Origin of the sequence: Kaistia granuli DSM 23481, assembly GCF_000380505.1 — a bacterium.
In the GTDB taxonomy this organism is placed as follows: Bacteria; Pseudomonadota; Alphaproteobacteria; order Rhizobiales; family Kaistiaceae; genus Kaistia; species Kaistia granuli.
In genome coordinates this window covers 1-115,343 of record NZ_AQYH01000008.1, presented here as the reverse complement: position 1 = coordinate 115,343, position 115,343 = coordinate 1, and the positions used below count along the sequence as shown (strand labels likewise).

102 protein-coding genes, 2 other RNA genes and 1 pseudogene (1 of these 105 running past the window's edge) are annotated in these 115,343 nt (G+C 65.4%); 73 read left to right on the top strand and 32 right to left on the bottom strand.

Features of this window, described 5'->3' with window-relative positions; genetic code table 11:
• The 3 genes in view from G342_RS0112855 to G342_RS24095 are tightly spaced (at most 26 nt apart) and all read right to left on the bottom strand, a layout consistent with a single transcriptional unit that may run on beyond the window.
• Positions 1–452 carry the 5' portion of an HlyD family secretion protein gene (locus G342_RS0112855; RefSeq protein WP_018183558.1) on the bottom strand. 622 nt of this gene lie to the left of the window's left edge, so only the first 452 of its 1,074 coding nucleotides appear in the window; the start codon lies at positions 450–452; its stop codon lies beyond the left edge, outside the window.
• 26 nt (positions 453–478) lie between these two features.
• Positions 479–2,152: an MFS transporter gene (locus tag G342_RS0112850; protein WP_018183557.1), complete on the bottom strand. Its 1,674-nt coding sequence runs from the start codon at positions 2,150–2,152 to the stop codon at positions 479–481.
• On the bottom strand, positions 2,149–2,622 hold the full coding sequence (locus G342_RS24095) for a MarR family winged helix-turn-helix transcriptional regulator (RefSeq protein ID WP_018183556.1): 474 nt from the start codon (positions 2,620–2,622) through the stop codon (positions 2,149–2,151). The genes G342_RS0112850 and G342_RS24095 overlap by 4 nt, the downstream gene beginning before the upstream one ends.
• Positions 2,623–2,888: 266 nt before the next feature.
• Between G342_RS24095 and G342_RS0112840 the strand changes: the two genes are divergently transcribed.
• The 3 genes from G342_RS0112840 (at position 2,889) to G342_RS0112830 (ending at position 6,988) form a co-directional block, all read left to right on the top strand.
• A complete protein-coding gene (locus tag G342_RS0112840; RefSeq protein ID WP_083931225.1) occupies positions 2,889–4,307 on the top strand; it encodes a glycosyltransferase in 1,419 nt (472 codons plus the stop codon).
• A gap of 214 nt (positions 4,308–4,521) precedes the next feature.
• Positions 4,522–6,174 (top strand): energy-dependent translational throttle protein EttA, encoded by a 1,653-nt coding sequence (ettA, locus tag G342_RS0112835; protein WP_018183554.1) that lies wholly within the window; start codon positions 4,522–4,524, stop codon positions 6,172–6,174.
• Positions 6,175–6,268: 94 nt separating this feature from the next.
• Positions 6,269–6,988: an aspartate/glutamate racemase family protein gene (locus G342_RS0112830; protein WP_018183553.1), complete on the top strand. Its 720-nt coding sequence runs from the start codon at positions 6,269–6,271 to the stop codon at positions 6,986–6,988.
• A 42-nt stretch (positions 6,989–7,030) separates the two neighbouring features.
• Here the strand turns inward: G342_RS0112830 and G342_RS0112825 are convergent, their stop codons facing one another.
• Together G342_RS0112825 and G342_RS0112820 are read right to left on the bottom strand one after the other, a co-directional pair.
• The gene (locus G342_RS0112825; RefSeq protein ID WP_018183552.1) at positions 7,031–7,636 is read right to left on the bottom strand and encodes a glycoside hydrolase family 19 protein; all 606 of its coding nucleotides are present in this window, start codon (positions 7,634–7,636) and stop codon (positions 7,031–7,033) included.
• Positions 7,637–7,835: 199 nt separating this feature from the next.
• Positions 7,836–8,537: a protein kinase family protein gene (locus G342_RS0112820; RefSeq protein ID WP_018183551.1), complete on the bottom strand. Its 702-nt coding sequence runs from the start codon at positions 8,535–8,537 to the stop codon at positions 7,836–7,838.
• 638 nt (positions 8,538–9,175) lie between these two features.
• Here G342_RS0112820 and tam point away from each other — a divergent pair.
• Positions 9,176–9,946 (top strand): trans-aconitate 2-methyltransferase, encoded by a 771-nt coding sequence (gene tam, locus G342_RS0112815; protein WP_026304391.1) that lies wholly within the window; start codon positions 9,176–9,178, stop codon positions 9,944–9,946.
• A gap of 41 nt (positions 9,947–9,987) precedes the next feature.
• On the opposite strand, the gene G342_RS0112810 is transcribed toward tam, so the two are convergent.
• Both G342_RS0112810 and G342_RS24090 read right to left on the bottom strand, forming a co-directional pair.
• Positions 9,988–10,287, bottom strand: coding sequence for a hypothetical protein (locus G342_RS0112810; RefSeq protein WP_018183549.1), 300 nt, complete (start codon positions 10,285–10,287; stop codon positions 9,988–9,990).
• Positions 10,288–10,381: 94 nt separating this feature from the next.
• The gene (locus G342_RS24090) at positions 10,382–11,326 is read right to left on the bottom strand and encodes a hydrogen peroxide-inducible genes activator (protein ID WP_018183548.1); all 945 of its coding nucleotides are present in this window, start codon (positions 11,324–11,326) and stop codon (positions 10,382–10,384) included.
• A gap of 155 nt (positions 11,327–11,481) precedes the next feature.
• On the opposite strand from G342_RS24090, the gene G342_RS0112800 reads away from it, so the two are divergent.
• The 5 genes and pseudogenes from G342_RS0112800 to metH all read left to right on the top strand — a co-directional run bounded on the left by G342_RS0112800 (position 11,482) and on the right by metH (position 19,606).
• Positions 11,482–12,942 (top strand): catalase, encoded by a 1,461-nt coding sequence (locus G342_RS0112800; protein ID WP_018183547.1) that lies wholly within the window; start codon positions 11,482–11,484, stop codon positions 12,940–12,942.
• A 137-nt stretch (positions 12,943–13,079) separates the two neighbouring features.
• Positions 13,080–13,796 carry a B3/B4 domain-containing protein gene (locus tag G342_RS0112795; protein ID WP_018183546.1) on the top strand — a complete coding sequence of 239 codons (717 nt, stop codon included), beginning with the start codon at positions 13,080–13,082 and terminating at the stop codon, positions 13,794–13,796.
• Between the two features lie 93 nt (positions 13,797–13,889).
• Positions 13,890–14,894 carry an ArsR/SmtB family transcription factor gene (locus G342_RS0112790; RefSeq protein ID WP_018183545.1) on the top strand — a complete coding sequence of 335 codons (1,005 nt, stop codon included), beginning with the start codon at positions 13,890–13,892 and terminating at the stop codon, positions 14,892–14,894.
• Positions 14,894–15,832, top strand: a complete 939-nt coding sequence (metF, locus tag G342_RS0112785; RefSeq protein ID WP_018183544.1) for a methylenetetrahydrofolate reductase [NAD(P)H] — start codon at positions 14,894–14,896, stop codon at positions 15,830–15,832. Before G342_RS0112790 ends, metF begins: the two co-directional genes overlap by 1 nt.
• Positions 15,833–15,872: 40 nt before the next feature.
• Positions 15,873–19,606 (top strand): annotated as a pseudogene (gene metH / locus G342_RS24085) (methionine synthase).
• 68 nt (positions 19,607–19,674) lie between these two features.
• On the opposite strand, the gene G342_RS0112775 reads toward metH, so the two are convergent.
• Positions 19,675–20,646, bottom strand: a complete 972-nt coding sequence (locus G342_RS0112775; RefSeq protein WP_018183543.1) for a glycosyl transferase family 90 — start codon at positions 20,644–20,646, stop codon at positions 19,675–19,677.
• Positions 20,647–20,857: 211 nt separating this feature from the next.
• On the opposite strand from G342_RS0112775, the gene G342_RS24080 reads away from it, so the two are divergent.
• Both G342_RS24080 and G342_RS0112765 read left to right on the top strand, forming a co-directional pair.
• Positions 20,858–21,577: an AzlC family ABC transporter permease gene (locus G342_RS24080; protein ID WP_051094219.1), complete on the top strand. Its 720-nt coding sequence runs from the start codon at positions 20,858–20,860 to the stop codon at positions 21,575–21,577.
• Positions 21,567–21,887 carry an AzlD family protein gene (locus G342_RS0112765; protein WP_018183541.1) on the top strand — a complete coding sequence of 107 codons (321 nt, stop codon included), beginning with the start codon at positions 21,567–21,569 and terminating at the stop codon, positions 21,885–21,887. Before G342_RS24080 ends, G342_RS0112765 begins: the two co-directional genes overlap by 11 nt.
• Before the next feature lie 158 nt (positions 21,888–22,045).
• Here G342_RS0112765 and G342_RS0112760 read toward each other — a convergent pair whose 3' ends face one another.
• Positions 22,046–22,312, bottom strand: a complete 267-nt coding sequence (locus G342_RS0112760) for a hypothetical protein (RefSeq protein WP_018183540.1) — start codon at positions 22,310–22,312, stop codon at positions 22,046–22,048.
• 181 nt (positions 22,313–22,493) lie between these two features.
• Between G342_RS0112760 and G342_RS0112755 the strand changes: the two genes are divergently transcribed.
• From G342_RS0112755 to G342_RS0112740, 4 genes are all read left to right on the top strand, one after another.
• Positions 22,494–23,552 (top strand): DUF2336 domain-containing protein, encoded by a 1,059-nt coding sequence (locus G342_RS0112755; protein ID WP_018183539.1) that lies wholly within the window; start codon positions 22,494–22,496, stop codon positions 23,550–23,552.
• A 91-nt stretch (positions 23,553–23,643) separates the two neighbouring features.
• Entirely contained in the window at positions 23,644–24,864 is a 1,221-nt protein-coding gene (locus tag G342_RS0112750; RefSeq protein WP_018183538.1) for an alanine racemase, read from the top strand.
• A 99-nt stretch (positions 24,865–24,963) separates the two neighbouring features.
• Entirely contained in the window at positions 24,964–25,860 is an 897-nt protein-coding gene (locus tag G342_RS24075; RefSeq protein WP_083931223.1) for an extensin-like domain-containing protein, read from the top strand.
• A 96-nt stretch (positions 25,861–25,956) separates the two neighbouring features.
• A complete protein-coding gene (locus G342_RS0112740; RefSeq protein WP_018183536.1) occupies positions 25,957–26,658 on the top strand; it encodes a hemerythrin domain-containing protein in 702 nt (233 codons plus the stop codon).
• Between the two features lie 370 nt (positions 26,659–27,028).
• Here G342_RS0112740 and G342_RS0112735 read toward each other — a convergent pair whose 3' ends face one another.
• A complete protein-coding gene (locus G342_RS0112735; RefSeq protein ID WP_026304390.1) occupies positions 27,029–30,661 on the bottom strand; it encodes a hydantoinase B/oxoprolinase family protein in 3,633 nt (1,210 codons plus the stop codon).
• A gap of 178 nt (positions 30,662–30,839) precedes the next feature.
• On the opposite strand from G342_RS0112735, the gene G342_RS0112730 reads away from it, so the two are divergent.
• The 23 genes from G342_RS0112730 (at position 30,840) to G342_RS0112625 (ending at position 57,266) form a co-directional block, all read left to right on the top strand.
• A complete protein-coding gene (locus G342_RS0112730; RefSeq protein WP_018183534.1) occupies positions 30,840–31,556 on the top strand; it encodes a J domain-containing protein in 717 nt (238 codons plus the stop codon).
• An 11-nt stretch (positions 31,557–31,567) separates the two neighbouring features.
• Positions 31,568–32,347, top strand: coding sequence for an N-acetylmuramoyl-L-alanine amidase (locus tag G342_RS0112725; RefSeq protein WP_018183533.1), 780 nt, complete (start codon positions 31,568–31,570; stop codon positions 32,345–32,347).
• A gap of 149 nt (positions 32,348–32,496) precedes the next feature.
• On the top strand, positions 32,497–33,006 hold the full coding sequence (locus G342_RS0112720; protein WP_018183532.1) for a lytic transglycosylase domain-containing protein: 510 nt from the start codon (positions 32,497–32,499) through the stop codon (positions 33,004–33,006).
• Positions 33,007–33,245: 239 nt separating this feature from the next.
• Positions 33,246–33,637, top strand: an RNA gene (rnpB, locus tag G342_RS25350) — RNase P RNA component class A.
• Positions 33,638–34,127: 490 nt separating this feature from the next.
• Positions 34,128–34,598 carry a division/cell wall cluster transcriptional repressor MraZ gene (locus G342_RS0112715; protein WP_018183531.1) on the top strand — a complete coding sequence of 157 codons (471 nt, stop codon included), beginning with the start codon at positions 34,128–34,130 and terminating at the stop codon, positions 34,596–34,598.
• The gene (rsmH, locus tag G342_RS0112710) at positions 34,595–35,629 is read left to right on the top strand and encodes a 16S rRNA (cytosine(1402)-N(4))-methyltransferase RsmH (protein ID WP_018183530.1); all 1,035 of its coding nucleotides are present in this window, start codon (positions 34,595–34,597) and stop codon (positions 35,627–35,629) included. The genes G342_RS0112715 and rsmH overlap by 4 nt, the downstream gene beginning before the upstream one ends.
• Positions 35,629–36,027, top strand: a complete 399-nt coding sequence (ftsL, locus tag G342_RS24070; protein WP_018183529.1) for a cell division protein FtsL — start codon at positions 35,629–35,631, stop codon at positions 36,025–36,027. Before rsmH ends, ftsL begins: the two co-directional genes overlap by 1 nt.
• A complete protein-coding gene (locus tag G342_RS0112700; protein WP_018183528.1) occupies positions 36,024–37,757 on the top strand; it encodes a peptidoglycan D,D-transpeptidase FtsI family protein in 1,734 nt (577 codons plus the stop codon). Before ftsL ends, G342_RS0112700 begins: the two co-directional genes overlap by 4 nt.
• A gap of 65 nt (positions 37,758–37,822) precedes the next feature.
• On the top strand, positions 37,823–39,283 hold the full coding sequence (locus tag G342_RS0112695; protein WP_018183527.1) for a UDP-N-acetylmuramoyl-L-alanyl-D-glutamate--2,6-diaminopimelate ligase: 1,461 nt from the start codon (positions 37,823–37,825) through the stop codon (positions 39,281–39,283).
• Positions 39,280–40,731 (top strand): UDP-N-acetylmuramoylalanyl-D-glutamyl-2,6-diaminopimelate--D-alanyl-D-alanine ligase, encoded by a 1,452-nt coding sequence (locus G342_RS0112690; protein ID WP_018183526.1) that lies wholly within the window; start codon positions 39,280–39,282, stop codon positions 40,729–40,731. The genes G342_RS0112695 and G342_RS0112690 overlap by 4 nt, the downstream gene beginning before the upstream one ends.
• The gene (gene mraY / locus G342_RS0112685) at positions 40,731–41,816 is read left to right on the top strand and encodes a phospho-N-acetylmuramoyl-pentapeptide-transferase (protein ID WP_018183525.1); all 1,086 of its coding nucleotides are present in this window, start codon (positions 40,731–40,733) and stop codon (positions 41,814–41,816) included. The genes G342_RS0112690 and mraY overlap by 1 nt, the downstream gene beginning before the upstream one ends.
• 6 nt (positions 41,817–41,822) lie before the next feature.
• The gene (gene murD, locus G342_RS0112680) at positions 41,823–43,223 is read left to right on the top strand and encodes a UDP-N-acetylmuramoyl-L-alanine--D-glutamate ligase (RefSeq protein WP_018183524.1); all 1,401 of its coding nucleotides are present in this window, start codon (positions 41,823–41,825) and stop codon (positions 43,221–43,223) included.
• Entirely contained in the window at positions 43,223–44,383 is a 1,161-nt protein-coding gene (gene ftsW, locus G342_RS0112675; protein ID WP_018183523.1) for a putative lipid II flippase FtsW, read from the top strand. Before murD ends, ftsW begins: the two co-directional genes overlap by 1 nt.
• Positions 44,384–44,387: 4 nt before the next feature.
• Positions 44,388–45,500, top strand: a complete 1,113-nt coding sequence (murG, locus tag G342_RS0112670) for an undecaprenyldiphospho-muramoylpentapeptide beta-N-acetylglucosaminyltransferase (RefSeq protein WP_018183522.1) — start codon at positions 44,388–44,390, stop codon at positions 45,498–45,500.
• A gap of 2 nt (positions 45,501–45,502) precedes the next feature.
• Positions 45,503–46,915 (top strand): UDP-N-acetylmuramate--L-alanine ligase, encoded by a 1,413-nt coding sequence (gene murC, locus G342_RS0112665; RefSeq protein WP_018183521.1) that lies wholly within the window; start codon positions 45,503–45,505, stop codon positions 46,913–46,915.
• A gap of 355 nt (positions 46,916–47,270) precedes the next feature.
• On the top strand, positions 47,271–48,194 hold the full coding sequence (locus tag G342_RS0112660) for a D-alanine--D-alanine ligase (RefSeq protein WP_018183520.1): 924 nt from the start codon (positions 47,271–47,273) through the stop codon (positions 48,192–48,194).
• A 38-nt stretch (positions 48,195–48,232) separates the two neighbouring features.
• The gene (locus tag G342_RS0112655; protein WP_018183519.1) at positions 48,233–49,096 is read left to right on the top strand and encodes a cell division protein FtsQ/DivIB; all 864 of its coding nucleotides are present in this window, start codon (positions 48,233–48,235) and stop codon (positions 49,094–49,096) included.
• 29 nt (positions 49,097–49,125) lie between these two features.
• Entirely contained in the window at positions 49,126–50,418 is a 1,293-nt protein-coding gene (gene ftsA, locus G342_RS0112650; RefSeq protein WP_026304386.1) for a cell division protein FtsA, read from the top strand.
• A gap of 99 nt (positions 50,419–50,517) precedes the next feature.
• A complete protein-coding gene (gene ftsZ, locus G342_RS0112645; protein ID WP_018183517.1) occupies positions 50,518–52,278 on the top strand; it encodes a cell division protein FtsZ in 1,761 nt (586 codons plus the stop codon).
• 267 nt (positions 52,279–52,545) lie between these two features.
• Complete coding sequence (gene lpxC / locus G342_RS0112640; RefSeq protein ID WP_026304385.1) at positions 52,546–53,496, top strand: UDP-3-O-acyl-N-acetylglucosamine deacetylase; 951 nt, start codon at positions 52,546–52,548, stop codon at positions 53,494–53,496.
• A 183-nt stretch (positions 53,497–53,679) separates the two neighbouring features.
• Complete coding sequence (locus G342_RS0112635; RefSeq protein ID WP_018183515.1) at positions 53,680–54,552, top strand: outer membrane protein assembly factor BamD; 873 nt, start codon at positions 53,680–53,682, stop codon at positions 54,550–54,552.
• A gap of 18 nt (positions 54,553–54,570) precedes the next feature.
• Positions 54,571–56,241 (top strand): DNA repair protein RecN, encoded by a 1,671-nt coding sequence (recN, locus tag G342_RS0112630; protein ID WP_018183514.1) that lies wholly within the window; start codon positions 54,571–54,573, stop codon positions 56,239–56,241.
• 185 nt (positions 56,242–56,426) lie between these two features.
• On the top strand, positions 56,427–57,266 hold the full coding sequence (locus G342_RS0112625) for a siderophore-interacting protein (protein WP_018183513.1): 840 nt from the start codon (positions 56,427–56,429) through the stop codon (positions 57,264–57,266).
• Positions 57,267–57,324: 58 nt separating this feature from the next.
• Here G342_RS0112625 and G342_RS0112620 read toward each other — a convergent pair whose 3' ends face one another.
• The 3 genes from G342_RS0112620 to G342_RS0112610 all read right to left on the bottom strand — a co-directional run bounded on the left by G342_RS0112620 (position 57,325) and on the right by G342_RS0112610 (position 60,087).
• Positions 57,325–58,707 carry an FAD-binding oxidoreductase gene (locus tag G342_RS0112620; protein ID WP_026304382.1) on the bottom strand — a complete coding sequence of 461 codons (1,383 nt, stop codon included), beginning with the start codon at positions 58,705–58,707 and terminating at the stop codon, positions 57,325–57,327.
• 110 nt (positions 58,708–58,817) lie between these two features.
• A complete protein-coding gene (gene dapA / locus G342_RS24065; RefSeq protein ID WP_198010790.1) occupies positions 58,818–59,768 on the bottom strand; it encodes a 4-hydroxy-tetrahydrodipicolinate synthase in 951 nt (316 codons plus the stop codon).
• An 85-nt stretch (positions 59,769–59,853) separates the two neighbouring features.
• Positions 59,854–60,087: a hypothetical protein gene (locus G342_RS0112610; protein ID WP_018183510.1), complete on the bottom strand. Its 234-nt coding sequence runs from the start codon at positions 60,085–60,087 to the stop codon at positions 59,854–59,856.
• A gap of 429 nt (positions 60,088–60,516) precedes the next feature.
• On the opposite strand from G342_RS0112610, the gene G342_RS0112605 reads away from it, so the two are divergent.
• Together G342_RS0112605 and ligA are read left to right on the top strand one after the other, a co-directional pair.
• Positions 60,517–61,794, top strand: coding sequence for a multidrug effflux MFS transporter (locus G342_RS0112605; RefSeq protein WP_018183509.1), 1,278 nt, complete (start codon positions 60,517–60,519; stop codon positions 61,792–61,794).
• 81 nt (positions 61,795–61,875) lie between these two features.
• Positions 61,876–64,017 (top strand): NAD-dependent DNA ligase LigA, encoded by a 2,142-nt coding sequence (gene ligA, locus G342_RS0112600; RefSeq protein ID WP_018183508.1) that lies wholly within the window; start codon positions 61,876–61,878, stop codon positions 64,015–64,017.
• A 67-nt stretch (positions 64,018–64,084) separates the two neighbouring features.
• Here the strand turns inward: ligA and G342_RS24060 are convergent, their stop codons facing one another.
• Both G342_RS24060 and G342_RS0112590 read right to left on the bottom strand, forming a co-directional pair.
• On the bottom strand, positions 64,085–64,654 hold the full coding sequence (locus tag G342_RS24060; protein WP_018183507.1) for a PRC-barrel domain-containing protein: 570 nt from the start codon (positions 64,652–64,654) through the stop codon (positions 64,085–64,087).
• Between the two features lie 129 nt (positions 64,655–64,783).
• Positions 64,784–66,619, bottom strand: coding sequence for an aminopeptidase P family protein (locus G342_RS0112590; protein WP_018183506.1), 1,836 nt, complete (start codon positions 66,617–66,619; stop codon positions 64,784–64,786).
• A gap of 240 nt (positions 66,620–66,859) precedes the next feature.
• Between G342_RS0112590 and G342_RS24055 the strand changes: the two genes are divergently transcribed.
• Entirely contained in the window at positions 66,860–67,078 is a 219-nt protein-coding gene (locus tag G342_RS24055; protein ID WP_051094217.1) for a hypothetical protein, read from the top strand.
• Between the two features lie 172 nt (positions 67,079–67,250).
• On the top strand, positions 67,251–68,753 hold the full coding sequence (gene scpC / locus G342_RS0112580; protein ID WP_026304380.1) for a succinyl-CoA:acetate CoA-transferase ScpC: 1,503 nt from the start codon (positions 67,251–67,253) through the stop codon (positions 68,751–68,753).
• A gap of 187 nt (positions 68,754–68,940) precedes the next feature.
• Here the strand turns inward: scpC and G342_RS0112575 are convergent, their stop codons facing one another.
• Positions 68,941–69,879: a 50S ribosomal protein L11 methyltransferase gene (locus tag G342_RS0112575; protein ID WP_018183502.1), complete on the bottom strand. Its 939-nt coding sequence runs from the start codon at positions 69,877–69,879 to the stop codon at positions 68,941–68,943.
• On the opposite strand from G342_RS0112575, the gene G342_RS0112570 reads away from it, so the two are divergent.
• Positions 69,878–70,276, top strand: coding sequence for a GNAT family N-acetyltransferase (locus G342_RS0112570; protein WP_018183501.1), 399 nt, complete (start codon positions 69,878–69,880; stop codon positions 70,274–70,276). The genes G342_RS0112575 and G342_RS0112570 overlap by 2 nt on opposite strands.
• Here the strand turns inward: G342_RS0112570 and G342_RS0112565 are convergent.
• On the bottom strand, positions 70,273–72,627 hold the full coding sequence (locus G342_RS0112565; protein ID WP_018183500.1) for an ATP-dependent helicase: 2,355 nt from the start codon (positions 72,625–72,627) through the stop codon (positions 70,273–70,275). The genes G342_RS0112570 and G342_RS0112565 overlap by 4 nt on opposite strands.
• Positions 72,628–72,819: 192 nt before the next feature.
• Between G342_RS0112565 and G342_RS0112560 the strand changes: the two genes are divergently transcribed.
• The 3 genes from G342_RS0112560 (at position 72,820) to G342_RS25310 (ending at position 79,288) form a co-directional block, all read left to right on the top strand.
• A complete protein-coding gene (locus G342_RS0112560; protein ID WP_018183499.1) occupies positions 72,820–73,803 on the top strand; it encodes a zinc-binding dehydrogenase in 984 nt (327 codons plus the stop codon).
• A gap of 174 nt (positions 73,804–73,977) precedes the next feature.
• Positions 73,978–75,399 (top strand): FAD-binding oxidoreductase, encoded by a 1,422-nt coding sequence (locus G342_RS0112555; RefSeq protein WP_018183498.1) that lies wholly within the window; start codon positions 73,978–73,980, stop codon positions 75,397–75,399.
• A 49-nt stretch (positions 75,400–75,448) separates the two neighbouring features.
• Positions 75,449–79,288, top strand: a complete 3,840-nt coding sequence (locus G342_RS25310; protein WP_342665168.1) for an AsmA family protein — start codon at positions 75,449–75,451, stop codon at positions 79,286–79,288.
• On the opposite strand, the gene G342_RS24045 is transcribed toward G342_RS25310, so the two are convergent.
• From G342_RS24045 to ssrA, 5 genes are all read right to left on the bottom strand, one after another.
• Entirely contained in the window at positions 79,275–79,526 is a 252-nt protein-coding gene (locus G342_RS24045) for a ribbon-helix-helix domain-containing protein (RefSeq protein ID WP_018183496.1), read from the bottom strand. The two genes, G342_RS25310 and G342_RS24045, sit on opposite strands and share 14 nt — an antisense overlap.
• Positions 79,523–79,723: a DUF4169 family protein gene (locus tag G342_RS0112540; protein WP_018183495.1), complete on the bottom strand. Its 201-nt coding sequence runs from the start codon at positions 79,721–79,723 to the stop codon at positions 79,523–79,525. The genes G342_RS24045 and G342_RS0112540 overlap by 4 nt, the downstream gene beginning before the upstream one ends.
• Before the next feature lie 194 nt (positions 79,724–79,917).
• Entirely contained in the window at positions 79,918–81,309 is a 1,392-nt protein-coding gene (fumC, locus tag G342_RS0112535) for a class II fumarate hydratase (RefSeq protein ID WP_018183494.1), read from the bottom strand.
• Between the two features lie 57 nt (positions 81,310–81,366).
• Positions 81,367–81,888, bottom strand: coding sequence for an SspB family protein (locus G342_RS0112530; RefSeq protein ID WP_018183493.1), 522 nt, complete (start codon positions 81,886–81,888; stop codon positions 81,367–81,369).
• 294 nt (positions 81,889–82,182) lie between these two features.
• Positions 82,183–82,539, bottom strand: a transfer-messenger RNA (tmRNA) gene (ssrA, locus tag G342_RS25715).
• A 265-nt stretch (positions 82,540–82,804) separates the two neighbouring features.
• Between ssrA and G342_RS0112525 the strand changes: the two genes are divergently transcribed.
• Positions 82,805–84,010, top strand: coding sequence for a multidrug effflux MFS transporter (locus G342_RS0112525; RefSeq protein ID WP_018183492.1), 1,206 nt, complete (start codon positions 82,805–82,807; stop codon positions 84,008–84,010).
• 15 nt (positions 84,011–84,025) lie between these two features.
• On the opposite strand, the gene G342_RS0112520 is transcribed toward G342_RS0112525, so the two are convergent.
• A complete protein-coding gene (locus G342_RS0112520; RefSeq protein ID WP_018183491.1) occupies positions 84,026–84,616 on the bottom strand; it encodes a hypothetical protein in 591 nt (196 codons plus the stop codon).
• A gap of 167 nt (positions 84,617–84,783) precedes the next feature.
• On the opposite strand from G342_RS0112520, the gene G342_RS0112515 reads away from it, so the two are divergent.
• The 9 genes from G342_RS0112515 (at position 84,784) to G342_RS0112475 (ending at position 92,304) form a co-directional block, all read left to right on the top strand.
• The gene (locus G342_RS0112515) at positions 84,784–85,578 is read left to right on the top strand and encodes a thymidylate synthase (RefSeq protein ID WP_018183490.1); all 795 of its coding nucleotides are present in this window, start codon (positions 84,784–84,786) and stop codon (positions 85,576–85,578) included.
• A gap of 89 nt (positions 85,579–85,667) precedes the next feature.
• Entirely contained in the window at positions 85,668–86,675 is a 1,008-nt protein-coding gene (locus G342_RS0112510; RefSeq protein ID WP_018183489.1) for a DUF4424 domain-containing protein, read from the top strand.
• Positions 86,676–86,700: 25 nt separating this feature from the next.
• Positions 86,701–87,216, top strand: coding sequence for a GNAT family N-acetyltransferase (locus G342_RS0112505; protein WP_051094244.1), 516 nt, complete (start codon positions 86,701–86,703; stop codon positions 87,214–87,216).
• A gap of 39 nt (positions 87,217–87,255) precedes the next feature.
• A complete protein-coding gene (locus tag G342_RS0112500) occupies positions 87,256–87,786 on the top strand; it encodes a TIGR00645 family protein (protein ID WP_018183487.1) in 531 nt (176 codons plus the stop codon).
• Complete coding sequence (gene folA / locus G342_RS0112495) at positions 87,783–88,280, top strand: type 3 dihydrofolate reductase (protein ID WP_018183486.1); 498 nt, start codon at positions 87,783–87,785, stop codon at positions 88,278–88,280. The genes G342_RS0112500 and folA overlap by 4 nt, the downstream gene beginning before the upstream one ends.
• 164 nt (positions 88,281–88,444) lie before the next feature.
• Complete coding sequence (hflK, locus tag G342_RS0112490; RefSeq protein WP_018183485.1) at positions 88,445–89,560, top strand: FtsH protease activity modulator HflK; 1,116 nt, start codon at positions 88,445–88,447, stop codon at positions 89,558–89,560.
• Entirely contained in the window at positions 89,560–90,549 is a 990-nt protein-coding gene (gene hflC / locus G342_RS0112485; protein WP_018183484.1) for a protease modulator HflC, read from the top strand. Before hflK ends, hflC begins: the two co-directional genes overlap by 1 nt.
• On the top strand, positions 90,546–90,731 hold the full coding sequence (locus tag G342_RS0112480; protein WP_018183483.1) for a DUF2065 domain-containing protein: 186 nt from the start codon (positions 90,546–90,548) through the stop codon (positions 90,729–90,731). Before hflC ends, G342_RS0112480 begins: the two co-directional genes overlap by 4 nt.
• 85 nt (positions 90,732–90,816) lie before the next feature.
• On the top strand, positions 90,817–92,304 hold the full coding sequence (locus G342_RS0112475; protein ID WP_018183482.1) for a DegQ family serine endoprotease: 1,488 nt from the start codon (positions 90,817–90,819) through the stop codon (positions 92,302–92,304).
• A 238-nt stretch (positions 92,305–92,542) separates the two neighbouring features.
• Here the strand turns inward: G342_RS0112475 and G342_RS0112470 are convergent, their stop codons facing one another.
• Positions 92,543–93,094, bottom strand: a complete 552-nt coding sequence (locus tag G342_RS0112470) for a GNAT family N-acetyltransferase (protein ID WP_018183481.1) — start codon at positions 93,092–93,094, stop codon at positions 92,543–92,545.
• On the bottom strand, positions 93,091–94,002 hold the full coding sequence (serB, locus tag G342_RS0112465; RefSeq protein WP_018183480.1) for a phosphoserine phosphatase SerB: 912 nt from the start codon (positions 94,000–94,002) through the stop codon (positions 93,091–93,093). Before serB ends, G342_RS0112470 begins: the two co-directional genes overlap by 4 nt.
• Before the next feature lie 22 nt (positions 94,003–94,024).
• Here serB and miaA point away from each other — a divergent pair, with 22 nt between their 5' ends.
• Positions 94,025–94,936: a tRNA (adenosine(37)-N6)-dimethylallyltransferase MiaA gene (gene miaA, locus G342_RS0112460; protein WP_018183479.1), complete on the top strand. Its 912-nt coding sequence runs from the start codon at positions 94,025–94,027 to the stop codon at positions 94,934–94,936.
• Here miaA and adhP read toward each other — a convergent pair.
• Complete coding sequence (adhP, locus tag G342_RS0112455; protein ID WP_026304376.1) at positions 94,917–95,948, bottom strand: alcohol dehydrogenase AdhP; 1,032 nt, start codon at positions 95,946–95,948, stop codon at positions 94,917–94,919. The genes miaA and adhP overlap by 20 nt on opposite strands.
• A 188-nt stretch (positions 95,949–96,136) precedes the next feature.
• Here adhP and G342_RS0112450 point away from each other — a divergent pair, with 188 nt between their 5' ends.
• From G342_RS0112450 to ilvN, 10 genes are all read left to right on the top strand, one after another.
• Positions 96,137–96,979 carry an alpha/beta hydrolase family protein gene (locus tag G342_RS0112450; RefSeq protein ID WP_018183477.1) on the top strand — a complete coding sequence of 281 codons (843 nt, stop codon included), beginning with the start codon at positions 96,137–96,139 and terminating at the stop codon, positions 96,977–96,979.
• A 93-nt stretch (positions 96,980–97,072) separates the two neighbouring features.
• Positions 97,073–97,699 carry a hypothetical protein gene (locus G342_RS0112445; protein WP_018183476.1) on the top strand — a complete coding sequence of 209 codons (627 nt, stop codon included), beginning with the start codon at positions 97,073–97,075 and terminating at the stop codon, positions 97,697–97,699.
• A 130-nt stretch (positions 97,700–97,829) separates the two neighbouring features.
• Positions 97,830–98,783, top strand: coding sequence for a helix-turn-helix transcriptional regulator (locus G342_RS0112440; protein WP_018183475.1), 954 nt, complete (start codon positions 97,830–97,832; stop codon positions 98,781–98,783).
• A gap of 265 nt (positions 98,784–99,048) precedes the next feature.
• Entirely contained in the window at positions 99,049–99,423 is a 375-nt protein-coding gene (locus tag G342_RS0112435; RefSeq protein WP_156830929.1) for a hypothetical protein, read from the top strand.
• Positions 99,417–99,941: a hypothetical protein gene (locus G342_RS24040; protein WP_018183473.1), complete on the top strand. Its 525-nt coding sequence runs from the start codon at positions 99,417–99,419 to the stop codon at positions 99,939–99,941. The genes G342_RS0112435 and G342_RS24040 overlap by 7 nt, the downstream gene beginning before the upstream one ends.
• 327 nt (positions 99,942–100,268) lie before the next feature.
• Positions 100,269–101,243, top strand: a complete 975-nt coding sequence (locus tag G342_RS0112425; protein ID WP_018183472.1) for a DMT family transporter — start codon at positions 100,269–100,271, stop codon at positions 101,241–101,243.
• Positions 101,244–101,688: 445 nt separating this feature from the next.
• Entirely contained in the window at positions 101,689–102,573 is an 885-nt protein-coding gene (locus G342_RS26010; RefSeq protein WP_156830928.1) for a retron St85 family effector protein, read from the top strand.
• Positions 102,574–102,599: 26 nt separating this feature from the next.
• Entirely contained in the window at positions 102,600–103,574 is a 975-nt protein-coding gene (locus G342_RS26655) for a retron St85 family RNA-directed DNA polymerase (protein WP_083931220.1), read from the top strand.
• 274 nt (positions 103,575–103,848) lie between these two features.
• Complete coding sequence (locus G342_RS0112420) at positions 103,849–105,615, top strand: acetolactate synthase 3 large subunit (RefSeq protein ID WP_018183471.1); 1,767 nt, start codon at positions 103,849–103,851, stop codon at positions 105,613–105,615.
• A gap of 35 nt (positions 105,616–105,650) precedes the next feature.
• Positions 105,651–106,190, top strand: a complete 540-nt coding sequence (ilvN, locus tag G342_RS0112415; RefSeq protein WP_018183470.1) for an acetolactate synthase small subunit — start codon at positions 105,651–105,653, stop codon at positions 106,188–106,190.
• A 92-nt stretch (positions 106,191–106,282) separates the two neighbouring features.
• On the opposite strand, the gene G342_RS0112410 is transcribed toward ilvN, so the two are convergent.
• Positions 106,283–107,323, bottom strand: a complete 1,041-nt coding sequence (locus tag G342_RS0112410) for an LLM class flavin-dependent oxidoreductase (protein ID WP_018183469.1) — start codon at positions 107,321–107,323, stop codon at positions 106,283–106,285.
• A 259-nt stretch (positions 107,324–107,582) separates the two neighbouring features.
• Positions 107,583–108,050, bottom strand: a complete 468-nt coding sequence (locus tag G342_RS0112405; RefSeq protein WP_018183468.1) for a cupin domain-containing protein — start codon at positions 108,048–108,050, stop codon at positions 107,583–107,585.
• 97 nt (positions 108,051–108,147) lie between these two features.
• Between G342_RS0112405 and G342_RS0112400 the strand changes: the two genes are divergently transcribed.
• From G342_RS0112400 to ilvC, 3 genes are all read left to right on the top strand, one after another.
• A complete protein-coding gene (locus G342_RS0112400; RefSeq protein ID WP_018183467.1) occupies positions 108,148–108,750 on the top strand; it encodes a TetR/AcrR family transcriptional regulator in 603 nt (200 codons plus the stop codon).
• 152 nt (positions 108,751–108,902) lie between these two features.
• Positions 108,903–109,586 carry a TetR/AcrR family transcriptional regulator C-terminal domain-containing protein gene (locus G342_RS0112395; RefSeq protein ID WP_018183466.1) on the top strand — a complete coding sequence of 228 codons (684 nt, stop codon included), beginning with the start codon at positions 108,903–108,905 and terminating at the stop codon, positions 109,584–109,586.
• Positions 109,587–109,600: 14 nt separating this feature from the next.
• Complete coding sequence (gene ilvC, locus G342_RS0112390; RefSeq protein ID WP_018183465.1) at positions 109,601–110,620, top strand: ketol-acid reductoisomerase; 1,020 nt, start codon at positions 109,601–109,603, stop codon at positions 110,618–110,620.
• 202 nt (positions 110,621–110,822) lie between these two features.
• Here ilvC and G342_RS25305 read toward each other — a convergent pair whose 3' ends face one another.
• Positions 110,823–111,197 (bottom strand): BA14K family protein, encoded by a 375-nt coding sequence (locus G342_RS25305; protein ID WP_018183464.1) that lies wholly within the window; start codon positions 111,195–111,197, stop codon positions 110,823–110,825.
• Positions 111,198–111,567: 370 nt separating this feature from the next.
• On the opposite strand from G342_RS25305, the gene G342_RS0112380 reads away from it, so the two are divergent.
• A complete protein-coding gene (locus tag G342_RS0112380; RefSeq protein WP_018183463.1) occupies positions 111,568–112,593 on the top strand; it encodes a hydroxyacid dehydrogenase in 1,026 nt (341 codons plus the stop codon).
• A 31-nt stretch (positions 112,594–112,624) separates the two neighbouring features.
• Here G342_RS0112380 and G342_RS26005 read toward each other — a convergent pair whose 3' ends face one another.
• Positions 112,625–112,792, bottom strand: coding sequence for a hypothetical protein (locus G342_RS26005; protein WP_156830927.1), 168 nt, complete (start codon positions 112,790–112,792; stop codon positions 112,625–112,627).
• A gap of 243 nt (positions 112,793–113,035) precedes the next feature.
• Between G342_RS26005 and G342_RS0112370 the strand changes: the two genes are divergently transcribed.
• The gene (locus G342_RS0112370; protein ID WP_018183461.1) at positions 113,036–113,446 is read left to right on the top strand and encodes a hypothetical protein; all 411 of its coding nucleotides are present in this window, start codon (positions 113,036–113,038) and stop codon (positions 113,444–113,446) included.
• Positions 113,447–113,497: 51 nt separating this feature from the next.
• Here the strand turns inward: G342_RS0112370 and G342_RS24030 are convergent, their stop codons facing one another.
• Entirely contained in the window at positions 113,498–113,866 is a 369-nt protein-coding gene (locus G342_RS24030) for a BA14K family protein (RefSeq protein WP_018183460.1), read from the bottom strand.
• A gap of 183 nt (positions 113,867–114,049) precedes the next feature.
• Here G342_RS24030 and G342_RS0112360 point away from each other — a divergent pair, with 183 nt between their 5' ends.
• Entirely contained in the window at positions 114,050–114,958 is a 909-nt protein-coding gene (locus G342_RS0112360) for a PhzF family phenazine biosynthesis protein (RefSeq protein ID WP_018183459.1), read from the top strand.
• Between the two features lie 42 nt (positions 114,959–115,000).
• On the opposite strand, the gene G342_RS0112355 is transcribed toward G342_RS0112360, so the two are convergent.
• Positions 115,001–115,343 (bottom strand): IS110 family transposase (locus G342_RS0112355; protein ID WP_018181813.1); only part of this gene is annotated, 343 nt, incomplete at its 5' end.

The window sequence follows — 115,343 nt, the reverse complement described above, 5'->3', positions numbered from 1 at the left end:
AAGCCGCGATCGACCAGCGTGCCGGTCCGCTTGTCGTCCAGTTCGGCCTTTTCCTGTCCGGCCTCGGCGCTCTGCAGCTGTGCCTTGGCCAGGTCGAGGCTCGCCTGCTTGGCGAGGCGGTTCTCGGCGAAGTTCGACAGTTCGGCTTGCTGCTGCTGCAGCGTCGCCTGGGCCTGGGCGAGCTGCTGCTGATACATGCGGTCGTCGATCTGGACGAGCAGGTCGCCCTTCTTGACCGTCATGTAGTCCTGGACCGGAACGGCCACGACGTAGCCGGGGATCTGCGGGCTGAGCAGCGTCACCTGACCTTTGACATAGGCGTTGTTGGTCGTCTCGACCGAGGAGCGGAAGGGCGGCAGCTGCCACGCGTACAAGACCATCAGAACACCAAGAACGCCGATGGCGAAGGCGGTCAGGGTGATGCCGGATTTGAAGATCTGCTTGATCTGCATGATGAACGTCTCGGGTGTCGTTTGCCTCAGGCCTGCGCGGCGATGAGCCGGCGGGCGCGGGCGCGGGAATAGGTCGTGTGGAGCGCCAGCAGGAAGATCCCGGCAAGCGCGGTGTAGAAGATCAGCAGGAACAGGTCCTGATAGGCGAGGATGTTGGCTTCCTGGGTCGCCGCCCGGCCGAGCAGGACGACGCCTTCCGCATTTTGCAGCGCCGGATCTGGCAGCGTCTTCGAATAGGCGGCGCCATAGCTCCGGACGCGCTGGGCGACGAGCGGATCCAGCAGGGTCAGGTGATCGGCGAGGACGCTCGAATGGAACTTCTCGCGGATCGTCTGGAAGGTGCCGAGGATGGCGGTGGCGAGGATGCCGCCCATGCTTTGCGTGCCCAGGAACACCACCAGGAAGCTCAGGATGAAGACGGGACCGCCGGCGATCGCCCGCATGAAGCCCGCCATCAGGGCCGGCGGCAGGAACAGCGCGCCGGCGAAGGCGATCATTGCCTGGCTCAGATAGAACTGCTCCGGACGCGTCAGATTGGTGACGTGCGAATCCATCCAGGCGCCGGCAGCGATCATCAGCAGCGCAATGAGATGCAGCGTCGGGCCGTTCTCCTTGGTCATCACCAGCGCGGTGACGACATAGCCGACGATGGTTGCCGCCAGGATGATGCCGAGCAGCGGCACAAGCTGGTCGTTCTGCAGGCCGAGCATGTTGAAGAAGCCGACCGCGCCGAGCGTCTGCTCGGACAACAGGAAGCGGAACAGCAGCAGCGAGCCGGTGATCGTCAGCATGTCATAGGTGAACATCCAGCGCAGATTGACGATGGGGTGGACCCGGTGCAGTTCGATCATGACGAGCAGCGTGATCGCGGCGATGCCGGTGACGCCGAGCCAGCCGATCCAGGGCGCATCCAGCCACCAATAGAGCCGCCCGAGCGACAGGATGATGGCGATGGAGCCGAAGCCGACGGCGATCAGGGGGAAGCTGATCAGATCCTCGCGGTCGAAGATCTTGATGCGTGGCGGGTGGGTGATCGGCAGGATGAAGATGACGGCGAGGCTCATCATCGCCAGCCCCGCCTCGAGCAGGTAGAGGCCGTGCCAGTCGCCGATCTGCAGCAGGTCGGGGGAGATCATCCGCGCCAGCGGGGCGGCGATCTGGCCTCCCAGCACGCCCAATGCGATGCCGATCGTCAGCTTGCGGGCCGGCGGCAGCCATTCGAGCATGTAGTAGAAGGCGAGCGTCGAGAGCGGCGCCGCGGCAATGCCCATGACGGCGCGAACCGCGATGGCCGAGCGCAGGTCATTGCTGAACAGATGGGCGATCGTCACCAGGGCGTAGATGATCAGCCCGATTTCGGCGAAACGGCGCAAACCGAACTGGGTGCGGACCTTGTAGAGAAACAGCGTGCCGGTGATGTTGGTCGCCATATAGGCGGCGGTCAGCCAGTTGACCTCGATCTGGGTGGCGTGGAGCGGCCCCTGCAGTCCCGTCAGATTGGCGGCGACCAGATTGAGGCCGAGGCCCTGTGTCAGGCCCAGCAGGATCGAGGCGCTGGCATAGACCGCCGCCCGCGCCGGCGGAATCGGCACGAAGGCGGGCGGCGGCGCCACCGGGGCCGGGACAACGGCCAGCGGAGGTTGGGCAGGAACCGGGGAGGGGTCTTCGGGTTCCCGGTCCAGGGCGACGGCGGTGTTCATGACGTTGGCGTCTGATCCGCGCGAGCCGCGGCGAAGCGGCTCAGATTGTCCGACAGGGTCTGCAGCACGCGTTCCGTCACGGCCAGATCGGCCGGGTCGACGCCTTCGAGCAGGATGTCGCTCATCGTGTCCGTCATGCGCAGCACGCGCTGGCCGACGGCCCGACCTTCATCCGTGAGCACGACGGCCTTGGCGCGGCGATCGCCCGGCAGCGGCTGGCGCTCGACATGGCCGGACTGCTCCAGCCCGTCAAGCAGGCGGACGACGGTCGGATGCTCGACCTCGAGGACCTCGGACAGTTCCGATTGGGTCACGGTGTGCTCGGCCCGGATCAGATGCAGCATCAGCCGGCCACGCGCCAGCGTCAGGTCGAGATCCTTCAGCTCGGCGTCGAAGCAGGTTCGAACCGCCCGGCTCGCCTGCGAGAGTCGCCCTAGAAAGGTCTTCGGGCGATTATCATGGGATACCATATCAATCGTTCCATACAATGTATCGTGATACATATGTGGTTGGTACATGAAATGTCCAGCGCCGCTTGAGCCTGCGTGGAGGGAACTGGCACTGCCGATCCATGGGGGGGGTGAAGCGGGGTGTGCGACAAGCGATGGTTGATGGCTGTCGAGCTTCCGCGTATCGAGAGGATCCGAGAGTGGATCTGAACAAAGTTTCGCCAATTTGATAGATCAAACTCACTAATACTTCAAAATTTGTACCAGTTTCCGGGCAACTGTGCTGAATGGCTGAATACTACGTCGACGCGACGCAACCCTTGCAATGGGGGCCCCTACCGCCGGTAGGTATTCCCAGGGTTGAAAATGCCTTTGTCCGCCAGGCGATGCGGCAGAGCCAGGTCCCGGTGAAGATGTTCGTCGTCGAGCGTGATGGTCGGAGTCGGCTGCTTAACGCGGTCGAGCAAGGCTATGTCAGCAACATGATGGAATCGCGCATTCCCCTCATCGAGGGGAATGCCGACAAGTCCTACTGGCACCGACTGAAGACGACGCTCGAGACGATTCGGGGCGGCGCCTTCCTCTCAGGCAAGGAATTCGATCGTTCCGCGGCGGCTTATGTATCGCAGCGTGGACGGTCGGGCTTTCTCTTCAGCTTCTCGAAGACGCTCATCCGTCTGTTCAAGCTGACCTTTGAGGGCAAGCGGCGTCAGGACCGACCGACCGAGGACCCGCTCGCGGATCCGGCGGCGCATTGCTTTCTTTCCAAGGTCGGCATGCACCGGATTGCGGCAAATCGGTCGACGGGGCCGGTCAGGGCCTCGCTGACAACGCTGCTGCACGACACGATTCCGATCGATCGGCCCGACTACTTCGAGCGCCAGCACGCGGAAAAATTCAAACGCGACCTCGACTGGATGTTCGACCATTGCCGGCAGGTCGTCTGCGTCTCCGAACGGACGGCACGCCGTGCCCGGGTCTATGTCGCTGCCGAGCGGCCGGACAGCGCTTCCTCCATCGTCGTCAACCCGCTCGGTTCCTTCCTGAGGGAGGGCGTCGCCGGGCAGCGCGAAGAGGCCGTCGACCGGCTCGTCGGCCAGTCCTATGCGATCTATTGCTCCACCATCGAGATTCGCAAGAATCACATCGTTTTGCTGCGCGCCTGGAAGGAGCTGATGCCGAAGCTCGGCGATCGCCTCCCCATGTTGGTCCTTTGTGGCCGTTGGGGCTGGATGGTCGACGAAGTGAAGGCATTTCTAACCCAGAATCCCGAGATCGAGGCGAAGGTGCTGATCCTTTCGGGGATCAGCGATCAGCAGCTCGCCTGGCTCTATCGTAACGCCCGCTTCGGCCTGTTTCCGTCGCATACGGAAGGGTGGGGCCTAGGCGCCGCAGAGTGTCTCGATTTCGGCCTGCCGGTCCTCATTTCCGACGCCGAGGCGCTCTCCGAGGCGACGCAGGGCCTGATGCCGGTGATTCCGGCGGACGATCTCGCCGCGTGGTGCGCGGCGATCGAGACGGCGTCGATGGATGACGCATGGCTGGCCTTGCTTCGCGCCAAGATTGCGACGGGCTATCGTCCGACGCCCGAATCCGAGTTCGCGACGCGTCTGCTGGATCTGATGCAGGCCTCCGCCGCCGAGTTGCCGGCGCCCGAAGCACCGCCGGTGCTGCCGGATGCTGATCTGCGTCTGCGGGCCGGCTGATCTCGAAGTTCAGTTTCTTTCCTTTGATCCCGATCCTTTGGCCCGGCGTGGCGCCTGGCAGCGGGCGGAACGTCGATTTGCAAGCTGGAATTCGTCGAACGGCCCAAGGGTGCGGTCACGCCGCGTTGCCCCTTGGCGGCGCTTCGACTAGAAGAACGGCAACCTAATCCCTACATCCTGCCCTTTTGGCGAAGAGGGCCTTCGGAGCGAATTCATGGCGCGTCAGTTCATCTATTTCATGCAGGGTCTGACCAAGACCTATGTCGGCGGCAAGAAGGTGCTGGAGAACGTCCACCTCTCCTTCTATCCGGATGCCAAGATCGGCGTGCTCGGCCCGAACGGCTCGGGCAAGTCGACGCTGCTCAAGATCATGGCCGGCATGGACAAGGATTTCTCCGGCGAGGCCTGGGTGGCGCAGGGTGCGACCGTCGGCTACCTCGCGCAGGAGCCGAAGATCGATCCGACCAAGAACGTCTTCGAGAATGTCATGGAAGGCGTCGCCAAGAAGAAGGCGATCCTCGACCGCTACAACGAACTGATGATGAACTACTCCGACGAGACGGCGGAGGAGGGCGCAAAGCTCCAGGACATCATCGACAGCCAGAACCTCTGGGATCTGGAGAGCCAGGTCGAGATGGCCATGGACGCGCTGCGTTGCCCGCCCAGCGACGCCTCGGTCGAGAACCTCTCCGGTGGTGAGAAGCGCCGCATCGCGCTCTGCCGCCTGCTGCTCGAGCAGCCCGACCTGCTGCTCCTCGACGAGCCGACCAACCATCTCGACGCCGAATCGATCAACTGGCTCGAAGGGCATCTCCGCGATTATCCCGGCGCCATCCTGATCGTCACCCATGATCGCTACTTCCTCGACAATGTGACGGGCTGGATTCTCGAGCTCGATCGCGGCCGTTCGATCCCCTACGAGGGCAACTACTCCGCCTATCTGGAGAAGAAGGCCAAGCGGATGGAGCAGGAGGGTCGCGAGGACATGACCCACATGAAGGCGATCGAGCGCGAGCGCCAGTGGATCGCCCAGTCGCCCAAGGCCCGCCAGTCCAAGTCGAAGGCCCGTATCAAGGCCTATGACGAGTTGGTCGAGCGCGCCGAGGGCAAGTCGCTGCAGACGGCGCAGATCGTCATTCCAGTCGGCGAGCGTCTCGGCGACAAGGTCATCGAGGTCGAGGGCCTGTCGAAGAGCTATGGCGATCGTCTGCTGATCGACAATCTCTCGTTCAAGCTGCCGCCGGGCGGCATCGTCGGCGTCATCGGCCCGAACGGCGCCGGCAAGTCGACCCTGTTCAAGATGATCACCGGCGAAGAGAAGCCCGATTCCGGCTCGATCTCGCTCGGCGATACAGTCCAGCTCGGTTACGTCAACCAGGGTCGCGACGACCTTGGCTCGAACAAGACCGTCTGGGAGGAAATCTCCGGCGGCGCCGAAGTATTCTATCTCGGCAAGAAGGAAGTGAACACGCGCGCCTATGCCGGTGCCTTCAACTTCAAGGGTGGCGACCAGCAGCAGAAGGTGGGGACGCTTTCGGGCGGCCAGCGCAACCGCGTGCACCTCGCCAAGCTGCTGAAGGACGCCAACAACGTCATCCTGCTCGACGAACCGACCAACGACCTCGACACCGAGACGCTGGCAGCGCTCGAAGAGGCGCTGGAGGATTTCGCCGGCTGCGCCGTGATCATCAGCCACGATCGCATGTTCCTCGACCGGCTCGCGACCCACATCCTCGCCTTCGAGGGTGACAGCCATGTCGAGTGGTTCGAGGGCAACTTCGCCGACTACGAGGAAGACAAGAAGCGTCGCCTCGGCAATGACGCGGTCATGCCGCACCGGATCAAGTACAAGAAGCTGACGCGCTAAGCGTTCCGCTTTCGGGCTTGCGCGGGCGGATCGGCCTTCCCTTCATGGGAAGGCGGGTCCGCCCGTTTCATTTTGGAGAAACCCTGAGGAGGGCATGGTGGAGGCGGGCATGGCGCAGAAGGTGATCGGGCTGATCGGCGGTTTGAGCTGGGAGAGCTCGGCCGAATATTATCGCATCATCAACGAAGCCGTCCGTGCCCGGCTTGGTGGATTGCATTCGGCGCGCCTGCTGATGTGGTCGTTTGATTTCGCCGAGATCGAGGCGCTGCAGGCGAGCGGGCGCTGGGGCGAGGCGACGGCGCTGATGATCGACGCGGCGCGGCGGCTGGAGCGCGGCGGCGCCGATTTCGTCCTGATCGGCTCGAATACTATGCACCGCATGGCGGCCGACGTGCAGGCGGCGATCGGTATCCCATTGTTGCACATCGCCGACCCGACGGCCGAGCGCATCAGGGCGGCCGGCGTGACGCGCGTCGGCCTGCTGGGAACCGCCTTCACCATGGAGCAGGACTTCTACAAGGGCCGGCTCGCGAGCGCGCATGGCCTCGACGTGCTGGTGCCGGACGAAACGGATCGGGCGGATGTCCACCGCATCATCTACGAGGAACTCGTGCAGGGTCTGGTTGAACCCGGCTCGCGGGCGATCTATCGCGACGTGATGGCGCGCCTGGTCGAGCGCGGCGCCGAGGCAATCATTCTCGGCTGCACCGAGATCATGCTGCTGGTCCGTCCGGAGGACAGCGCCGTGCCGCTCTACGACACGACGACCATTCATGCCGAGGCGGCGGTCGAGCGCGCGCTCGGAAGCGTGTAGGCGACGGCGAGATGCCTGCCTGTTATTCGGCTTCTGTCGGGATCAGACCGTGTAGCTGATTGCGGCGTAATAGGCCTGGGCGTAGCTCGCAATCAGATTGGCCTTGTCGAGACCGTTGATGATGCGTCGGGCCTGCACCCAGTTCGACGTCGGGCCGTTGAAATAGTCCGACAGGCGTTTGCCGGTGAACCAGCCGCCCATCATGCCCAGGAACATGATCCTCCCGGCATGGGCAGGGTTCATCGCTTCGTCGGGCTGATTGACGAGGGCCGGAAAGCCGATTTCATTCCCGGCCTTGATATAGTTGTTCTTCCAGGTGAGCTGGACGAATCCCTTCCCGCTATATCGGACCCCGTCACCGGCTGTCGTGTTGCCGTACTTCCGGGCTCTGGCAGGGTTCTCGCCTGTAACGTCGTATTTTCTTCGCAGGTATTCCTTGCCGCCATATTCGTGGATCGGTTTCATGGTGCGGTCGGTCTCGTGATGCGCTGTCGCGAGCGCATAGGCCAACCAGCGATCATCCTTGGCAGCGTGGTTGGCCTCCCATTCGTCAAGCAACGCGCTCAATCCCTCGACCTGGCTCGCCTTGAGCGTTCCATCGAAAAGGCTGAGCCGTACTTGCTTGAAAAAGAATTCTCGATTGATCATCGGGAGTCCCTCAACCTGTTCAATCGTATAGATTGAAGGGAAACCATACATTCCTCTGCGGAATGTTGTGATCAATTCTTCGTAGCGGCTAGGTCTCGGGATCCGAATGTATGGGGACGCCGCGTGCTGGATACCTGCGATGGCAGGCCGCCTCAAGGCAGCGGCAGGGCAGGGCCGGGCCGGCAACGGTCTAGGCGTCTCAGGCAGGCAGAATGATCGAGCGGTCGACTTCGTCGCGTTCGGCGGAGGCCAGTGCCGCGAGGATCGCGTGGCGGTCATTGAAGCGGTGAATGCCAAGCCGATGCTGGCGGCCGATGCCCTGCGGCCAGTGTGGCGGTATCGGATCTCCTTGGCCGGTCGCCCAGCCGAAATCGACCAGGGTCAACTTGCCGTCGCGCACCATCAGGTTATCGCACTTGATGTCGTTGTGGCAGCAACCGACCGTGGCAAGCGCCGAGAGGATCGCCTCTGCCTGGTCGCGCCAGTCATAGGGCAGGTTGTAATGCCGCGTCGGCTCGCCGACATATTCCATGCGCAACAGGCCGGGAATGTGGCCCAGCAAACGGGGCACCAAACCGGTCGGCGCCATGGCGGTGAGCCAGCGGATCTCGCGGCCTTCGATGCCATGCTCGATGAAACGGCCAAGTTTCTTGTGCACTTCGAGCCGGTTCAGGTCGATCCGGACGGTCGAGCTGGAATGCTGGTCGAAGTGAATCTCGTACAGATTGGATGTTTCGGGATCGTGAAAATAGGCGATCTTGGCGGCGGCGGGATTGGCTGAACAGCTGATCGATTGCGCGCCGTCCTGCCCGTCGTGTCGATGCAGCACGGTCCGGCCCGGCTCGACAGCGGCAAGATAGTCAATCAGGGCTGGCGGCAGGGCCTGGATTCGATCGTTCATCGGAACGGTCGTAGCAATTTTGGCGACAATGTCGACGAAATGAATCGCAGCCAGCGGAAATTCGCGACGTGGGGCTGTCTCGAAGAAGGTGCCGGAAAAAATACAGCGGACGGTCCGGCCCGCGCTCTGCGGCGCAGCGGGTCGGAGCCGTCCGCCGCCCCACCGGCCCTGCCGGTATGGCGAAGAGCCCGGTCGGTTGCGAACCGGGCGGAAATTTCAGCGAACGGCCCTGCCTGGGTCTTGGGGGGCAGGGGCAGGGCCGTTCGCCCTTCCTCAACCCCGAGGGGAAGAGGGTCTCGTGTTCCGCTCCGGCGCGCGGTGCGGTGAATACGCGGCCTCCGAAGGCGCGGAGGGTCTCGATGGAGGCTTGGCCAGGCTCTTCTCTGGATCGCCGTCTGGCGTGGCCTGCTGACTTGAGTTGACGATGCCACGCCGGGGGGCAAGTGTCTGTGATGTCGATCACACCGGGAACCGCATGAGGCCATCGCGCATTCGGCTAAGGGGGATTCTGAGCCCCAGGTGACATCGTCATTGAATTGTCGGCGGCCGGGTCTATGCAGGCCGTCGACCAATCCCAGGTCCTGACCGGCGACGATGCGCGGACGACGGCATGAAGCATGAGGGGCAGTATGGATCAGCTGGCATGGTCGGCGAGCCAATATGTGAAATTCGAGGATGAGCGCACGCGGCCGGCGCGGGATCTGCTGGCGCAGGTGCCGTTGGCCAGTGCCCGATCGATCGTCGACCTCGGCTGCGGTCCCGGAAATTCCACCGAACTCCTGGCCGAGCGCTATCCGGATGCGGAGATCGTCGGCGTCGACGCCGCGCCGGACATGCTGGCTGCTGCCCGCCAGCGCTTGCCCGAGCTCCGCTTTCTGGAAGTGGACGTCGCCGACTGGGCGCCGCCCGAGCCGGTCGATCTCCTGTTCGCCAATGCCTTGTTCCAGTGGATTCCCGATCACCTCACGGTCCTGACCCGTCTGATGGACAGTCTGCGGCCGGGCGGCGTGCTCGCCGTGCAGATGCCGGATAATCTCGGCGAGCCGACGCACATGCTGATGGAGGAGGTGGCGCATGCCGGTCCCTGGGCCAGCGCGTTCGCCAATCGCGGCACGAGGCGGCAGCTGCTGCCTTCGCCCATGACCTATTTCGACGAACTGGGCCCCAAATCGGCGAAGCTCGAGGTCTGGCACACAATCTACAACCATCCGCTCGCCGATGCCGCCGCGATCGTCGAATGGGTGAAGGGCACCGGCCTTCGACGCTATCTCGAAGTGGTCGAGCCGGATCTGCGCGAGGCGTTTCTCGAGGCTTATTCCGAACGGGTGGCCGCGCTCTATCCGCCGCTCGCCGACGGACGCGTGCTGCTGCGCTTCCCGCGCCTGTTCCTGATCGCCGTCAAGGCTTAGCGGCGAGGGCGCTGCCCTCGACCGCCGGTTCAGCAACACTGCTACTTGATCGTGCAGATGCCGTTCGCGCCGTGCTTGCCGGTATAGGAGACGGCCGGCGAGCCATCGGGATTGATCGAGAGCGAGATTGTCACACCGCCGCCCTTGGCCTCGTAGTAATTGTCGTTGAACTTCCTCAGCTTCGCTTCCTTACCGTTGATGTAGATCGGGCCGCCTTCGTCGGCGTGCACGTCGATGTTGGTGGGGCAAGTCGCATTGACGAGGGGAATGTTGGCGCGGGCCTGCCCGGCGAGGGCGATGGCGCCAAGCAGGGTAGCCGCGGCAAGGAGATTGCGTCGCATCGGGATCTCCAGAGCAGTTTGCGAGAACTTCGCAACGGTATGAGAAGTCGCGCCAGGTGGCTAGTGGCCTGGCTTCGGCGCGCTCCGTCAGTGGTCAGGTCGCCGCCGGTTCCGGCCTGCGCGCCGGCACGCGCAACTTCGGGGCCTCGTCCGTCCCCGCCGCCGTCATCAGCAGGCGACCGAGCGCCTCGAAATCGGCGCGACGGGGAGAAGACCGCCGCCAGACGAGCCCGATCTCGCGCTCCGGTTCGGGCGCGCTGAAGCGCGAGAGGGCGATGCGTTCGTCGCGCGCCTCGATCGCGACGCACATCTCCGGCAGCAGGGTCACGCCATAGCCGTTCGCCACCATCTGCATGATGGTCGAAAGGCTCGCCGCGCCGAAGCCGCTCATTTTCTCGGAGCGCGGAATCCGGCAATAGGTAAGCGCCTGATCGCGCAGGCAATGACCTTCCTCCAGCAGCAGCAGGCGGTCCGGCGGGATCTTGTCGGGGCTGGCGAAGATTTTGGCGTCGGCATTTTCATCCGCCTTTGTCGCCAGCAGGAAGCGGTCGACGAAGAGGGGAAGGCTCTCGAAACCCGCGTCGCGCGCCGGCAAGGCCATCAGCACGACGTCGAGCTTCCCCTGTGCCAGTTCGTCGACGAGCGCATTCGTCTGGGTTTCGCGCAGGTGTAGTTCCAGCTTGGGATAGGTGCTCTGCACTAGCGGCAGCGCCTTCGGCAGCAGGTAGGGCGCGATCGAGGGAATGACGCCGAGCCGAAGCGGTCCGGTCAACGCCGCGCCGCCATGCAGGGCATAGTCCGTCAGGTCGCGGATCTCGCCGAGAATCCGCACGGCCCGCCGGGCGATCTCCTCGCCTTTGGGCGTGACGGCGATCCGCCGAGAGCCACGCTCGATCAGCGCCACGCCAAGCGTCGCTTCGAGATCCTGGATCTGCTGCGACAAGGCGGGCTGCGTGACGGAGCATTCATCCGCGGCCCGTCCGAAATGCAGATGGCGTGTCACCGCCTCGAAATAACGCAATTGGCGCAGAGTGATCACGAGTTTTTCAGCCTGGAATTGATCTGAATCATGGTCGATAAGTTATTCTTATCGTTGGTGGCAATCAATATGATTGGAACTGATCTAAACGCGTGGCATCTTAGCGCCATGTCGAAGGCGGCTCGGACGTCGCCAAAACGAACCTGGAGGGCGCCATGACAGACAAGCTCACGACGACGGCCGGCGCGCCGATCGCAGACAACCAGAATTCCGAGACGGCCGGCGAGCGCGGCCCCGTGCTGCTGCAGGATTGGCAGCTGATTGAAAAGCTCGCGCACCAGAATCGCGAGCGCATTCCCGAGCGCGTCGTCCACGCCAAGGGCTGGGGCGCCTACGGCACGCTGACCGTCACCGGCGATATCTCGAAATACACCAAGGCCAAGGCGCTCCAGCCGGGCGCCAAGACCCCGATGATCGCCCGCTTCTCGACGGTCGCCGGCGAGCTCGGCGCGGCGGACGCCGAGCGCGACGTGCGCGGCTTCGCGCTCAAGTTCTACACTGAAGACGGCAACTGGGACCTCGTCGGCAACAACACGCCAGTGTTCTTCGTCCGCGATCCGCTGAAGTTCCCGGATTTCATCCACACGCAGAAGCGCCACCCGAAGACCAATCTGCGCTCGCCGACTGCGATGTGGGATTTCTGGTCGCTCTCGCCCGAGAGCCTGCACCAGGTGACGATCCTGTTCTCGGATCGCGGCCTCCCGACCTCGGTTCGCAAGATGAACGGCTACGGCTCGCACACCTACTCGTTCATCAACGCTGAGAACGAGCGCTTCTGGGTCAAGTTCCACTTTAAGACCCTGCAGGGTCATGAGCACTGGACCAATGCCGAGGCGTCCGAAGTCGTCGGCAAGACTCGTGAGTCCACACAGGAAGACCTGTTCGGCTCGATCGAGCGCAACGAGTTCCCGCGCTGGAAGGTGCAGGTCCAGGTCATGCCCGAGGCGGATGCGGACAAGACGTCGTACAACCCGTTCGACCTGACCAAGGTCTGGCCGCATGCGGAATATCCGCCGATCGACATCGGCACGCTCGAGCTGAACCGCAATCCGGAAAACTACTTCGCCGAGATCGAGCAGGTCGCCTTCTCGCCGTCGAACATCGTCCCGGGTATCGGCTTCTCGCCCGACAAGATGCTACAAGCGCGCATCTTCTCCTATGCGGACGCCCACCGTTACCGGCTCGGCACGCATTACGAGGCGCTGCCGGTCAATGCTCCGAAGGTTCCGGTGCACAACTACCACAAGGACGGAGCCATGCGCTTCTTCCCGCCGGCGACCAACAACGACGCCTATTACGAGCCGAACTCCTTCAACGGCCCGAAGCAGGATCCGGCCGTCAAGGAGCCGCCGCTGAAGATCAGGGGCGATGCGGATCGCTACAATCATCGCATCGGCAATGACGACTATAAGCAGCCCGGCGATCTGTTCCGCCTGTTCAACGCGGAGCAGAAGGATCGTCTGTTCAGCAATCTCGCCGCTGCCATGCAGGGCGTGCCGGTCGAGATCGTCAACCGCCAGCTGGTGCATTTCTATCGCGCCGATCCGGAATACGGCATCGGCGTTGCCACCAAACTCGGCCTGCCGACCGAAGGTCTCGCCGCCGCTGCGGAGTGAGGCTTCCAAAGCCATGACGAAAGGCGGCGCCGCAAGCGCCGCCTTTTTGCGTTCTGATCGCCAGCTTTGGAAGGGCCGGATCTTTGCAACCCTGTGCCTCTCGGGCAAACAGGAGCGAAGATCCGAAGGAATGGTTCATGCGCCTCGACATCTCCGAACTCGTCCCTGCCTTCCCCGAATTCCGCGTCTCTGTCGTCCTCGCCGAGGATCTGTCGACCCGGCCAGTGCGGCAGTCCGAGCTGGCCGAACTGATCGCCGCGCGCGAGGCCGAGTCGCGCCGTGCCTGGGGCCGGACCGACCTTGCCGACATTCCGGGTGTCGCCGCCTGGCGCCGTGCCTATCGCGCCTTCGGCATCAAGAAGACGAGCTATCGCTCCTCCGTCGAGCGTCTCGTCAAGAACGTGCTCGCCGAGCGGCCGCTGCCCGTCATCAACAGCTTTGTCGACGCCTATAACGCGGTGTCGCTGACCCATGTGCTGCCGCTCGGCGCCGACGATCTCGACCGGATCGAGGGCGACCTGGCGTTCCGCTATGCCCGCCCCGGCGACAGCTTTCTCGACATGGCCTCCGGCGAGAATGATGGCTGTGCACCCGTCGAGGATCCGCCGAAGGATGGCGAAGTCGTCTATGCCGACGCCTCGAAAGTGCTGTGCCGGCGCTGGAACTGGCGTCAGGACGGTCGCTCGCTGGTGACGCCGCAGACGCGTCGCGCCATCGTCACCCTGCAGTCGAACGGCGAGGGGAAGCTGGAGGATGCGGTCGCTGATCTCGTCGACCTGATCGGCCGCTTTTCCGGCGGCCGCACGAAGGTCGCCATCGCCGATCGGCATGCGCCGGCCGTCGAGATTGGCTGACAATTCTCTTTACAGATATAAAGATATCTTTATATCTATTCCGGTCCGGATGGCGGCGAATGTTGTCGCGATCGCCGGGGTGGAGTTGAGATCATGGTGGGCCACGCGGCTCTTTCGACGGATGCGATCATCACGGCGCTCAAGGCGGCCGGTGAGGCGACGCGCTATCGCATCCTGGCGCTGCTGTCTGCCGGCGAGCTCTCCGTCAAGGATCTGACCGCGATCCTCGGCCAGTCGCAGCCGCGCATCTCCCGCCATCTGAAGCTCCTGACCGAGGCCGGGCTGATCGAGCGATTCCCGGAAGGCGCCTGGGTCTATTACCGCATCGCCGATTCGTCCGCCGAGCGGCGCCTGGTGCAGGACCTCGTCGCCCTGGCCGATCCGGACGATACGGCGCTGGCGCGCGATCGCGAATGGCTTGCCGGCGTCAAGCGCGAGCATGCCCAGACGGCGGCGCGCTATTTCACAGAAAATGCCGCCGACTGGGACACGATCCGCTCGCTGCATGTGCCGGATACGGCCGTCGAAGCCGCCATGCTCAAGCTCATCGGCACGCGGCCGATCGGCTCTTTCCTCGATATCGGCACCGGCACCGGCCGGATGCTGGAACTGTTCGCGCCGCTCTATCAGCGGGCTGTCGGCATCGATGCCTCGACGGCGATGCTGTCGGTGGCGCGCGCCAATCTCGACAAGGCCGGGGTCGCGCATGCCCAGGTCCGGCATGGCGACATCATGAAGCTGCCGATGCCGCGCGACAGCTTCGATCTCGTGGCAATCCATCAGGTGCTGCACTATCTCGATGACCCGGCGGTGGCGCTGGCCGAGGCCGCGCGGGTGTTGCGCCCGGACGGCCGCCTGCTCGTCGTCGACTTCGCACCGCACGGACTCGAATTCCTGCGCGAGCGCCATGCGCATCGCCGTCTGGGCTTCTCGCATGAGGCGATGCGGACCTGGATCGAACAGGCTGGCCTGGTGCTCGAGGAAGCGACCGATCTCGCGGCGAAATCGGCGGAAGAACAATTGACAGTAACGCTCTGGCTGGCGCGCGATCCGCGCTTCAATGTCGCCGGAGTCACGAAGGGGTTGGAGACGGCGTGATGCGTGAGACGATCGATCGGGCGAGCCGCAACGGCGTTGGCGCCTCCGGCCTCAAGGTTTCCTTCGAGTTCTTCCCGCCCAAGACGGAAGCCATGGAGCAGACGCTCTGGACATCGATCGAGCGCCTGGCGCCGTTGGCGCCGGACTTCGTCTCGGTCACCTATGGCGCCGGCGGCTCGACGCGCGAGCGGACGCATGCCACCGTGTCGCGCATCCTGGCCGAGACGGCGCTGAAGCCGGCGGCGCACCTCACCTGCGTCGGCGCCAGCAAGGCCGAGATCGACGCGGTCGTCGACGGCTATGCCGAAACGGGCGTGCGCCATATCGTCGGACTGCGTGGCGATCCGGTCGAGGGCATCGGCGCCGTCTACCGGCCGCACCCGGAGGGCTATGCGCAGGCATCCGATCTCGTCACCGCGATCCGCAGCCGCCATCCGGAGATCGAGGTCTCCGTCTCGGCCTATGCCGAGCGGCATCCGGAAAGCCGCGACTGGCAGACCGAGATCGACAATCTGAAGCGCAAGGTCGATGCGGGCGCCACCCGCGCCATCACCCAGTTCTTCTTCGACAATGATCTCTACTCGGCCTTCCTCGACCGGGTCGCCGCGGCCGGCATCGCCATCCCGATTGTTCCGGGCATCGTGCCGGTGATCAACTTCACCCAGACGGCGAAGTTCGCCGAGAAGGCCGGCGCCAGCATTCCGCCCTGGTTCGCCGCCCGCTTCGAGGGGCTAGACGACGACGCCTCGACAAGGCAGCTGGTGGCGGCGGCGGTTTGCGCCGAGCAGGTGCTCGATCTGGTAGACCGTGGCGTCAACGAGTTCCATTTCTACACGATGAACCGCGCCGACCTCGTCTACGCCATCTGCCACCTACTCGGCATGCGGCCGGCGAAGGCGGAGACCGAAGCCCGCTCGGTGGGGGAGAATGTTGCGTGAGGGCGTTGCTTCCCGGAACCAACTGGCGAAAGAGAAGATCATGAGCATTCCAGCTTCCACTGCCGACCTGAAGCGCGCCGCGGCGCAGCGCATCCTCGTGCTCGACGGCGCCATGGGCACCATGATCCAGCAGTTGAAGCTGTCGGAGGCGGATTTCCGCGGCGAGCGCTTCAAGGACTGGCACCGCGATCTCAAGGGCAACAACGACCTGTTGATCCTGACGCAGCCGGACGCCATCGAGAAGATTCATCGCCAGTATTTCGAGGCCGGCGCCGACATCGTCGAGACCAATACCTTCTCGTCGACGACGATCGCCCAGGCCGACTACGGCATGGAAGAGCTGGCCTATGAGCTCAATCTCGAGGGCGCGCGAATTGCCAAGCGTGCCGCCGATACGGTGGCCGCCGCGACCGGACGCCCGCGCTTCGTCGCTGGTGCCATCGGGCCGACCAACCGCACCGCGTCGATCTCGCCGGACGTCAACAATCCGGGCTTTCGAGCCGTCACCTTCGACGATCTCCGCACCGCCTATGCCGAGGCGACGCGCGGGCTGATCGACGGCGGCGCCGACCTCATCCTGATCGAGACGATCTTCGACACGCTGAATGCCAAGGCGGCGGTCGCCGCCGTCGAGGACGTGTTCGACGAGAAGGGCGTGACGCTGCCGGTGATGATCTCCGGCACCATCACCGATCTCTCCGGCCGCACGCTTTCCGGCCAGACGCCGACGGCGTTCTGGTATTCGCTGCGCCATGCGCGACCGTTCTCGATCGGGCTCAATTGCGCACTCGGCGCGCGCGAGATGCGCGCCCATATCGACGAGATCGCCCGCGTCGCCGATACGCTGGTCTGTGCCTATCCGAATGCCGGCCTGCCGAACGAGTTCGGCGAGTATGACGAGAGCCCGGAAGCGATGGCCGTGCTGGTCGGCGAGTTTGCCCGTTCCGGCCTCGTCAACGTCGTCGGCGGTTGCTGCGGCACGACGCCGGACCACATCCATGCCATCGCCGAGGCGGTCAAGGGAGTCGCGCCGCGCGTCCTGCCTGCAATCGCTCCGAAAATGCGCCTTTCCGGCCTCGAACCGTTTGAAATCGCCTCATGACCAACGCGACCGCCATCTTCGTCAACATCGGTGAGCGCACCAACGTCACCGGCTCCGCCAAATTCCGCAAGCTGATCACCGCCGGCGACTATTCGGCGGCGCTCGACGTCGCGCGCGAGCAGGTCGCCAACGGCGCGCAGGTCCTCGACGTCAACATGGACGAGGGCCTGCTTGATTCCGAAAACGCGATGGTCACCTTCCTGAACCTGATGGCGGCCGAACCGGATATCGCGCGTGTTCCGGTGATGATCGATTCATCGAAGTGGTCGGTGATCGAGGCGGGCCTGAAATGCGTCCAGGGCAAGCCGATCGTCAACTCGATCTCGATGAAGGAAGGCGAGGACCAGTTCCGCGACCACGCCCGCAAGCTGCGCCGTTATGGCGCCGCCGTCGTCGTCATGGCCTTCGACGAGAAGGGACAGGCGGACACGTTCGAGCGCAAGACCGAGATCTGCGCCCGCGCCTACAAGATCCTCGTCGAGGAAATCGGCTATCCGCCGGAAGACATCATCTTCGATCCGAATGTCTTCGCCATCGCGACCGGCATCGAGGAACACAATAATTACGGCGTCGACTTCATCAATGCGACGCGCTGGATCCGCCAGAACCTGCCGCACGCGCATATCTCCGGCGGCATCTCGAACCTGTCCTTCTCGTTCCGCGGCAATGAGAGCGTGCGCGCGGCGATGCACTCGGTGTTCCTCTACCACGCCATTGCCGCCGGCATGGACATGGGCATCGTCAATGCCGGCGCGTTGCCTGTCTATGACGACATCGATCCCGAGCTGCGCGATCTCTGCGAGGACGTCATCCTCAATCGCCGCGACGACGGCACCGAGCGCCTGCTCGAGATCGCCGAGCGCTTCAAGGGGGGCGCCAGTTCGAAGAAGGAGGCCGATCTCACCTGGCGCGAATGGCCGGTCGAGAAGCGGCTTGAGCATGCGCTCGTCTCCGGCCTCACCGATTTCATCGAGCTCGATACCGAGGAGGCCCGCGCCAAGGCGGCGCGGCCGCTCGACGTTATCGAAGGCCCGCTGATGGCCGGCATGAATGTCGTCGGCGACCTGTTCGGCGCCGGCAAGATGTTCCTGCCGCAGGTGGTGAAATCCGCCCGCGTCATGAAGCAGGCCGTCGCCTATCTGATGCCCTTCATGGAGGAGGAGAAGCGCCGCCTCGGCACGACAGGCTCGTCCTCCGCCGGCAAGATCCTGCTCGCCACGGTCAAGGGCGACGTGCACGACATCGGCAAGAACATCGTCGGCGTCGTGCTCCAGTGCAACAATTTCGAGGTGATCGACCTCGGCGTCATGGTGCCGGCGGCGAAGATCCTCGCCACCGCCAAGGCGGAGAATGTCGACATCATCGGCCTTTCCGGCCTCATCACGCCGTCCCTCGACGAGATGTGCCATGTCGCGGCCGAGATGGAGCGCGAGGATTTCCACGTGCCCTTGCTGATCGGCGGCGCCACGACCTCGAAGGTGCACACCGCCGTCAAGATCCATCCGAACTACGCCAAGGGCCAGGCCGTCTACGTGCTCGATGCCAGCCGCGCCGTCGGCGTCGCGTCGAGCCTGCTCGGCCGCGACAAGGCGAGTTATGTCGCCGATGTGCAGGCGGACTACGTCAAGATCGCCGACGCGCATGCCCGCGCGCAGGAGAACAAGCGCCGCATCACGCTGGCCGCCGCGCGGGATGACGGGCTGAAGCTCGACTGGACGAACTACAAGCCGGTCAAGCCGAGCTTCCTCGGCACCAAGGTGTTCAAGGACTACCCGATCGCCGAGCTCGTCCCCTATATCGACTGGACGCCGTTCTTCTCGACCTGGGAGATCAAGGGCACCTATCCGCTGCTGTTCGAGGACGAGAAGGTCGGCGAAGTCGCCCGCTCGCTGTTCAACGACGCGCAGGCGATGCTGAAGCAGATGGTCGAGGAGAAGTGGGTTTCTGCCAATGCCGTGATCGGCTTCTGGCCGGCCAATGCGGTGGGCGACGACATCGCGCTCTATGTCGATGAGGCGGGCGAGAAGGATCTCGCGACGTTCTATACGCTGCGACAGCAGATCGCCCGCTCTACCGACAAGCGCCGGCATGTCGCGCTCTCGGATTTCGTCGCGCCGAAGGAGACCGGCATTACCGACTATGTCGGCGGCTTCGCCGTCACCACGGGCATCGGCGAGGAAGTTATGGCCGAGCGCTTCAACCGCTCCAACGATGATTACTCGAAGATCCTGAGCCAGGCGCTGACCGACCGTCTGGCCGAAGCCTTTGCCGAGCGGATGCACCAGCGCGTGCGGCGCGAATTCTGGGGCTATGCCGCCGACGAGACGCTGACCAATGAGGAACTGATCCGCGAGAGCTATGCCGGCATCCGTCCGGCGCCCGGCTATCCGGCCCAGCCCGACCATACAGAGAAGCGGACGCTGTTCGACCTGCTCGACGCGGAGAAGCAGGCCGGCATCCTGCTCACCGAGAGCTTCGCCATGTGGCCGGGCTCCTCGGTCTCCGGTCTCTATATCGGTCATCCCGACAGCTATTACTTCGGCGTCGGCCGGATCGAGGCCGATCAGGTCGCCGACTATGCCGCCCGCAAGGGCTGGACGGTCCAGCAGGCCGAGCGCTGGCTGGCGCCTGTGCTCAACTACGACCCGATCCGCGTCGAGGCGGCGGAATAGGTATCTTCGCGCATTTCGCCGCCTGTCGGAGGTAGCGAAATGCGCGCTATCGGATCTCGCAGCCCCGCTCAGTCAAACAGGGCTTTGGAAAACGGCTCCGGCGGTCGCTGGCCGGTTCGCTCGAAGTATTTCTGCAGGACGAGCAGCGAAAGCAGGCCTTCGGTACGGGGATCGTCGAATTGTGCCACATGACGGTTGGCGTTCTCGATGATCGCGCGGGCCTCGTCCTCGTTCCGTTCGTAGTGCGCGATCGTCTCTTCGAGATCGGCAAAGTCGGACCGGACCTCGGCATAATGGACGCCAGGAACGAGCTGTCCTTCCATGAACCAGGTCTCGTAGCGCGGCCGCGGCATGATGCAGAGCGATTGCGACGCCATGATCCATTTCAGGTTGGTGGCAACGTCATTGCCCTCGATCGACAGGATGTAGCGGTGCTGTAGCTGCGCCCCGATGCCGAGATAGGCCTTTGGCGCAATTGCGCCTCCCATGTCGCAGGTGTGGCCGATGTCATGGGCCGGATGGCGCCAGAATTTCTCGACCAGCACGCGTCGGACCGGATTTCTGCCGAGAATACCACGCCAGACCGCGCTCCTCCGCTTTTCATGGAAGGGGATACGATCCGTCGGCCAGGTGAAGTGGCGCAGCTTGTCGAGCTTCATCAGGACGGAATTGGCATTCGTCTCGGAGATTGGCCGGCTCTTGACGATGGAGGGCTCTGAGGGAACGTAGGTCACGTCGCCGAAGTCGTAGGAAATCCTCATGCTTTCTTCAAAGTAATTGGCAAATTCCTTGAAGTCGTAATAGCAGAAGCTTGGTTTTCTTGCGATGTGCCGGATCTCCGACGCGCCGATAAGGCCGTGTATGCTTTCCATCTTGTTGTAGTAGCTGAGCCTATTGCGTACCGCCTCGGCATGATCGACCGGGTCGATCGCGGAATAAAGCCGGTCACGCCGGGACCCGTAGATGGCGGACGGGATGAGGTCGCGGATGACGCCCTTCGTGTAGAAGCGGACTCGTCTCAGACTGCTGGAAAGTGACATCTTCTGTGCATCAAGTCATTCGGGCGGTTTCTATCGCGTGGATTGTGCCTGCCGGCAAGCGGGCAGACTGCCGCGCCGTGTCCCGTGGCGACCTGCCGGCAGCCGGCCTCCCGATGTGTCGTCGCGCGATGATGTCTGGCGCCGACGAGGGGAATCCGGTAGGGACTGCCCGTCTTCATTGCTGCGGTCTTCGCACGTCAGAAAAGTCCTCATGTCGGCCACATTTACTGCCGCCGGGTTCCGCCGCGGCTTTCTTGAGGGGCTCGCGCTTCTGCCCGGTATGATCGCCTTCGGCGTCGTGTTCGGCGTGCTGGCGGGCCAGGTCGGGATCTCGATCCTCGGCGCCGCTTCGATGAGCCTCTTCGTCTATGCGGGTACAGCCCAACTCCTGGCGCTGCATGCTTGGGGCGCGCCCGATCTGCTGTTCGCCGTTCTGGTCGCCGTGGTCGCGATGAATGCCCGCTATGTGCTGTTCGGTGCCGCGATGCAGCCCTGGATGCGGGGGCTATCGCCGTGGATCGCCTATCCGTCGATGTTCCTGATGGTGGACGCCAACTGGGCGACGGCGATGCAGGAGCGGGACCAGGGGCGGCGGGATGTCGCCGTCTTCGTTGGCGTCGGCTTCGGCTGCATGGTCGGCTGGATGGCCGGCACGATCGCCGGAGCCGGCTTCGGCCAGTGGCTCGGCGACACGCGCCGGTTGGGGCTCGATTTCTTCCTGCCCGCCTTCTTCCTGTCGCTCGCCTGCGGCTTCTGGAAGGGGCGAGGGGATCTCCTGCCGCTGATCCTTGGTGCCCTGGTGGCGGTGCTCTTCGAACGCTTCGTCGGTGGTTCGCTGCATGTTCTGGCGGGCGGTCTTGCCGGCAGCCTGGCGGCCGCCTTCCTGCCCCGGAAGGGCGAGAATTCGGGCGGACCGAAGCATGTCGCTTGATCCAAACACGACGGCCGGCTTCGCAGTCATCATCTCGCTGATGGCCGTCGCGTCCTACCTGACGCGCATCGCCGGCTTCTTCCTGATGCGTTTCGTGGTGGTGACGCCGCGCGTCGAGGCCTGGCTGAAGGCGCTGCCGCTGGCGATCATGGGCGCCATTCTCGGCCCAATCGTCGCGCATGGCGGCCCGGCCGAATATGCCGGTTTCGCAGCGACCATCGCCGTCTTCTACTGGCGGCGAAACGATATCCTGGCCGCATTCGCCGGCATGGCGGTCGTTGCAGCCAGCCGGGCTTTCTTCGCCCTCTGAGCGACCGATCCCCGTGGCGCATCTCTAGCCGAGGGTGCCGGGATCCACGCGGGAACCTGACGCCAGAGACTAAAGAACCGAGCTTCCGGAAAAGCCCGGTTCGGTTCTGCCAGATACGCTGTTGGGAACGCTTGTTCGGACTGGGACCGCCGGAGTGGCTAGATGGCTCCGAATACGATTGCCGCGACGAACACAAAAGCGGCACTAACGGCCAGCAGGTGGAACGGTTTAGCGAGGCTCATGGACATCTCCCGGGTCTCTCTTTCACGCCCAACTTCCACCGTAAATACTAACGTGATCGACGGATCCGGCAAGGGGAGAATTTGCAGCTTTACCGCCGGAGTCGGCGGATTCACGCCGAAAATCGGGTAAGCCGTGGAATAATCTCCCAAATCCGGCTGTGAATATTGGCCGCCGAGCGACATTGTTCCGCTGCGGTGCCGCCGCAATCCTCAATCGGGATTCACCATAATTGCGGCGGCGGCTACCGGTGCGCCAGTTCCGCTGGTAGCCGTTTGGTAACGTCCCGGAAACCCAGCCTCTCAATCGTTTCTTATGGTTTCGCTGCGACCGTCCGGCCGACGACAACAGCGCCGGACGACCAGCATGGATGATCACCCGATCGAGCCTGACGCCGATGTGCCCCCGGGGCGCAGGGCGGAGCTTCTCGCGTCGATCACCGACCTCTTCGGCAATGCCGGCAACACTGTCTCGCCGCCGACCGCGGCGCTCTATTCGGAGATCGTGCTCGGCGTGTTCGACGCGCTCGCACCGGCGGAGCGGATCGAACTTGCCGATCGTATCGCGATGTTGCCGAACGCACCCGCCGCCGTGCTGAGCCATCTCGCCAGCGGGGCGATCGAGACAGCGGAGCCGGTGCTGAAGCGCTCGATCGCCTTCGATGACACGCTTCTTGCCACGCTGGCCGCGACGCTGCCGCATGATCGCCTCTGCGTGATCGCCGGACGGGCCTGGGTCTCGGAAACCGTGTCGGACGCGCTGCTGGATCGCGGCGACCGCGCCGTGCTCCGGCTGCTGGCGCACAATCCCGGCGCGCGCTTCTCGCAGCACGGCCTGGCGGTCCTGGTCGACGAGGCGGAACAAACGCTGGCGCTGCGCCGCGCCGAAGCTTCTCCTGCCGCCGAGACTGGCGAATGGGGGCAGGTCCTCTCGTTCCCGACGGAGTATTCTGCCTCCGCCCCACGGCGCGCGGCCCCGGCCGCCGCCGGCCCGGCCGCCGTCATCGCGCTGCCGGTCGCCGCCCGCCGCCCGGACGCGGAAGCGATCCTGCCGGCCACGGCGAGCCCGGTCGCCACCGTTATCGCGACGGTTGCCTCTGGCGACCGCATGCTCGAGGTTGCCGGCCTGCTCGCCGCCTTTGCCGGGCTTCCGGTCGACATGGTGCGGCGGATGATCGCCAAGCCGGACACGATGCCGCTCGCCGTGCTCTGCAAGGCAGCCGGCGTCACGGTCGAGACCTTCGCCGCCATCGCCGCCATCCGCGGCCGCCGGCATGGCCACGCGGAGGAAACCGTCGACACGCTCGTGCGCGCCTATGAGGCGCTCGGCGACGAGGATGTCGCGCGGACCTTGCGTTTCCTGCGCGCTCGCCACGGCGCTGCCTTTCTCGGCCAACTCCCCGTGATGCAGAACCCGGCCGGCTGATCGACCCGGCGGTTCCGATTCACCGGCAGGGTTTTCGTGGCGGCGGCGCACTGATAGCCTTTGCCCGCCACGGCCAGACGGGATGCGAACGATGGATCGCTTCGAGACCGCCCGCGACGCAGCCTACAAGCTCCGTCCGGATCAGCCGCTCTACTGCTTTCGCCCGAGCGTGCTGCGGGCCGATGCGCTGGCGTTCAAGTCGGCCTTTCCGGGGCGCATGGCCTATGCGGTAAAGACGAATGGCGAGCCGCTGGTGCTGCAGACGCTGGCCGATGCCGGGGTCGATTGCTTCGATGTCGCCTCGCCGGCGGAGTTCGCCGCCGCCCGCGCCGTCGCGCCCGGGGCCGAGCTGCTCTACATGCATCCGGTCAAGGCGCAGTCGGACATCCGCCTGGCGCTCGAGACCTACGGCATCCGCGTCATCGCTGTCGACCATGAGGACGAGATCGCCAAGATTGCCCGCATCGTGCGAGCGCTCGATCTCGATCCGGAGGAAATCACCCTTTTCGTTCGGCTGGCGACGCGCGGCCACGCCGCCTATGAGCTGTCGAAGAAATTCGGAGCCGCGCCCGGCCATGCCGTCGAGCTGGTCGAGCGGATCGCCAGGCTCGGCTTCAAGGTCGGGCTCTGCTTTCATGTCGGCAGCCAGGTCGAGGACACCGACACCTATGAACGCGCGCTCGCCTCGGCGGCCTGGGTGCGCTCGCGCGCCGGGGTGGACCTCGCCGCGCTCGACATAGGCGGTGGTTTTCCGGCTGCCTATGGCAGCGATCCCAAGCGCAAGCAGCTGGTGCGGCCGGAGACCGGCGCCCTGATCGCCGACATCGTCGCCGAGGCCGACGCATGGGGCTTCGGCGATGTCCCGCTCGTCGCCGAGCCCGGCCGGGTCATCGTCGCCCGCTGCCTTTCCGTCGTCGTCCGCGTCCTCTTGAAGAAGGGCAGGCGGCTCTACATCAATGATGGCATCTGGTCGTCTCTTTCGGATTCCTGGACCGGCAAGATCACGCTGCCCGCCCGACATCTGCCGGATCCCGCCCGCCGCAAGCGCACGGTCGACGGTGACACCATCGTGCCGTTCCGCGTCTGCGGCGCCACCTGCGATTCCGTCGATATCCTGTCGCGGCCGTTCTACCTGCCGGAAAGCATCGGTATGGGCGACTGGATCGAGATCGGCCATATCGGCGCCTATTCGCTGTCGCTTCGTACTCACTTCAACGGCTTCTATCCGGACAGCTTCGTCGAGGTGACGTCGCCGTTCGAAGCGGCCGGCCCTGTCGAGGGTTTTGCCACGGTCGAGACGATGGGCGAATAGGGGTTCGGCAACCCTCGCGACGCGCTCACGGGCGCGCGCAACGTCACCGCGCAATCATGGTTGACCATTCTTTAAGAGCTTCGGGCGCATTCTACCGGCATGTTCTGTTGCGTAGCGTTGCGTACCGCGTCGGTGCTCGCTCTCGTCGCGCTCTCCGGGTGCGCCCTCAACTTCCTTGGTGAAGAGAGGGAATCCTGGCGGGATGCGTCGGAGCGAGCCTGTTACGCGCAAAAGCTCGTCGTCCCTTCCTATTTCCAGCGCCCGGCGAAGGAAGTGGAGGGCAAGGGGACGTGCGGCATCGAGAAGCCGCTCAAGGTGAATGCCTTCGAACGCGGCATCGTCGCGGTCACCGGCGGCGACGTCCTCCTTGGTTGCATGATGACCAATGCGATGGAGCGCTGGGTGCGTGAAAGCGTGCAGCCGGCCGCACAGGCGCGTTTCGGCATGCCCGTCACTGAAGTGCTGACCATGGGAACCTATGCCTGCCGGTCGCGCAACAATCGCCACGGCGCCAAGCTTTCCGAACATGCCTTCGCCAATGCCTTCGACGTCGCCGGCTTCCGACTGGCCGATGGCCGCACCGTGCGCGTCAAGAAGGACTGGCGGCGGGGCGATCCGGCCAGCCAGGCCTTCCTGCGCGAGGCGCTGATCTCGGCCTGCAATTACTTCACCACCGTGCTCGGGCCGGGCTCCGACCGCCAGCATGAGGATCACATCCACATCGATCTGGCCCGGCACGGCAAGTCGGGCTCGCGCTATTGCCGGCCGCGGATCAACATGCCGGGGCCGACGCCGCTCGATCCCTACGCCCACATGCCGATGGCCAGCGTGCCGCAGGCGCTGCCGGAGCAGCAGCCCGCACCTGCGGCCGTGTCGCAACCGTCGGCCCCTCCCGCCGATTTTGGCTGGGTCGAGGGGCCACAGCCCATCGACGCCGTGCCGCCCTCCGGTCCCTACACGCCGCCGGCCAGCATCCCGCTTTCCTACGCGCAGTAGTCGCATTTGCCGAGCCTGCGCCTGTGACTTGCATCACAGTCTTCCGTAGCGTCAGATAGTATCTGGCCTCCCTCTTGGGATTTCGAGGAGACTAGGATGACCGGTTCGACCGCCGTTTACGTCGATGAGACGCGCTACAATCTCTACGCCACCATCCACAAGGGGCTGCGCCGCGCCCAGGGCCAATTGATGATCCGCCTCGGGGCGGTCGATCCGCTGAGCGAGGCCGATGTCGCCGGGCTGATCAAGGATCTGAGGCTGATGGTGTCGATGGGGCGCCAGCACCTCAAGCACGAGGATACGCATATCCATACGGTCGTGGAGCAGCGCAGTGCCGGCGCCACCAAGCGGCTCGCCGACGATCACGACGACCACGAGCGCGATTTCCAGGAACTGGAGGCGATGCTGGCGCAGATCGAGGCGGCGCCGCCGGAGCGGCGCTCGCCGATGCTGCGGGCGCTCTATCTGCGCTACACGAAATTTCAGGCGCATGATTTCGAGCACATGATCGAGGAGGAGACGGAAACCCTGTCGCTCCTGCATCGCCTGTTCCGAGACGACGAACTGGCGACGATCGAAGGCAATATCGTCGGCTCCGTTCCCCCCGACACGATGATGGAGTTCATCCGCATCATGATACCGGCGATGAATCCGGCCGAGCGCCTCATGATGCTGGGCGGCATGAAGGCGGCGATGCCCGTCCCGGTGTTCGCGGCGATCGTCGACATGGGCGTCAAGCCGGTGCTGGATCCGGCCGATTGGCAGAAGCTTGAACTGGCGCTCGCAAAGGCGGCGTAATGGGATAGAGGGCGCGGGCAGGATGGCGTTGGTCTTTCCCTGAGGGAGACGGAAAGAACGGAGTTTCATCCGACCCAAGGCTCCGTGCCTGGCCCGAAATCCAACAGAGGCACCCGATGCCTGAACCCTCCCCGTGAGGGAGGGTCAAGACCGCCTTCGGGCGATCTTGGGGAGGGGTTCTTCGTCGGTCTTGTTGCTCGCGGCGAGAGGAACACCCCTTTCCGAAAACGCAAAGTGCGTTTTCGACCTCCCTCAAGGGGGAGGTTCAAGGAGAGGAGCTACGTCGGCCCTGGAGTGCCCGCTGAACACTCCTTCGAGGCTTCGCTCTGCGAACCACCTTTGGGTGATGGCGGCGATCTGGAAGCCACCATTAGGCTGCGCCATATCCCCCGCCGGTCGGGGTGGTGACGATCACCGCCTCGCCAGCCTGAATCACCGTCTGGTCGCAGCCGGCCAGTTTCTCGACGCGCCCATCGTTTCGGCGCACCTCGGTCCTTCCGAGCGCACCGGGATCGCCGCCTTCGAGACCATGCGGCGCGACCGTCCGGTGCGAGGCGAGGATCGCGCATTCCATCTCTTCCAGGAAACGGATGGTGCGCTGGGTGCCGCTGCCGGCCGACCATTTCCCGCGCCCGCCCGATCCCTTGCGGATGTGGAAATCCTCGAGCAGGACGGGGAAGCGGAACTCCAGCACCTCCGGATCGGTCAGGCGCGAATTGGTCATGTGGACATGGACGCCGTCGACACCGTCGAAGCCCGTGCCGTCGTTCAGCACGCCGGCGGGCGCGCCAGAGCAGAGCGTCTCGTAGTATTGGTAGGTCTGGTTGCCGAAGGTGAGGTTGTTCATCGTCCCCTGCGAGGCGGCCAGCGCGCCTAGCGCGCCGAAAAGCGCGTTGGTGACCTGCTGGCTGGTCTCGACATTGCCGGCGACGACGGCGGCCGGATAGCGCGGCGCCAGCATCGAGCCCTCCGGGATGATGATGTGGATCGGCCGGAGGCAGCCGGCATTCATCGGAATGTCGCCCTCGACCATGACGCGGAAGGCGTAGAGCACGGCGGCTCGCGTCACCGGTTCCGGCGCGTTGAAGTTGGTCTTCTGCTGGGGCGAGGTGCCGGTGAAATCGACCGTCGCCTCGCGCTTCTCGCGGTCGACGGTGATCTTCACCCGGATGACGGCGCCTTGGTCGGTCTCGACCGCGAATTCACTGTCCCGGAGCCGGCCGAGGACTCGACGCACGCTCTCCGCCGCATTGTCCTGCACATGGCCCATATAGGCGGTCACCATGTCGAGGCCGAAATGCTCGACCATGCGGCGCAGTTCCTGCACGCCCTTTTCGTTGGCGGCGATCTGCGCCTTCAGGTCGGCGACGTTCTGGGCGACGTTGCGGACGGGGTAGGGGTGGTTCGTGAGGAGCTCCACCAGCTCCGCCTCGCGAAAACGGCCGCGATCGACGAGGGTGAAATTGTCGATCAGCACGCCTTCCTCGTCGACCGTGGTGGCCCGCGGCGTCATCGAGCCGGGCGCGGTGCCGCCGACATCGGCGTGGTGGCCGCGGCTCGCCACGAAGAACAGGATGTTTGCGCCGGCATCGTCGAAGACGGGCGAGACGATGGTGATGTCGGGCAGGTGCGTGCCGCCATTGTAGGGGGCGTTCAAGGCGAAGACGTCGCCGGGACGCATCCTGCCCTGGTTCAGTTCGATGATCGTCTCGACCGAGCGGTCCATCGAGCCGAGATGGACGGGAATATGCGGCGCATTTGCGATCAGCGCTCCGGTCTGGTCGAAGACGGCGCAGGAGAAATCGAGCCGCTCCTTGATGTTGACCGAATGCGCCGTGTTCTGCAGCGTCAGGCCCATCTGCTCGGCGATCGACATGAAGAGGTTGTTGAACACCTCCAGCATGACGGGATCGGCTTCGGTGCCGAGGGCATGGCGGCGTTCGATCGGCGCGATCCGTGTCAGCACGATATGGTCGCGCGGCGAGATTGCGGCCTGCCAGCCGGGCTCGACGACGAGGGTCTGGTGCGGCTCGATGACGAGCGCCGGCCCGGCGACGACGGCGCCACGCTCGAGGGTTCGGCGGAGATGGATGCCCGCCTGGTACGCCGCGCCGCCGGAAAAGATCGAGACAATGTCGTCCGGTTCGGGCCGCGTCTCCGGTGCGTCGAGGGCGGGCTCGTCGATGACCGCGCCGCCGCCGACGGCCTCGACCTCCAGGCTCTCGACGACGATCGCCTTGCCCTCGAAGACGAAGCCGAACTGCTTGCGGTGCGCCGTCTCGAAGGCGGCCCGGATGGCTTCCAGTGGCAGCCAGGTTTCGTCAGACGGCTGGAGCGCCTCGACCGGGATCGGCGTGTCGGTGCCGTCATAGCGGAGATGGGCGCGGACGAAGAGCGTCGCCTGCTCGACGCCCTGACGAGCCAGCTCGGCGCCGACCTCGGCCGACAGCTCGTCGGCGAGCGCCTGCAGCTCCGGCAGCGTTGCCGGCGCCAGCGGCTTCACCACGGCCTTGCTGCGGCTGGCGCGGATGTCGGCGAGCCCCATGCCATAGGCGGAGAGAATTCCGGAGAAGGGGTGCACCAGCACCGTCTTCATGCCGAGCGCGTCCGCCACCCTGCAGGCATGTTGGCCGCCGGCGCCGCCGAAGCAGTTCAGCGCATAGGCGGTGACGTCGTAGCCGCGTTGGACCGAGATCTTCTTGATGGCGTTTGCCATGTTCTCGACGGCGATGTGCAGGAAGCCGTCGGCGATCTCCTCGGCGCTGCGGCCATCGCCGATCTCTTTCGCCAGCGCCTCGAAGCGTTGCCGCACCACCTCGGCGTCGAGCGGCTGGTCGCGACCGGGGCCGAAGATCCTCGGAAAATGTTCCGGCCGCAATTTGCCGGTCATGATGTTGGCATCGGTGACAGCGAGCGGGCCGCCGCGGCGGTAGCTGGCAGGGCCGGGATCGGCGCCGGCCGAATCCGGGCCGACGCGGAAGCGGGCGGCCTCATAGTGCAGGATCGAGCCGCCGCCGGCGGCGACGGTATGGATGCGCATCATCGGCGCCCGCATCCGCACGCCGGCTACCTCGGTCTCGAACGAACGCTCGAAGGCGCCGTCATAGTGCGAGACGTCAGTCGAGGTGCCGCCCATGTCGAAGCCGATGACCTGGCCGAAGCCGGCCTGGCGCGCCGTCTCGACGGCGGCGACGACGCCGCCGGCGGGGCCGGACAGGATGGCGTCCTTGCCCTGGAACAATTCCGCCGCCGTCAGCCCGCCGGACGACATCATGAACATCAGGCGGGGCGCAGGGCCGCCGGCGACGCCGAGCTCGCCCGACACCTGTTCGACATAGCGGCGCAGGATCGGCGAGAGGTAGGCGTCGACGACGGTGGTGTCGCCGCGCCCGACCAGCTTCATCAGCGGCGACACCCTGTGGCTGACCGAGACCTGCGCGAAGCCGACGGCCTCCGCGATCGCGGCGACCCGTGCCTCGTGCGCCGGATATTTCCAGGCATGCATGAAGACGATGGCGACGGAGCGGATGCCGGCCTCAAAGGCCTCGCGCAGCGCCGTCTCGATCGCGGCCGCATCCGGCTCGGCCTCGATGGTGCCGTCGACGCGGACGCGCTCGTCGATTTCGACGACGCGTTCGTAGAGCAGCTCCGGCTTGACGATCTTCTTGGCGAAGATGTCGGGCCGCGCCTGGTAGCCGATCGCCAGCGCATCGCGAAAACCGCGCGTGATCAGGAGCAGCGTGCGGTCGCCCTTGCGCTCGAGCAGCGCGTTGGTGGCGACCGTCGTGCCCATCTTCACCGTGTCGATCGCCCCGGCCGGGATCGGCTCCCCCGGCTCGATGCCCATCAGCTCGCGAATGCCCTGGACGGCGGCGTCGCGATAGGCGGCGGGGTTCTCGGACAGCAGCTTGTGGGCGCGGATGCGGCCCCCGGGGTCGCGGGCGACGATGTCGGTGAAGGTGCCGCCGCGATCGATCCAGAAGTCCCACTGCGCCATCGTCATGCCCTTTCCGCCCAGGATGCTCGGGGGCATGAGTAAAGTGCGCGCGCGCGGCGTCAATCCGTTACCATCGCGATGGGTTGCGATCGGGCGCCGCCCGATCCGCTTCTGCCGTGGATCGCTTCCCTGCGCGACACCCTGGACTCTCGCGCGGATGCATCGGGTCGCCTATTCTTCGTAGATGACAATCTGGCAACGACTCGGCGACCTCATCCGTCAGCTGCCCGGATCCTGCACCATCGGGCAGGCTCTGGATGGCCTCATCGAAACCGTGCGCACGGCGTTTCTCGGCTCGCCGACCGATCGGCGGCAAGTGGCGTTTTCCGTTTCGATGATCGCGCTATCCGCCAAAATGGCCAAGGCGGACGGCGTCGTCACGCGCGACGAGGTGACGGCGTTCGAGGAATTGTTCGAGATCCCGCCGACCGAGCACCAGAACGTGGCGCGGCTGTTCAATCTCGCCAAGCAGGACGTGGCCGGCTTCGACGCCTATGCGCGCAAGCTCGCCAGCCTGTTCGAGCCGGGCTCCTCGGTGTTCGAGGATATCGTCGACGGCTTGTTCCACATCGCCAAGGCCGACGGCATGGTGCATGAGGACGAGCTCGCCTTCCTCGATCACGTGGCGGCGATCTTCGGCATCAACGAGACGGCGTTTGCCCGCATCCGTAGCCGCCACGTCGTGCCGGAAGAGGGTGATCCCTATCTCATCCTCGGCATCGACCGCCGCGCCTCGAACGACGAGGTGAAGCGTCATTACCGCCGCATCGTCGCCGAGACGCATCCCGACAAGCTGATCGCCCGCGGCGTGCCGAGCGAGTTCCTCGCCATCGCCACCGCCAAGCTCGCCGCACTGAATGGCGCCTATGATCGGATCCGCCGCGAGCGGGCCTTCGCATGATGGAGAGACGATTGCTTGACGTGGCTCTCCCCGGCGCCGTCTGGCGGCCCTCGCCGAATTTCGGACCGCGCGCCGACGGCACGTCGATCGACATCCTGGTGCTTCACTATACCGACATGAAGAGCGCCGAGGCGGCGATCGACCTGCTGTGCGATCCAGCCTCCAACGTCTCCTGCCACTATGTCGTGGCCGAGGACGGTGTGATCACCCAGCTCGTCGCCGAGCGCGACCGGGCCTGGCATGCCGGCGTCTCGTCCTGGCATGGCGAGGGCGACATCAACTCGCGCTCGATCGGAATCGAGATCGCCAATCGTGGCCACGATCATGGCTACCCCGATTTTCCCGATGTCCAGATCGCCGCGGTCATCGCGTTGGCGTGCGACATTTGCGCTCGTCGCGGCATCCGTCCGGAACGAATCCTTGCTCACTCGGACATTGCACCCGATCGCAAACGCGACCCTGGCGAGAAGTTCCCCTGGAAGCATCTGGCCGCCGCTGGGGTAGGTCATTTCGTCGAGCCCGAACCGATTCGGGGAGGGCGTTTTTTTAGTCCGGGTGAAAGTGGCGCACCAATCGAGGCGCTGCAGGCCATGCTGGCCCTCTACGGCTATCCCCTTCAGATTACTGGCACATACGATCTGGCCACCGAACAGGTCGTGACAGCCTTCCAGCGTCATTTTCGGCCGGCTCGGGTCGACGGAATTGCCGATTCGTCGACGATTGCGACGCTGCACCGGCTGGGACGGGCACTTGCCGAACGGTCGCCGGGTGCCGCTGGGGCAACCCGCTAATGCTGAGGCGGCGAAGCAAATTTATCTGTCGATAGCCGATCACGGATTATTAATGTCTGTAATCTGATTTTAGTTCAAGCGCCCCATTTCGGGACTCTTGGGCAGCGAAATGATGCTCCATCTTCAATGATGAGAGCTAATCCCCAGGTATGAAGAAGTTCTGCGTACTCGCTTTGGCCGCGCTGGTTGCCACCAGCAGCCTCGCCCTTTCGCCCGCCTCCGCCGCCCCGTCGGGCTCCAAGCGCATGCTGAAGTCGAACGAGACCCGCGTCGCCGCCGCTGAGCGCAGCCGCTACGATGCCCTGATCAAGAGCCACGCCGAGGCCAACAATGTGCCTCTTTCGCTCGCTCATGCCGTTGTCCAGGTCGAGAGCAACTACAAGCCCCACCTTACCGGCAGCGTCGGCGAGATCGGCCTGATGCAGGTCCGGCTGCAGACGGCGCGCGGCATGGGCTACAAGGGTACCGCCAAGGCCCTCTACGATCCCGCCACCAACATCAAATACGGCATGATGTATCTCGGTCAGGCCCGCAAGCTGGCCGGCGGCGATCTCTGCGGCACGATCCTGAAGTACAATGGCGGCCATGGCGCCAAGCGCATGAGTAAGGGTCCGCTGCGCTATTGCGGCAAGGTTCAGCAGATCATCGCCTCGAACTAATCGAAGGCCGGTTGGGACCGGCGCGTGCTGAAGCCCTCCCGCTGCGATGGCTCCGCCCGGCGGAATCGTGAGGGACGCAGAGCCGGCCAGGCTTGATGGAACGGGTTGAACCCGGAATATCGCCTCGGCCGATAGCGGGCACGCCGCCGTCCAGACCGACTTCAAGACGGGGTGCGGAGTCGAGAGATCGTGTCTCGCGTACTTGACCCGCACCCGTCGCGCCCGTAAGCCCCGCATTGCCAGTCGGCCGGACGACCGCTGCTGCGAAACCGAAAGGTTGCAGGGGAGGAAAGTCCGGGCTCCATGGAAACACGGTGCCGGGTAACGCCCGGCGGGGGCGACCCTAGGGAAAGTGCCACAGAAAGCAAACCGCCCGGGCGTTCGCGCCACGGGTAAGGGTGAAAGGGTGGGGTAAGAGCCCACCGCGGTCCCAGCAATGGGAACGGCACGGTAAACCCCACCGGGAGCAAGACCGAATAGGGGCGACACGGGCGCAAGCCCAGCCTGTTTCCAGGTTCGTCGCCCGGGTTGGTCGCGAGAGGCGTCCGGTAACGGGCGTCCCAGATGAATGGTCGTCACGCGGCGGTTCGCCGCCGCCCTACAGAACCCGGCTTATAGGCCGACTGGCAAACTTTCTTCCTGAGCCACATCGTGGTTTCAGTCGCGTCCGGATCCGGCCGCGGTCGCCGCGTCCGTCCGGCGTTCCAGGCCATGGGCAGGGCTCCCACCGTGGGGCTCGCGCCAGCCGGGCCGCGTCCTTCTGCCTCCCTCTTGTCTGCCCTCGCCATTTTCCCGTCCCGACGCATGGATCGCCTGCGGCGACCGTTTTCCTTGCGTCGAAGCCCGAAAAGCTACGGAAAATTAAGGCTAACCAGGTGTGATCAAGCGGTGCGCTTCCGCCTGTCGTGGGGGCCGATTCCATTGACGCCCATACTTACCCATGGTATCCCAAATCATCCCGGTTCGAGGGCGCTGCGGTCAACGCTTTCAGGTTGATCCGTGGAGTGGTGCGGCACGCCGGGGTGTTGTTTCCAGTCTGCGTCCATTGAGTGTTTTCCAGCCTCGTCATGCGGGCGGATCCTCAATGGCCATTTTTGAAAGGGGCGCCGGCGCGAGGGGTGATGGACGAATTCGTTTCAACCTTCACCAACCGACTGGACTCGAAAGGGCGGGTGTCGATCCCTGCCGCGTTCCGATCCGTTCTCGTGCGCGATGGTTTCGAAGGCCTCTATTGCTGCCCGACGCTGGACCAGAACGCGGTCGATGCCGGGGGCAATCGCCTCGTGACGCAGATCCGCGCCAGCCTGACGCGGTTCGAGCCCTTTTCCGAAGATCACGAGTTTCTCTCGACGACGCTGATCGGCGAGAGCGAGGTGCTGAAGGTCGATCCGGAGGGGCGCGTCGCACTCTCCGAGGCGATCAAGGCGCATGCCGGCATCGGCGATACCGTGACCTTCGTCGGGCAGGGCTACAAGTTTCAGATCTGGGAGCCGGAGCGTTTCGTCGCCTATCGCGACGAGGCGAAGAACCGGGTCCGCGAATTGCGGCGTCGTCTGGGCTCCGGCCCGCGCGCCACGGGAGGTACGGAATGATCGCCGGCGACGGTCCGAAAGACGGCAGCGCTGGCGGATCCGCCCGTCATGTTCCCGTCCTGCTCGACGAAGTGCTGGCGCATCTCGCGCCGGCGCCGGGCAGCGTCGTTATTGACGGCACCTTCGGTCTCGGCGGCTACAGCCGGGCGATCCTCGATGCCGGCGCCTCGGTCATCGGCATCGACCGCGATCCCAACGCCATCGCCGACGGCCAGGCGATCGTCGCCGAATATGGCGGCCGCCTCCAGCTGGCGCATGGCCGCTTTGGCGATCTCGATGAAATCGCCGCCTCGCTCGGCCACGACAAGGTCGACGGCGTCGTGCTCGACATCGGTGTCTCGTCGATGCAGCTCGACGAGGCCGAGCGCGGCTTCTCCTTCCGTTTCGACGGCCCGCTCGACATGCGCATGAGCCAGGAAGGGCCGAGCGCCGCCGACGTCGTCAATACGATGGAAGCCCGCGATCTCGCCCGCATCATTTCGGTTCTCGGCGAGGAGCGTCGCGCCGGCGCGGTTGCTCGCGCCATCTCGCAGGATCGCGTCGCCAAGCCCTATCTGCGCACGAGCGAGCTGGCCGGACTGGTCGAGCGTGTCGTCGGCAAGAAGCCGACCGACCCGATCCATCCCGCCACGCGGACGTTCCAGGCGCTGCGGATCTACGTCAACCAGGAACTCGACGAGCTCGGCCGGGCGCTGGCTGCCGCCGAGCGCGTGCTGAAGCCGGGCGGACGGCTGGTGATCGTTTCGTTCCATTCGCTCGAGGATCGTATCGTCAAGCGCTTCCTCGCCGAGCGGAGCGAGGTGAGGGCAGGCGGCTCGCGCCATTTGCCGGAACGGACCCTCGCCGCGCCGACCTTCACGCTGGCCGCCAAGGGGCCAGTGGTGGCGGGCGACAGCGAGACCGCCCGCAATCCGCGCGCCCGTTCGGCCAAGCTCCGCGCCGGCATTCGCACCGAGGCGCCGTCGCGCCCGTTCGATGCCCAGGCGGCTGGCGTTCCAGCGCTTCCAGAATTCAAAGCGGCGAGGTCGTAATGCTCCGGGCACTCAACGTCATCTGGGTTGCTTTGATGGTCGCCGGCGCCGTGCTGACCTATGCCATGAAGGATCGCGCCGGCCGTGCCGCCGACCACGTCATGCAGCTGCGCTCCGACATCGCCCGCGAGAAGGAGGCGCTGACGGTGCTCAGGGCCGAGTGGAGCGTTCTGGACCAGCCCGCCCGCCTGCAGGGTCTGGTCGAGCGCTACGGCAGCTACCTGCATCTGGTTTCGCTCGACGTGCGCCAGCTGGCGACGGTCGACGAGGTGCCGGAAAAGCCGGTCGAAAGTCCCACCGCCGGGATCGATGGCGTGATCACCAGCGGCGTCGCCAAGCCCCACGCGCCCACGAAGTCCCGTACCCCCGCCACCCGCCAACCGGGAGCGAATCCATGACGATGACGTTGACCGACCGCCCCGACATGTTCAGCCCCGCCAATGGCTCGCGCCATGTGGCGCTGAAGGGTGCCAGCAAGGCGCGGCATGACCAGACGCGCAGCCGCATCGGGCTGACGATGATGGTGTTCATGCTGGTCTACGGCGTCATCGGCGGCCGGCTCGTCATGCTCGGCATGAGCGAACAGGCGGGCGCCGGCGCGCGTGGCAGCGCTGCCTCGTCGATCGCCACCGCCCGGCCGAACATCGTCGACCGCAACGGCGAGATCCTGGCGACCGACATCAAGACCTCGTCGCTGTTCGCCGAGCCGAACAAGATCGTCGATCCGGACGAGGCGGCCGAGCTGATCACCAGCGTGCTGCCGGACATCGATGCCGCTCAGCTGCGCAAGAAGCTCTCGACCAATGCCGGCTTCGTCTGGGTCAAGCGCGAAATCACGCCGAAGCAGCAGTCAGAACTCCACAATCTCGGCATTCCGGGCGTCGGCTTCCTGACCGAGAACCGCCGCTTCTATCCGGGCGGCCCAGCGGCGGCGCACATCGTCGGCCTTGTCAACATCGACAACGAAGGCATTGCCGGCATCGAGAAGGCGATCGACGAGCGCGGCCTGGGCGATCTGCACGGCGCGGGCTTCGCCACCAAGGGCGCCGACCTGCAGCCGGTCAAGCTGTCGATCGATCTCCGGGTGCAGCACATCCTGCGCGACGAGTTGGTCGGCGCGATGCAACGCTATCAGGCCCTCGCGGCGATGGGTGTGATCGTCAACGCCAAGACCGGAGAAGTGATGGCGCTCGCCTCGCTGCCGGATTTCGATCCGAACAACCCGGTCGACGCCAACAAGCCGGATCGGCTCAACCGCCTGACGGCTGGCACCTTTGAGCTTGGCTCGGTGTTCAAGAGCTTCACCTTTGCGATGGCGCTCGATTCTGGCCGCGTGAAGATGACCGATAGCATCGATGCGCGCGCCCCGATCCGGGTCGGACGCCAGCAGATCCGCGACTATCGCGGAAAGGCGCGCTTCCTGAGCGTTCCCGAGGTGTTCCAATATTCGTCCAATATCGGCACCGCCAAGATGGCGCTGGCCGTCGGTCAGGACGAGCAGCAGGCCTATCTGAAGAAGTTCGGCCTCTCGACCAAGCTGAAGACCGACTTGCCGGAAGTGGCGACACCGCAGGTTCCGAAGCGCTGGAGCCAGGCGACGCAGCTGACGGTCTCCTTTGGTCACGGCATCGCCATCACGCCGATGCAGGCGGCGATGGCCGACGTCGCGATCGTCAATGGCGGCCATCTGCTGTCGCCCACCTTTTTCCCGCGCACGCAGGAGGAGGCTATGGCCAATTCGACGCAGATGATCTCGAAGCAGACGAGCGACCAGATGCGCTGGCTGTTCCGCTTCAACGCCGTCAAGGGCTCCGGCCGCAACGGTGACGTGGCCGGCTATGTGGTCGGCGGCAAGACCGGCACGGCGGAGAAGATCGTCAACGGGCGCTATGTCGAGGGCAAATACCTGAACTCGTTCCTGTCGACCTTCCCGATGGATGATCCGCAATATGTGATGCTGATTTCCGTCGACGATCCGAAGCCCGAGAAGCCGGGTCTACCGGCACTCGCGGCCTGGAATGCCGCCAAAGTCAGCCAGAGTGTTGTCCGTCGCGCCGCCGCAATTCTGGGCGTTCAGCCCCGGACCGAGAGCGAAGGCCAACCGGATGCCTTGCTTGTGTCGTATTAAGGATCGAAGAGCGGATCCTCAGGGTCTGACCCTCAACGTTAAGATCGGGAGGATTCGATCCCAGAATGCGGCTTGGTGATCTAGCTTCGAACGACTTTCCGATCACGTCCGAAGAGGGCGCGATCGACATTTCCGGACTGACGGCGGACAGCCGCGCGGTCGGGCCGGGGTTCCTGTTTGCCGCGCTGAAGGGCGTCTCGGCCGATGGCGGGCGCTTCGCGCCGGAGGCCGTCAAGCGCGGCGCCAGAGCGATCCTCGCCGGTACCGACACCGTGCTGCCGCCGGATCTTGGCGTGCCGGTGCTGCGCGCCGCCGATCCCCGCCTGGCGCTGGCGCGGATCGCGTCGCGCTTCTATCCGCTGCAGCCCGAACAGCTGGTCGCCGTGACCGGCACCAGCGGCAAGACCTCCGTCGCCGCCTTCGTCCGCCAGATCTTCGAGCAAGCCGGCAAGCCGGCCGCCTCGATCGGCACCATCGGCGTCGTCTCGCCGACGGGATCCGACTATGGCAGCTTGACGACGCCCGATCCGATCCAGCTGCACCAGATCCTCGACAAGCTCGCGCGGCAGGGCGTCACGCACGCCGCGCTCGAAGCGTCGAGCCACGGGCTCGACCAGCATCGGCTCGATGGCGTGCGGCTGGTGGCGGCCGCCTTCACCAATCTCGGCCGCGACCACATGGACTATCATCCGACGGTCGAGCACTACCTCGAAGCCAAGCTGAAGCTGTTCGGCGGCCTGCTGCCCGAAGGGCAGAGCGCCGTGCTGGATGCGGACGGACCCTACGCCGACGCGGTCATCGCGGTGGCGCGCCGTCGCGGCCAGCGCATCATCGATATCGGCAAGGCCGGGCGGGCGATCCGCCTGCTGAAGGCGGTGCCCGATCTCTACAGCCAGACGCTGTCGCTCGAAGTGTTCGGCGCCCACATGGAAGTTCGCCTGCCGCTCGCCGGCGGGTTCCAGATTTCGAACGCGCTCGTCGCGGCCGGTCTGGCGATCGGCGCCGGCATCGAGCCCGCCGTCGCCATCCATGCGCTCGGTGGCCTTGTCGGCGCGCCTGGCCGGCTGGAGCGCGTCGGCGTCACCGACAAGGGCGCGCTCGTCTTCATCGATTACGCCCACAAGCCGGATGCGCTCGATCATGCGCTCGGCGCGCTCCGGCCGATGACCCGCAAGCGGCTCTTCGTCGTCTTCGGCGCCGGTGGCGATCGCGATGCCGGCAAGCGACCGCTGATGGGCGAGGCGGCGACCCGCAACGCCGACGTCGTCATCGTCACCGACGATAATCCGCGCTCGGAAGATCCGGCCCGCATCCGGGCCGAAATCCTGGCGGGCGCTGCCCATGCGATCGAGATTGCTGATCGCAAGACGGCGATCACAGAGGCGATCTCCATGCTGGGCGAGGGCGATGTGCTCTGCGTCGCCGGCAAGGGGCATGAGACGGGTCAGATCGTCAACGGCGTCGTGCTGCCCTTCTCCGACCATGAGGTCGTCGCGGCGGCCCTCGCGGCGGAGGCACAGACATGAGCGACATCCTCTGGACGTTCGACGATCTCGTCAACGGCATGAACGGACGGCCGACCGGCATCGGCCCCTCGGTCTCCGGCATCTCGATCGATAGTCGCACCGTCCAGCCGGGCGATGCCTTCTTCGCCATTCGCGGCGATCGCTTCGACGGCCATCGCTTCGTCGGCAGCGCCGCGGCGCATGGCGCGACGGTCGCCGTGGTGTCGGAAGACAAGCTCGCAGGCCTCGGCCGGATGACGATCCCGCTCATCGTCGTCTCGGACGTGCTGGAAGCGCTGCAGAATCTCGCCCATGCATCCCGCGCCCGATCGACGGCCCGCATCGTCGCCGTCACCGGCAGCGTCGGCAAGACGTCGACCAAGGAGATGCTCGGGCATGTGCTGGCGGCCGAGGCGCCGACGCATTTCTCGCCGGCCTCCTTCAACAATCACTGGGGTGTGCCGCTGACGCTGGCGCGGATGCCGCTGGAAGCGCGATACGCCGTCTTCGAGATCGGCATGAACCATGCCGGCGAGATCACGCCGCTGGTGGCGCAGGTCCGGCCGCATGTCGCCATCATCACGACGATCGAGCCGGTCCATCTCGAATTCTTCCCCGATGGCGTCGACGGCATCACAAGGGCGAAGGCCGAGATCTTCTCCGGCGTCGAGCGGGGCGGCAGTGTCATCCTGAACGGCGACAGCCCTCAGTTCGAGCGGCTGGCGCTTCTGGCCATGGATGCCGGCATCAATCAGGTGCTGTCCTTCGGTACCGGTCGCGATGCCGACGCGCGGCTTGAAGCGCTCGACATGCAGCCTGACTTCTCGAATGTCGGCGCGCGCATCCTCGACCAGGAAATCTCGTTCACGATCGGCGCGCCGGGACGGCATCTCGTCCAGAACGCGCTCGCCGTGCTGCTGGCGGTCGCCCAGCTCGGTGGCGATGTCGTCCGCGCTTCGATCGCGCTCTCCGGCGTGACGCCGCCGAAGGGTCGGGGCGCCCGGCACGAGCTCGCCATTGGAGATGGCGTCGCCACGCTGATCGACGAAAGCTACAACGCCAGCCCGGTCTCGATGCGCGCGGCGCTCGCCGTGCTGGCACAGGCGCGGACGGAGGGTTCCGGCCAGCGCATCGCCGTGCTCGGCGACATGCTGGAACTCGGCGAAGACACGCTGCGCTTGCATGCCGAGCTGGTAGAGGCGCTGATCGCCGCCCGGGTCGACAGGGCCTATCTGGCGGGTGCGTCGATGCAGGCTCTCTGGGAGGTCTTGCCGCCGGACATGCGGGGCTATTATTCGGAAACCGCAAACGAACTCGAGCCGATTCTTCTCGATTCCGTTGCCGCCGGCGACGTCGTGATGGTCAAGGGCTCGAACGGCAGCCGCATGGCGCCTCTCGTCGAAGCCCTGAAAACACGCTATGCGCCGACGCCCCTCCAAGGCGATCCCGCCACTGAAGGACCCGTCTGATGCTGTACCTGCTGGGGGATCTCTCCGCGCAATTCTCTGGGCTCAACGTCTTCCGCTACATCACCTTCAGGGTGGGCGGCGCGACGATGACCGCGTTGATCTTCGTCTTCCTGTTCGGTCCGGCCATCATCCGGGCGCTGAAGGTCAAGCAGGGCAAGGGCCAGCCGATCCGCGAGGATGGTCCGCAGAGCCATCTGGTCACCAAGAAGGGCACGCCCACCATGGGCGGCCTGATGATCCTGTCGGGATTGATCGTCTCGACCCTGCTCTGGGCCAATCTCTCCAGCTTCTATGTCTGGACGGTGCTGGGCGTCACGGTCGGCTTCGGGCTGATCGGCTTCTATGATGACTATCTCAAGGTCACCAAACAGAGCCACAAGGGCTTTTCCGGCCGCTCGCGCCTGGCGGTCGAATTCGCCATCGCGGCGGCGGCCTGCATCGCCATCTCGCATCTGTCGACCGGCCCGCTCTCCAACACGCTGACCTTTCCCTTCATCAAGGCCGTCGTCCTCGACCTCGGCTGGTTCTTCATTCCCTTCGGCGCCTTTGTCATCGTCGGCGCCGGCAATGCGGTGAACCTGACCGACGGCCTCGATGGTCTCGCCATCGTGCCGGTGATGGTCGCCACCGCCTCGTTCGGCGTCATGGCCTATCTCTCGGGCAACGCGATCTTCGCCGAATACCTGCAGATCCATTTCGTGCCGGGCACCGGCGAGCTTGCCGTGCTCTGCGGCGCCATGCTCGGCGCCGGCCTCGGCTTCCTCTGGTTCAACGCGCCGCCGGCGGCGATCTTCATGGGCGACACCGGCTCGCTGGCGCTCGGCGGCATGCTCGGCGCCATCGCCGTCGCCACCAAGCACGAGATCGTACTCGCCATCGTCGGCGGCCTGTTCGTGCTCGAGGCCGTCTCGGTGATCATTCAGGTCGTGTCGTTCAAGCTGACCGGCAAGCGCGTCTTCAAGATGGCGCCGATCCACCACCATTTCGAACATCTCGGCTGGACCGAACCGCAGGTCGTGATCCGCTTCTGGATCATCGCGGTCGTGCTTGCCCTGATTGGCCTCTCCAGCCTGAAGATCCGGTAGAAGTCCATGACGCCTATCACCTCCTTCGCCGGCATGTCGGTCGCGGTCTTCGGGCTCGGCGGCAGCGGCCTTGCCACCGCGCAGGCGCTCGTCGCCGGCGGCGCGAAGGTGCTGGCCTGGGACGACAATCCCGACTCGGTCGCCAAGGCGGTTGCCGCCGGCATCCCGACGCAGGACCTGCGCAATCTGGACTTTTCCGGCGTCGTCGCGCTCGTCTTGTCGCCCGGCGTGCCGCTGACCCATCCCGAGCCGCACTGGACGGTCGGGCTGGCCAAGGCGGCCGACGTCGAGATCATCGGCGATATCGAGCTGTTCTGCCGCGAGCGCCGGGCGATCGCCCCGAATGCGCCGTTCATCGCCATCACCGGCACCAACGGCAAGTCGACGACGACGGCGCTGATCGCGCATCTGTTCCGCGCAGCCGGCTGGGACGTCCAGCTCGGCGGCAATATCGGCACCGCGATCCTGTCGCTCGATCCGCCGGCCGACGATCGCATCCACATCGTCGAATGCTCGTCGTTCCAGATCGACCTGGCCCCGACCATCGACCCGAGCGTCGGCGTTCTGCTCAATCTGACCGAGGATCACCTCGACCGCCACGACACGATGGAGCGCTACGCCGCCATCAAGGCGCGGCTGGTGACGGGCGCCGCCTCCGCCGTGATCGGCATCGACGACGATTGGTGCGCTGCGATCGCCTCCGATCTCGACAAGCTTGGCAAACCGGTCGAGCGGATCTCCGTCCGTCGTCCCGTCGCCAACGGCTTCTACGCCGATCGCGGCCATATCTTCGAGGCCGAAGGCGCCTTCGCGCGCGAAATGGCGGATCTGAACGGCATTGGCTCGCTGCGCGGCGACCACAACGCGCAGAACGCGGCGGCGGCGATCGCGGCGGCGCTGACGATAGGTCTGCCCGAACAGGCCGTGCTGGAGGGGCTGAAGAGCTTTCCTGGCCTCGCGCACCGCATGGAGGAAGTGGCGCGGATCGGCAAGGTGCTGTTCGTGAACGATTCGAAGGCGACCAACGCAGACGCGGCCGAGAAGGCGCTGGCGAGCTTCGACCGCATCTACTGGATCGCCGGCGGCAAGGCCAAGACCGGCGGCGTCACCAGCCTCGTTTCCTATTTCCCGAAGATCGCCAAGGCGTATCTGATCGGCGCGGCTGCGGACGAATTCGCCGTGACGCTTGCCGGCAGGGTCGAGACCGTGATGGCGGGCACGATGGACGCGGCCGTTGCCGCGGCGGCGCGCGACGCGGCCGCCGATGGCGCGCGCGAGCCGGTCGTGCTGCTGTCGCCGGCCTGCGCTTCGTATGACCAGTATCGAAATTTCGAAATCCGCGGTGATCATTTCCGCGGTCTCGTCCAGGCGCTCGTGGGCGCGGAACCCGTCGTTGAGGTGAAGTGATGGTCAGCAGGGCCGATCGCAGTGTCTTCGCCGAGTGGTGGTGGACCGTCGACAAATATCTCCTGTTCGGGCTCCTCGGACTGATGATCTGCGGCGTCGTGCTGTCGCTCGCCGGCAGCCCGCCCGTCGCCGAGCGCATCGGCCTCGACAGCTTCCACTTCGTGAAGCGTCACATCCTGTTCATGATCCCCACGATCGCCATCCTGATCGGAACGTCGTTCCTGTCGCCCCGCAATGTCCGCCGCACCGCGCTGATCGTGTTCTCGATCTCGATCGTGCTGATGTTCGCGACATTGTTCGTCGGCCAGGAAGTGAAGGGCGCCCGGCGCTGGATCAACATTCTCGGCTTCTCGCTGCAGCCGTCGGAATTCGTCAAGCCGGCCTTCCTGGTGCTGTCGGCCTGGCTCTTCACCGAGAATTCGCGCCGCAACGATATTCCCGGCAACATCTTCGCCATGCTGCTGCTGGCAATCGTCGCGGCCCTGCTCGTCGCCCAGCCGGATCTCGGCCAGACCATGCTCGTCGTCATCGCCTGGTCGGCTGTGTTCTTCATGGCAGGCCTGTCCTGGTTCTGGATCGCCGGCCTCGCCGGGCTCGCCGCCGGTGGCATCCTGGCTGCCTACACCGTGTTTCCGCACTTCGCCGGCCGCATCAACCGCTTCCTCGATCCGGAGGCGGGCGACACCTTCCAGGTCGATACGGCACTGAACTCCGTCGTGCATGGCGGCTGGCTCGGCCGCGGTCCGGGCGAGGGCGTCGTCAAGCGGATCCTGCCCGACAGCCACACCGACTTCATCTTCGCGGTGGCCGCCGAGGAGTTCGGCATCATCCTCTGCATGGTGCTGGTGCTGATGTTCGGCTTCGTCGTCGTGCGCGGCCTGAGCCACAGCCTGAAGAACGAGGACGCCTTCGTGCGTCTTGCCTCGTCGGGGCTGCTGGTGTTGTTCGGCGTGCAGTCGGTCATCAACATGGCGGTGAATCTGAACCTGATGCCGGCCAAGGGCATGACGCTGCCCTTCATCTCCTATGGTGGCTCGTCGATGCTGGCGCTCGCTTTCCAGATGGGCCTCGTGCTGGCCCTGACCCGTCGCCGCTTCGAACCGGCGCGCCTGACGGCCGGCTTCAGCCGGTTCGGCACGGCCCGGCCGAAGGCTGCCTGAGGCCATGGAGAAAACCGTCCTGCTGTGCGCCGGGGGAACCGGCGGACATCTGTTTCCGGCCGAGGCGCTCGCCTATGCCCTGAAGAGCCGGGGCTGGTCAGTGCATCTCGCCACCGACCACCGCGCCGAGACCTACGGGCAGAACTTCCCGGCCGACGAGACCCACATCATCCGCTCGGCGACGCCGTCGGTGCGGTCGCCGAGAGCTTTCCTGTCGGCCGGCTGGAGCCTCTGGCACGGCTATCGCCAGTCGAAGGCGATGCTGAAGCGGGTGCGCCCGAGCGCCGTCGTCGGCTTCGGCGGCTATCCGACCGTGCCGCCGCTGCTCGCCGCCGTCCACCTCCGCATTCCGACCATCGCCCATGACGCCAATGCCGTGCTCGGCCGCGCCAACCGGCTGCTGGCGTCGCGCGTCAGCGCTGTCGCGACCTCCTTTCCGGAAGTCGGCCATGCCTCGGCCGCCGGCAGCAAGATCGTGCAGACTGGCAATCCCGTCCGCCAGGCGGTGATCGACGCCAGCCGCGTCGCCTATCCGGCCGAGACCGGCGCGCTCAAGCTCGTCATCTTCGGCGGCAGCCAGGGCGCGCGCTTCTTCTCCGATCTCCTGCCGGAGGCGCTTGGTCAGCTCGATGCCGACCGTCGCGCCCGCCTGTCCATCGTCCAGCAGTGCCGCCCGGAAGATCTGGAGCGCGTCCGCTCTGCCTATGGCGTTCTTGGCATCGAGGCGGAGCTGGCGCCGTTCTTCAAGGACATGCCGGCCCGGATCGCCGACAGCCATCTCGTCATCTCGCGATCCGGCGCGTCGACGGTCTGCGAACTCGCCGTGATCGGCCGGCCGGCGATCATGGTGCCGTTGCCCGGCGCCATCGACCAGGACCAGAGCGCCAACGCGCTCGTGCTCGCCAAGGCGGGCGGCGGCTGGGTCGTGCCGCAGGCCGAGTTGACAGCCGACCGCCTGGCGCGCGAATTGACCGCCTTTCTGGCCGAGCCGGGGCGACTTGCCCAGGCAGCGGCTTCAGCGAAATCAGTCGGACGCCCCGACGCCGTTGAACGCCTGGCCGATCTGGTCGAGCGCGTTGCCGGTGGCGAGCGGGTCGGCGCATCCACCGGAGTTTGAACATGAAAATGCCCCGGGACATCGGTCCCGTTCATTTCGTCGGCATTGGCGGCATCGGCATGAGCGGCATCGCCGAAGTGCTGGTCAATCTCGGTTATCGCGTGCAGGGCTCGGATACGGCCGAGAACGCCAACGTCCAGCGCCTGAAGGCGAAGGGCGTCACCGTGGCGATCGGCCATGACGCCGCCAATCTCGGCGACGCGCGCGTCGTCGTCGTCTCCTCGGCGATCAAGGCGAGCAACCCGGAACTGAAGACGGCGCGCGAGCGCCTGCTGCCGGTCGTGCGCCGCGCCGAGATGCTGGCCGAGCTGATGCGTCTGAAGAGCGCCATCGCGATCGCCGGCACGCATGGCAAGACGACCACCACCTCGATGGTGGCAGCACTGCTCGACGCCGGCGGCTTCGATCCGACGGTCATCAACGGCGGCATCATCAACGCCTACGGCACCAATGCGCGCATGGGCGCCAGCGATTGGGTCGTCGTCGAGGCGGATGAGAGCGACGGTACCTTCGTCAAGCTGCCGGCCGACGTGGCGCTCGTCACCAACATCGATCCCGAGCATCTCGATCACTATGGCAGCTTCGACAAGGCGCGCGACGCCTACAAGCAGTTCATCGAGAACATCCCGTTCTACGGCTTCGCCGTCATGTGCCTCGACCATCCCGAGGTGCAGTCGCTGATCGGCAAGATCGAGGACCGGCGCATCATCACCTACGGAGCTAATCCGCAGGCCGATATCCGCTACAGCCATCTGCGCAACGAGGGCGGTGTCTCTATCTTCACCGCCAGCATCCGTGACCGCGTCACCGGCGAGACTTCCGAGTTGGTCGATCTGGTGCTGCCGATGCCGGGCGAGCACAACGTGCAGAACGCCACCGGCGCGATCGCCATCGCCCATCATCTCGGCATCTCCGACGAGGCGATCCGCAAGGGCCTTGCCGCCTTTGGCGGCGTCAAGCGCCGCTTCACCCATACCGGCTCGTGGAATGGCGTCGAGGTGTTCGACGACTACGGCCACCATCCCGTCGAGATCGCCGCCGTGCTGAAGGCCGCCCGCGCTTCGACCAAGGGGCGGGTCATCGCCGTCGTCCAGCCGCATCGCTTCACGCGCCTGCGTGACCTGTTCGACGGCTTCTGCACCTGCTTCAACGATGCCGACACCGTCTTCGTCGCACCGGTGTATGCGGCCGGCGAGGCGCCGATCGAGGGCATCGACAGCGACCATCTTGTCGACGGTCTGAAGGTCCGTGGACATCGTGACGCCCGGGCGCTGCTCGGCCCGCAGGCGCTCGCCCCGGAGATCGCGGCCATCGCCAAGCCGGGCGATTATGTCGTCTGCCTCGGCGCCGGCTCGATCACCAACTGGGCCTATGCGCTTCCCGCCGAGCTCGAGACGGCGGCGCCGGTCGCCTAGCAACACGCTCCGCGAGTCTTGTTTCAAGGCCGGCATCCTGCGATTGCCGGGCCTTTCCAAACTCTTAACAAAGCCCTCCGGCTCATCGAGCCGGAGGGCTTTGTTTTGGTGGGTCGCAAGCCTCCGCACCGTGTTTTTCGACATTTTTTTCGACCGGTCCGACGCGCCCGACTCATCGAAAAAGTCCAGGGTTCCCGCCAGAAAATCGCAGCGGCCCGGACCGGATTCCGCGCCTCGAAAGGCGGCATGGACTCGGCGCGCCATTTTGCCGGCCGCGAGGCGGTTTGGTTAACGCTTCTTTACCAATTTTCGTAGATATTCCGACCGAATCCGATTCGGTTGGAAGGAAAGCGTTTTGGCGAAGCATGTCGCCGTCCTCATGGGCGGGTGGTCCAGTGAACGACCGGTGTCGCTCAATTCGGGGAACGGCTGCGCCGATGCGTTGGAGCAGGCCGGTTACAGGGTCACGCGCGTCGACGTGCAGCGCGACATCGCCGAAGTGCTGGCGCGGCTGAAGCCGGACGTCGCCTTCAACGCCCTGCATGGTCCGTTCGGAGAGGACGGCTCGATCCAGGGCGTGCTCGAGATCCTCGGCATTCCCTATACCCATTCCGGCGTCCTCGCCTCGGCGCTCGCGATGAACAAGGCGCGCGCCAAGGACGTCATGAAGGCGGCCGGTATCCCGGTCGCGGATTCGCTTCTGCTCCACCGCCTGGAAGCCGCCAAAGCGCATCCGATGAAGCCGCCTTATGTCGTCAAACCGGTCGCGGAGGGGTCGAGCTTCGGCGTGCTGATCGTCCGCGAGGATGCGATTAACCCGCCTCAACAATTATTTGCGGATGACTGGGCCTTCGGCGAGACCGTCATGGTCGAGCGTTACGTCGGCGGACGCGAGCTCACCTGTGGGGTCAAGGGTGACGAAGCCTTTGATATCATTGAGCTCGTGATGGCCGATGGTGGCTGGTACGACTATGATTCCAAATATTCCGACCATGGTGCCCGCCACGTAATTCCGGCGCCGCTTTCACCAAATATTTACCAAAGTATACAGAATCTAGCGGTACGGGCGCATCAGGCTCTCGGGTGTCGCGGCATCAGCCGGGCGGACTTCCGATACGACGATCGTCCGGACGGTACGGGGGAGCTTGTCTGCCTCGAAGTGAATACCCAGCCGGGCATGACGGCAACGTCGCTGGTCCCGGATATGGCGCGATATGCCGGGATGGACTTCCCGGCGCTGGTCAGTTGGATGGTGGAGGACGCATCTTGCGGCAGATAAGCCCGAGATCGACCAAGGAAGCGGCGAATGATGCGCCGATGGCAGAGATGGCCCCGGGCCTGAAGCTGCCGTCATGGCTGCGTCGGCGGATCCGCGCGCTCTCCCGCACCCAGTGGCAGGTGCCGCGTCATGCTGGCCTGAAGGGCACGGCGCTGCTGTTCGCGGCGACCGGCATCGCCGGCGTCATCTCGGCTGACCGCGTCGACGAAACGCTGACCTGGGTCAGCTCGGCCTCGGGCCTGGCGATTGACAATGTTCGCATTACCGGCCAGTCCGAAACCTCGGAAATCGCGGTATTGAACCGCCTGGAACTACAGCCGGAAGCCTCGCTGGCGCTGCTCGATCTCGCCGCGGCCCGCGAGCGCGTCGAGACGCTGCCCTGGGTCGAGAACGCGACGCTGCGCAAGATCTATCCGGCGACGCTCAAGGTCACCATCAACGAGCGCAAGCCGTTCGTGCTGTGGCAGCGTGACCAGACGCTGTCCGTCATCGACGAGACCGGTCGCGTCATCAGCGATGCCTCGGACGGACATTACGACCTGATCCGCGTCGTGGGGCAGGGCGCCGACAAGCGCGCCGGCGAGGCGCTCGCGCTTGCCGACACCGCCGCCTCGATCCGCTCGCGCCTGCGGGCCGCCGTGCTCATTTCCGAGCGGCGCTGGAACCTCGTGCTCGACAATGGCGTGACGCTGATGCTGCCGCAGGACGAGCCGGCGGAAGCGCTGGCGCTTGTCGCTGCGCTCGACCAGAAGGACGGCTTCCTGTCGAAGGACATCGTCAGCGTCGATATGCGCCTCGGTACCCGCATGTTCGTCCGCCTGACGCCGGAAGCAGCCGAACGGCGCACCGCCCAGATCAAGGAACGCGAGAAGCTCGCCAAGCGTAAGGGAGCGAGCACCTGATGTCCCTGTTTGTGTCATCCGACAGCCGCATGCGTCCTCTGCCCACCAAGAAAAGCACCGTCGTGTCGATCCTCGACATCGGCTCCTCGAAGATCTGCTGCCTGATCGCCCGGCTGAAGCCGCGCGAGGTCGGCGACGTGCTGCCCGGCCGTACCCATGCCGTCGAAGTGCTCGGCATCGGCCATCAGCGCTCGCGCGGCATCAAGTCCGGCGTCGTCGTCGATCTCGACAAGGCCGAGCAGGCGATCCGCATGGCGGTCGACGCGGCCGAGCGCATGGCCGGCTGCACGGTCGAGTCGCTGATCGTCAACGTTTCCTGCGGCCGTCTCGCCAGCGAGGCGTTCTCCGCCAGCGTCGCGCTCGCCGGCCACGAGGTCGTGGAAGCCGACATCAAGCGGGTTCTCTCGGCCGGCCGCGAGCATTCGATCACCGATGATCGCGCCGTCATCCACTCGCTGCCGATCGGCTATGCCATCGACGGCAATGGCGGCATCCGTGATCCGCGCGGCATGCTGGGCGAGCGCCTCGGCGTCGACATGCATGTCGTCACCGGCGAGACCGCGCCGCTGCGCAATCTCGAGCTGGTGATCGGCCGCTGCCATCTGTCCGTCGAGGCCATGGTCGCGACGCCCTATGCCTCCGGCCTCTCGGCGCTTGTCGACGACGAGACGGAACTCGGCGTCGCCTGCGTCGATCTCGGCGGCGGCACGACGACCATCTCGGTCTTCATGGACGGCCAGTTCGTCCATGCCGACGCGATCGCCATTGGCGGCCAGCACGTCACCACCGATATCGCCCGCGGTCTCTCGACCCGGATCGAGGATGCCGAGCGGCTGAAGACCATGCATGGCAGCGCGCTGCCGAGCGTGTCGGATGACCGCGACATCCTCTCGGTGCCGCCGATCGGCGACGACGACCGCGATCTGCCGAACCAGATTCCGCGCTCGGCGCTGACGCGGATCATCCGCGCCCGCATCGAAGAAATCCTGGAACTCGTCCGTGATCGGCTCAACGCCTCCGGATTCCAGACCATGGTCGGCCGGCGCATCGTCCTGACGGGCGGCGCCAGCCAACTGACAGGTATCACCGAGGCAGCACGGCGGATTCTTGCCCGCAATGTTCGTCTCGGTCGTCCGCTCGGCGTAACAGGTCTGCCGGAGGCGGCACGCGGGCCGGCCTTCTCGGCCGCGGTGGGTCTTTTGATCTATCCGCAGGTCGCGCAGATCGAGCAGATATCCGCGATGCGGGGGCATCGTTTGGCCATGACCGGAACAGGTGGGTATTTTTCCCGCTTCGGGCACTGGTTCAGAGAGAGTTTTTGAGTTGCAGCAAGATGAAGCGGCCGCGGCGGGCAGCTTCAATTTGATGGAAATATGGTCGGGGAACGCCACCGGCTTAGGGGTCAAGACGACGAGGTCACCATGACGATCAACCTGAAGATGCCGGATATCACTGAGCTGAAGCCCAAGATCACGGTCTTTGGCGTCGGCGGCGCGGGTGGCAACGCCGTCAACAATATGATTCGCTCGGGCCTGGAAGGGGTCGAGTTCGTCTGCGCCAACACCGACAGCCAGGCGCTGATGTCGGCTCGCGCCGAACGCCTGATCCAGATGGGCGTCGCCGTCACCGAGGGTCTCGGCGCCGGATCGATGCCGGATGTCGGCCGCGCTGCCGCCGAAGAAGTCATCGACGAGATCAACGATCATCTCGCCGGTTCGCACATGGTGTTCGTCACCGCCGGCATGGGCGGCGGCACGGGCACGGGTGCGGCCCCGGTCATCGCTCGCACGGCCCGCTCGCACGGTATACTGACCGTCGGTGTGGTGACCAAGCCCTTCCAATTCGAAGGTGCCCGCCGTATGCGCGTTGCCGAAGCCGGCATCCAGGAACTGCAGGAAAGCGTCGATACGCTCATCGTCATCCCGAACCAGAACCTGTTCCGGATCGCCAATGAGAAGACGACCTTCGCCGACGCCTTCGCGATGGCCGACCAGGTCCTGTATTCGGGCGTCGCCTGCATCACCGACCTGATGGTCAAGGAAGGCCTGATCAATCTCGACTTCGCCGACGTCCGTTCGGTGATGCGCGAGATGGGCAAGGCGATGATGGGCACCGGCGAGGCCTCGGGCGACCGTCGCGCGATCATGGCCGCCGAGGCCGCGATCGCCAATCCGCTGCTCGACGAGACCTCGATGCATGGCGCCCGTGGCCTGCTGATCTCGATCACCGGCGGCCGCGATCTGACGCTGTTCGAAGTCGACGAAGCCGCGACCCGTATCCGCGAGGAAGTGGATCCGGACGCCAACATCATCCTCGGCGCGACGTTCGAGGAGAGCCTCGAGGGTGTCATCCGCGTGTCGGTCGTGGCGACCGGCATCGAGTCGGACCTGAAGGACGAGGTTTCGCCCGGCGACCTGCGCACGCAGGACATGGCGAACCGCATGAAGGCAGCCGCCCAGGCCGCCGCTCCGCAGGCCCCGCAGGGTTCGCGCCCCGCGGTCGAGACCCGCTCGGCCGCTCCGGCCCAGGCTCCGACCTTCCGTCCGGCCGTGCCGCAGCAGGCTCCTGTGCAGCAGCATGCCCCGGCGCAGCCGACGATGCGGGATCCCGGCGTCACCATCGCTCCGATGGCACCGCCGGCGGTCTCCTATGCCGAAGCCGAGCTCGATCATGAGTTCGACATGGTTCCGGCTCCGGTCCGCGAAGAGCATGTTCCGGCTCCGCAGCCCTTCATCCCGCCGGCAGCCGAAGCTCCGGCCGCTGCCCGCATGCCGCGCGTCGAGGACTTCCCGGTCGTCGCCCAGCGCGAGATGCAGGCCCAGCGCGCCGAAGCCCAGCCGCAGCACGAGGAAGATCGCGGCCCGATGAGCCTGCTTCGCCGCCTGGCGAATGTCGGTCTCGGCCGTCGCGAAGAGGAAGCCGCGCCGCAGGCGAACCGCCCGCAGCCGGCCCCGCAGCAGCGCGCGCCGCAGCAGGGTCAGCCGCAGCAGCCGCCGCGTCAGCCCCAGGCCGCCGCGCCGCGGGCTCCGCAGCAGCCGATGGCACCGCGGGCCCCGCAGCAGTCGCAGGACGCCATGTATCGTCCGCGTCAGGCCGAGCTCGACCAGCATGGCCGCGTGATGCCGCGCAGCGAGGATGACCAGCTGGAGATTCCGGCCTTCCTCCGCCGTCAGGCGAACTGATACCGCATAGCAGCATCGAGGCCCGGCTCTGGAGACAGCGCCGGGCCTCTTTTGTTAAGGAGCCGGTCGGCCGCGTTACAGAAGGTTAGAAAGAGTGATTTGTTGACCAGGTGGTCGAGGCTCTATCTATCCAACACAACATGCTGACGAATCTGACGATTCCCTGTTGGCCTGCCTTCCTGGTCCATGGGTATCAGTCGGTCGGAACAGCAGCGGGCGGACCACAGAGCAGTCGGGAATTTTGACAAGCTCTCTTGGGGCGATTTGATGGCTAAACGACAGGGCATGCACCAGACCACCTTGCGCGATCGCGTCGTGGTCTCGGGTATCGGCGTGCATAGCGGCAAGCCCGTGGCAATGGCTCTCAATCCGGCCGAGGCCGATACGGGCATCGTCTTCCACCGCATCGACGCCGGCGACTCGCATCCGATCCATGCGCGGATCGATCGCCTGCACGCGACCGATTCCTGCACGACGGTGGCCTTTGACGGCCTGTCGGTCGCCACCATCGAACATCTGCTGGCGACCTTCAACGGCCTTGGCGTCGACAATGTCGTCGTCGAGATCGATGCCGGCGAAGTGCCGATGATGGATGGCAGCGCCGCCGCCTTCGTCGAACTGGTCGATCAGGTCGGCGTTGTCGCGCTCGCCGCGCCGCGCCGTTTCGTCAAGGTTCTGAAGCCGGTCCGCATCGAGCACAACGGCGCCTTCGCCGAGCTGCTGCCCTTCGACGGTCGCCGCTTCGAGATCGACATCGACTTCGCCTCGCCGCTGATCGGCCGTCAGGCTTTCGTGGTCGACCTCGACGCCGAGATCTTCCGTCGTGACCTCGCCCGCGCCCGCACCTTCGGCTTCATGAAGGATGTCGAGTTCTACTGGTCGCGCGGCCTGGCGCTCGGTTCCTCGCTCGACAACACCGTCGTGCTCGGCGAGGACAAGGTGATCAATCCGGAAGGCCTGCGCTTCGCGGACGAGTTCGTGCGTCACAAGACGCTCGACGCCGTCGGCGATCTGGCGCTCGCCGGCGCGCCCATCCTCGGCACCTATCGCTCGTATCGCGGCGGTCATCGGATGAACGCCAAGATCGTCGAGGTGCTGCTCGCTGATTCGGATGCCTGGACCTATGTCGAGGCTCCCGTCCCGGCCAAGCGCGAGGTTGTCCACGCCCAGATGCCGGTCCGGTTGCCGGCCGCGGCCTTCGGTCCGGACAAGTCCTAGCCTGAAACGGCGGCATATTCCGCACAAACGGGATATTTCCGTTACCGGGGCGCGCTCTGCCACGAAATTGCAGCAATGCGTTGCGACGGCTGGTGGCGTCATCGTGCTGTTTCCGCTAGAGAGGCTGCACCGCTTTGCCCCATCGAAAGAGGCGATGCCGGCTCACGCCGGTTCGATGTGTGAATGAACGAATTTAGCTCGATCCGCCCGTCGACCTTTGCCAATCTTGGCCGGTTCGGCTCCGTCACCCTGCGTGCCGCCGCGCTTGTCGCGCTGGTCGCGGTCGCCGGCTGTTCGCTGACCAAGGACGATGATGCCGCCGACGAGCCAGACGTTCCGGCAGGCCAGATGTACAATCAGGGTCTGACCCTGATGGAGAACGGCAAGCTGAGGGCGGCGGCGAAGGAATTCGAGAAGGTCGATCAGCAGCATCCCTATACGGAATGGGCCCGCAAGGCGCTGATCATGACGGCGTTCACCAATTACCGCCTCGGCAATTACGAGGAGAGCGTGACTGCTGCGCAGCGCTACATCTCGCTCTATCCGTCGAGCCAGGATGCCGGCTACGCGCAGTACATGATCGGCCAGTCCTACTTCAAGCAGATCCCGGAAGTGACGCGCGACCAGATGGCCACCAAGAAGGCCATCGCCGCCATGCAGGAGGTCGTCGACAAGTATCCGAACTCCGAATATGTCGACGACGCCCAGAAGGCGATTGTCGTGGCGCGCGACCAGATGGCCGGCAAGGAAATGCAGGTCGGCCGCTACTACCTGGAGCGCAAGGAATATCCGGCGGCGATCAACCGCTTCAAGCTGGTCGTGACCGACTATGCGAACACCCGCCATGTCGAGGAAGCGCTCTACCGCTTGACGGCCGCCTATTACGCGATGGGCATCGTTCCGGAAGCGCAGACCGCTGCCGCCGTGCTGGGTCACAACTTCCCGAACTCGCAGTGGTACAAGGACGCCTATTCGCTTCTCCAGACGGGCGGCGTGTCGCCTTCGGAGAACAAGGGCTCCTGGATCAGCCGCGCGTTCCGCTCCGTCACGGGCTAACGGGAGACAGGGCGCGCCATGCTCGCCGCGCTCGCAATCCGCGACATCGTCCTCATCGACCGGCTCGAGATCGATTTCGCGCGCGGTATGACCGTCCTGACCGGTGAGACCGGCGCGGGCAAGTCGATCCTGCTCGATGCGCTCTCGCTCGCCCTTGGCGGGCGAGGGGACGGCGCGCTCGTGCGCCAGGGTGCCAGCCAGGGCCAGGTCACGGCGGTCTTCGACGTCGGGGCCGATCATCCCGCCAGGGCGCTGCTCGGCGGCAATGCCATCGATCATGACGGCGACATCATCCTGCGCCGGGTCCAGACCGGCGACGGGCGAACCCGCGCCTTCGTCAACGACCAGCCGGTCAGCGTCGCCATGCTGCGCGACGTCGGTGCATCGCTGGTCGAGATCCATGGCCAGCACGACGACCGCGCGCTCGTCGATTCCGCGATCCACCGCCGCCTGCTCGATGCCTTTGGCGGCCTCGATATTGAGGCGACCTCCGTCGCCGAGGCGTTTCGTGCCTGGCGATCGGCCGAGAGCGAAGTGGCGGCGCTGCGTCGGCGGATCGCATCGGCCCGCAGCGAGGGCGACTATCTCCGCGCCTCGGTCGAGGAACTGTCGAAGCTCGCGCCGCAGCCCGGCGAGGAGACGGAACTCGCCCAGCGCCGGCACACGATGATGCAGGCCGAGAAGATCGCCGGCGACCTCTCAGACGCGCATGACACGATCGCCGGCCATACCTCGCCGATCCCCAACCTGGCGAGCCTGGCGCGCCGGCTCGAGCGCAAGCGCGACCAGGCCGGTGGTCTGCTCGACGGCGTGGTCGAGGCGATCGACAGCGCGATCGACGCACTGGAAGAGGCCGAGACGATCCTGACCCGTTCGATGCGCGACAGCGAGTTCGATCCGAAGGAACTGGAGCGGACCGAGGAGCGCCTGTTCGCGCTGCGCGGCGCCGCGCGCAAGCATGACGTCGCCGTCGAGAACCTCGCCGCCCTGCGCGACCGGATGGTCGCCGATCTCGCGGCGCTCGATTCCGGCGAGGAGCGTCTTGCCGCGCTGGAAGCGGCGTCCGAAGCCGCCTGCCGGCGCTATGATGCGCTGGCCGCCGCGCTGTCGGCCCGCCGCCGCCTCGTGGCCGAGGAACTCGAAGGCCGCGTCGCCGAGGAACTGCCGGCGCTGAAGCTGGAGCGCGCTGCCTTCATCGTCTCGATCGAGACGGATGCGGAGGAGCGCGGCGAGGCCGGCATCGACATCGTTAATTTCTTCGTCCGCACCAATCCGGGCACCCGCCCGGGGCCGATGATGAAGGTGGCTTCCGGCGGCGAGCTCTCGCGCTTCCTGCTGGCGATCAAGGTGGCGCTGGCCGATCGCGGTTCGGCGCCGACGCTCGTCTTCGACGAGATCGACACCGGCGTCGGCGGCGCGGTTGCCGAGGCGATCGGCAAGCGCCTGGCGCGCCTGGCCGAGAGGGTGCAGGTGCTTTCCGTCACCCATGCGCCGCAGGTGGCGGCGAGGGCGGGAAGCCATCTCCGCATCGCCAAGGACGGCGTCGACGGCGAGGATCGCGTGGCGACCGGCGTCACGCCGCTCATCGGCGAAGAGCGGCGCGAGGAGATCGCCCGCATGCTGGCCGGCAGCGTCATCACCGACGAAGCGCGCGCGGCGGCGCAACAGCTGATCCACGGCACCGCCTGATCCAGGCTTGCAGTTTTTGCTGCGCTGCGTCATTTTATCGATGTGGTTTGCGGGTCCGCCACAGGCCTGCACGTAGGCGTTAACGTCAAACAACGCGCCGATCGAGCTTGCCCGAGCAGGTTCGACCTGCGTGGCGTTGACCAAGTGACGTTGCACCGGTCGGACTGCTCCTTCCTGGAGTTACCATGTCCGATACCCAATCCCCCGCGATTCAAGCCCCCGCACCGCATGAAACCTATCGCGTCCGCTATCCGCTCAGGATCCGTCGCCTGACGGTGCTGCGGACGGCGCGGCTGTCGTCCTCGATGATCCGTGTCACCCTGACCGGCGCTGATCTGGCCGATTTCGAAAGCCGCGGCCATGACGACCACGTCAAGCTATTCTTCCCCCGTCCGGGCGAGGAGACGCCTGTCCTGCCGACCTTCGGTCCGAACGGACCGGTGTTTCCGGAAGGGACGGAGCGCCCGATCTCGCGCGACTACACTCCGCGCCGCCTCGATCTCGTCGCCAGCGAACTCGACCTCGACTTCGCGATCCACGAGGCCGGCCCGGCCACGGCCTGGGCGATGGAAGCCGCGCCGGGCAGCATCCTGAACATGGCGGGTCCGCGCGGCTCGATGATCGTTCCCGACGATTTCGACTGGTATCTCCTGGTCGGCGACGACACGGCGTTGCCGGCCATCGCGCGGCGGCTGGAGGAATTACGGCCGGAAGCGAGGGTGACGGCGTTGATCGAGGTCGGCGGTGTCGAGGACCAGATCCCGCTGCCGGCGCGGTCCGGCGCCGAGATCGTGTGGCTGCATCGCGACGGCGCTCCGGGCGAGGGGACGCGCCTCGACGATGCGGTCTCGGCTTTCCAGCTGCCGGAAGGCGAGGGCTTCGCTTGGGTCGCCTGTGAATCGGACACGGCGAAGCGGCTGCGGCGCCTCCTGGTCGAGACGCACAAGTTGCCGAAACAGCGCGTGAAAGCGTCCGGTTACTGGAAGCGCGGCCTCGTCAGCTATCACGACACCCACAACGACTGACGCCTTCCGGGTCGCCGGCGGGAGTGCGGCACGGGGGCTCCCGTGCCGCCTTCCTGTCTCAGTGCAGCGGCTGGATGTTCTGGTTGACCCGGAACAGGTTGTTCGGGTCGAACTTGGCTTTCACCGCCGTCAGGCGTTCGAAATTGTCGCCATAGGTCGCCTTGAGCCTTCCGTCGCCCTCGTCATCCATCATGAAGTTCACATAGCCGCCGCCTTGGTTATGCGGATGCACGGCCTGCCAGTACGACTTGGTCCAGCGGGTGATCGGTCCGGCCTGCTGCGGGTTGGGATCAATGCCGGCGATCACCATCGACCAGCGGGCGTCGCGGGCGTTCCACGCCGTATCCGCCTTGCCGACGCGGTGGACGGCGCCGTCGATCGGATAGAGGTGCATCAGCGACAGCATGCTCGGCGTGTTCGCCGCCTGCTGCAGATGGGCGTCGATCGCGGCGTCGGTCAGCTCGCTGACGAAATCGCCTTTCCAGTACCATTGCATGCCGGTCGGCAGCAGTGGGTCGAACATGCTCTGCAGGGCCGGGAAGGGCAGCATGCCCATCCAGTTGACCAGTGGCGGCGGGACGCCGTCCAGGAAGGGCTTCATCGCCCGTTCGCCCTCTTCCTGCGGGCCGTTGTAGCAGGAGATCAGCGCGCAGATCCGCTTGCCCCAGTGCTCCTGCGGGAACGGATCGGCGGAAGGCATGGTCTTCAGGCCGAAGAAGGCGCCGAGTTGTTCCGGCGCTTTCGGCAGGGCATCGCGATAGCGCCGCATGACGGCGCCGGCATCCTTCTGGTCCCAGAAGATCGGGCCGCCATAGACCATGTCGACCGGATGGGCCCGGAACAGGAAGCTCGTCACGACGCCGAAATTGCCGCCACCACCGCGCAGCGCCCAGAACAGATCCGGGTTCTCGGTCTTGTTCGCGGTGACGAAGCTGCCATCGGCGAGCACGACATCGGCCTCGAGCAGGTTGTCGATGGTCAGGCCGCATTGGCGGGTTAGATAGCCGGTGCCGCCGCCAAGCGTCAGACCGGCAATGCCCGTCGTCGAGACGATGCCGGCGGGGACCGCGAGGCCGAAGGCGTGCGCGGCATGGTCGACGTCGCCCTGCGTGCAGCCCGGTCCGACGCGGACCGTGCGGGTCGCCGGATCGACGCGGACGCCCTTCATGGACGAGAGGTCGATAACCAGCCCGTCATTCACGCTGGCCAGGCCCGGACCATTGTGGCCACCGCCACGAATGGCGATGAGCAGCTTGTGTTCGCGGCCGAAATTGACGGCCTCGATGACATCCGCCACGTCGCTGCATCGAGCGATCATCCGCGGCTTCTTGTCGATCATACCGTTATAGAGCTTGCGGGCTTCGTCATAGTCGATGCTGTCGCGATCGATCACCGGACCCCGCATCCTGCCGGAAAGTTCCGCTGCTTCTTGTGAGCGCATGGCTGCCTCCTTGGTTGCCGCGTCCGCCGCGCGCCTCGGAAGTGCCCAGGACATGGTACGCCAATGCGTTGCGATCGGCCATGCCGCCAGGGTAGATGTCGACCTCAGCCTCAGTGGAGCCTTGGACGCTCGGCCGCCAGCGTCTCGTCGTGGAGGATCATCGCGGCGAAGGCCTCCGGCGTGTCGACCAGATGCGCCAGCGCCGCCTCGATGGCGCGCCTCGACGCAGCGGCCGGCGGCGCCAGCGGCAGGCGGGGCGCCGGATTGAAGCCGGTCCTCAGGCACGACACGGCATATTTGATCGCGACCGGTTCGGGTTCGCTGCCGAGAGCGGCGAGGAGCGGCAGCAACTGGCGATGCAGGGCCGAGGCGAGGACGAGATCGCGCTGGCGGCAAGCTTCCTGGATCGCGGCGGAGACGCCCGGCAGAAGATTGGCGATCGCGGAAAGACAGCCCTGGCTGCCGACCGTATGGTGCTGCACGGCCAGTTCGTCCCGGCTGGAGAGCCGAACAAAATCCGGACGGTCTGGGAATGTGTGAAGCGCTGCCGCGCCGCCGTCGCCGGGCTCGACGATGCCGAGGATCGACGGGATCCGCCGCAGTCGCGCCAGGGTCGCCGTCGTGAGCGCGACGCCCGTGCGGTCGGGCGCGTCCTGCAACAGGATCGGGATGTCGACAGCGCTGGCGATTGCCTTGAAATGCTGGAACAGGCCTTCCTGCGACGGGCGACTATAATAGGGCGTCACGACGAGGACGGCGTCGGCGCCGGCAAGCCGCGCTTGTCGCGTCCGGGCGATCGTTCGTTCGGTGCAGTGGCAGCCGGTCGCGGCGATCACCGGCCGGCGCGCCGATGCCGCTTCGATGGCGAGGTGAACCAGCCGGTCGCGTTCCGTTTCCGACAAGGTCGATCCCTCGCCGGCGACGTTGCAGGGCACGAGCCCGTCCGTGCCCTGCCGGATCTGCCATTCGACGAAATCGCCGAATGCCCGTTCATCGAGGCCGTCCCCCTTGAAGGGAGTGACAAGCGCGGTCATCGAACCGCGCGGAATGACGTCTTTCACGACTGTTTGCCTTTTGCGGATCTCGGAGAAAATGGCGAGCTGGGACCTGCCGGAAGTGAATGCAGGCCGGTCCATCGTCAGCGGGCTAGATCGGCAGTTCGAGCCGTTCCTCGACCAGTTCGATGGCGTCCGGACGGTAGCCGCTCTCGGCGCTGGCATAGCGCAGCGCCGCTGTGCGGTCGGCGAACAGTCCGCCGGCATGTCCGCCGGTCTCGACCGCCAGCCAGTGGCCGAGCCTGTCCTGGCCGACGCGGAAGCGCAGTTTTTCAGATCCGGTCGCTGCGAGCGGGGCCGTCTTGATGTCGCTTGACGTGTGCATGGTTCTTCACGGGGTACCCAGCGCGGGATGTGCGCCGCGTCGGGTAAGGTGCGGCTGCGCGCATAAAGGATCGAGGGGCAGGAAGGCGTCGCCAGATAGGGATCTCATAGGGTCCGGCCGCAGGCACGGGGGTACCTTTCGATCCGTCTGAAGCCGGCAAAGCGCTGTTTTCGCCACACCCTGAAAACCGATGCGGCAGGCCGGAAAATCCCGGTTGATCATAAGGAAGCCTTGGAGCTATGAAGGGCTTTCCGGAAGGAAACTAGCTGGCTGCCTTGTGATCGTCGTCACGGCCACGCCACAAAGATATGCCTAGTATAGGTTGCTTCCGCGCCGACCGCTTTGGGCTGGTTCCACCACTTTGCCCCCAACGACCGGCCGCATTTCGTACGGGCCATACCGCCCGTCGATCCGATTTTGGAAATCAAAATGTCCGTTCTGTCCGTGGGCGCTCCCGCACGCCCGGCCCGCGAGCCGTCTTTCGTCGAGTTCGTCGTCATCATCGCTTTCATGATGGCGCTGGGCTCGATGTCGATCGACAACCTGTTGCCGGCCTTCGGCCATATCCAGCACGATTTCGGCTTGGCCTCCGCCAATGAAGTCCAGCTGATCCTGACCGTCTACATGGCGGGCTTCGCGATCATGCAGCTCTTCTACGGGCCGGTCTCCGACATTGTCGGCCGCAAGCCGACGCTGACGATCGGCCTCGTGATCTTTTCGATCGGCAGCGTGATCGCGCTGTTCGCGCCGAATTTCGAACTGCTGCTCGTCGCCCGCCTGATCCAGGGCATGGGCGCGGCGGCGACCCGCATCCTGTCGGTGGCGATCGTCCGCGACCGCTATGAAGGCCGCGAGATGGCGCGGGTGATGTCGTTCACCATGATGATCTTCATCATCGTGCCGGTGTTCGCGCCGGCGATCGGCAGCCTGTTCCTGCTGTTCGGCACCTGGCACATGATCTTCGTCAGCATGCTGGTGATTGCCGTTGCCATCGCCGTCTGGTTCGGCAAGCGCATGCCGGAGACGCTGCACCCGGAATACCGGATGCCGTTTTCGTTCGCGCGGATCGCCGGCGGCGCCAAGCGCTGCCTGCAGCAGCGGGCGACGGTCGGCTACTCGACCGCGATCGGCCTGATGTTCGGCGGCCTGATGGCCTATATCGGTTCGTCGCAGCAGATCTTCGAGACGGAGGTCTATGGCCTCGGCACGATGTTCCCGCTGGTTTTCGGCCTGATCGCCGCCGTGATGGGCGTCGCCTCCTTCGTCAATGTCCGGCTCGTCCGCCGGCTCGGCATGCGGCGCATCTCGCATGCCGGCGTTTGCGGCCATGTGCTGATGTCGCTGATCCTGGTCGGTTGCGCAGTCTGGTTCGACGGCAAGCCGCCGCTGCTCCTGTTCGCGGGGATCCTCGCCGCCTGCCAGTTCCTGTTCAGCCTGACGATGCCGAACTTCAACACGATGGCGATGGAGCCGCTCGGCGACATCGCCGGCACGGCATCTTCGATGATCGGCTTCTACACGACGATCCTGGGCACGATCGTCGGCATGGCCATCGGCCAGGCTTTCGACGGCACGGTTGTGCCGCTGTCGGTCGGCTTCCTGGCGACCGGTGTCCTCAGCCTGATCGTCGTCTACTGGACGGAGCGCGGCCGTCTGTTCGCCCCGCATCATCCCGATCCCGCCGCCGTGATCGAGATCGGTCACTAAACCGGCTGTTGGCCGAGAGGCCAACACCCTTGCGACCAATCCGATGGCGCGGCATAGCTTTTCCCGAATGGGAGTTCTGCCATGCCGTCGGATTTGTTGCGCGAGATACCGGTCGATACGCTAAAGGCGGACGAGGCGGCTCGGGAGCATGAACGCCTCAGCGCCGAGATCGCCGAAAATGATCTTCGTTATCACCAGGAAGACGCGCCGGTCATTTCGGACGCGGACTATGATGCGCTGCGCCGCCGGCTGGTCGCCATCGAGGCCCGCTTTCCTGAGCTGAGATCGGCGGTCAGCACCTCGGTCGGCGCCGCCCCTTCGGTGAAATTCGCCAAGGTGCCGCATGTCGTGCCGATGCTGTCGCTCGACAACGCCTTCGACGATCAGGACGTGGTCGACTTCATCGACCGCGCCCGCCGCTTCCTCAAGATCGAAGGCGCCATATCCTTCACGGCCGAGCCGAAGATCGACGGCCTCTCACTGTCGCTGCGCTATGAGGGCGGCCGGCTCGTCACCGCGGCCACGCGTGGCGACGGTTTTGAGGGCGAGAACGTCACCGTCAACGCCCGCACCATCGGCGATATTCCCGAGAAGCTGCCGGCCGGCGTGCCGGAGATCGTCGAGATCCGCGGCGAGTGCTACATGGCGCATGTGGATTTCCAGGCGCTGAACGCCCGCATGGCGGCGGCCGGCGGCGGCAAGACCTTCGCCAATCCGCGCAACGCGGCCGCCGGCTCGCTGCGCCAGCTCGATCCGAAGATCACCGCGTCGCGGCCGCTGCGCTTCTTCGCCTATGCCTGGGGCGAGATGAGCGCCATGCCGGCCGAGACCCAGATGGGCATGGTCGAGGCCTTCGCCAGCTGGGGCCTGCCGACCAATCCGCGCATGACGCTCTGCAGCACCGTCGAAGAAGCGCTCGCCTTCTACCACGCGCTGGAGACCGATCGCGCCGGGCTCGGCTACGATATTGACGGCGTCGTCTACAAGGTGAACTCGCTCGCCCTGCAGAACCGGCTCGGCTTCGTCTCGCGCAGCCCGCGCTGGGCCGTCGCGCACAAGTTTGCCGCCGAGCAGGCGGTGACGGTGCTGAACGGCATCGACATCCAGGTCGGCCGCACCGGTGCGCTGACGCCGGTCGCCAAGCTGGAACCGATCACCGTCGGCGGTGTCGTCGTCTCGAACGCGACGCTGCACAACGAGGACTACATCAGGGGTATCGGCGGCGACGGACTGCCGATCCGCGACGGCGTCGATATCCGCGTCGGCGACACGGTCGTCATCCAGCGCGCGGGCGATGTCATCCCGCAGATCGTTTCCGTCCTGCTCGATCGCCGCCCCGCCGATGCCGTGCCCTATGAGTTCCCGACCCTTTGCCCCGTCTGCGGCAGCCATGCCGTGCGGGAGGAGGGCGAGGCGGTGCGGCGCTGTACCGGCGGGCTGATCTGCTCGGCGCAGGCGGTCGAGCGCATCCGCCATTTCGTCTCGCGCAATGCCTTCGACATCGAAGGGCTGGGTGAGAAGCAGGTGCAGGCTTTCCACGAGTGGGGGCTGATCACCGAGCCGGCCGACATCTTCACGCTGGAGGCGCGCGACGCGGGTCAGCTGCAGCGGCTGAAGAACCGCGACGGTTTCGGCGAGACCTCGGCGCGCAACCTGTTCGCGGCGATCAACGAGCGGCGCAGCATCGCGCTCAATCGCTTCATCTATGCGCTCGGCATCCGCCATGTCGGCGAGACCAATGCCAAGCGCTTCGCCCGCCATTTCGGCACCGTCGAGGCGTTCCGGGACACGGCGCTGGCCGCGCGTCCGCCGGGACCGGAGCTTCTCAAGGGGAACGACGCCTGGGTCGAGCTGGTCGGCATCGAAGGCATCGGCGCGGTCGTGGCGGAGGCGGTGGTCGACTTCTTCGACGAGCCGCACAATCGCGACGCTTTCGCCCGACTCCTGGAACAGGTCACCCCCCAGCCGCTCGAGGCCGCCAAGACGGACAGCCCCGTCGCCGGCAAGACAGTCGTGTTTACCGGGACCCTGGTCCGGATGACGCGCGAGGAGGCCAAGGCGATGGCCGAGCGCCTCGGCGCCAAGGTCGCCGGCTCCGTTTCGAAGAAGACGGATCTGCTGGTCGCGGGGCCCGGCGCCGGATCGAAACTCAAATCCGCCGCCGAGAATGGCGTCGAGGTCATTGACGAGGATGGCTGGTTCACGCTGGTCGGCGCGGAATAGCCATGTCCTCGACAAGCGCTGAGGCCCACCCGGTCGGGTAGGCCTCAGTTCCTGCGGCTTCTGGGTCTTACGGCGCCGCGGGAGCCGTCGTGGGGGCCGCTGGGTCCGTTGCCGGGGTCGGCGTCGTGGCGGCCGGCGGCGTCATCGGGTCAGCCGCCGGCATAGTGGTATCCGGCGCGGCTGCCTTGGCGGCGTCCGATTCCTGCTGGGCGGCGGTCTTGAATTCCGGCGCCGTGTTCAGCTCTTCCTTGGTGGTGGCGAGCACCAGCTTGACGCCATTGTCGATCTTGACGCGATCGAGCGTCTCCGGCGCCACGGCGACGTCCTTGCGGCCGATGCCAAGGAAGCCGCCGACACCGATTACCACGGCTTTCACCTGACCCTGATCGGTCGCCAGGATATCGACGATCTTGCCGAGATTCTCGTCCGTGCCGCTATAGACGGTCGAGCCGATCAGATTGGAGGCGAGCCAGTCGGTCGTGCCGTTTTCCAGGACGATGAAACGTCCGGCGGGCGCAACCGTGGTTGTGGTCGCCGCCGGTGCGCTGGTCTCGGCAGGCGGAGGCGCATCCTGCGCCAGCGCGGGGCCTGCAGCGAGGAGAGCGACCAGGGCGGTTGTTCCGAGAAGTTTCTTCATGGTCGTAACTCCGTGTTTTTCATAGCCAATTGAGCTTGGGCTCGATCGGACAACGGAGTGTCGGCAGGGACGTTCCATCACGAAGCCTATCGCTATGACAGGTTTCGTGATGGAATCGGGCAATGGAATTTATGCTTCCAGCGGTTGTGTCGCGGCGATCAGGAAGTCGAGCGCCGCGCCGTCCAGGGAGGGCGCGAGCATGTCGCGGACGCGGGCGTGATAGGCGTCCATCCACGCGCGCTCGGCCGGGCTAAGCAGGGCGACGTCGATCAGATTGCGATCGATCGGGGCCAGCGTGATCGTCTCGAAGCCGAGCATCTCGCGATCGCCGCCTTCGATCGGGGCGGGCGGTGTGACGACGATCAGGTTCTCGATCCGGATGCCATAGGCGCCGGTCTTGTAGTAGCCGGGCTCGTTGGAAAGGATCATGCCGGGTTCCGGCGGCAGGTGGCCCGCCTTGGAGATGCGGACCGGGCCTTCATGCACGGACAGGAACACGCCGACGCCATGGCCGGTGCCGTGGTCGAAATCGAGGCCGGCCTGCCAGAGGGCGTGACGCGCCAGCGTATCAAGCTGCGCGCCGGACGTGCCTTTCGGGAAGCGCGCCGTGGCGAGCGCGATGTGTCCTTTCAGCACGCGGGTGAAGCGATCGCGCATCTCGGCCGTCGGTTGGCCGATGGCGACAGTGCGCGTGATGTCCGTCGTGCCGTCGCGATATTGCGCGCCGGAATCGACCAGATAGAGCGTGCCCGTCTCGAGCTTGCGGTCGGTCGCCTCATTGACGCGGTAATGCACGATGGCACCGTCCGGGCCGGCGCCTGAAATCGTGTCGAACGAGATTTCCAGCAGCGGCATGCCGTCGGCAGCGCCAGCTTCGGCGCGGAACGCCTCCAGCTTCTTGGCGACGCTGATCTCCGTCTCGCCGCCCTTGGCGCCATTCTCGTCGAGCCAGGCGAGGAAGCGGGTCATGGCGGCGCCGTCGCGGCGGTGCGCCCGGCGCGTGCCGTCGAGCTCGACGGCGTTCTTGCGTGCCTTCGGCAGGACGACCGGATCGGAGCCCTCGACGATCACGCCTTGGGCGTCGGTCAGCGCGGTCACGAACAGGGCAGGCGTCGTCTGCGGATCGACGAGCACCCGCCGCCCGGCGGCGCCGAGGGCTGCGAGATCGGCGAGCAGAGCGCGCTCCTCCTTGATGTCGGCGCGCTCGGAGAGCGCGTCGCGCACGGCGTTGGAGAGCTTGCGGCCGTCGACATAGAGCGTCGGGCGCTCGTCGCGGCGCAGCAGCGCATAAGAGAGCACTACCGGATTGTGCGGCACGTCGGCGCCGCGGATGTTGAAGGCCCAGGCGATCGAATCGGATTGCGCCAGGATGGCGGCGTCGACGTCCTTCTCGGCGAGGATCGCCTGCAGGCGCTCGATCTTGGCATCTGCCGTTTCGCCAGCCAGTTCGTCCGGCTGCTGCACCACCTGGGTGAGGGGAGCGGCGGGCCGGTCGGTCCAGATCGCGTCGACCGGGTTTTCGTCGAGCGCGACCAGCTCGGCCTTGTTCGCCTTGCAGGCAGCCTCGAACCGCCGAACTTCCGCAAGCGTCAACAGGCGCGGGTCATAGCCGATGCGATCGCCCGCCTTCAGCTTGCCCTTCAGCCACTGATGCGGTGGCAGCGAGATCAGGTCTTCCGGCGTGAAATCGGCGACATCAACCTGATCGCGCACCTGCAGCGTATAGCGGCCGTCGACGAACACCGCCGCCTCGTCGGCGAGCACGACCGCGGCGCCGGCCGAGCCGTTGAAGCCGGTCAGCCAGGCGAGCCGTTCGGCCGATGCGGGGATATATTCGCCCTGATATTCGTCCGCATGCGGCACGATGAAGCCGGATAGGCCGACGCGGGCGAGGTGGGCACGCAACGCTACGAGGCGATCGGTGATCGGGTGGGCGCGGCTCGGCGCGTCGAAATTCTGGAACATCCGCTTTGGCCTCTTTTTCGCAGTCGCGATGGTTTGCGAGACCCTAATCGGGCGGGCTGGAGAGGGCAATTCCGGCAAGACCGGTGTTTGCATCGCGGCGCAATTGTGGCGGTATCTTGTGCGTTGCAAAAACCGCATGTCAGTCATACCGATACAGGTGTACCTTCACGTCAGCGTTATGGGTATGAAGGCGATGGTTAAGGGATGCAGGGTGCATCTCAGCAAAAAGGAATTCAGATCATGTTGGCTGCAGCTTACGGCGAAATCGGCGTTGCCTCGGCAGGAAGCCGCGGGCATGGCGTCGTTCGGCGCGCTGCTGCCCGGATGACGCATGTGCGCGAGCGCCGTATGCCGCGCTTCGTGAACGGCTACCAGCTGTCGCTCGACGACGCATCGCTGGCGACCTTCGGCTATGACCGCGAGACGCATGAGCGCCGCGCCATGGGTTCGATCGTCTGATTGAGACTGGCTCGGGTCGGCCTGGCGTCGATCGAGCCGCGCGGATCTTGTTGATCGGCGCCTGATTTGCAAAATCCGCGACAGCCCGTCGCGGATTTTGTACGTTTTGCGGGGTGCGCACGCGGCTGCCCCGGCTTATGGTCCGGCAGCCCCCAACCGAATGCTGGACATCATGCTGCAGGATCGCATCCGCCTCGCTTCGCTTCTCGACAAGGTCATGTCGCCGGCGGAGGCGGCATTGCTGATCCGCGATGGCATGACCGTCGGCATGAGCGGCTTCACCCGCGCCGGCGACGCCAAGGCTGTGCCGCTGGCGCTGGCCGAGCGCGCCGCCACCGAACCCTTCGGTATCACGCTCATCACCGGCGCCTCGCTCGGCAACGGTATCGACGAGGTGCTGACGCGCTCGCATGTGCTGAAGCGCCGGCTGCCATTCCAGTCCGATCGCGTGCTGCGCAACGCCCTGAACAAGGGCGAGGTAATGTTCATCGATCAGCATCTCTCCGAGACGGTCGAATTGCTGCGCTCGCGCCAGATGGGGCCGATCGACGTCGCCGTCGTCGAGGCGATGGCGATCACCCGCGAAGGCGGCATCATTCCCACCACCTCGGTCGGCAATTCGGCCACCTTCGCGATCCTGGCCGAAAAGGTGATCATCGAACTCAATCTTGGCCAGTCGCCCGAGCTCGAGGGCCTGCACGACATCTACATTCCGACCCGGCGGCCGCATCGCGAGCCGATCCCGGTCGTCTCGCCGGACAGCCGCGTCGGCCTTCCGTTCATCCAGATCGATCCGGCCAAGATCGCCGCCATCGTCGTCACCGAGCGCCAGGACAGCTCGGCGGAAACCACGCCGCCCGATGACGAGACGCGGGCGATCGCCGGCCATCTGATCGAGTTCCTCAGTCACGAGGTCCGCAAGGGCCGTTTGACCGAGACGCTGGCGCCGCTCCAGGCCGGCATCGGCTCGATCGCCAATGCCGTGCTGCACGGCCTGATCGACAGCCCGTTCCACGACTTCACCATGTATAGCGAGGTGCTGCAGGACAGCACGTTCGACCTGTTCGATTCCGGCAAGCTCGCCTTCGCGTCCGGCTCGTCGATCACGCTGTCAGCTTCCTGCCAGGCCCGCGTCATGCCGGATCTGCGCCATTACAAGAGCAAGCTGGTGCTCCGCCCGCAGGAAGTTTCGAACCATCCGGAGGTGCTGCGCCGCCTCGGCGTCATCGCCATCAACACCGCGCTCGAATGCGACATCTACGGCAACGTCAACTCGACCCATGTCGGCGGCACGCACATGATGAACGGCATTGGCGGCTCCGGTGATTTTGCCCGCAACGCCTATATGGGCATCTTCGTCACCAAGTCGCTCGCCAAGGACGGCTCGATCTCGCGCATCGTGCCGATGGTGCCGCATGTCGACCACAACGAGCATGACGTCGATGTCGTGGTAACCGAGATCGGGCTGGCGGACCTGCGTGGCCTGGCGCCGCGCGAGCGGGCACAGGTGATTATCGCCAACTGCATCCACCCGAGCTATCGCGAGCTCGCCGCCGACTATTACAGGCGCGCCGTTCGCGACCATGGCGGCCAGACGCCGCATCTGCTCGCCGAGGCCTATTCCTGGCACCTGCGCCAGGAACAGACGGGCTCGATGCTGCCGTCGATCGGGTAGGGAGCAGCGCTCCGCCGCGACCATAACTCTGTCGTCATCCCGGACGCAGCGAAGCGGAGATCCGGGATCCATCCAGCCGGGTTGCCGGGAGTTTTCGTTTCCGAAAACGCGGCTGAATGGATCCTCGCCTTCGCGAGGATGACGGCGATCGTGGGCCGGATGTTGGCCTTAATCCGTAGTGTTGCCTCTACCGTTCGAGCGTGAGAGTCAGCCAGCCTTCCTGTTCGCCGGTCCGCGCCAGCTTGAGGCCCTCGGCCTCGTAGGCGGCAGTGACGGCCGGTCCCTGGGCGGTGAGCAGGCCGGACAGCACAACGGTGCCCTTCGGGGCGAGATGGGCCACGACGTCAGGCGCAAGCGCGATCAGCGGTCCGGCCAGGATGTTGGCGACGATCAGGTCATAGGGCGCGCGATCGGCGAGGACGGGATTGCCGAAGCCTTCCGCCGTCGCCGCGTCGATCAGCTCGCCGACGCCGTTCAGCGCCGCGTTCTCGGCGGTGACGCGGGTGGCGATCGGGTCGATGTCGGTGGCGAGCACCGGCTTCCCCCAGGCCTTGGCGATGGCGATGGCGAGCACGCCGGTGCCGGTGCCGAGATCGAGGATGCTCTTGTAGTCGTGGAGCTTGCCGAGCCGGTCGATCTCTTCGAGGCAGCCGGCCGTCGTGCCGTGATGACCGGTGCCGAAGGCTTCGCCGGCCTCGATCTCGATGGCGATGTCGCCCGGCTGGATCTTGTCGCGGTCATGGCTGCCATGGACGAGGAAGCGGCCGGCGCGGACGGGCTTCAGCCCTTCCAGCGACTTGGCGACCCAGTCCTCCTCCGGCAGATCCGAGACGACGAACGGACCGGCATCGGGGCCGAGCACGGCGGCGAGCACGCTTGCCAGCGCCGCCTCGTCGGGCTGATCCTCGAAATAGACGTCGACCGTCCAGCTCTGGTCGGCCTGTTCCGTCGTCGCGGCGGACGGGAAGCCAAGCGCTTCATCCTCGCCGATCGCCTCGATCAGGCGGGTGGCGTCGGATTCCTTGGCAAGGTTGAGGGAGGCGATGAGGGTCAAGCTGGCGAACCTTGTCTGGCGGCGGAGGATGTCTTCATATCCGCCTTGGATCCGAATTGGGAAATGCTTCATGGCCGAAACCGAAATCCGCGTCGATCCCTTTCCGGCCCATGACGACCTAGATCGGCTATGGCGCGGGGCATGGCAACAGCCGGGACCGCGGGATCCCGACGCCATACTGTCGCGCAGCCTCGTCCATCTCGGCGCCTATGACGGCGAAAACCTGGTCGGTTTCGTCAACGTCGCCTGGGATGGCGGCCAGCACGCCTTCCTGCTCGATCCCTGCGTCGATCCCGCTCATCGCCGAGCCGGCCTCGGGACGCTTCTGGTTCGCCGAGCGGCAGAACTGGCGGCGGAGCGCGGGGCCGCCTGGCTACATGTTGATTTCGAGCCGCATCTCGCCGGGTTCTATCGCGACTGCGGCTTCCGGCCGACCGAGGCCGGGCTGATGCGGCTCCAACCCGGCTAGTGCTTGCTCACGAAGCTGTCGACGACCTTCTTCGTGCCGGCCTTCTCGAAGTCGACCGTCAGTTTGTTGCCCTCGATCTCGATGATGGCGCCATAGCCGAACTTCTGATGGAAGACCCTCTCGCCGAGCTTGTAGTTCGAGCCGGAACCGGTTGATTTCGCGACGAGTTCGCCCTCGATCTGGCGTGGTGCCGAGCGGGCATGCGCCTGGGCCGAGGCCTTGTTCGCCTGGGCGCGCTGCCAGCCGGGGGTCGAATAGGTGTTGTTGAAACTGTCGGCGCGGTCGAAGCGGCTGGCCCCGTAATTGCCGTAGCCGCCGACATTGTAGCCACCATAATTCGACGTCTGCTCGATCACCTCGACATGCTTTTCCGGCAGTTCGTCGAGGAAGCGCGACGGCACGTTCGATTGCCAGAGGCCATGGATGCGACGGTTCGAGGCGAACCAGATCATGGCGCGCTGCTTGGCGCGGGTGATGCCGACATAGGCGAGGCGGCGCTCTTCCTCGAGCCCGGCGCGACCGCTCTCGTCGAGCGCGCGCTGGTGCGGGAACAGGCCTTCCTCCCAGCCGGGCAGGAACACGGTCTCGAATTCGAGGCCCTTGGCCGAATGCAGCGTCATGATCGAGACAGCGTCCTGGTTCTCGGCGCTGTCCGTGTCCATGACGAGGGCGATGTGCTCGAGGAAGCCGCCGAGCGACTCGAACGCTTCCATGGAGCGGATCAGTTCCTTGAGGTTTTCCAGCCGGCCCGGCGCGTCGGCGGAGCGGTCCTGCTGCCACATGTCGGTGTAGCCGCTCTCCTCCAGGATCATCTCGGCCAGTTCGCCATGCTTCATCGTCTCGAGCTTCGAGCGCCAGAGCGCGAAGGAGGCGAGCAGGTCGCGCAGCGCGGTGCGCGTCTTGGACGACTTGATCTCCTCGGTGTCGATCAGCTCTTCGGTCGCCTGGATGATCGGAATGTTGCGGGCCCGCGCATGGTCGTGCAGCAGCCGCACCGTCGTCTCGCCGATGCTGCGCTTCGGCACGTTGACGATGCGTTCGAAGGCGAGATCGTCGGCCGGCTGCGCGACGACGCGCAGATAGGCGAGCGCGTCGCGGATTTCCTGCCGCTCGTAGAAGCGCGGGCCGCCGATGACGCGGTAGTTGAGGCCGATCGTGACGAAGCGCTCTTCGAAGGAGCGCATCTGGAACGAGGCGCGCACCAGGATCGCCATGTCGTTGAGCTTGTGGCCCTGGCGCTGCAGGCCCTCGATCTCCTCGCCGATGGCGCGAGCCTCTTCATCGGAATCCCAGGCCGAGGCGACACGGACCCGCGCGGCCTCGGGGTCGACGGCGTCGGTGAACAGCGTCTTGCCGAGCCGGCCTTCATTGTGGGTGATCAGGTGCGAGGCGGCGCCGAGGATGTGCGAGGTCGAGCGATAGTTGCGCTCCAGCTTGATTACGACGGCGCCCGGAAAATCCTTCTCGAAGCGGAGGATGTTGTCGACCTCCGCGCCGCGCCAGCCATAGATCGACTGGTCGTCGTCGCCGACGCAGCAGATGTTCTTGCGGCCCTGCGCCAAAAGGCGCAGCCACAGATATTGCGCGACGTTGGTGTCCTGGTACTCGTCGACCAGCATGTAGTGGAAGCGCTGGTGATAGTCCCGCAGCACATCGGGATGCTCGCGGAAGAGGCGCAGGTTCTCGAGCAGCAGATCGCCGAAATCGCAGGCGTTCAGCGTCTTCAACCGCGCCTGATAGGCGCGGTAGAGCTTGATGCCGCGGCCATCGGCGAAGGATCCGCCATCGCCCGGCGGCACGTCGTCCGGCGTCAGGCCGCGGTTCTTCCAGCTGTCGATCAGATTGGCGAGCTGGCGCGCCGGCCAGCGCTTCTCGTCGATGCCCTCGGCCTGGATCACCTGCTTCATCAGGCGGATCTGGTCGTCGGTGTCGAGAATGGTGAAGTCGGAGCGCAGGCCGACGAGTTCCGCGTGCCGGCGCAGGATCTTGACGCCGATCGAGTGGAACGTGCCAAGCCAGTTCATGCCCTCCACCGAGGGGCCGATCAGCTCGCCGATGCGGTGGCGCATCTCGCGCGCCGCCTTGTTGGTGAAGGTGACGGCGAGGATCTGGCTCGGATAGGCCTTGCCGGTGGCCAGCAGATGCGCGATCCGCGTCGTCAGCACCCGCGTCTTGCCGGTACCGGCGCCGGCGAGGACGAGCACCGGCCCTTCCGTCGTCTCGACTGCCAGGCGCTGTTCGGGATTGAGGCGTGCGACATAGTCGGGGGCGGCCGCCGCCTTGCCGAGCGCGCGCGCAGCGATGCCGCCGGGACGGGGGGCGGGAGCGGAGCTGTCGAAGGGAACGGTCATCTGCGGGGGCGGTCGATTCGATAGGCTGGACATGAGAACAAATATGGACCGTGGAGGCCCTGCATTCCAGCTTCCTACAGAAACAGGCCGACTCTGTCCAAGTGAAGCGGACCTCCCGACGACGCCGGATGAGTTGGCCGCGCGGGCTTTCAGGCGTTAACTGGCGGTCCAGTCCAAGAAGGAGCCTGTCCGATGCGAGTTGCCCTTTACGAGCGTTTTGGTGATCCGGGCGAAGTCCTTGTTTCCGGCGAGCGTCCGTTGCCGGAGCCGGGCGCCGGCGAAATTCGGGTGCGGATGGTGCTGTCGCCCATTCACAATCACGATCTCTGGACCATTCGCGGCACCTATGGCCACAAGCCGCAGCTGCCGGCGATCGGCGGCAGCGAGGCGCTGGGCCGCGTCGAGGCCCTGGGGCCGGGCGTGACGGCGCCGGCGATCGGCCAGCGCGTCGTCGTCACCGGTATCAACGGGGCATGGAGCGAATCTTTCGTGACGCAGGCGGCGCGTGCCGTGCCGCTGCCGGACAGCATCGACGACGAGACCGGCTGTCAGCTGATCGCTATGCCGATCAGCTCCCTGATGCTGCTGGAAGACCTGCAGATCGGTAGCGGTCAGTGGATGATCCAGAACGCCGCCAATGGCGCGGTCGGCAAGATCGTCGCCAAGCTCGCCAAGGCGCGCGGCATCCATGTCGTCAGCCTGGTGCGGCGCGACGCCGGTCTTGCCGAACTGGCCGGGCTCGGCATCGAAAACGGCGTCTCGACCGAGACGGCGGGCTGGGAGGACCGGGTGCAGGCGCTGGTCGGCGGGGCGCCGATCGTGCGGGCCGTCGATTCCGTCGGCGGCAGGGATGGTGGGCGCCTGACAAGCCTGCTGGCCGATGGCGGCCTGCTCATGTCGTTCGGCGCGATGTCGAACGAGCCGCTGGAGATCCGTTCCGGCGACCTGATCTTTCGCCAGATAACGGTCAAGGGCTTCTGGGGCGCCCGGCGCTCGGCGTCGACCGATCGGGCCGAACTGGCGCGCCTCATCGGCGAGCTTATCCGTCTCGCCGCGACTGGTGAACTGAAGCTCGGCATCGACGAGAGCTTCGATTTGTCCGACCCCGCCGCCGCCGCGCGGGCCAGCGCCCGAGCTGGCCGCAGCGGCAAGATCGCGCTGCGTGGTTCGGTATGACCGATCAGCCGGTTCGTCGTCTCAAGCCGGGCGCCGGCGGCCCGCGAAAGGGGGCGAATTAAGCGGCGCATCGGGGCAAATATCTCAGGAAGTCTTTGGCGAGGCAGCAGGGTTTTGCTAGGTTGCCCCCCGACATGGCTTGCGGGCCACGAACCCGTTGGGAGGCTTTTTAGTATGACAGTTTCGGCGCTGCGCAACGAAGATGCGCGTGACGAAGTAGCGTTGGCTGCGGCTCTCGAGATTCTGCAGGAGCGCTTCGGTCAGCGCTTCTCGCGCGGGCTGGAGGTCCGGCGGCAGCATGCCAACACCACGACCTGGCTGCCCAACGAGCCGGCCGATGCGGTCGTGTTCGCCACCTCGACGGAAGAAGTTGCCGACATCGTCAAGATCTGCGCCGCGCATCGCGTGCCGATCATCCCCTTCGGCACCGGCACCTCGCTCGAGGGCCATGTCAACGCGCCGAAGGGCGGCGTGTCGATTGATCTGTCGCAGATGAACAAGATCGTCGCGGTGCATGCCGAGGATCTCGACTGCACGGTCGAGGCGGGCGTCACGCGGATCCAGCTCAACAATCATATTCGCGACCAGGGCCTGTTCTTTCCGATCGACCCCGGCGCCGATGCCAGCCTCGGTGGCATGGCGGCGACACGCGCTTCCGGCACCAATGCCGTGCGCTACGGCACGATGCGCGAGAACGTCGTCCGTCTGACGGCCGTCATGGCCGACGGCTCGATCGTGCGCACCGGCAGCCGCGCCAAGAAGAGCTCGGCCGGCTATGACCTGACCCGCCTTCTGGTCGGCTCGGAAGGCACGCTCGGCATCATCACCGAGGTGACGGTCCGCCTGCACGGCCTGCCGGAATCGGTCGCCGCCGGCGTCTGCTCGTTCCCGACGGTCGAGGATGCCTGCAACGCGGCCATCCTGACGATCCAGAGCGGCATCCCGATCGCCCGCGTCGAACTCGGCGACGCGATGATGATCCGCGCCACCAACGAGTTCGCCAAGCTCGGCCTGCCCGAGACGCCGCATCTGTTCCTCGAGTTCCACGGTTCGCCGGCATCGGTGCTGGAGCAGTCGGAACAGTTCGCGGCGATCGCGCAGGAGTTCGGCGGTGGCGAGTTCGCCTCGGCGACCCGTCCGGAGGATCGCACCAAGCTCTGGCAGGCGCGGCACGATTCCTATTTCGCCGTGAAGGGGCTCCGCCCCGGCGACAACATCCAGAGCGTTTCGACCGACGTCTGCGTGCCGATCTCGAAACTGGCCGAATGCGTTGCCGAGACCAGCGCCGATATCGCGGCCAATGGCCTGATCGGACCGGTCGTCGGCCATGTCGGCGACGGCAATTTCCACACCCAGCTCCTGATCGACATCACCAATCCGGAAGAGATCGCCAAGGCGGAAGCCGTGATCAGCCGGATGAACGAGCGGGCCATCGCTCTGGACGGCACCTGCACCGGCGAACATGGCGTCGGCCAGGGCAAGCGCAAATATCTGATCAAGGAGCATGGCCACGGCCTCGACGTGATGCGCATGATCAAGGCGACGCTCGATCCGCTCGGGATCCTGAACCCGGGCAAGATTCTGCCGGACGCATGACAAGCGGGGCGACCACGCTGAAGCAGGGACCGGCAAGGCGGAGGCTGATCTGAACAGGCTGTACCTGATCATCGGGGGCATCATCATCGCCGTTCTCGTTTCGGCGCTGGTGATTCCTTGGTTCGTCGACTGGAACGCCTTTCGCTCGACCTTCGAGCGCGAGGCGGAGAAGATTCTCGGCCAGCCCGTCACCGTCGCCGGCACGGCTGACGCGTCGCTGCTGCCGATGCCTTCGCTCGTCTTCACCGATGTCCGGGTCGGCGGCACGCCGGACCAGCCGATGATGAAGGTCGACCGGTTCGCAGTCCGGATCGAGCTGATCCCCCTGATCTCCGGCTCGTTCAAGGTGGTCGACATGGCGATCACCCGGCCCCGCCTGCAGGTGAGGGTTGCGGCCGACGGCCGGCCGGACTGGCTGCAGCGCTCCGAGGCGTCGAAGGCGCTCGATCCCGACGCGGTGACGCTGGAAAAGGTCGATATTGCCGACGGCTCGATCGACTATCACGACGAGCGCACAGGCCGCTCGTTGTCGCTCACGGGCATCAATGCCGCCGTCGACGCACGATCGCTGCTCGGTCCCTGGAAGATCGAGGGCGGCCTGGTCGCCGAGGGCGTGCCGACCACGTTCCGCGTCGCCACCGGCCGTCGCGACGCCGACGGCTCGATCCGGGTCAAGATCGAGGCCAATCCCGCCACCGTGCCGGTCGCCTTCTCGGCCGAGGGGCCGCTCGCGCATGACGACAAGGGGCTGACATGGTCGGGCGGGTTCTCGCTCGCCCATGTCGCCGATGACGACGGCAAGCCGAAGACGGTTCCGAGCTGGCGGGCTTCCGGCAGTTTCGAACTGCGGCCGGAACAGCTGAAGCTGCCGGCGTTCACGCTGTCGCAGGGGCCGGAGGATCGGCCCTATAGCCTCACCGGCGCCTCGACCATCGATCTCGGCCCGTCCATGCGGTTCGACGCGGTCCTGAAGGCGCGGCAGCTCGACCTCGACCGCTCGATCGGCAAGGGGCCGAACGAGCCGGCCAACGTCGATATGGCCTCGAAGGCGGTCGTCGCCGCGCTGGCCGAATTGCCGGTGCCGTCGATCCCGGGCCGGATCGGCTTCGATATTCCGGGCATCGTCATCGGCGGCTCGGTGATCCAGAATCTCCGTTTCGACGCGGTCACCGCCGATCAGGGCTGGAAGATCGAGGAACTGGGCGCCGACCTGCCGGGACGGACGCGGCTGGCGGCGGACGGCATCGTCACGACCGCGCCGCAGCCGAGCTTCGAGGGCGCCGTCCGGCTTACTTCCGACCAGCCGGCGGTCTTCGCCGCTTGGTGGCGCGGCGGCAAGATGGCCTCGCGGCCGCAATTGCAGCCTTTCGACATGTCGGGCCAGCTCAATGCGGCGCCCGGATCGTTCCAGGTGTCGGGCATGGCGGCGCGCATGCGCGATTCCAGCGTCCGTGGCAGCCTCGGCTGGCAGCAATCGGCCGTCGATGGTCGCCGCGATCTCGCCGTCGAGCTCAAGGCCAACCGGCTCGATTTTGACCAGCTGGCGTCGCTCGCGGAACTATTCGCCGGCCAGAGCCTGAGCGACGCCGACAGCCTCGCCGACGGCTTCCAGGTCAAGATCTCGACAGGCGAACTCGAAGTCGGCGACATGCTGCTGTCGCAGGTCACGGCCGATGGCAGTTTCGCTAATGGCGTGCTGGTGGCGAACCGGCTTTCGATCGGCGATCTCGCCGGCGCGGCGATTACGGCGAGCGGCCGCGTCGCCGACATCACTGGCGTGCCGAGCGGCCAGATCTCCGCCTCGATCGAGGCCTCCGATCTGGCCGGCACCGCCGGAATGGTCGAACGCTTGCTGCCTGGCTCCGCGCTTTCGCGCTGGTTCAAGTCGACAGCGCCGCTGCTCGGACCAGCCAAGCTGGCGACCGTCATCAATGCGCGCGCCAGCGACAACGTCACCCATGCCAATCTGACCCTGAACGGCACCGCCGGCGGCACGGCGATCGACACCGCGCTCGGCTTCGTCGGTACACCGGCCGGATGGCGCGAGAGCGAATTGAAACTCTCGACCGCCATCGAGAACCCCGATGCCGGGCAGCTGTTGCGCCAGCTCGGCTATCGGGCCCTGCCGCTCGACCAGCCGGGCAGGGCGCGGCTGGAAATCGAGGGCGCCGGCACGCTGGCCGACGGCGCCGCGGCGACGATCAAGGGCGATTTCGCCGGCGTCACCTACGCGACGGATGGCAAGATTGGCGTCGACGCGGCCGGCCTGCCGACCTTCGAGGGCTCCGTGACGGCACATGGCACCGACGCCACGCCCGCGCTGGCGCTGGCCGGACTGACCCTGCCGGGCATTCAGGAAGCCCTGCCAGTCGAAGCGACGACCTCGCTCGATGTGAAGGACGGCGTCGCGACGCTGTTCTTCCGCGACGCGCGGCTTGGGGACGTTCAGGCCAGCGGCTCGATCGACTTCGGTCGCGAGGCGGGGCGCTGGAAGCTGAAGGGCGACGTCGCCGTTGACGAGGCCGATCTGACGCGCGCGACCTCGCTTGCGCTCGGTCTGCCGCAGGACCTTCTCGCCAGCACCGAGAGCCCGTGGTCGAAAACGACGTTTGGCCGGCCCGTTCTCGAGGGTTTCGACGCCGCCTTCCGGCTCTCCGCCGATCGCCTGGAGGTTGGCGACGGCATCGTCGTCACCAATGCGGCGCTGGAGACGAACTTCTCCGGCGATCGGACGGAACTGCGGCTGACGCATGGCGACTTTGCCGGCGGCAAGGCGTCCGGCTCGCTTTCCATCGTCAATCCGGAGGGCGACGCGTCGATCTCCGGACAGGTCGCCGTGACCGGCGCGGCGCTTGCCGATCTGGTCTGGCAGCGCGATGGCCGCTCCGTCGCCGACGGCACGCTCGATATTTCCGGCCAGTTCGAAGGCACGGGCCGCTCGGCCGCCGGTGTCGTCTCGTCGCTGACCGGTGGCGGCTCGCTGAAGGTTGGCGCCGGCTCGGCCCGCTTCGTCAATCCGGAAGCCTTCAGCGCCGTCATCCGCGCCTCGAATGCCGGTCGCGAGATCGGCGAGGCGGAGCTGCGCAAGCTGTTCGCGGGCTATCTCGATGCCGGCACGCTCGCCTTCGACCACATCGAAGGGGCATTCTCGATCGCCGCCGGCACGATCCGGGCCCAGAATCTGGGCGTGACCAGCCCCAGCGCGACCATGGTCGGCGGCGCCACCATCGATCTGAACGCTGAGACGCTCGACAGCCAGTGGACCCTGACAATCGATCCGGGCGAAGACCGGGTGAGTGGCGCGGTGCCGCAGGTCGGCCTCGTCTTCTCCGGTCCGCTCGCCGAGCCGACCCGCCAGATCGACGTCGCGCCGCTCGCCGGCTTCCTGTCGGTGCGCGCCTTCGAGCGCGAGGTCGAACGGATCGAGAAGCTGCAGGCGGAGATCGTCGAGAAGGAGAAGCTCAGCCGACTGGTCCGCGTCGCCCGCGAGGACGACGAGCGCCGGGCCGAAGCGGCGCGCAAGGCCGAAGAGGCACGGCAGGCGGAAGAGGCGGCGGCCGAGCAAGCCCGGCAGGCGGCGGAGCAGGCGGCCAAGCAAGCGGCGGAGCAGGCCGCGGCGGATGCGGCGGCGGCGAAGAAGGCGGAGGCCGCCCGAAAGGCGGAGGCGGCCCGGTTGCAGAAGGAAGAGCAGGCCAAGCGCGCCGCGAGCCAGGCGGCCGAACAACGGCAGCTCGACTTCACCAACGGGATTGAATCGCTTCTCAAGGGCTTCGACGAGCCCGCGCCGCGGCCGCAGGCCAGACCGCAGCAGCCCTTGCAGTTGCCGTCCCAGGGGGCCGATCCGGGCGCGCCGATGGTGCTGATGCCGCCGGCGTCTATTCCGAACTGACGGCGGCCGTTTCCGTGCCGATGGCTCGTTCCAGCTTCGCCTGGTACCAGGCGAGGACGGCGAGGCGGATGGCCGACGAGAGATTGGTCTCGGCCTTGCGTTCGCCGTCGATGGTGGCGATTAGCCCGGCAAGGCTCTGACCGCGCGTCGCTGCGATCATCCGCAGCGCCTGCCAGAACGGTTCTTCGATCGAAATGGATGTCTGATGGCCGGCGATCGAGACCGAGCGCTTCTTCATGCGACGGTCGGATCGGTTTCGTCGTCGCGCCGATGCTCGTCGACATGGCGGCGAGCCTTCTCGGCCGCGATGCGGTCCAGGGCTCGCTCGGCCCGGGTCCGACCGAACCGAACGCGGTTTTCCTCGGCTAGCGAGGCCTTCTCGCGTCGCGCCTTTTCCTTGCGGATGCGGTTCAGATTGATGATCTCAGCGGTCATGGCAACCCTCCTTGAAACCCGGGGCCATCTTCGCCGCGTGCGGTGGCGGCGCGATGGGACCGTCGCAGACCGGAGTCACGATCGCGCTGTCCCCTGACCGTCGGGCGGCAGACGCATCCTCGTCCTCCATGCCACTATCAGGGCGCATGGAGGACGAATTGTCCAGATCCGTAGTGTGACGGAGGCCTCGCCCATTAGTTCGGGTGGATCATGTCCTCGGGACGGACGATCGCGTCGAACTCCTCGGTCGTCACATAGCCGCCGCCGACGGCCTCCTCGCGCAGGGTGGTGCCGTTCTTGTGCGCGGTCTTGGCGATCTTGGCGGCGTTGTCGTAGCCGATCTTCGGCGCCAGCGCGGTGACGAGCATCAGCGAGCGCTCGACGCCCGACTGGATGTTGTCGAGGCGGGGCTCGATGCCGACCACGCAATTGTCGGTGAAGGAAACGGCCGCGTCTGCGAGGATGCGCACCGACTGGATGAAGTTGTAGGCCATGACCGGGTTGTAGACGTTGAGCTCGAAATGGCCCTGGCTGCCGGCGAAGGTGAGGGCGGCATTATTGCCGAACACCTGGACGCAGACCTGCGTCAGCGCCTCGCACTGGGTCGGATTGACCTTGCCTGGCATGATCGACGAGCCCGGCTCGTTCTCCGGCAGCGACAGCTCGCCGAGGCCGGCGCGCGGGCCGGAGCCGAGCAGGCGGATGTCGTTGGCGATCTTGAACAGCGAGGCGGCGACCGTGTTGATCGCGCCATGCGAGAACACCATCGCGTCATGGGCGGCGAGCGCCTCGAACTTGTTCGGCGCCGAGGTGAAGGGGAGGCCGGTGATCGTGGCGATCGTGGCGGCGACTTCCTCGGCGAAGCCGATCGGCGCGTTGAGGCCGGTGCCGACCGCCGTGCCGCCCTGGGCGAGCTGCATCAGGTCCGGCAGCGTCATCTCGATGCGCTTGATGCCGTTCTCGACCTGCTGGGCGTAGCCAGAGAATTCCTGGCCGAGCGTCAGCGGCGTCGCGTCCTGGGTATGGGTGCGGCCGATCTTGACGATGGCAGCCCAATCCTTGGCCTTGGCGTCGAGGGCGGCATGCAGGTGCTTCAGCGCCGGCAGCAGGCGGTGGACGATTTCCTCGGCCGAGGCGATGTGCATCGCCGTCGGATAGGTGTCGTTCGACGACTGGCTCATGTTGACGTGGTCGTTCGGGTGGACGGGCTTCTTGGAGCCCATCACGCCGCCCATCATCTCGATGGCGCGGTTGGAGACCACTTCGTTGGCATTCATGTTCGACTGCGTGCCGGAGCCTGTCTGCCAGACGACGAGCGGGAAGTGGTCGTCGAGCTTGCCGTCGATGACTTCCTGTGCGGCTGCGACGATGCCGTTGGCGATTTCCCGGTCAAGCCGGCCGAGCTTGGCGTTCACTTCCGCCGCGGCGCGCTTGATGATGCCGAGCGCCCGCACGATCGGCAGCGGCTGCTTCTCGAGGCCGATCTTGAAATTGCCGAGCGAACGCTGCGCCTGGGCGCCCCAATAGCGGTCGCTGGCCACTTCGATCGGGCCAAAAGTATCCGTTTCGATGCGGGTCGTCGTCATAGTCAGCCTTTCCCAGCCGCTGGCGCGGCATCGTTCAGTGAGCAGTCCGGGAGGGGATTAGCTCTTCTTGCGAAACGCGTCGAGCCGCACGACTTCGGCGGCGGGCTTTTCGCCCGGTTCGGCAGCGGGAGCTTCTTCCGTGCGCTCCGGCGTATCGAGGACGAGCGGCGACGTCTCGACGTCCTCCATCTCGGCGCTGTGTTCCAGGACCTCTTCGTCGGCCGGCGCGGTCTCGAACTGCAGGCCGAACTGCACCGAGGGGTCGACGAAGGACTTGAGCGCCGTGAACGGAATCAGCAGCCGCTCCGGCACGCCCTTGAACGACAGGCCGATCTCGAAGGCGTGCTCCGTCACCGAGAGATCCCAGTACTGGTGCTGGATGATGATGGTCATCTCTTCGGGGTAGTCGGTCATCAACCGGGTCGAGACACGTACCCCGGGAGCCCGGGTCTCGAAGGTGATGTAGAAATGGTGGTCCCCGGGCAGGCCCGTTTTGGCCACTTCGGCCAGAACTTTGCGCACGACGCCGCGCAGCGCGTCCTGGGCCAGAATGTCGTAGCGGATCAGATCTTCGGCCATGAAAGGCGACTACCCAGAATCAATGCGGACGGGGTCGAGACAGGCACCCGGTGCGGCAAAGCCGCGGACCCGCGCTAAAATCGGCTCCCTGACGAGCCTTGTTGTCCGAAAACTCGATCTCCGGCCGTGAGAAGTCAAGCGCAGGCCGAGCTGCTTCTTGGAAAAGGTGCAAGCGGGCGCCTGGCTTGCCGCTTTTCCAGCTCGACTTGCCGCTTTTCCAGGTCGAACGGCTCCTAGCACAACGGCTCACGCCGACGAGGCAGCAGAAGACAAAACGGGCTCTGAAGGGGAAGAAGTGGAGGCTTCTGTTGCCAGGTGCCTCCGGACCCCGCCTACACGGTGCTACCCGTAAGGACTTTTATTTCGGTTCCGGCACCGCTTACGCGGCGACAGCGACCGGAGCATAGTTGTCATTTGCAACTACAGATTTGGTCCGATAACGGCGGTACCATGCCGAGCGAAAGAACACCCTTTACGCCCTCGTCGATCCTATTTCGCCCCCGCCGAAAACCATCCTTCCGGATGGGCTTGGGTGGAGGCGCCGGGTACCGCCCCCGGGTCCGATGGGTTTATTTCGATGACAGTTTATCGCCATAGCCGGCTTGCACCGGCACCTGACATATAGGCGATCGAAACCGCCGTGAAAAGGGTTCGAAGCGCCGTCAGACCGCCCGGAGCTCAGATGCGCACCGATTAGGCCGGGATTGCCGCCTCCTGCATCGAGACGGGGGCGGAAGTGACATTGACGACAATGTGGGTTGACGTCGGGCGATTTGTCGCTCATTAATGTGCCAACCATTACAAAATTATCGTGGCGCTGCGGCCGCGTCGGTATCCAATTCCCATCGATGATCCTGATATCGCAACGGCACGGCCGTTCGGCGGAGGTCGGGTCGTCGCTTTCATGGTGTCCCAAATGTCTTCTTCCATCCTGCGCTATGCCGTGGTTCTCGGCCTTCTGAGCGCGATCGGCCCGTTCGCCATCGACATGTATCTGCCGGCGCTGCCGGCGATCGGCCAGGATCTCAGCGCGACCACCGGCGCGGTGCAGATGAGCCTGATGGCCTTCTTCATCTCGGTCGGTCTCGGCCAGCTCATCTACGGGCCCGTCGCCGATATGGTCGGCCGCAAGCCGCCGCTCTATTTCGGCCTCGCCCTGTTCGCGCTGGGCAGCATCGGCTGCGCGCTGGCGCCGACGGTCGAGACGCTGATCGCCTTTCGCTTCGTCCAGGGCCTCGGCGCCTGCGCCGGCATGGTCGTGCCGCGGGCAGTCGTGCGCGATCTGCACACCGGCAACGAGGCGGCGCGCCTGATGTCGCTCTTGATGCTCGTCTTCAGCATCTCGCCGATCCTGGCGCCGCTCGCCGGCAGCGCCGTCACGGCATTCGCCTCCTGGCGCGCGATCTTCTGGATCGTGATGGTGGCGGCACTGCTCGGCATCGCCTTGCTGGCGCTGGCGCTGGACGAGACGCGGCCGCCCGAGCAGCGGGTCGAAAGCGGCGTCGGCAGTGCCCTGGCCGGCTATTGGCTGCTGCTGCGCGACCGTCACTTCCTCGGGCTCGTCTTCATCGGGGCGTTCGGCATCTCCAGCTTCTTCGCCTATCTGGCGAACTCATCCTTCGTGCTGATCGAGCACTATGGCCTGACGCCGACGCAGTACAGCCTCGCCTTCTCGGTTAACGCGGTGTCGTTCTTCGGCTTCTCGCAGTTGAACGGCCGGCTTGGCGGGATGTTCGGCCTGAAGCGGGTTATGCGCGTCGCGGTCACGGGATTCGCCGTGTCCGTCGTCGCCCTGTTCCTGCTTATGGCGTCGGGCATTGACGGGTTGGCCGTGCTGATCGGCGTACTCTTCGTCGCCAACGGCTTCCTCGGCCTCGTCATTCCGACATCGGCCGTGCTGGCGCTGGACGAGCATGGCGAGATCGCCGGCACCGCGTCGGCGTTGATGGGAACGCTGCAGATGGTGACCGGCGCCGTCGTCATGGCCGTCGTCGGCCTGTTCCTGGACGGCACCGCGCTGCCGATGGTGGCCGGAATCGCTGCCTGTGGCGTCATCGCCTTCACGCTGGCGCAGCTGACGCTGGGTCGCCGCGGGCGCGTCGTGGCCGCGCCAGCCGAATAGGCCGGCGCGAAAGCGCTATTGCAGCGTGCTGAAGGCCCTTAGGATCCAGAACACCTGGAATGCCAGCGCCAAAATGGCGATCGTCAGATGGAAGCGCCTGTCGCTGATAAACATCGCGATGATCGCCACCCCGGCATAGATCACGTTTCGAGCCGGGTAGATGAAGCCAAAGGAATGGAAGTGGGCGCTGCCCTTGATGGCGGTGTCGACGAGATCGACGACGAAGATGACGGCGATCAACCCGTAGAACCACTTACGACGCGACATGAAATAGTCGGCGTAGCCCGAATATTCCGCCATGCTGTCCGGGAACAGGATGGCGCAGAGCAGGAAATAGAGGCTCGCATAGACGATGATGAAAATATAGAGCTCGAAAGTCCACGTATGGACCGAGGCGAGATAGAACTCGAACCACCAGAAATGCACGACGCAGAGGAACGTGAACGCGACCCAGATCAGATGCGTGGCATAGACCGGGTTGCGCAGCGGATGCTGGGCGAAGCGACTGACGCCGCTCAGAAGCCGCGAGACGCTCAGCCCCAGGATGATGCCGATGATGACGCGGACGTGCAGGTAGACGTCTGGGTTCGAGATGGTCTGAGACATGCCACGTTCCTGGTCCCCGACGGTAGGGGCGGATGCTCCCGGACCGTTTGCCCAGGCTCGACACCGCCCACCGCCAGTTGAGCTCAGAGCGGGGATTTCTGCAAACTCGATCCGCGATCCCGGCCGTTGTATGGTCGCGAAAACATCGAATCTCGGTTGGACGATCCATGCGCCAGTATCTCGATCTCATGCAGCATGTGCTGGACACCGGCGTCCGCAAGGAGGACCGCACCGGCACGGGGACGATCTCCGTGTTCGGCTACCAGATGCGTTTCGACCTGGCCGACGGCTTTCCGCTGGTGACGACGAAGAAGGCGCATCTGCGCTCGATCATCCACGAGCTGCTCTGGTTCATCGCCGGCGATACCAACATCCGCTACCTGAAGGAAAACGGCGTTTCGATCTGGGATGAATGGGCGGACGAGAATGGCGATCTCGGCCCCGTCTACGGTGCCCAGTGGCGCTCCTGGCCGGCGCCGGACGGGCGCACCATCGACCAGCTCTCGAACGTCATCGAGATGATCCGCACCAAGCCGGATTCGCGTCGCCTGATCGTCTCGGCCTGGAACCCGGCGCTCGTCGACGACATGGCGCTGCCGCCCTGCCATAGCCTGTTCCAGTTCTACGTCGCCGAGGGGCGGCTTTCCTGTCAGCTCTACCAGCGCTCGGCCGACATTTTCCTTGGCGTGCCGTTCAACATCGCCTCCTATGCGCTGCTAACGATGATGGTGGCGCAGGTGACGGGCCTGAAGCCGGGCGATTTCGTCCACACCTTCGGCGACGCCCATCTCTATTCGAACCATCTCGAGCAGGCGAGATTGCAGCTCTCGCGCGCGCCAAAACCGCTGCCGACGATGAAGCTCAACCCGGCCATCCAGCGGATCGAGGATTTCCGCTTCGAGGATTTCGAGCTCGTGGGCTACGATCCCCATCCGGCCATCAAGGCGCCGATCGCGGTCTAGCCGGCGTCCCGAGTGGCCGGTCGGCGCCCCATTGGTTTGGCAGGGGCCGGCTCGCCCCGGTTTCGTCCTCTGGCAGGAGCTTGTCCCGTATGCGCGCCGCACCGATCACCTGCCTCGCTTTGCTGCTCGCCGCGGCGTCCGTCGCCACCGCGCGGGCGAATGATTCGACCGCGGCGCTGTCGACCGGCGGCCTCGTCTATGTCCTGACCGAGGACATCGAGATGCAGTCGGAGGATCTGTTCATCTCGCTGGACGAGGTCCGGGTCCGCTACACCTTCGAGAACCATGCCGACCACGATGTGACGACGCTGGTCGCTTTCCCGATGCCGGACATCCAGGGCAGCATCGACTTCATGGTCTCGGTGCCGGTCGACGACCCCGTCAACTTCCTCGGTTTCAAGACCCTGGTCGACGGCAAGCCGGTCGAGACGAAGGTGCAGCAGCGAGCCTCCTCGCTCGGCATCGACCAGACGGAGCTGCTGACCTCTCTCGGCGTGCCGCTGGCACTGCATCTCGACGGCACGCGCAAAGCTCTCGATGCGCTACCGCAGGCTGACAAGGATAATCTGGTCCAGCTCGGCCTCGCGGCGATCGACGAATATGACAATGACGGCAACGGGATGGTGAAGCATCTGGCGCCGAACTGGCTGCTGTCGACCGCCTTCTATCGCGAGCAGACCTTTCCGGCCGGCAAGCGCCTCGTCGTCGAGCACAGCTACAAGCCGAGCGTCGGCCAGAGCGCGGACGTGTCGTTCGTCGCGCCCGAGGCGCAGTCCGAGCCGTGGTTCGAGCTCTATCGCCAGAAATACTGCATGGATGACGCGTTCCTGAAGGCGGCACGGGCCGGCAACCTGCCGGATGGCGGCAACAGCCTGTTCGAGAACCGCATTTCCTACGTCCTGCGCACCGGCAGCAACTGGGCGGGCCCGATCGCCAAGTTCCGCCTGGTTGTCGACAAGGGCTCGCCCAAGAACCTCGTCTCCTTCTGCGCCGACGGCGTCAAGAAGATCAGCCCGACGCAGTTCGAGGTGGTGAAGACCGATTTCGAGCCGCAGCAGGATCTCGACATCATGATCCTCGTGCCGCGCGAGCCATGACGCTCGCCGAAGGAATGGAATGACCATGGACCTTGTCATCCGCGCCGCCGTTCCGGGCGATGCGCCGCTCGTGCTCGAATTCGTGCGCGCGCTCGCCGACTATGAGAAGCTCGCGCATGAGGTCGAGGCGGACGCCGCTGCGATGGACGCGGCGCTGTTCGGGCCGGAACCGAGGGTGTTCTGCGAGATCGCCGAATGGCGGGGCGAAGCCGCCGGTTTCGCGCTCTGGTACTACACCTTCTCGACCTTTCAGGGCCGGCACGGTCTTTATCTCGAGGATCTGTTCGTCAAGCCGGACTATCGCGGCGATGGCATCGGCAAGGCGCTGCTTCGAAGCCTTGCCGGGCGTTGCGTCGCCGAGGGACTCGGCCGTTACGAATGGTCGGTGCTCGACTGGAACGCGCCGTCGATCGCGTTCTACGAGGCGCAGGGCGCGCGCATTTTGCCCGAGTGGCAGCGCTGCAGGGTTGAGGGCGAAGCCCTGAATCGCCTGGGAGCAACATTTCCTGCACGCGAGAGGGTTGGCGAAACGGCCCCCTGATCCGTATATGCAGGAACTAGATCCACGGAGCTCCCTCTTTTGAAATCCATCGAGAACTCGATCGAGAACATGATCATGTCGGCCCGCTGGCTGCTGGTCATCTTCTATGGCGGCCTTGGCGCCGCGCTGATCCTCTACGCGATCTCCTTCCTGGCGAAGTTCTGGAAAGTGGCGCTGAACGTTTTCGTTTATGACGATTCCGACATGATCCTGGCCATGCTCGGCCTGATCGACGCCGCGCTGGTCGCGAGCCTCGTCGTCATGGTGATGATCGCGTCCTATGAGAACTATGTCAGCCGCTTCGACAGCGCAGGGCATGACCTGTCCTGGCTCGGCAAGCTCGATTCCGGCAGCCTGAAGATCAAGGTCGCCTCGTCGATCGTCGCGATCTCGTCGATCCACCTGCTGCAGGTATTCCTGAACGCCAACGAATACACCAACGACAAGATCATGTGGTCGACCATCCTGCACATGACCTTCGTCGCCTCGGCGCTGCTGCTGGCCCTGGTGGACCGCATCTCCGCCTCGCCGAAGAGCCTCAAGGAGGCGGTTCTGCCGAAGGAGGAATGACGTCGCAGCTGTCGATCATCGCCGCGGTGGCGGAAAACGGCGTCATCGGCCGCGACGGCGACATGCCGTGGAAGTTGTCGACCGATCTCAAGCGCTTCAAGGCCATCACCACCGGCAAGCCGGTGGTGATGGGCCGCAAGACCTTCGTGTCCATCGGCCGGCCTCTGCCGGGCCGCCTCAACATCGTGGTGACGCGCGACAGCGGTTTCGCCGTGGACGGCGTCATCGTGGTGCCGGATCTCGACGCCGCATTGGCGGCGGCGAAGGATGCGGCGGAGGTGATGGTGATCGGCGGCGGCGAGATCTACCGCGCCTTCCTGGATCGGGCCGACCGGCTCTACATCACGCATGTCGAGGCGACGCCGGAAGGCGATACCCGTTTTCCGACCATCGATCCGGAGACCTGGGAAGCGATTTCGAGCGAAGAAGTCCCGGCCGGACCGTCCGATACCGCAGCCAGCCGATTCACGACCTATGCGCGCCGGCATTCCTGACCGGAATGGTGGATAAACGTCGCATCCGCGTTGAAAGCGCGGCATCGGCACACCACTTCCAGCCTCGCTGAGGCCCTGCAGAGGCCGCATATCCGGGGCTTCTCTTGCTTCGATGGGCGGGGGCAGGTACGCCTTCCCTATTGATCGACAACTAAGGAGCGAAGATGCCCTGGAGCAACCAGACGGGCGGCGGATGGAAAGGAAGCAACAACGGCGGACCCTGGGGTCAGGGCCCGCGCGGCAGTGGCCCTAATCCGCCGGATCTCGAGGAACTCCTTCGTCGCAGCCAGGACAAGCTCAAACAGGTTCTACCTGGCGGCTCCGGTGGCGGCTTCAACCCGGTATTGTTCATCGCCGTTCTCGCCGTGGTGGTGGCTTTCCTCGGCTATAACTTCTTCACCTTCCGCGTCGAGCCCGACGAGCAGGGTGTTGTCCTGCGTTTCGGCGAGTATCAGCGCAGCGCGCCTCCGGGCCTGAATTTCCGCCTGCCTTATCCGATCGAGGCCGTCTACACGCCGCAGGTCACGCGCGTGAACCGGACCACCGTCGGCACGATACAGGATGACCGGAACACCAGCTCGAACGGCCGCGACGTGCCGCAGGAAAGCCTGATGTTGACTGGTGACGAGAACATCGTCGACGTCGATTTCTCGGTCTTCTGGGTCATCAATGACGCCAGCAAGTATCTGTTCAACGTCCAGAACCCTGAAGGCACCGTCAAGGCGACCGCCGAGAGCGCCATGCGCGAAATCATCGGTCGCTCGGACATCCAGCGCGTCCTGACGGAAGAGCGCCTCGGCATCCAGACCGCCGTGCAGGAACTGATGCAGAGCAAGCTCGACCAATACGGCGCCGGCATCCAGGTCACGCAGGTTCAGCTTCTGAATGTCGGCCCGCCGGCGGAAGTCATCGACTCGTTCCGCGATGTGCAGGCGGCCGAGCAGGATCAGGACCGCGTCCAGAACGAAGCCCAGACCTACGCCAACCGGGTGATCCCGGGCGCGCGCGGCCAAGCCTCGCAGATCGAGGAAGCGGCCAACGCCTATCGCGACCAGATCGTCGCCGAAGCCAAGGGTCAGGCCGATCGTTTCACCAAGGTCTATGAATCCTACAAGGCGGCTCCCGCCGTCACGCGTGAGCGCATCTATCTCGATACGCTTTCGGGGGTCTTCGCCGACATGGACAAGATCATCGTCGACGAGAAGGGAAGTGGTGTCGTGCCCTTTATGCCGTTGCCTGCCTTGCAGGGCGCGCCCGCCAAGCAGGGAGGCTCGCAGTGATGGGTCGCATTTTCGGCGGGCTCGGCCTCGTCATCGTCATCCTGATCGCGATCCTCGCTTATTCGGGCCTGTTCATCGTCAACCAGACCCAGCAGGCGCTGGTGCTGCGCTTCGGTAATCCGGTGCGCGTCGTCACGGATCCGGGCATCTATGCCAAGGTCCCGCTCATCGACAATGTCGTGATGCTGGACAAGCGGCTGCTCGACATCGACTCGCCGCCGATCGAAGTCATCGCCCGCGACCGCAAGCGTCTCGTGATGGACGCGTTCGGCCGCTACAAGATTGTCGACCCGCTGCTGTTCTATCAGGCAGCCGGCTCGATCCCGGTGGCGGAATCGCGTCTCGCGGTGATCCTGAACTCGGCCATCCGCGGTGCGGCCGGCCAGATGGACTTCAGCGCCATTGTCCGCGAGGGCCGTGCACCGCTGATGCGCCAGATCACCGAGCAGGTCCAGCGTGAAGGCAAGCGCCTCGGTGTCGACGTCGTCGACGTCCGCATCCGCCGCGCCGACCTGCCGCCGGAGAACAGCCAGGCCGTCTACCAGCGCATGCAGACGGAACGCCAGCGCGAAGCGACGGACATCCGTGCGCAGGGCGAGCAGGCGGCCAAGACGATCCGCGCGCAGGCCGACAGGCAGGCGACGGTCATCGTGGCCGAGGCGAACCAGCGCGCCGACGAGATCAAGGGTGACGGCGACGCCGAGCGCAACCGCATCTTCGCGGCGGCGTTCGAGCAGGACCCCGACTTCTTCTCGTTCTACCGGTCGATGCAGGCCTATCAGGACGGCATGAAGAGTGGCACGACGCGGATGGTGATCTCGCCGACGTCGCCGTTCTTCCGCTACCTGACCGACCCGAGCGGCAACGCGCTGGCGGTTCCCGAGCGTAGCACGCCCGGCAAGCCGGCGCCTGCCAAGGTCTCGGAACCGGCCGCGCCGGCTCCCGCCGCCCCGGCCGTTGACCAGGCGGCGCCTGCCGCCACGCCGTGACGGATTTCGTCACCGCGCTGGGACTGGTCCTCGTCATCGAGGGCGCGTTCTACGCGATGGCACCGACGGTTGCGAAAACTCTGATGCGGCAAGGTATTGCCGCATCAGACTCGCTGTTGCGAGGATGCGGGCTGATCGCGCTCGCCATCGGCGTCGCCGTCGTCTGGCTCGCGCGAAACTGACACTCGGCACGGACGCGTCGTGCGCTAGATGTATCGAAGTCGCCGTCGTGTCATTCTCGACGCCGACGCCAGAGGAGAGATGCAGATGGCCGCGGCCAAATCGAAAACCTATCGCCTTTGCCTTGCGGCGGCCCTTGGCGCCTTGCTGAGCACCGCCACGCCGGCGACCATTCCTGCCGCTCTGGCGCAGGGCCCGGAATCCGTGGCCGATCTCGCCGCCGGCCTGGTCGATTCCGTCGTCAACATCTCGACGTCGCAGACGATCGAGGGATCGCGCGGCATCCCGGCGCCGCAGGCGCCGGAAGGGTCGCCTTTCCAGGAATTCTTCGACGAGTTCTTCAACAAGCAGAAGGACGGCGCCGACAATTCACCGCCGCGCAAGGTGCAGTCGCTCGGCTCGGGCTTCGTGATCGACGCCTCCGGCATCATCGTCACCAACAATCACGTCATCGAGGGCGCCGACGAAATCGTCGCCAATTTTAATGACGGCTCCAAGCTGACCGCGACACTGCTCGGCCGCGACGAGAAGACCGACATCGCCGTGCTGCAGGTCAAACCCACCGCTGCAAAGCCGCTCAAGGCGCTCCAGTTCGGTTCCTCCGACACGATGCGGGTCGGCGATTGGGTGATGGCGATCGGCAATCCGTTCGGCCTCGGCGGAACGGTGACGGTCGGCATCGTCTCGGCCCGCAACCGCGACATCAATTCCGGGCCCTACGACAATTTCATCCAGACAGACGCCGCCATCAATCGCGGCAATTCGGGTGGTCCGCTCTTCAACATGAAGGGCGAGATCATCGGCATCAACACGGCGATCATCTCGCCCTCGGGTGGCTCGATCGGCATCGGCTTCGCCATACCCTCCGACGCGGCGGTGCATGTCATCCAGCAGCTGCGCGAATTTGGCGAGACTCGGCGCGGCCTGCTCGGCGTGCGTATCCAGCAGGTGACCGACGAGATCGCCGAGAGCCTCGGCATGGGCGCCGCGCGCGGCGCGCTGGTCGCCGGCGTGACCGAGAAGGGGCCTGCGGCCGAAGCCGGCATCCAGCCGGGAGATGTCATCCTCTCCTTCGACGGCAAGCCGATCGTCGAGATGCGTGACCTGCCGCGTCTGGTCGCCGACGCCAATATCGACAGGCTCGTCGATGTCGTCGTGATCCGCAAAGGCAAGGAGATCACGCTCAAGGTGAAGGTCGGTCGCCTGACCGAGGCGGCGGAGAAGGTCGAGGACAAGCAGGCGGCGACCCCGGTCGAGCCGCCGAAGCCGGTCGTCACCGAACTGCTCGGCCTGACGCTGTCGGAGCTGACGCCGGATTTGCGCACGCAGTTCTCGATCGCCCCGGAAGTGAAGGGCGTCGTTATTACAGCGATCGATGCCGGCAGCGCCGCGGCCGAGAAGGGCGTCGCGATCGGCGAGGTGGTCGTCGAGGTGTCGCAGGAGCCGGTCTCGCAGCCGGCCGACGTGACGACGCGGATCGAGACGCTGAAGAAGGACGGCCGCCGCTCGGCGCTGTTCCTGATCGCCAACAAGTCCGGCGAATTGCGCTTCGTTCCGCTCAAGCTGGACGAGTAGGGCGCGGGCGGCGCGATGCCGCTCAGGCCTTCTTCGTGACAGCTCGACGACCGTCATCCCGGACTTGACCCAAGATCCATTCGCCGGGTCGCTCGTATACGAGCCTCCCGGCACCTTGGCCGTGTGGATCCCCGCCTGCGCGGGGATGACAGCGAGGGTGGGGATGACGTTGAGGGTGGGAAAGCACTGCCGGTCGATCTTCCAGGCATGAAGCCCGAAAGTGCGACGGCCCGAACGCTCAGCGCCGGTCGAATTCTTCCCGCGTCAGCCGGTAGAGCACATGCGGGCGCAGCGGGTGGCCTTCCTCGATCTTGGGATGATCGAAGTCATCGGCCGGATCCCTGGTCATGCCGAGCCTTTGCATCAGGCCGGCCGAGCGGGTGTTCAGCTTGGCCGTGAAGGAAACGATCTCCGGAAAATCATGCTCTGCGAAAGCCGCCGCGAGCACCGCTTCTGCCGCTTCGCGCGCATAGCCCATGCGCCAGAACGGTCGCGCCAGGCGCCAACCAATCTCGACCGACGGGGCGAAATGCGCTTCCGGAAATACGTCGAAGAGACCCGTCATACCGACAAGGGCCCCGGTCGTGCGTTCTTCCAGCGCATAATTGCCGAAGCCGTGCTCGACCCAATGCGCCTCGATCCGATCGATGAACGCGTCCGAATCCGCCCGGCCCAGCACGGATGGAAAGAACTCCATCACTTCCGCGTCGGCACACATCGCGGCGAAGGGCGCGCGATCGCTGTCCTGCCAGCGGCGAAGGCGAAGTCGGGGCGTCTCGATCGGCTTCATGCGGCGAAGTCGCTCCGTCGATAGCCCTGGGCGTAGAGCAGGGCAGTCAGGTCGTTGTGGTCGATGCGGGCGGCCGCCTCGGCCGCGACCTTGGGCTTCGCATGATACGCCACACCGAGGCCGGCCGCACGGATCATCGCAAGGTCATTGGCACCATCGCCGACGGCCAGGGTATCGATCTTCGACAGCGAGAAACGGCGGGCAAGCTCCATCAACGCCGAGAGCTTGGCTTCCTGGCCGAGGATCGGTTCTTCGACCGTGCCGGTCAAGACGCCGTCCTCATGGTTCAGGATGTTGGCGCGGTTCTCGTCGAAACCGATCTGTGCTGCGACCGGGCCGGTGAACAACGTGAAGCCGCCAGAGACCAGCGCGGTATAGCCACCGGAGGCCTTCATGGTGCGGATCAGCTCCGGGCCGCCCGGCATGAGCTTGATGCGCTCGGCCAGCACCGTGTCGACGACGGAGAGCGGCAGGCCCTTCAGCAGGCCGACGCGCTCGCGCAATGCCGGCTCGAAGGCGATCTCGCCCCGCATGGCGCGTTCGGTAATGGCGGAGACATGCGCCTTCAGCCCGGCCATGTCGGCGAGCTCGTCGATGCACTCCTGGCCGATCATGGTCGAATCCATGTCGGCGATCAGGAGCTTCTTGCGGCGGCCGGCAATCGGCTGTGCCACGACGTCGACCGGCCGGCCGTCGATCATCTCGTAGAAATCGGTGCGGATGACATCGAGGCTGTTCTCGCCGGCGGGCAGCGTAACGTCGCAGGCCTCGCCATCGGCAAGCCAGTCCGGCCGGCCGGCGCCGGGAAGGTCGGCGGCTTCATCCACCACCTCCGAAAGCGATGCCGCATGTTCGGGCCGTGCTATGAACGTGGCGACAAATTCGAACGGAGCGGTATCGGACGGCATGGGCAACCTGAATTCAGCAAAAATGGGACCTGCCGTCCTGATAGCCGGGCCAACCGCGAGCGGCAAGTCGGCCCTGGCCTTGGCATTGGCGCGCAAGCATGGCGGCGTCGTCATCAACGCCGATTCGATGCAGGTCTATCGCGAACTCCGCATTCTCTCGGCCCGCCCGGATCCGGACGAGGAGGCAGAGGCGCCGCACCGCCTCTATGGCCATGTTGCTGCCAGCGAACGCTATTCGGTGGCTCGTTGGCGCGAGGACGCGAAAGACGCGCTCGAAGCCGCTTGGCGGGACGGCCGGCTGCCGATCGTGATCGGCGGCACCGGCCTCTATTTCAAGGCGCTGACCGAGGGCCTTTCTTCGATCCCGCCGATCCCGGTCGAACTGCGCGGGGCTATCGAGGCGCGCGCTGACGCCGAGGGCGTGCCGGCCCTGCATGCGGCGCTGCAAAAGCTCGATCCGGAAAGCGCCGCCCGGCTGGCGCCGCTCGATCGCACCCGCGTTGTCCGCGCTCTGGAGGTGGTCGAGGCGACCGGGCGCTCGATCGGCGACTGGCAGCGGGAAACGGGTGCGCCGCCATTGGTCGACGCGTCTTCGATCCGCCGGATCGTGCTTGAGCCGGAGCGGACGGTGCTCTACGAGCGGATCGGCCGGCGTTTCGACGGCATGGTCGAGCGCGGTGGCATCGCCGAAGCCGAGGCACTGCTGGCGCTCGGGCTCAACCCGGCGCTGCCGGCGATGAAGGCGATCGGCATTCGCGAGTTCGGCGCCCATCTCGCCGGCGAGCTGTCGCTGGACGAGGCGATCGAGCGCGCCAAAATGGAGACCCGCCGCTATGCCAAGCGGCAGGGCACCTGGTTCCGCAACCAGATGGCGGATTGGGAGCGCCTCGCGCCCGGCGCGACGCTCCCGGAGATCAGCTGGCGATCTGCATGACGACGCGGCCGTCGATCTTGCCGGCTCTCATCTCGTCGAAGATGGCGTTGATGTTGTCGAGCTTGTCCCAGCTGTAATGCGGCGTGACGAGTCCGTCGGCAGCGAACTCAAGGGACTCGGCCAGGTCCTGCCGCGTGCCGACGATCGAGCCGCGAATCGTGATGCGGTTCAGCACGACGTCGAAGATCGGCGTCGGGAAATCGCCCGGCGGCAGGCCGACCAGCGCCAGCGTGCCGCGCCGGCGAACCATGCCGAGCGCCTGGGCGAAAGCGGGGCGCGAGACGGCGGTGACGAGCACACCATGCGCGCCGCCATCGGTCGCCTTGCGGATCGCGGCCGTCGGATCGCCTTCCGACGCGTTGACGGTGACCTCGGCACCCAGTTCGCGCGCCAGCTTCAGCTTGTCCTCGCTGATGTCGACGGCAGCGACATGCAGGCCCATCGCCTTGGCATATTGCACGGCCATGTGGCCGAGGCCGCCAATGCCGGAGATCACCACCCACTGGCCAGGCTTCGCCTCGGTTTCCTTCAGGCCCTTGTAGACGGTGACGCCGGCGCACATGACGGGCGCGGCGGCGCCGAAATCGAGCTTCTTCGGGATGTGACCGATATAGTTCGGGTCGGCCAGCACATAGTCGGCATAGCCGCCGTTGACGGAATAGCCGGTGTTCTGCTGCTCGTTGCAGAGCGTCTCCCAGCCGGAGAAGCAGTGCTCGCAATGGCCGCAGGCGGTGTAGAGCCACGGCACGCCGACGCGGTCGCCTTCCTTGACACCCCTAACGTCGCGGCCGACGGCGGCGACGAAGCCCGAACCCTCATGGCCAGGGATGAAGGGCGGCTTCGGCTTCACCGGCCAGTCGCCCTCGGCGGCATGCAGATCCGTGTGACAGACGCCGCAGGCCTCGACCTTGACCAGGATGCGGTCGTGCCGCATCTCGGGGATCGGTACGTCCTCGATCACCAGCGGCTTGCCGAATTCTCGGACGACGGCGGCCTTCATCGTTTTCATCACGACCTCCTGATTGGCTTGTCGATACGGTATCCTGATCGCATTCTTGCCGTGGATCAAACCCGGCCGTGGCCGGCAGGGCCATGATCTCGATCAACCCGCCGCCATCGCAGTCTGCCATTGACGCTTTCAACGGCGCGAGCTTTGCTGGGGTTCGATCCATCGGACCCTTGCCAAGGAATGACGACATCATGCGGTTGCTGCCCGCTTCGCTTGCCCTCATCGCCGTCCTATCCCTGCCTGCCATCGCCACGGCGGGCGAAAGCGTCGTGACGCTCGATGGCGGCGTCGCCGGCACGCTCAACCTGCCGGATGGTGCAACCAGCGCGCCGGCCGTCCTGATGCTGCATGGCTTCGGCTCGTCGCGCGACGAGGTCGGCTCCATGTATGCGCGCGAGGCGGCAGCGCTCGCCAAGGAGGGGATCGCGTCGCTCCGCATCGACTTCCGGGGCTTCGGCAAGAGCGACGGCGACACCGGCGCAACGACGATTGACGGCCAGCTCGCCGACGCCAAGGCGGCCGCCGCCTATCTCGCCAGCCAGAAGGGCATCGATCCCCAGCGGCTCGGCATGATCGGTTTCTCGCTCGGCGGCGGCGTCGCCACGCTGCTCGCCGGCGAAGAGCCGGATCGCTTCAAGTCGCTGGTCACCTGGTCCTCGGTCGGTGACTTTTCCAAGGACATGAAGGGGTCGATCGGCGCCAAGGCCATCGCCACCGCCGAGACCGAGGGCGTTGTCGGGCTCGATCTCGGCTGGCGGACGATCGTGCTGAAGAAGGGCTTCTTCGACAGTCTCGAGACGCATAAGATCGACAAGGCGATCGCGACCTATCCCGGCGCCTATCTCGCCATCGCCGGATCGAAGGATTTTTCCGCCGCCTATCCGGAAGGCTTCGCCAAGCTGGCCAAGGGCGAGACCAAGGAAGTCTGGATCGTGCCGGAGGGCGACCACATCTTCGGCAGCCTCGGCGACGACCAGACGATGGCCGATAGCGTGATCGCCAAGACCGCGGCGTGGTTCAAGAAGACGCTCTGACCGGCCAACGCGGCGGGCGAGCCGATGCGCGGGCAGGGCAGACAAGACTACCCGTGACGCGTCGCGCCACGGACCGGCGGGAGTGCCTGTCGCATGCGCTGGTTGTTCGGTCTCTTCGTCGTCCTTGTCGCCGCGCAGGCAGCGGCCGACGAGCAGCCGCGCCTCTATCTCGAGGATTTTCGCCTTGGCCATGCGCCGGGCGCCGTGCGTGTCGCAAGCTGGCGCGAGCTCGACCCCGATCGCGCCGAGGCGCAGGCGCTGTCAGGCTGCCGGGCCCTCGGCTGGGATTGCAGCGAGGAGCCGGATCCGGCGCGTGCGGCGGCGCGATTCATCAAGCCGGAGATCGTCGTCGGCGCCTATCGCGGCACGGCGCTGGTGCTTCGCCGGCGCGGGCAAAGCTACTACGCCAAATTCGCCGCGCCGCCCGGCCATACCATCTGCAAGGCCGGCATTGATCTGGTCGGCGGCTATATCAGCCCCGGCGCCGTGTTCGCCGGCGCGATCCAGCGCATCGGCCGCGACGGCCTCGGCATCTATGCGGCGCTGCCGCAGGCGAGCCACGGCTCCGCCGCGATCGCCTTCCGGTTGATGATCGCCACCGTTCCGACTGTGCGCTTCGACCGGGACACCTGCTGGCCGGACGGCACCATCGTCTTCCTCTGCCCTGGCTCGACGCGCTGCCAGCCGAGCCGCGCCTATCCCGAAACCGACCTGAGATGACGATCACACCTCCGACTCTTGACCTTCCGGTCAATCTTTTGGATTAATTCGCGCCTTACCAAACGGAAGGCGCGGGCGTCGCGGGGGCCCGGGCACAGCGTCGACCGTTCCTGCCAAGCGGAACCTTCCCATGCAACGCCTCTCGACCCGTTCTGTCCCGGAACGCCATCGGCTCGCCTTCGTGCATGATTTCGTCGCGCGCCATGTCGCCGGCATGGAATTCCGGCCGCTCGACCCGCGGAGCTTCGACATCGACCTCGCCGCCTATGCCCTGCCGGACGCCGTGACGCTGGCGCAGGCGCACTATTCGCCGCTCGACGGCGCGCGCTCGCGGGCGCTGCTTGGCGACGGCCGCGACGATTACCAGCTGATGATCCATTCGACCGACCACCAGGTGTCAGTCGACGGCAAGCCGCCGATCACGGTCGCTGCCGGTGATCTGATGATCGTCAACCAGGCCGTCTGGACCGAATGCCGGCTGCCGGAAACCTGGCTCCGCGTGGTCCAGCTCGACCGCACGCGGCTGGCTCGCCTGCTGCCGCGCATCGACCGGAGCGGCTGCTACATCATCCCCGCCACGACCCCCGGCCTGCATCTCTTCGCCGGCTATGCCGAGCTCTTGCGCCAGAGCCCGCCGGGCGACGCTGAGGCGGCGGCGCTCGCCGCCCGCCATCTCTACGATCTCGTCGCCCACCTGCTCGGCGACGTCGTCCCGGGCGACACGGCGCGCGGCGGCGAGGGCATCGGCGCGGCGCGAATGGCGCTGGTCAGGAAGGAGATCCTGTCCCGCCTCACGGATCCGGAGCTCGACATCGGCACCATCGCGCGCCGGCAGGGCGTCACGCCGCGCTATATCCAGCGCCTGTTCGCCGCCGAGGGCACCAGCTTCACCGAATATCTGCGCGAGAGCCGGCTGCAGCTTGCCATGCGGCAGCTGCGCGACGGCCAGACCGGCTCGATCGCCGACATCGCCTTCGCCGCCGGCTTCCAGGACCTGTCGCATTTCAACCGCGCCTTCCGCGGCCACTTCGGTTGCACGCCGTCGGACATCCGGGCGGCGACCCTGCGCGAACGCGCCGGCTGAGCCGCACCGGCTGTCCGCTTTCCTTTTTTCTTCCTTTCGCTTCGGAAAAGCGCGCGCTGTTCGTTCCGCGCCGCATCGGTTCGCTCCTCGCCAAGACGGCGTTTTGGCGCCGTCGTAGAGCGGTCGCCGTCGGCGGCATGGGCCGCCATCCGCGACGGGCCGGGGGGCTCCGGAGATCGAGACGCGGCGCATGGCGAGGGTTGGACGCTCCGGGAGGAATTCGGAGCACGTCCTGTCCGGCTTTGCGCCCGAGAGGGAGAAAGCAATGCGACGAGGGATGTTTCTGGTGCTTGGCCTCGCCTTGGCGGGCTGCAGCCAGACGACGGAGACCGCTTCGACCGACAAGGCGGGGCAGGGAGCCAAGGTCATCCAGGCCGGCAAGTCGGCGCCGGTCCGGCAGGCCTCGGCCGCCGGCCGGGCCCAAGCCTCGGCCCAGGCCTGCGCCGACGCGGTGAAGAAGGCGAGCGACGCGCAGATGGGCGCGGCGGTGCTGGGCGGCGCGCTGTCCATGGTCGGCGGCTTCGGCGGCTATGCCGGGCAGGCCGGCATGGTGGCGGCGCAGGCGGCCTCCGTCGGAGGCTCGCTGGTGCAGCAACAGACGAGCCACAAGGCCGAAGCGGCGATGAGGCAATCATGCTGATGTTTCCCTACACCCGCCGCAGGCAGATCCGCCGCTTCGCGCTGGCGCTGGCCGGCCTTCTGCCCTTCCTGGCGCTCGTCTTCGCCGTTTCGCCGGCGAGGGCTCTGAACCGGCAGGAGGCGATCGTCGTCGTCAAGCTGGTCCAGGCGTTGTCGCCGGAATTCGGCAAGCTCGCCTATGACGAAGCGACCGCCGACGACTGGTTCGAGGCCGACGCCGAGAGCGGCAACCGCATCACCCGCGCCGGCTTCACCCGCGAGACCTGGCGCATCGCGCTCGATGCCACCGTCACCGGCTATATCGCCTGCCTGCCGGAGGCGGAGTTTCGCGACAGGCTGGCGACCCTCCGCGCCAAGGCGGAGACCCGCGGCGTCTTCAGCGACGCGCAGAGGCGCGCCATACTGGAATGGGTCGACGAGGTCACGGCCCGGCTGCAGGCGATGCGGGTCGCCGGCAGCGAACATGCCGAAATCGTCCGTCCGCTGGTGCCGCGCCTGCAAAAATGGATGGTCGAGTAGAACCATCCCCGCGAAAATCCCGTCGCGCGGCTCGGCCCCTTGAGCCGCCGGCGGGACGGCCCTGCCGGAGGTGCCGCATCTCCGGCAGGGCTTCCTTTGTCGCCGCCTCCCTTTTCCCCGCCTCTGCCTGTCATTTCGTCATGGCGGCGTCGCGCGCTTCTGCTACATCGACGCTCTGGCGGGTTTCGACCGCCCGGCGCCCGGGACAAGCGGGTGCGCCGATCCGCGCCGTCCGAAAGGGCACCTGGGAGGGAAGCGTGGCCGGCGCGACCGGGCGGGAGCGAAGCCGCCCACCACCCGATCTCTCGCGCCTGAAAGCCTCCCGTTGTGTCCTCCGATCCGGTCCTGAAGGGCCTTCTCCTGGGCTTCGCGGCGTTCGCCGCCTATGCCTTCTCCGACGCCAGCGTCAAATTCCTCGACGGCGGCCTGCCGGCCTACGAGATCGCCTTCATCGGCTCGCTGTTCGGCCTCGCCGCGATCCCCTTCCTGAAGAAGCCTAGCGATCGCTGGGGCGACATCGTCGCGACCACCAACCGGCCGCTCTGGCTGGTGCGATTTGCCGCCAATGGCATGGCCGCGATCGGCAGCGTCACCGCCTTCACCCATCTCTCGATGGCGGAAGCCTTCGCGCTGATTTTCCTGCTGCCGGCGTTCGTCACCATCATGTCGGTGGTCTTCCTGAAGGAACAGGTCGGCCTGAAGCGCTGGAGCGCCGTCGCCGTCGGCTTCCTTGGCGTGCTGATCGTGCTGCGTCCTGGCTTTCGCGAGCTGTCGATCGGCCATCTCGGCGCCATTGCCGGCGGCCTCGGCGGCGCCATCTCGATCGTCGTCTTCCGCGCCGTCGGCCCGCGCGAGAAGAGCATTTCGCTCTATGGCGCCGGCGTGCTCGGCACCTTCTTCATCTGCGGCGCCGCGATGATCCCGTCCTTCGCGCTGCCGAGCCTGGAGCAGTTCGGTTGGCTCGCCAGCTACGGCATCCTCTGCGCGCTCGGCAACATCCTGCTCATGCTCGCCGCCTTCCACGCGCCGGCGGCGCTGGTCGGCCCGACGCAATACAGCCAGATGCTGTGGGCGATCGGGATCGACACCTTCGTCTTCCGGATCCACCTGGAATGGCCGATGCTGGTCGGCATCGCGCTGATCATCGGCTCCGGCATCCTGACGCTTTGGCGGGAGAAGGCGCGGGGAACGAAGCTGCCACATTCGGTGGCGGCGGAGGGGCAGGCGGGGTTGGTGGAGGCTGCCGACGCCGCGCCCTCGCGCTCCGCCCGCCACGCCCCGAGCGCCGTCCCGGCGGAATAGGGGGCGAGGCGTTGGACAAAGTCTCAAACATAAACTGCGTCAATCTGACGTAAGGTGGCACGACTAGTCGGATCCGTCCCATAGCTGGCGCATACTTGAAGAGGGAAAGCTCACTGTCTCATGCCTTACGACTAGATCCTAGCGTTGCAGTCTGGCGATGCCTAGTCTAGGCTTCAGCAAGTCACGGTTGTGCAGCGCCGAATCGAGCTGGTTCTCGCAATGCCAAGTGTGCTGTTGGGGATGGGGTCACTTACGTGAATAGCACTACGTGCTTGGTCTGGTGCTTCGCCGGACCTCAATTGATTGATGAGTCTTGTTTGGCGCGGAAGAGCGCGGTGTCTTGCCGCCGTTTCGGACGCTCCACTCGTCAAGACACCGCGCTCTTCCGCGCCTTTGGTAAGTGATACTCGGCGACGATATCCCTGAATTGGTCGAGTGCATGGACATGAATTCTCTTCATGTCCATGCACCGGCTGATTTCTTATTTGTTTGTGGTGGTCCGTTCGATGCGACCGTGAACGTCGCAAAGTCTCTGAGGGATGCATTTCTCAGGATGCATGCTCGAGGCGTGCTCGGCGAGCAAGAGGCTTTTGTAGCCGAGGGAGTGCAAATCTTCGCTCCCCACGGGCCATACACCGATATATTAGAGTTTGAAGCTGATTTGGCAGCTATGTCCGACGTTGTTGTATTGTTTTCAGAGGCTTCTGGCAGTTTCGCTGAGTTGGGGTCTTTTGCTGTTATTGATGAAGTTGCTGAGAGGCTAATTGTTGTTGTTGAAGATAAGCACTATCGAGCTGATTCTTTTATAAAACACGGTCCGATACTGTATTTGAACAATAAATATGGCCCGGAATCTACATATGTATTGAATTTAAAGGACATTAACGTAGCTAGTGCGTCCAATCTATCGTCATTGGACTATCAGGCATTTGAGGCTCTCATGGCGAAGCTGATGTCTGAGAGAAGGAATACATCAGGTGGCCGTTCTCGCTTTGACAAAAGGCGATCCTCCCATATCATAAAATTCATTGTGGGACTCATTCAGCACTATCGTGTTCTTTCTTTTGATGAGATAGACGTTATACTCTATGCTTTGGGATTGAATGAATTTAGATCTAGAATTGATAGGCTTATTTATTGCGCTGAACATGCGGGCTGGATATATGTTGAGAAGAGGGGCTTCGCTCGATATTGTTCTCCGATCAAGGAGAAGCGGGCCCTGTACTATAAGTTAAAGCCTCAAGCGAAGGCTATAATCAGAGAGCGATGGCTCGCGCAGATTGCAGATTATTGGCGAAAATCTGATGTTATGCGCTTCAATATAATTTAAGAGGCAGTTGCGCGGGGAGCGGCCTAGTGTCGGCGCTTATCGAAGCTCTCGCGCGCGAGGTCGGCCTTGGCGTGGACTTGGTCCGGCGCATCGCTGGATCCGCACCATTTCGATACAAGACATTTGAGATCCCCAAAAAGGCCGGAGGAGTCCGGGTGATCTCTCAGCCGGCGGCTGAAGTTAAGCAGTTGCAGCGGGCCTTGGTCTCGATAGTCCTGAACGATCTTCCGGTACATGATAGTGCAATTGCATACCGTGTTGGAAAGTCTATCTTAGATAACGCCAGATTGCATGCTGGTTACGGTCCGGTACTGAAACTCGATTTCCGGAATTTCTTTCCCTCAATTAGGGGCGGGGATTGGCGGCAATACTGCGATTCGACGGGCTGTCTGTCTGGAGAGGATGATCTTCGCCTAACGACATCTATATTATTTCGACGAGAGAAGCACAGGTCAGGTCTGCGTCTGGCTATTGGTGCTCCTTCGTCTCCTATTCTATCGAATATACTAATGTACGATTTTGATCAGATGGTCGCAGGTAAGTGCCGTGAAGAAGGGGTCATATACTCCCGATATGCTGACGATCTGACTTTTTCGGCGCCTCGCACCGGTTTTTTGACCAGGGTCGAGAAAATTGTTGCGTCTACTATCAGAGAGATTGGCTTTCCGCGGCTAACGATCAATGCGGAGAAAACTACCTACGTGACAAGAAAGTTTGGGCGTCGTGTGACCGGACTGGTCTTGAGCAACGATGGGCTTGTCACAATTGGACGCGATCGGAAGCGGGAATTGCGCGCGGCAGTTCATCGGGCCTCGTTGAATGAACTGAGCCCAGCTCAAATGGCAAGGCTAGGTGGAATGCTTGCCTTTGTATGGGCGATGGAACCGGCCTTTATTAGTGTACTAGAGGCGAGGTACGGGGCGAACTGCGTCCAAAGAGTTAGGTTGGCAGGTAAGAATGCTCCGAAGCGTGTAGGTCGAACGCAGCAGGAGTGGGCCTAATTTCCCGCAACCCCAACCCCCTTTCCGCGCAATTTTCTTCTCCGGGGGTTGACGGCTTTCGTCGGCTGCGCCATGTTCCGGCGAATTCAATTCGAGGGGCCCGGACATGATCCGCCGCGACGTTATTGTACTTAGAGAGCGCACTGCCTGATGGTTTGAAGCCGTCACGATAGGTAGTGCGCGAAAATGGGCCCCGAGAGGGCCTTTTTTATTGGCTTGATGGAACTGACAGACACAGCGGACCGGCGATAGGGATCCGCGACGGAGCGAAACGATGACACGGCAGATGACCGGCGCAGAGATGGTCGTTCAGGCATTGATCGACCAGGGCGTGGAGCACCTCTTCGGCTATCCCGGCGGCGCTGTACTGCCGATCTATGACGAGCTGTTCCAGCAGGACAAGATCCAGCACATCCTCGTCCGCCAGGAGGGTGGCGCCGGCCATTCGGCCGAAGGCTATGCCCGCTCCACCGGCAAGGTCGGCGTCGCCCTCGTCACCTCCGGCCCCGGCGCCACCAACATGGTGACGCCGCTGACCGACGCCTTGATGGATTCGATCCCGATGGTCTGCATCACCGGCCAGGTCGCAACGCACCTGATCGGTTCCGATGCCTTCCAGGAGGCCGATACCGTCGGCATCACGCGCCCCTGCACCAAGCACAACTGGCTGGTCAAGGACGTCAACGATCTCGGCCGCATCCTGCACGAGGCCTTCTATGTCGCGCGCTCGGGCCGCCCGGGCCCGGTCGTCGTCGATATTCCGAAGGACGTCCAGTTCGCCACCGGCACCTATGAGGGCCCGACCCGCGTCGAGCACAAGACCTATCGCCCGCAGGTCGAGGGCGACCCGGCAGCGATCCAGGCGGCGGTCGAGCTGATCGCCAAGGCGAAGAAGCCGATCTTCTATACCGGCGGCGGCGTCATCAATTCCGGCCCGGAAGCGTCGGCGTTGCTGCGCGAGCTGGTGCGCGAGACGGGCTTTCCGATCACGTCGACGCTGATGGGCCTCGGCGCCTATCCGGCGTCGGACAAGCAGTGGCTCGGCATGCTCGGCATGCACGGCACCTATGAAGCCAACAATGCGATGCATGACTGCGACGTCATGATCAATGTCGGCGCGCGCTTCGACGACCGCATCACCGGCCGCCTCGACGCGTTCTCGCCGGGCTCGAAGAAGATCCACATCGATATCGACCCGTCCTCGATCAACAAGAATGTCCGCGCCGATATCGGCATTGTCGGCGACGTCGCGCATGTGCTGAAGGCGATGCTGGCGGCCTGGAAATCGGCTGGTCACAAGGCCGACAAGGCGGCGCTGAAGAGCTGGTGGGGCGAGATCGACCGCTGGCGCGCCCGCAACAGCCTCGGCTTCCGCCAGAACAGCGAGACCATCCTGCCGCAGCACGCGATCCGTACGCTCTATGAGCGGACGCGGGGCAAGGATGTCTACATCTCGACGGAAGTCGGCCAGCACCAGATGTGGGCGGCGCAGTATTTCGGCTTCGACGAGCCGAACCGCTGGATGACGTCGGGCGGCCTCGGCACGATGGGCTACGGCCTGCCGGCGGCGATCGGCGCGCAGACGGCGCATCGCGACGCGCTCTGCATCGACATCGCCGGCGACGCCTCGATCCTGATGAACATCCAGGAGCTGTCGACGGCGATCCAGCACGAGCTGCCCGTCAAGGTGTTCATCCTGAACAACCAGTACATGGGCATGGTGCGCCAGTGGCAGCAGCTGCTGCACGGCAACCGCCTGTCGCACTCCTATACGGATTCGCTGCCTGATTTCGTCAAGCTGGCCGAGGCCTATGGCGCGACCGGCATGCGCTGCGAGAAGGCGTCGGAGCTCGAGGGTGCGATCGACGCGATGATCGCGGCCAAGGGGCCGGTGCTGTTCGATTGCCGCGTCGCCAATCTCGCCAATTGCTTCCCGATGATCCCGTCGGGCAAGGCGCATAACGAGATGCTGCTGCCGGAAGACGCGACGGACGACGCGATCGCCAACGCGATCGACAAGGCTGGCCGCGCGCTGGTCTGATCTGGGCCGAAGAACAACAGGAAGTGGAGACAACCATGCAGCCCGGATCCGTCTATGCGATCAAGGAAGGCAAGGACAAGACCGAGCAGCACACGCTATCTGTGCTCGTCGACAACGAACCGGGCGTTCTAGCCCGCGTCATCGGCCTGTTCTCGGGGCGTGGCTACAACATCGAGAGCCTGACCGTCTCGGAGACCGAGCACGAGAAGCATCGCTCGCGCATCACCGTGGTCACGATGGGGCCGCCGCAGGTGATCGAGCAGATCAAGGCGCAGCTCGAGCGCATGGTGCCGGTGCACCGCGTGATCGACCTGACCGTCACCGGCAAGGCGATCGAGCGCGAGCTGCTCCTGATCAAGGTGCGCGGCGCCGGCGACGACCGCGTCGAGGCGCTGCGGCTCGCCGACGCCTTCCGTGCCCGCGTCATCGACGCGACGACGGAGAGCTTCGTGTTCGAGCTGACCGGCCGCACCGACAAGCTCGACCAGTTCATCCTGCTGATGCAGCCGCTTGGCCTGGTGGAAGTGTCGCGCACCGGCGTCGCCGCCATCACGCGCGGCCCGGAAGCAACCTGAGATCTTCAGGGCATCGCCGAAATGAGGAAAGGCCGGATCGTAGGATCCGGCCTTTCTTGTTAGGGCCCTGGTCGATGCGGGACCTGGAGGGGCTAGGCTAGTTCCACTTCTTCCCGCGACCAGCCGATCGCCGGGGCGATGTGGTCGGCGATTGTCCTCAGCAGCTTGGCGTTATACTCGACGCCGAGCTGGTTGGGGACGGTCAGGAGCAGCGTGTCGGCGTCGAGCACGGCCTGGTCCTTGGCAAGCTCGGCGGCGATCGCGTCCGGTTCGCCGATATAGCGCTTGCCGAAGCGGGCGATGCTGTTGTCGAGATAGCCGACCTGATCCTGGTCCGAGCCGTCGCGGCCGCCGAAATACATCCGGTCGGTGTCATCGGTGATCGGCAGCACGCTGCGCGAGACCGACACGCGGGGCTGGTGCTTCCAGCCGGCGGCCTTCCAGGCATCGCGAAAATGCCGGATCTGCTCGGCCTGCAGCTCGCTGAACGGCACGCCGGTATCTTCGAGCAGCAGCGTCGAACTCATCAGGTTCATGCCCTGTTCGGCCGTCCAGATGGCGGTCTTGCGCGTGGCCGCGCCCCACCAGATCCGCTCCGGCAGGCCCTCCGATTGCGGCTGGATCGCCAGCCTGCCGACCATGCCGGTCGATTTGGTGTCGGCCTTGGCGACGCCGGTGCCGCGGATCGCCAGCCGGAACATCTCCGTATGCACGCGGGCGAGATCGGCGCCGGTCAGATCCTCGCCGGAATCATAGCCGAAGGCTTCCCAGCCGCGCTCGGCCGGCTCTGGCGAGCCACGGCTGATGCCGAGCTGCAGGCGGCCGCTGCCGATCAGGTCGGTGGCGGCGGCTTCCTCGGCCATGTAGAGCGGGTTCTCGTAGCGCATGTCGACGACGGCGGTGCCAAACTCGATCCGCTTCGTCCGCGCCGCGATGGCGGCGAGCAGCGGGAAGGGCGATGCGGCCTGGCGGGCGAAGTGGTGCACGCGGAAAAAGGCGCCGTCGATGCCGATTTCTTCCGCCGCCTCGGCGAGATCGATCGCCTGCAACAGCGCGTCCTGCGCCGTGCGCGCGAGGGAGCCCTGCGCTGCCTGGTAGTGGCCAAAGGACAGGAAACCGATCTTCTTTTTCATGGGGTGCTCCAAGGGAAGCGTGCGGGTCTCGCCCCGGTGCTTCGGAGCGGGTGCGGCGTACGCCTCGGTTGCCTCTCATCTGGACGTTGCCGCGCCCCGGCGCAAGGGCGGGCAAGGGGGGGAAGGGTGGGGCGAAGGGAGGCGGAAAGCGCTGCGGCGCAGCGCTGCCGCCCGGCAAGGCTTCCGAAGAAAAGCCGGGCAGCGGATTGTCCGCTCCCGGCCTCGGCAGTTTGTGTTGCGCGTGGAGCTCGGCGAAGATTCAGCCGGCCGGGGGCATGAACTCCATGCCATGCTGCTGGGCGATGGAGATGATGCGGGAGACGTCCGGCGCCTCGCCGCTCGGCGGGGGCAGCTCGCGCGTCTCGGGCGGAAGCGGGTCGCCCGCCTGGCTGAAGAAGGCGTCGTGAAGCCTTCCGGGCGTGTTGAGGATCAGAAGCCGTCCCGGGGCGGTGCCGGCATTCTTGAACGCGTGCACGGCGCCATCGGGGATCTTCAAGAACTGGCCGCTGGTGGCGGTGATGGTCTCGCCCTCGATGACGAATTCGAAGGTGCCGTCCAGAATGTAGAAGGCCTCGTCTTCGCCTGGATGGCGATTGGCCGGCGCGCCGGCGCCCGGAGCCGTCAGGCTCTCGACGAGACTGTAGGCGCCGCCCGTGTCGGGGCTGTTGGCGTGAAAACGGATGAGATTCCCGAAGAGATGATAGGTGTTGCTTTTCAGGTCCGTCATGGTGGCCTCCCTTGTCTGACGTCTGTTTATGGTCTTTAATTTCCTTTATGGGACGCTAGTTCCACGAAGAGATGTCTGTCAATGGGGTGTTGCCTTGATGCAGTTCGATTCAGGCCGTACGCGGCAGAAGATGCGGACCCGGCGGGAACTGCTGGCCGCCGCCCGGCGCCTTCTTGAGCGAGGCGAGACGATCTCGATCGACGCGGTGGCCGTGGAGGCGGACATCTCGCGAACCACCGCCTACCGTTATTTTTCCGACGCCGAGGCGCTGGTCGTCGAGGCGATCCTGGATGGCCAGACCATTCCCCATGACGAGATTGTCGGCGACAGCGAGGACGTTCGGGAGCGGGTGCGCAAGGTCCACCGCTACCTGCTCGATCTGGTGCTCAACGCCGAGAGTGCCTACCGAACCTATCTCGCGAGCTCGCTGACCAGTTCCTTGCGACATGGCGCGCAGGGGCTCTATTCGCATCGCGGCGGCCGACGGATCGCCATGTACGAGCATGCCCTGGCGCCCGTCCGCCAGGCGATGGCGCAGCAGGAATTTGCTTTCCTCGTCTATTCGCTTTCGGCGGTATCCGGCATCGAGAGCCTCGTTGCGTTGAAGGATGTCTGCCGCCTGGATGACGAACTGGTGGGCCGGGTGGCCGGTTCTGTCGTCGATGCCATTCTGGATCGTCACCTCGGTCCACTTCGCTGACACACGGGACAGTGATTTGCGGTCAGGCCGGTGCTTGACCCGCAGGCGGAGGGCCTGTATGCATTCGGAACCGTACCGTACGGTACGCTGCAGTGCAGCATTCGCTTCCGGAAGCGCGTGGCGGCTGCTGCCGGAGAGAGTTCGAGTCCGTCTTGTCCATCGCTGCCACCACCCCGGTCCCGGAGGCCTACACGCCGCGCCAGAACGCCGTTCTGGAAAGCGCGCTCGGCCTGCTGGTCGAGGGCGGCGAGCGGGCGCTGACGACGGCGGGCGTGGCGCGCGCCGCGAACTGTTCCAAGGAAAGCCTCTACAAATGGTTCGGCGACCGCGACGGGTTGCTCGCCGCGATGATCACCTTCCAGTCGAGCAAGGTGAAGGCCGAACCGAGGGTCTCCGGCGCGACGGGCAGGGCGGCTCTCGTCTCCCAGCTGACGGGGATCGCCGCCAACCTCCTGAAGGTGCTTGCCGGCGACGTGTCGCTGGCGCTGAACCGGCTGGCGATCGGCCAGGCCCGGCGCGGCGAGGCCGATCTGGGGCAACTCCTGCGTGAGCATGGCCGCAAGCCGATCGAGACGCGACTCTCGGCGCTGCTCGAGGCTGGACGGCGCGAGGGCCTGCTTGACTTCGCCGACACGCGCGAGGCCTATCGCACGCTGTATGGCCTGATCGTACGCGACATGCATGTGCGCCTGCTGCTTGGCGACAGCCTCGACGGCGAGGCGCCGGGCGCGCGCGCGGCGCAGGCAATTGACGAATTCTTCCGGCTCTTTGGCCGGGAAGAAAATACCGGACCGGCCCCAGAGAGGACCGGCGCGGGAAACGAACGGACGGGATAGAAAGGAACACCCTCATGCGCGTTTATTACGATCGCGATGCCGATCTCAACCTGATCAAGTCCAAGAAGGTCGCGATCATCGGTTACGGCTCGCAGGGCCGTGCCCATGCGCTGAACCTCAAGGATTCGGGCGCGAAGGACGTCGTCATCGCCCTGCGTTCCGGTTCGGCGACGGTCAAGAAGGCCGAGGCCGACGGCTTCAAGGTCATGACGGTGGCGGAAGCCGCTGCCTGGGCCGACCTGATGATGATGGCCGCTCCCGACGAGCTGCAGGCCGACATCTACAAGGACGAGATCGCTGGCAACATTCGTGACGGCGCCGCGATCGCCTTCGCGCACGGCCTCAACGTCCATTTCGGCCTGATCGAGCCGAAGAAGACCGTCGACGTCGTCATGATCGCGCCGAAGGGCCCGGGCCACACGGTCCGCGGCGAATACCAGAAGGGCGGCGGCGTGCCGTGCCTGGTCGCCATCTCGCAGGACGCCTCGGGCAACGCGCTCGACCTGGCGCTCTCCTACGCCTGCGGCGTCGGCGGCGGCCGTTCGGGCATCATCGAGACCACCTTCAAGGAAGAGTGCGAAACCGACCTGTTCGGCGAGCAGGCTGTCCTCTGCGGCGGTCTGGTCGAGCTGATCCGTGCCGGTTTCGAGACGCTGGTCGAGGCCGGCTACGCGCCGGAAATGGCCTATTTTGAGTGCCTGCACGAAGTGAAGCTGATCGTCGACCTCATCTATGAGGGCGGCATTGCCAACATGAACTACTCGATCTCGAACACGGCCGAGTGGGGCGAGTACGTCACGGGTCCGCGCATCGTCACCGCCGAGACTAAGGCCGAGATGAAGCGCGTCCTCACCGACATCCAGACCGGCAAGTTCACGTCGGATTGGATGCAGGAATACCGCGCCGGCGCCGCTCGCTTCAAGGCGATCCGTCGCAACAACGACGCCCACCAGATCGAGGAAGTCGGCGCCAAGCTGCGCGAGATGATGCCCTGGATCGGCAAGAACAAGCTGGTCGACAAGGCCGTCAACTAAGGCGCCTTTCTCAGGAAGACACCGCCCCTCTCCCGCAAGCGGGAGAGGGAACGCGGACGACCGCTTGAAATAGCTGTCCACGCGGAGAAAGAAGCCCTCGCCCCGCTTGCGGGAGAGGGTTGGGTGAGGGCCTTCCTGCCTATCAAATGAAAAAGCCCCGCAGGAAGGATCCCGCGGGGCTTTTTGTCGTCGGCGTGCCCGTTCAGTACGAGCCGCGGCAGCGATATTCGTAGCCGTCGCGGCCGATATAGGTGTCGGTGTTCGGATTGTAGCTGCGATAGCGATCGAGGCAGTAGTCGACATGGTTGCGCCAGGCGACGCCGCGCGGCGGCGGCACCTCATAGCCGTCGTCGTAGACGCGCGGCTGCGCGGCCATTGCGCCGATGCCGAGGCCGAGCAGCGTGCCCGCGGCAAGGCCGCCGATCACGGCGCCGCTATTGTCGCGCTGGTAGTAGTGGTTGTGATAGTGCCGGGGCGGGCCGCCGCGCCAGCGATCCGCCGAGGCCGTCGTCGCGGTTGCCGTAACGGCCATGACGCCAAGAATGCCGGCGAGCGCCGCCTTAGCAAAGCTTCTCACGGTGAAGCCTCCTGTTTGTGAAACCCTATGACTCCGGAATATCCCGATGCATCAGGGCGAAACTATGACTGTTTGGTGGTCCTGGTAGGTTGCTGATCTACAGTTCCAGTCGGTATCGTTGCTGTATTAATCAAATAGAAACCAAGACTACACGTTGCTGCCGTCAGCCGTTGCCACCGAGGGGCGTGGCAGGCGACGGCGCCAATCCGACTTTCGCGTCGACCCGCTCTTTGGCTGGAGCCTCTCAGCGTTTCATGGAAGCGCCGAACGGCTCCAGCCCCTTGCTTGGTCGCGTTTTCTTCACGCGAACCGGTATCCACCTCGCTCGAAAACGCTCTAGGCTGGCGCCAACCAAAAGAGGGGAAACGCTTTGAGTGACGGAATCATCCTGGTCGATCCGCTGCCGCGGACGCTCGATCTCATCATGGAACCGGACGTGCGGGCCCGGCTCGAGAAACTGGGTCGTCTGGTGATCTCGGAAGATGCGCCGATGACCGATGCGCAGGTCGATGAACTGCTGCCGGAGACGGTCCTGATCTTCGGCCAGACGGCGCTGCCGCGCGAGCGGCTCGACCGGGCGAAGAAGCTGAAGGCGGTCATCAATGTCGAGACCAATTTCCTGCCCAACATCGACTACCAGGCCTGCCAGGAGCGCGGCATCTGGGTGCTGACGCCGGGCTCGGCCTTCGCCGCGCCGGTGGCGGAGGCAGCGCTCGGCATGGCGATCGATCTCGCGCGCGGCATTACCGCCGCCGATCGCGATTTCCGCGCCGGCACCGAGCAATATGGCCTCGCAGCCAATAGCGAGACGTTCCGCTTCGCCGGTGCATCGGTCGGCATCATAGGGCTCGGCGATCTCGGCAAGAATTTGCGCGAGCTGATCCGGCCGTTCAAGAATCCGGTCAAGGTGTTCGATCCCTGGCTGCCGGACGAGATCATCGAGCGGCACGACTGCCAGTCCGCCTCGCTCGATGACCTGCTGTCGACTAGCCAGGTCGTGTTCGTCTTCGCCGCCGTGACCGGCGAGAACCAGGGCTTTCTGGGGGCGCGCGAATTCGCGCTGATGAAGAAGGGGGCGGCGTTCCTGCTCATGAGCCGTGCGGCCGTGGTCGATTTCCCGGCCATGCTAGACGCAGTTCGCTCCGGTCACATCCGTGTCGCGACCGACGTCTTTCCGGAGGAACCGGTGCCGGCCGACGATCCGGTGCGCAAGATGGAGGGGATCCTGCTGTCGGCCCACCGCACGGGCGGCACGCCGGACGCGCTGTTTTCGATCGGCCGCATGGCGGTCGCCGATGCCGAGCTGATCCTGCGCGGCCTGCCGCCGCAGCTCTGCCGCCGGGCCGATCCGGCGCTGGCGAGCCGGCTGCGCTCGAAGCCGGTCAGCGTGACCTGACCGCACCCGCCTGCGTTGACGCCGGGAAGCTCTACTGGGGCTTTCCGGTCTGCCTCAAGCGTGCCCTGCGCATCTGCTGGATGGTGCCGACGATGACGAGCAGGACGAGCGCCATCATCGCCAGGAGCGAAACTTCGATGTAGCTCTCATAGACCCAGTCTCCGAGGGAGCGCCGGATCAGCCGTTCGTTTCGAGACATGATCGCCGGAATTCTGTTGCGACTCCAGATCTCCTCCCGAAAGAGGAAGGCGATCAGAAGCAGACATTCGATGGCAATGAAAACGACGAGATATTTGAAGTTCTTGGACACAATGACGGGCTAGACTGCATGCTGGTTGGAAGGGCGCCTTAGCATTGACGATTCACGGCCCATGGTAAACACGTCGGGTCGGCGCGAGGCTCTCAACTGGAGGATCGTCGGCTCGCTCGGGACGTGAGCAGCATGGCCTTTGCCGTCAAAGCCGAAATCCGGGATCCGCAGGCCGAGGTCTTCGCCCTTCTCCGGCAGAAGACGATGTATGGCGGCAAGCGTATCGCGGTGGGCGACGCGATCTATGTCTTCGCGAGCGAGAACGAGGGCGGGCGAGGTCTGGTCGCGCGCGGGATCGTGGTTTTAGCCGAAGCGATTGCGAAGGAGCCCGGGGTCGCCCGGCAGACGCCGCGGGTAAATCTGTCGATCCGGCGAACCGCGCTGGCGAAACGGCGGCTGGGCCGCGACGAACTCAAACCATTTTCCGACTGGGACGATGGCCGGGCCGAGACCGAGCTCAATTTCAAGTTCTACCGCCAGGCGACGAACAAGATCGTCGGCGTTTCGCAGGAAGTGTCGGCCTTCCTCGACGAATTCTTCTAGGGACACGCAGCCAACCGCCGGGACCTGGCTGCGTGTTCCCGAACGGGCGTCCTAGTACGAACCGCGACAGCGATAGGCATAGCCGTCACGACCGACATAGGTATCGGTCCGCTCGTCATAGGAGCGGTAATTGTCGTAGCACCAGTCGGCATGGGCCTGCCAACCGGCGCGGATGGCGCGACGCGGCGGCGGGGCACGGTAGCCGTCGTCATAGACGGGGGCGGCGTAGCGCGGCGGGGCGACCTCGTAGCCGTCATCATAGCGCGGCGCGGCGAGCAGGGCGCCGATGCCGAGACCGACGGCAGCGCCGGCGACGAGCGCGGCGTTGCGGCCGTCCCTGGCCGATGCGGTCTCGGCGGTGCCGACGATGGCGGTGACGCCGATGAGGGCTGCGAGCGCGGTGGCGGCGATCTTCTTCATCTGGGTATCTCCCGTGGGGCGTTGGCAGCTTTCTAGGGCCGCTGAGCTGAATGCCTGCTGAATGCATCATTCATCCTGCAGCCAGCGGCCGCTATGAACGCCGTTACACGGCCGCTCTTGCCGCACCGCACGCCGCGCCGCATGCTAGGCGGACGATCTGTTTCGCCGACGCATGAGGCTTCTGTGACCCGCCGTTTCGCCATTCTCGACGTCTTCACGAAAACGCCGCTTGCCGGCAACCAGCTTGCCGTCGTCCTCGACAGCGAGGGCCTGGATGAAGCGCGCATGCAGGCGATCACGCGCGAGTTCAACCTGGCCGAGACGGTGTTCGTGCTGCCGCCGGCGCAGCCGGGCCACCGGGCCAGCCTGCGCATCTTCTGCCCGGCCTACGAGATGCCTTTTGCCGGTCATCCGACGGTCGGCACGGCCGTGCTGCTGGCGCTGGAGACGTTCGGCGCGCAGGCGGCAGGGCAGGACGCCGTTTTCGTGGTCGAGGAGAAGGTGGGAGACATACGCTGCGCCGTGGCGCTGCATTCCGGCAAGTCCGGCCACGCCATCTTCGACGTGCCGCGCCAGTCCGAGCGGGTCGATGCGACGATCGACGACGAGGCCCTTTCGGCCATGCTCGGCCTGCTGGCTTCGGAGCTCTGCTTCGAAAATCACCGGCCATCCGTCTATACGGCCGGCGTTCCCTATCTGCTCGTGCCGGTTAGCGATCTGGCCGCCATCGGACGGGCCCGTCCGGTGATCCAGAACTGGCCGGCCGTCATGCCGGCGGGCGTCGGTGCCGTCTATCTCTACACCCGCGAGACGCTGACCAGCGACCATCAGTTCCATGCCCGCATGTTCTGGCTGGGCGAGGGGATCATCGAGGATCCGGCGACGGGCTCGGCGGCTGCCGCCTTCGCCGGCGCGGTCGCCACCTTCGATCAGTTGCCCTCGGGCACGCATCGCTTCGTCATCGAGCAGGGCTTCGAGATCCATCGACCGAGCCTGATCAGCCTCGAAGTCGATGTCGAGAACAGCGCACTGCACGCCAGCCGCATCGGCGGCGACGCCGTGCTTTTGGCGCGCGGGACACTGGATGTGTAGGGGCGTTTGGTAGCCGCGAGCGGTCCCAGCGCTCCGTCGTCATCAAGTCAGTTCTGTTGCATCTGGTTTGAGCAAGGCGTTGGCAAGGACGACGAGTTTTCTGGCGACGGCTGCGAGCGCGAGGCGCTTTGGCTTTCCGGCGGCGCATAGGCTTCGGTAGAAGTCGCGCAGGCCGGGGTTGGCCCTGGCCGCGCTGAGGGCGGCCATGAACAGCAAAGGCCTGAGTTCGGTGCGTCCGCCGCGCATGGTGCGGTGCCGGCTGGTGTTGCCGGAATCGCGCGGATGCGGGGCCAAGCCGGCCAGGCTCGCGGCCTGTCGCCGGGTGAGGGTGCCGAGTTCCGGCATCAGCGCCAGTAGGCTGCGCGCGACGACAGGGCCGAAGCCG

Bases quoted from the DNA above. Each gene is read 5' to 3' on its own strand.
- G342_RS24075 (WP_083931223.1), top strand. From the start codon at position 24,964: ATGTTCTGTTGCGTAGCGTTGCGTACCGCGTCGGTGCTCGCTCTCGTC.
- G342_RS0112540 (WP_018183495.1), bottom strand. From the start codon at position 79,723: ATGACCGCTGAGATCATCAATCTGAACCGCATCCGCAAGGAAAAGGCG.
- G342_RS0112400 (WP_018183467.1), top strand. From the start codon at position 108,148: ATGCAGTTCGATTCAGGCCGTACGCGGCAGAAGATGCGGACCCGGCGG.
- G342_RS0112760 (WP_018183540.1), bottom strand. From the start codon at position 22,312: ATGTCGCTCGGCGGCCAATATTCACAGCCGGATTTGGGAGATTATTCC.
- G342_RS0112715 (WP_018183531.1), top strand. From the start codon at position 34,128: ATGGACGAATTCGTTTCAACCTTCACCAACCGACTGGACTCGAAAGGG.
- G342_RS24030 (WP_018183460.1), bottom strand. From the start codon at position 113,866: ATGAAGAAGATCGCCGCCACCGCGCTCGCAGCCCTCATCGGCGTCACC.
- G342_RS0112570 (WP_018183501.1), top strand. From the start codon at position 69,878: ATGGCCGAAACCGAAATCCGCGTCGATCCCTTTCCGGCCCATGACGAC.
- G342_RS0112810 (WP_018183549.1), bottom strand. From the start codon at position 10,287: ATGCGACGCAATCTCCTTGCCGCGGCTACCCTGCTTGGCGCCATCGCC.
- G342_RS0112530 (WP_018183493.1), bottom strand. From the start codon at position 81,888: ATGGCCGAAGATCTGATCCGCTACGACATTCTGGCCCAGGACGCGCTG.
- ftsZ (WP_018183517.1), top strand. From the start codon at position 50,518: ATGACGATCAACCTGAAGATGCCGGATATCACTGAGCTGAAGCCCAAG.
- G342_RS0112700 (WP_018183528.1), top strand. From the start codon at position 36,024: ATGACGATGACGTTGACCGACCGCCCCGACATGTTCAGCCCCGCCAAT.
- G342_RS0112795 (WP_018183546.1), top strand. From the start codon at position 13,080: ATGCGCCTCGACATCTCCGAACTCGTCCCTGCCTTCCCCGAATTCCGC.
- G342_RS0112755 (WP_018183539.1), top strand. From the start codon at position 22,494: ATGGATGATCACCCGATCGAGCCTGACGCCGATGTGCCCCCGGGGCGC.
- ftsA (WP_026304386.1), top strand. From the start codon at position 49,126: ATGCGTCCTCTGCCCACCAAGAAAAGCACCGTCGTGTCGATCCTCGAC.
- lpxC (WP_026304385.1), top strand. From the start codon at position 52,546: ATGGCTAAACGACAGGGCATGCACCAGACCACCTTGCGCGATCGCGTC.
- G342_RS24045 (WP_018183496.1), bottom strand. From the start codon at position 79,526: ATGAAGAAGCGCTCGGTCTCGATCGCCGGCCATCAGACATCCATTTCG.
- G342_RS24040 (WP_018183473.1), top strand. From the start codon at position 99,417: ATGCTGATGTTTCCCTACACCCGCCGCAGGCAGATCCGCCGCTTCGCG.
- folA (WP_018183486.1), top strand. From the start codon at position 87,783: ATGACGTCGCAGCTGTCGATCATCGCCGCGGTGGCGGAAAACGGCGTC.
- G342_RS0112655 (WP_018183519.1), top strand. From the start codon at position 48,233: ATGGCAGAGATGGCCCCGGGCCTGAAGCTGCCGTCATGGCTGCGTCGG.
- G342_RS0112420 (WP_018183471.1), top strand. From the start codon at position 103,849: ATGACACGGCAGATGACCGGCGCAGAGATGGTCGTTCAGGCATTGATC.
- G342_RS0112525 (WP_018183492.1), top strand. From the start codon at position 82,805: ATGTCTTCTTCCATCCTGCGCTATGCCGTGGTTCTCGGCCTTCTGAGC.
- fumC (WP_018183494.1), bottom strand. From the start codon at position 81,309: ATGACGACGACCCGCATCGAAACGGATACTTTTGGCCCGATCGAAGTG.
- G342_RS0112475 (WP_018183482.1), top strand. From the start codon at position 90,817: ATGGCCGCGGCCAAATCGAAAACCTATCGCCTTTGCCTTGCGGCGGCC.
- G342_RS26010 (WP_156830928.1), top strand. From the start codon at position 101,689: ATGAATTCTCTTCATGTCCATGCACCGGCTGATTTCTTATTTGTTTGT.
- G342_RS0112520 (WP_018183491.1), bottom strand. From the start codon at position 84,616: ATGTCTCAGACCATCTCGAACCCAGACGTCTACCTGCACGTCCGCGTC.
- G342_RS0112790 (WP_018183545.1), top strand. From the start codon at position 13,890: ATGGTGGGCCACGCGGCTCTTTCGACGGATGCGATCATCACGGCGCTC.
- hflK (WP_018183485.1), top strand. From the start codon at position 88,445: ATGCCCTGGAGCAACCAGACGGGCGGCGGATGGAAAGGAAGCAACAAC.
- murD (WP_018183524.1), top strand. From the start codon at position 41,823: ATGACGCCTATCACCTCCTTCGCCGGCATGTCGGTCGCGGTCTTCGGG.
- ftsL (WP_018183529.1), top strand. From the start codon at position 35,629: ATGCTCCGGGCACTCAACGTCATCTGGGTTGCTTTGATGGTCGCCGGC.
- G342_RS0112775 (WP_018183543.1), bottom strand. From the start codon at position 20,646: ATGTCACTTTCCAGCAGTCTGAGACGAGTCCGCTTCTACACGAAGGGC.
- G342_RS0112735 (WP_026304390.1), bottom strand. From the start codon at position 30,661: ATGACGATGGCGCAGTGGGACTTCTGGATCGATCGCGGCGGCACCTTC.
- G342_RS24060 (WP_018183507.1), bottom strand. From the start codon at position 64,654: ATGAAGAAACTTCTCGGAACAACCGCCCTGGTCGCTCTCCTCGCTGCA.
- ilvN (WP_018183470.1), top strand. From the start codon at position 105,651: ATGCAGCCCGGATCCGTCTATGCGATCAAGGAAGGCAAGGACAAGACC.
- G342_RS0112605 (WP_018183509.1), top strand. From the start codon at position 60,517: ATGTCCGTTCTGTCCGTGGGCGCTCCCGCACGCCCGGCCCGCGAGCCG.
- G342_RS0112510 (WP_018183489.1), top strand. From the start codon at position 85,668: ATGCGCGCCGCACCGATCACCTGCCTCGCTTTGCTGCTCGCCGCGGCG.
- G342_RS0112435 (WP_156830929.1), top strand. From the start codon at position 99,049: ATGCGACGAGGGATGTTTCTGGTGCTTGGCCTCGCCTTGGCGGGCTGC.
- G342_RS0112750 (WP_018183538.1), top strand. From the start codon at position 23,644: ATGGATCGCTTCGAGACCGCCCGCGACGCAGCCTACAAGCTCCGTCCG.
- G342_RS26005 (WP_156830927.1), bottom strand. From the start codon at position 112,792: ATGTCTCGAAACGAACGGCTGATCCGGCGCTCCCTCGGAGACTGGGTC.
- G342_RS0112610 (WP_018183510.1), bottom strand. From the start codon at position 60,087: ATGCACACGTCAAGCGACATCAAGACGGCCCCGCTCGCAGCGACCGGA.
- G342_RS0112730 (WP_018183534.1), top strand. From the start codon at position 30,840: ATGACAATCTGGCAACGACTCGGCGACCTCATCCGTCAGCTGCCCGGA.
- G342_RS0112440 (WP_018183475.1), top strand. From the start codon at position 97,830: ATGCAACGCCTCTCGACCCGTTCTGTCCCGGAACGCCATCGGCTCGCC.
- scpC (WP_026304380.1), top strand. From the start codon at position 67,251: ATGCTGCAGGATCGCATCCGCCTCGCTTCGCTTCTCGACAAGGTCATG.
- G342_RS0112740 (WP_018183536.1), top strand. From the start codon at position 25,957: ATGACCGGTTCGACCGCCGTTTACGTCGATGAGACGCGCTACAATCTC.
- G342_RS0112555 (WP_018183498.1), top strand. From the start codon at position 73,978: ATGACAGTTTCGGCGCTGCGCAACGAAGATGCGCGTGACGAAGTAGCG.
- G342_RS0112575 (WP_018183502.1), bottom strand. From the start codon at position 69,879: ATGAAGCATTTCCCAATTCGGATCCAAGGCGGATATGAAGACATCCTC.
- ilvC (WP_018183465.1), top strand. From the start codon at position 109,601: ATGCGCGTTTATTACGATCGCGATGCCGATCTCAACCTGATCAAGTCC.
- G342_RS0112800 (WP_018183547.1), top strand. From the start codon at position 11,482: ATGACAGACAAGCTCACGACGACGGCCGGCGCGCCGATCGCAGACAAC.
- G342_RS0112625 (WP_018183513.1), top strand. From the start codon at position 56,427: ATGTCCGATACCCAATCCCCCGCGATTCAAGCCCCCGCACCGCATGAA.
- G342_RS0112695 (WP_018183527.1), top strand. From the start codon at position 37,823: ATGCGGCTTGGTGATCTAGCTTCGAACGACTTTCCGATCACGTCCGAA.
- G342_RS0112850 (WP_018183557.1), bottom strand. From the start codon at position 2,152: ATGAACACCGCCGTCGCCCTGGACCGGGAACCCGAAGACCCCTCCCCG.
- ettA (WP_018183554.1), top strand. From the start codon at position 4,522: ATGGCGCGTCAGTTCATCTATTTCATGCAGGGTCTGACCAAGACCTAT.
- recN (WP_018183514.1), top strand. From the start codon at position 54,571: ATGCTCGCCGCGCTCGCAATCCGCGACATCGTCCTCATCGACCGGCTC.
- G342_RS0112820 (WP_018183551.1), bottom strand. From the start codon at position 8,537: ATGAACGATCGAATCCAGGCCCTGCCGCCAGCCCTGATTGACTATCTT.
- G342_RS0112450 (WP_018183477.1), top strand. From the start codon at position 96,137: ATGCGGTTGCTGCCCGCTTCGCTTGCCCTCATCGCCGTCCTATCCCTG.
- G342_RS0112565 (WP_018183500.1), bottom strand. From the start codon at position 72,627: ATGACCGTTCCCTTCGACAGCTCCGCTCCCGCCCCCCGTCCCGGCGGC.
- G342_RS0112590 (WP_018183506.1), bottom strand. From the start codon at position 66,619: ATGTTCCAGAATTTCGACGCGCCGAGCCGCGCCCACCCGATCACCGAT.
- G342_RS0112405 (WP_018183468.1), bottom strand. From the start codon at position 108,050: ATGACGGACCTGAAAAGCAACACCTATCATCTCTTCGGGAATCTCATC.
- mraY (WP_018183525.1), top strand. From the start codon at position 40,731: ATGCTGTACCTGCTGGGGGATCTCTCCGCGCAATTCTCTGGGCTCAAC.
- G342_RS0112765 (WP_018183541.1), top strand. From the start codon at position 21,567: ATGTCGCTTGATCCAAACACGACGGCCGGCTTCGCAGTCATCATCTCG.
- G342_RS0112690 (WP_018183526.1), top strand. From the start codon at position 39,280: ATGAGCGACATCCTCTGGACGTTCGACGATCTCGTCAACGGCATGAAC.
- ligA (WP_018183508.1), top strand. From the start codon at position 61,876: ATGCCGTCGGATTTGTTGCGCGAGATACCGGTCGATACGCTAAAGGCG.
- G342_RS0112560 (WP_018183499.1), top strand. From the start codon at position 72,820: ATGCGAGTTGCCCTTTACGAGCGTTTTGGTGATCCGGGCGAAGTCCTT.
- G342_RS0112620 (WP_026304382.1), bottom strand. From the start codon at position 58,707: ATGCGCTCACAAGAAGCAGCGGAACTTTCCGGCAGGATGCGGGGTCCG.
- murC (WP_018183521.1), top strand. From the start codon at position 45,503: ATGAAAATGCCCCGGGACATCGGTCCCGTTCATTTCGTCGGCATTGGC.
- G342_RS0112445 (WP_018183476.1), top strand. From the start codon at position 97,073: ATGCGCTGGTTGTTCGGTCTCTTCGTCGTCCTTGTCGCCGCGCAGGCA.
- G342_RS24080 (WP_051094219.1), top strand. From the start codon at position 20,858: ATGTCGGCCACATTTACTGCCGCCGGGTTCCGCCGCGGCTTTCTTGAG.
- G342_RS24055 (WP_051094217.1), top strand. From the start codon at position 66,860: ATGTTGGCTGCAGCTTACGGCGAAATCGGCGTTGCCTCGGCAGGAAGC.
- miaA (WP_018183479.1), top strand. From the start codon at position 94,025: ATGGGACCTGCCGTCCTGATAGCCGGGCCAACCGCGAGCGGCAAGTCG.
- G342_RS0112825 (WP_018183552.1), bottom strand. From the start codon at position 7,636: ATGATCAATCGAGAATTCTTTTTCAAGCAAGTACGGCTCAGCCTTTTC.
- G342_RS24095 (WP_018183556.1), bottom strand. From the start codon at position 2,622: ATGGTATCCCATGATAATCGCCCGAAGACCTTTCTAGGGCGACTCTCG.
- serB (WP_018183480.1), bottom strand. From the start codon at position 94,002: ATGCCGTCCGATACCGCTCCGTTCGAATTTGTCGCCACGTTCATAGCA.
- metF (WP_018183544.1), top strand. From the start codon at position 14,894: ATGCGTGAGACGATCGATCGGGCGAGCCGCAACGGCGTTGGCGCCTCC.
- rsmH (WP_018183530.1), top strand. From the start codon at position 34,595: ATGATCGCCGGCGACGGTCCGAAAGACGGCAGCGCTGGCGGATCCGCC.
- G342_RS0112410 (WP_018183469.1), bottom strand. From the start codon at position 107,323: ATGAAAAAGAAGATCGGTTTCCTGTCCTTTGGCCACTACCAGGCAGCG.
- hflC (WP_018183484.1), top strand. From the start codon at position 89,560: ATGGGTCGCATTTTCGGCGGGCTCGGCCTCGTCATCGTCATCCTGATC.
- ftsW (WP_018183523.1), top strand. From the start codon at position 43,223: ATGGTCAGCAGGGCCGATCGCAGTGTCTTCGCCGAGTGGTGGTGGACC.
- G342_RS0112470 (WP_018183481.1), bottom strand. From the start codon at position 93,094: ATGAAGCCGATCGAGACGCCCCGACTTCGCCTTCGCCGCTGGCAGGAC.
- G342_RS0112840 (WP_083931225.1), top strand. From the start codon at position 2,889: ATGGCTGAATACTACGTCGACGCGACGCAACCCTTGCAATGGGGGCCC.
- G342_RS0112370 (WP_018183461.1), top strand. From the start codon at position 113,036: ATGGCCTTTGCCGTCAAAGCCGAAATCCGGGATCCGCAGGCCGAGGTC.
- G342_RS0112505 (WP_051094244.1), top strand. From the start codon at position 86,701: ATGGACCTTGTCATCCGCGCCGCCGTTCCGGGCGATGCGCCGCTCGTG.
- G342_RS0112635 (WP_018183515.1), top strand. From the start codon at position 53,680: ATGAACGAATTTAGCTCGATCCGCCCGTCGACCTTTGCCAATCTTGGC.
- murG (WP_018183522.1), top strand. From the start codon at position 44,388: ATGGAGAAAACCGTCCTGCTGTGCGCCGGGGGAACCGGCGGACATCTG.
- G342_RS0112515 (WP_018183490.1), top strand. From the start codon at position 84,784: ATGCGCCAGTATCTCGATCTCATGCAGCATGTGCTGGACACCGGCGTC.
- G342_RS0112720 (WP_018183532.1), top strand. From the start codon at position 32,497: ATGAAGAAGTTCTGCGTACTCGCTTTGGCCGCGCTGGTTGCCACCAGC.
- G342_RS0112830 (WP_018183553.1), top strand. From the start codon at position 6,269: ATGGTGGAGGCGGGCATGGCGCAGAAGGTGATCGGGCTGATCGGCGGT.